Annotated in this window: 72 protein-coding genes, 1 tRNA gene, 3 rRNA genes and 3 pseudogenes (1 of these 79 only partly in view); 55 read left to right on the forward strand and 24 right to left on the reverse strand. The window is 72.4% G+C overall.

All coding sequences use genetic code 11. From position 1 onward, the window contains the following. The 4 genes and pseudogenes from QWJ13_RS32650 to QWJ13_RS32665 form a co-directional block, all read right to left on the reverse strand. Positions 1 to 328, reverse strand: the 5' portion of a protein-coding gene (locus QWJ13_RS32650) for a DUF4442 domain-containing protein (RefSeq protein ID WP_316529140.1). It extends 119 nt beyond the left edge of the window; only the first 328 of its 447 coding nucleotides appear in the window; it begins with the start codon at positions 326 to 328; its stop codon lies off the left edge, out of view. A 183-nt stretch (positions 329 to 511) separates the two neighbouring features. Then, positions 512 to 587 (reverse strand) — tRNA-His (locus QWJ13_RS32655). A gap of 157 nt (positions 588 to 744) precedes the next feature. Continuing rightward, complete coding sequence (orn, locus tag QWJ13_RS32660) at positions 745 to 1,347, reverse strand: oligoribonuclease (RefSeq protein WP_316529142.1); 603 nt, start codon at positions 1,345 to 1,347, stop codon at positions 745 to 747. A 599-nt stretch (positions 1,348 to 1,946) separates the two neighbouring features. Further along, positions 1,947 to 3,155 (reverse strand): annotated as a pseudogene (locus QWJ13_RS32665) (helix-turn-helix domain-containing protein); the annotation flags it as partial. 478 nt (positions 3,156 to 3,633) lie between these two features. Between QWJ13_RS32665 and QWJ13_RS32670 the strand changes: the two are divergent. Then, entirely contained in the window at positions 3,634 to 3,933 is a 300-nt protein-coding gene (locus tag QWJ13_RS32670; RefSeq protein ID WP_316529143.1) for a hypothetical protein, read from the forward strand. A gap of 229 nt (positions 3,934 to 4,162) precedes the next feature. Then, positions 4,163 to 4,960 (forward strand): GNAT family N-acetyltransferase, encoded by a 798-nt coding sequence (locus tag QWJ13_RS32675; protein WP_316529144.1) that lies wholly within the window; start codon positions 4,163 to 4,165, stop codon positions 4,958 to 4,960. Between the two features lie 320 nt (positions 4,961 to 5,280). On the opposite strand, the gene QWJ13_RS32680 is transcribed toward QWJ13_RS32675, so the two are convergent. Beyond that, positions 5,281 to 6,048 (reverse strand): HAD family hydrolase, encoded by a 768-nt coding sequence (locus QWJ13_RS32680; protein WP_316529145.1) that lies wholly within the window; start codon positions 6,046 to 6,048, stop codon positions 5,281 to 5,283. 1,101 nt (positions 6,049 to 7,149) lie between these two features. Between QWJ13_RS32680 and QWJ13_RS32685 the strand changes: the two are divergent. Beyond that, positions 7,150 to 7,575, forward strand: a pseudogene (locus tag QWJ13_RS32685) (universal stress protein); the annotation flags it as partial. Positions 7,576 to 7,770: 195 nt separating this feature from the next. On the opposite strand, the gene QWJ13_RS32690 reads toward QWJ13_RS32685, so the two are convergent. From QWJ13_RS32690 to QWJ13_RS32705, 4 genes are all read right to left on the reverse strand, one after another. Further along, positions 7,771 to 8,961, reverse strand: a complete 1,191-nt coding sequence (locus tag QWJ13_RS32690; RefSeq protein ID WP_316529146.1) for an acyl-CoA dehydrogenase family protein — start codon at positions 8,959 to 8,961, stop codon at positions 7,771 to 7,773. A 179-nt stretch (positions 8,962 to 9,140) separates the two neighbouring features. After that, positions 9,141 to 10,127 carry a hydroxymethylglutaryl-CoA lyase gene (locus QWJ13_RS32695; RefSeq protein WP_432277647.1) on the reverse strand — a complete coding sequence of 329 codons (987 nt, stop codon included), beginning with the start codon at positions 10,125 to 10,127 and terminating at the stop codon, positions 9,141 to 9,143. Beyond that, the gene (locus QWJ13_RS32700) at positions 10,124 to 12,376 is read right to left on the reverse strand and encodes an ATP-binding protein (protein WP_316529148.1); all 2,253 of its coding nucleotides are present in this window, start codon (positions 12,374 to 12,376) and stop codon (positions 10,124 to 10,126) included. The genes QWJ13_RS32695 and QWJ13_RS32700 overlap by 4 nt, the downstream gene beginning before the upstream one ends. Positions 12,377 to 12,536: 160 nt before the next feature. Continuing rightward, positions 12,537 to 14,255, reverse strand: coding sequence for a carboxyl transferase domain-containing protein (locus tag QWJ13_RS32705; protein WP_316529150.1), 1,719 nt, complete (start codon positions 14,253 to 14,255; stop codon positions 12,537 to 12,539). Positions 14,256 to 14,384: 129 nt separating this feature from the next. Here QWJ13_RS32705 and QWJ13_RS32710 point away from each other — a divergent pair, with 129 nt between their 5' ends. Together QWJ13_RS32710 and QWJ13_RS32715 are read left to right on the forward strand one after the other, a co-directional pair. Beyond that, entirely contained in the window at positions 14,385 to 15,065 is a 681-nt protein-coding gene (locus QWJ13_RS32710) for a TetR/AcrR family transcriptional regulator (RefSeq protein ID WP_316529152.1), read from the forward strand. A gap of 380 nt (positions 15,066 to 15,445) precedes the next feature. Then, a complete protein-coding gene (locus tag QWJ13_RS32715) occupies positions 15,446 to 19,456 on the forward strand; it encodes an ABC transporter ATP-binding protein (RefSeq protein ID WP_316529154.1) in 4,011 nt (1,336 codons plus the stop codon). 66 nt (positions 19,457 to 19,522) lie between these two features. On the opposite strand, the gene QWJ13_RS32720 is transcribed toward QWJ13_RS32715, so the two are convergent. Further along, a complete protein-coding gene (locus tag QWJ13_RS32720) occupies positions 19,523 to 20,488 on the reverse strand; it encodes an ATP-grasp domain-containing protein (protein WP_316529156.1) in 966 nt (321 codons plus the stop codon). 149 nt (positions 20,489 to 20,637) lie between these two features. On the opposite strand from QWJ13_RS32720, the gene QWJ13_RS32725 reads away from it, so the two are divergent. After that, positions 20,638 to 21,171 carry an NUDIX hydrolase gene (locus tag QWJ13_RS32725; protein WP_316529157.1) on the forward strand — a complete coding sequence of 178 codons (534 nt, stop codon included), beginning with the start codon at positions 20,638 to 20,640 and terminating at the stop codon, positions 21,169 to 21,171. Between the two features lie 34 nt (positions 21,172 to 21,205). On the opposite strand, the gene QWJ13_RS32730 is transcribed toward QWJ13_RS32725, so the two are convergent. Both QWJ13_RS32730 and QWJ13_RS32735 read right to left on the reverse strand, forming a co-directional pair. After that, positions 21,206 to 21,649 carry a hypothetical protein gene (locus tag QWJ13_RS32730; RefSeq protein ID WP_316529158.1) on the reverse strand — a complete coding sequence of 148 codons (444 nt, stop codon included), beginning with the start codon at positions 21,647 to 21,649 and terminating at the stop codon, positions 21,206 to 21,208. 847 nt (positions 21,650 to 22,496) lie between these two features. Further along, on the reverse strand, positions 22,497 to 23,615 hold the full coding sequence (locus tag QWJ13_RS32735; RefSeq protein WP_432277651.1) for an ABC transporter substrate-binding protein: 1,119 nt from the start codon (positions 23,613 to 23,615) through the stop codon (positions 22,497 to 22,499). Between the two features lie 331 nt (positions 23,616 to 23,946). On the opposite strand from QWJ13_RS32735, the gene QWJ13_RS32740 reads away from it, so the two are divergent. From QWJ13_RS32740 to QWJ13_RS32805, 14 genes are all read left to right on the forward strand, one after another. Further along, the gene (locus tag QWJ13_RS32740) at positions 23,947 to 25,521 is read left to right on the forward strand and encodes an APC family permease (protein WP_316529273.1); all 1,575 of its coding nucleotides are present in this window, start codon (positions 23,947 to 23,949) and stop codon (positions 25,519 to 25,521) included. 240 nt (positions 25,522 to 25,761) lie between these two features. Then, positions 25,762 to 26,718: a S66 peptidase family protein gene (locus tag QWJ13_RS32745; RefSeq protein ID WP_316529162.1), complete on the forward strand. Its 957-nt coding sequence runs from the start codon at positions 25,762 to 25,764 to the stop codon at positions 26,716 to 26,718. A 13-nt stretch (positions 26,719 to 26,731) separates the two neighbouring features. After that, on the forward strand, positions 26,732 to 27,406 hold the full coding sequence (locus QWJ13_RS32750) for a nucleoside/nucleotide kinase family protein (RefSeq protein ID WP_316529163.1): 675 nt from the start codon (positions 26,732 to 26,734) through the stop codon (positions 27,404 to 27,406). A 529-nt stretch (positions 27,407 to 27,935) separates the two neighbouring features. Next, positions 27,936 to 29,459, forward strand: a 16S ribosomal RNA gene (locus tag QWJ13_RS32755). 270 nt (positions 29,460 to 29,729) lie between these two features. After that, positions 29,730 to 32,851: ribosomal RNA gene (locus QWJ13_RS32760) — 23S ribosomal RNA — on the forward strand. A 78-nt stretch (positions 32,852 to 32,929) separates the two neighbouring features. Then, positions 32,930 to 33,046 (forward strand): 5S ribosomal RNA (gene rrf, locus QWJ13_RS32765). Together the 16S, 23S and 5S rRNA genes form the textbook arrangement of a ribosomal RNA operon. A 200-nt stretch (positions 33,047 to 33,246) precedes the next feature. Continuing rightward, positions 33,247 to 34,656 (forward strand): sensor histidine kinase, encoded by a 1,410-nt coding sequence (locus QWJ13_RS32770; protein WP_316529164.1) that lies wholly within the window; start codon positions 33,247 to 33,249, stop codon positions 34,654 to 34,656. After that, positions 34,608 to 35,273, forward strand: a complete 666-nt coding sequence (locus QWJ13_RS32775) for a response regulator transcription factor (RefSeq protein ID WP_316529165.1) — start codon at positions 34,608 to 34,610, stop codon at positions 35,271 to 35,273. Before QWJ13_RS32770 ends, QWJ13_RS32775 begins: the two co-directional genes overlap by 49 nt. 242 nt (positions 35,274 to 35,515) lie before the next feature. Continuing rightward, positions 35,516 to 37,087 carry a DUF2637 domain-containing protein gene (locus QWJ13_RS32780; RefSeq protein ID WP_316529166.1) on the forward strand — a complete coding sequence of 524 codons (1,572 nt, stop codon included), beginning with the start codon at positions 35,516 to 35,518 and terminating at the stop codon, positions 37,085 to 37,087. Between the two features lie 111 nt (positions 37,088 to 37,198). Beyond that, positions 37,199 to 38,518, forward strand: coding sequence for a DUF6986 family protein (locus tag QWJ13_RS32785; protein ID WP_316529167.1), 1,320 nt, complete (start codon positions 37,199 to 37,201; stop codon positions 38,516 to 38,518). A 112-nt stretch (positions 38,519 to 38,630) separates the two neighbouring features. Continuing rightward, positions 38,631 to 39,287: a YigZ family protein gene (locus QWJ13_RS32790; RefSeq protein ID WP_316529168.1), complete on the forward strand. Its 657-nt coding sequence runs from the start codon at positions 38,631 to 38,633 to the stop codon at positions 39,285 to 39,287. Between the two features lie 229 nt (positions 39,288 to 39,516). Further along, positions 39,517 to 41,436: a hypothetical protein gene (locus QWJ13_RS32795; protein ID WP_316529169.1), complete on the forward strand. Its 1,920-nt coding sequence runs from the start codon at positions 39,517 to 39,519 to the stop codon at positions 41,434 to 41,436. A 114-nt stretch (positions 41,437 to 41,550) separates the two neighbouring features. Then, entirely contained in the window at positions 41,551 to 43,335 is a 1,785-nt protein-coding gene (locus QWJ13_RS32800; protein WP_316529170.1) for a restriction endonuclease, read from the forward strand. Positions 43,336 to 43,608: 273 nt separating this feature from the next. Beyond that, positions 43,609 to 44,373, forward strand: a complete 765-nt coding sequence (locus tag QWJ13_RS32805; protein ID WP_316529171.1) for a ZIP family metal transporter — start codon at positions 43,609 to 43,611, stop codon at positions 44,371 to 44,373. Between the two features lie 19 nt (positions 44,374 to 44,392). Here QWJ13_RS32805 and QWJ13_RS32810 read toward each other — a convergent pair whose 3' ends face one another. After that, entirely contained in the window at positions 44,393 to 45,109 is a 717-nt protein-coding gene (locus QWJ13_RS32810) for a LysR substrate-binding domain-containing protein (RefSeq protein WP_316529173.1), read from the reverse strand. A 53-nt stretch (positions 45,110 to 45,162) separates the two neighbouring features. On the opposite strand from QWJ13_RS32810, the gene QWJ13_RS32815 reads away from it, so the two are divergent. After that, entirely contained in the window at positions 45,163 to 46,104 is a 942-nt protein-coding gene (locus tag QWJ13_RS32815) for an EamA family transporter (protein WP_316529174.1), read from the forward strand. On the opposite strand, the gene QWJ13_RS32820 is transcribed toward QWJ13_RS32815, so the two are convergent. Next, on the reverse strand, positions 46,019 to 46,555 hold the full coding sequence (locus QWJ13_RS32820; RefSeq protein ID WP_316529176.1) for a MarR family winged helix-turn-helix transcriptional regulator: 537 nt from the start codon (positions 46,553 to 46,555) through the stop codon (positions 46,019 to 46,021). The genes QWJ13_RS32815 and QWJ13_RS32820 overlap by 86 nt on opposite strands. 165 nt (positions 46,556 to 46,720) lie before the next feature. Here QWJ13_RS32820 and QWJ13_RS32825 point away from each other — a divergent pair, with 165 nt between their 5' ends. Next, positions 46,721 to 47,053 carry a DUF2218 domain-containing protein gene (locus QWJ13_RS32825; RefSeq protein ID WP_316529177.1) on the forward strand — a complete coding sequence of 111 codons (333 nt, stop codon included), beginning with the start codon at positions 46,721 to 46,723 and terminating at the stop codon, positions 47,051 to 47,053. Here QWJ13_RS32825 and QWJ13_RS32830 read toward each other — a convergent pair. Both QWJ13_RS32830 and gabT read right to left on the reverse strand, forming a co-directional pair. Next, the gene (locus QWJ13_RS32830) at positions 47,026 to 47,688 is read right to left on the reverse strand and encodes a phosphatase PAP2 family protein (protein WP_316529179.1); all 663 of its coding nucleotides are present in this window, start codon (positions 47,686 to 47,688) and stop codon (positions 47,026 to 47,028) included. The two genes, QWJ13_RS32825 and QWJ13_RS32830, sit on opposite strands and share 28 nt — an antisense overlap. Positions 47,689 to 48,122: 434 nt before the next feature. Continuing rightward, the gene (gene gabT / locus QWJ13_RS32835) at positions 48,123 to 49,463 is read right to left on the reverse strand and encodes a 4-aminobutyrate--2-oxoglutarate transaminase (RefSeq protein WP_316529180.1); all 1,341 of its coding nucleotides are present in this window, start codon (positions 49,461 to 49,463) and stop codon (positions 48,123 to 48,125) included. A 241-nt stretch (positions 49,464 to 49,704) separates the two neighbouring features. On the opposite strand from gabT, the gene QWJ13_RS32840 reads away from it, so the two are divergent. The 3 genes from QWJ13_RS32840 to QWJ13_RS32850 all read left to right on the forward strand — a co-directional run bounded on the left by QWJ13_RS32840 (position 49,705) and on the right by QWJ13_RS32850 (position 55,169). Continuing rightward, on the forward strand, positions 49,705 to 51,780 hold the full coding sequence (locus QWJ13_RS32840) for a type IV secretory system conjugative DNA transfer family protein (protein ID WP_316529182.1): 2,076 nt from the start codon (positions 49,705 to 49,707) through the stop codon (positions 51,778 to 51,780). A 154-nt stretch (positions 51,781 to 51,934) separates the two neighbouring features. Next, positions 51,935 to 53,503, forward strand: a complete 1,569-nt coding sequence (locus tag QWJ13_RS32845) for a PucR family transcriptional regulator (protein ID WP_049651301.1) — start codon at positions 51,935 to 51,937, stop codon at positions 53,501 to 53,503. 223 nt (positions 53,504 to 53,726) lie between these two features. After that, positions 53,727 to 55,169: an aldehyde dehydrogenase family protein gene (locus QWJ13_RS32850; RefSeq protein WP_316529185.1), complete on the forward strand. Its 1,443-nt coding sequence runs from the start codon at positions 53,727 to 53,729 to the stop codon at positions 55,167 to 55,169. 123 nt (positions 55,170 to 55,292) lie between these two features. On the opposite strand, the gene QWJ13_RS32855 is transcribed toward QWJ13_RS32850, so the two are convergent. Next, positions 55,293 to 55,961, reverse strand: a complete 669-nt coding sequence (locus QWJ13_RS32855) for an SDR family oxidoreductase (protein WP_316529186.1) — start codon at positions 55,959 to 55,961, stop codon at positions 55,293 to 55,295. 69 nt (positions 55,962 to 56,030) lie between these two features. Between QWJ13_RS32855 and dxr the strand changes: the two genes are divergently transcribed. The 5 genes from dxr to QWJ13_RS32880 all read left to right on the forward strand — a co-directional run bounded on the left by dxr (position 56,031) and on the right by QWJ13_RS32880 (position 61,622). Then, positions 56,031 to 57,272: a 1-deoxy-D-xylulose-5-phosphate reductoisomerase gene (dxr, locus tag QWJ13_RS32860; protein WP_316529188.1), complete on the forward strand. Its 1,242-nt coding sequence runs from the start codon at positions 56,031 to 56,033 to the stop codon at positions 57,270 to 57,272. Positions 57,273 to 57,353: 81 nt separating this feature from the next. Continuing rightward, positions 57,354 to 58,658, forward strand: coding sequence for a M50 family metallopeptidase (locus tag QWJ13_RS32865; protein ID WP_316529190.1), 1,305 nt, complete (start codon positions 57,354 to 57,356; stop codon positions 58,656 to 58,658). Positions 58,659 to 58,789: 131 nt separating this feature from the next. Beyond that, complete coding sequence (gene ispG / locus QWJ13_RS32870; RefSeq protein WP_316529191.1) at positions 58,790 to 59,950, forward strand: flavodoxin-dependent (E)-4-hydroxy-3-methylbut-2-enyl-diphosphate synthase; 1,161 nt, start codon at positions 58,790 to 58,792, stop codon at positions 59,948 to 59,950. Between the two features lie 165 nt (positions 59,951 to 60,115). After that, entirely contained in the window at positions 60,116 to 60,991 is an 876-nt protein-coding gene (locus tag QWJ13_RS32875) for a GNAT family N-acetyltransferase (protein WP_316529274.1), read from the forward strand. 58 nt (positions 60,992 to 61,049) lie between these two features. After that, positions 61,050 to 61,622, forward strand: a complete 573-nt coding sequence (locus QWJ13_RS32880) for a GNAT family N-acetyltransferase (RefSeq protein WP_316529194.1) — start codon at positions 61,050 to 61,052, stop codon at positions 61,620 to 61,622. Positions 61,623 to 61,632: 10 nt separating this feature from the next. Here QWJ13_RS32880 and QWJ13_RS32885 read toward each other — a convergent pair whose 3' ends face one another. Both QWJ13_RS32885 and QWJ13_RS32890 read right to left on the reverse strand, forming a co-directional pair. Further along, complete coding sequence (locus QWJ13_RS32885) at positions 61,633 to 62,562, reverse strand: aminoglycoside phosphotransferase family protein (protein WP_316529196.1); 930 nt, start codon at positions 62,560 to 62,562, stop codon at positions 61,633 to 61,635. 37 nt (positions 62,563 to 62,599) lie between these two features. Continuing rightward, positions 62,600 to 63,517, reverse strand: a complete 918-nt coding sequence (locus QWJ13_RS32890; protein ID WP_316529197.1) for a ferritin-like domain-containing protein — start codon at positions 63,515 to 63,517, stop codon at positions 62,600 to 62,602. Positions 63,518 to 63,810: 293 nt separating this feature from the next. On the opposite strand from QWJ13_RS32890, the gene rimP reads away from it, so the two are divergent. The 10 genes from rimP to QWJ13_RS32940 all read left to right on the forward strand — a co-directional run bounded on the left by rimP (position 63,811) and on the right by QWJ13_RS32940 (position 77,042). Then, entirely contained in the window at positions 63,811 to 64,350 is a 540-nt protein-coding gene (gene rimP, locus QWJ13_RS32895) for a ribosome maturation factor RimP (protein WP_316529199.1), read from the forward strand. A 55-nt stretch (positions 64,351 to 64,405) separates the two neighbouring features. Further along, the gene (nusA, locus tag QWJ13_RS32900) at positions 64,406 to 65,407 is read left to right on the forward strand and encodes a transcription termination factor NusA (protein WP_316529200.1); all 1,002 of its coding nucleotides are present in this window, start codon (positions 64,406 to 64,408) and stop codon (positions 65,405 to 65,407) included. Between the two features lie 76 nt (positions 65,408 to 65,483). Further along, the gene (locus QWJ13_RS32905) at positions 65,484 to 65,777 is read left to right on the forward strand and encodes a YlxR family protein (protein ID WP_316529203.1); all 294 of its coding nucleotides are present in this window, start codon (positions 65,484 to 65,486) and stop codon (positions 65,775 to 65,777) included. A gap of 229 nt (positions 65,778 to 66,006) precedes the next feature. Continuing rightward, positions 66,007 to 69,135, forward strand: coding sequence for a translation initiation factor IF-2 (gene infB / locus QWJ13_RS32910; RefSeq protein ID WP_316529204.1), 3,129 nt, complete (start codon positions 66,007 to 66,009; stop codon positions 69,133 to 69,135). Positions 69,136 to 69,269: 134 nt separating this feature from the next. Next, positions 69,270 to 69,566 (forward strand): DUF503 domain-containing protein, encoded by a 297-nt coding sequence (locus QWJ13_RS32915; RefSeq protein ID WP_316529206.1) that lies wholly within the window; start codon positions 69,270 to 69,272, stop codon positions 69,564 to 69,566. Between the two features lie 153 nt (positions 69,567 to 69,719). After that, a complete protein-coding gene (gene rbfA / locus QWJ13_RS32920) occupies positions 69,720 to 70,160 on the forward strand; it encodes a 30S ribosome-binding factor RbfA (RefSeq protein ID WP_316529208.1) in 441 nt (146 codons plus the stop codon). A 2-nt stretch (positions 70,161 to 70,162) separates the two neighbouring features. Then, positions 70,163 to 71,266 carry a DHH family phosphoesterase gene (locus tag QWJ13_RS32925; RefSeq protein WP_316529210.1) on the forward strand — a complete coding sequence of 368 codons (1,104 nt, stop codon included), beginning with the start codon at positions 70,163 to 70,165 and terminating at the stop codon, positions 71,264 to 71,266. Between the two features lie 36 nt (positions 71,267 to 71,302). Then, entirely contained in the window at positions 71,303 to 72,232 is a 930-nt protein-coding gene (gene truB, locus QWJ13_RS32930; RefSeq protein WP_316529211.1) for a tRNA pseudouridine(55) synthase TruB, read from the forward strand. 206 nt (positions 72,233 to 72,438) lie between these two features. Further along, positions 72,439 to 76,032, forward strand: a complete 3,594-nt coding sequence (locus QWJ13_RS32935) for a trypsin-like peptidase domain-containing protein (protein ID WP_316529212.1) — start codon at positions 72,439 to 72,441, stop codon at positions 76,030 to 76,032. Positions 76,033 to 76,097: 65 nt separating this feature from the next. Next, positions 76,098 to 77,042: a bifunctional riboflavin kinase/FAD synthetase gene (locus QWJ13_RS32940; RefSeq protein ID WP_316529213.1), complete on the forward strand. Its 945-nt coding sequence runs from the start codon at positions 76,098 to 76,100 to the stop codon at positions 77,040 to 77,042. A gap of 57 nt (positions 77,043 to 77,099) precedes the next feature. On the opposite strand, the pseudogene QWJ13_RS32945 reads toward QWJ13_RS32940, so the two are convergent. The 3 genes and pseudogenes from QWJ13_RS32945 to eccE all read right to left on the reverse strand — a co-directional run. Further along, positions 77,100 to 78,773, reverse strand: a pseudogene (locus tag QWJ13_RS32945) (MinD/ParA family ATP-binding protein); the annotation flags it as partial. Positions 78,774 to 79,248: 475 nt separating this feature from the next. Continuing rightward, positions 79,249 to 80,016, reverse strand: a complete 768-nt coding sequence (locus tag QWJ13_RS32950; protein WP_316529216.1) for a hypothetical protein — start codon at positions 80,014 to 80,016, stop codon at positions 79,249 to 79,251. Further along, the gene (eccE, locus tag QWJ13_RS32955; RefSeq protein ID WP_316529217.1) at positions 80,016 to 81,422 is read right to left on the reverse strand and encodes a type VII secretion protein EccE; all 1,407 of its coding nucleotides are present in this window, start codon (positions 81,420 to 81,422) and stop codon (positions 80,016 to 80,018) included. Before eccE ends, QWJ13_RS32950 begins: the two co-directional genes overlap by 1 nt. Before the next feature lie 183 nt (positions 81,423 to 81,605). Between eccE and eccB the strand changes: the two genes are divergently transcribed. The 6 genes from eccB (at position 81,606) to QWJ13_RS32985 (ending at position 87,565) form a co-directional block, all read left to right on the forward strand. Next, on the forward strand, positions 81,606 to 83,291 hold the full coding sequence (eccB, locus tag QWJ13_RS32960) for a type VII secretion protein EccB (protein ID WP_316529219.1): 1,686 nt from the start codon (positions 81,606 to 81,608) through the stop codon (positions 83,289 to 83,291). 182 nt (positions 83,292 to 83,473) lie between these two features. After that, positions 83,474 to 83,776, forward strand: coding sequence for a WXG100 family type VII secretion target (locus tag QWJ13_RS32965; protein WP_316529220.1), 303 nt, complete (start codon positions 83,474 to 83,476; stop codon positions 83,774 to 83,776). Positions 83,777 to 83,896: 120 nt separating this feature from the next. Next, positions 83,897 to 84,187, forward strand: a complete 291-nt coding sequence (locus QWJ13_RS32970) for a WXG100 family type VII secretion target (RefSeq protein WP_316529222.1) — start codon at positions 83,897 to 83,899, stop codon at positions 84,185 to 84,187. Positions 84,188 to 84,271: 84 nt separating this feature from the next. After that, positions 84,272 to 85,558: a type VII secretion-associated serine protease mycosin gene (gene mycP / locus QWJ13_RS32975; protein ID WP_432277648.1), complete on the forward strand. Its 1,287-nt coding sequence runs from the start codon at positions 84,272 to 84,274 to the stop codon at positions 85,556 to 85,558. 161 nt (positions 85,559 to 85,719) lie between these two features. Continuing rightward, the gene (locus tag QWJ13_RS32980) at positions 85,720 to 86,259 is read left to right on the forward strand and encodes a SigE family RNA polymerase sigma factor (protein ID WP_316529226.1); all 540 of its coding nucleotides are present in this window, start codon (positions 85,720 to 85,722) and stop codon (positions 86,257 to 86,259) included. Between the two features lie 61 nt (positions 86,260 to 86,320). Beyond that, a complete protein-coding gene (locus tag QWJ13_RS32985) occupies positions 86,321 to 87,565 on the forward strand; it encodes a hypothetical protein (protein ID WP_316529227.1) in 1,245 nt (414 codons plus the stop codon). A gap of 66 nt (positions 87,566 to 87,631) precedes the next feature. Here the strand turns inward: QWJ13_RS32985 and QWJ13_RS32990 are convergent, their stop codons facing one another. Next, a complete protein-coding gene (locus tag QWJ13_RS32990; RefSeq protein WP_316529228.1) occupies positions 87,632 to 89,035 on the reverse strand; it encodes an APC family permease in 1,404 nt (467 codons plus the stop codon). Between the two features lie 468 nt (positions 89,036 to 89,503). Further along, on the reverse strand, positions 89,504 to 93,448 hold the full coding sequence (gene eccCa, locus QWJ13_RS32995) for a type VII secretion protein EccCa (RefSeq protein ID WP_316529230.1): 3,945 nt from the start codon (positions 93,446 to 93,448) through the stop codon (positions 89,504 to 89,506). 326 nt (positions 93,449 to 93,774) lie between these two features. On the opposite strand from eccCa, the gene eccD reads away from it, so the two are divergent. The 9 genes from eccD (at position 93,775) to QWJ13_RS33040 (ending at position 104,809) form a co-directional block, all read left to right on the forward strand. After that, positions 93,775 to 95,235, forward strand: coding sequence for a type VII secretion integral membrane protein EccD (eccD, locus tag QWJ13_RS33000; RefSeq protein WP_316529232.1), 1,461 nt, complete (start codon positions 93,775 to 93,777; stop codon positions 95,233 to 95,235). Between the two features lie 204 nt (positions 95,236 to 95,439). Then, entirely contained in the window at positions 95,440 to 95,730 is a 291-nt protein-coding gene (rpsO, locus tag QWJ13_RS33005) for a 30S ribosomal protein S15 (protein WP_045702420.1), read from the forward strand. 454 nt (positions 95,731 to 96,184) lie between these two features. Continuing rightward, on the forward strand, positions 96,185 to 98,392 hold the full coding sequence (locus QWJ13_RS33010) for a polyribonucleotide nucleotidyltransferase (RefSeq protein WP_316529236.1): 2,208 nt from the start codon (positions 96,185 to 96,187) through the stop codon (positions 98,390 to 98,392). 120 nt (positions 98,393 to 98,512) lie between these two features. Further along, the gene (locus QWJ13_RS33015) at positions 98,513 to 99,865 is read left to right on the forward strand and encodes a M16 family metallopeptidase (RefSeq protein ID WP_316529237.1); all 1,353 of its coding nucleotides are present in this window, start codon (positions 98,513 to 98,515) and stop codon (positions 99,863 to 99,865) included. A gap of 13 nt (positions 99,866 to 99,878) precedes the next feature. Next, complete coding sequence (gene dapB / locus QWJ13_RS33020) at positions 99,879 to 100,625, forward strand: 4-hydroxy-tetrahydrodipicolinate reductase (RefSeq protein WP_316529239.1); 747 nt, start codon at positions 99,879 to 99,881, stop codon at positions 100,623 to 100,625. A 25-nt stretch (positions 100,626 to 100,650) separates the two neighbouring features. Continuing rightward, positions 100,651 to 101,109, forward strand: a complete 459-nt coding sequence (locus QWJ13_RS33025; protein WP_316529242.1) for a tetratricopeptide repeat protein — start codon at positions 100,651 to 100,653, stop codon at positions 101,107 to 101,109. Beyond that, complete coding sequence (gene thyX / locus QWJ13_RS33030) at positions 101,106 to 101,837, forward strand: FAD-dependent thymidylate synthase (protein WP_316529245.1); 732 nt, start codon at positions 101,106 to 101,108, stop codon at positions 101,835 to 101,837. Before QWJ13_RS33025 ends, thyX begins: the two co-directional genes overlap by 4 nt. A 215-nt stretch (positions 101,838 to 102,052) precedes the next feature. After that, entirely contained in the window at positions 102,053 to 102,952 is a 900-nt protein-coding gene (gene dapA / locus QWJ13_RS33035) for a 4-hydroxy-tetrahydrodipicolinate synthase (RefSeq protein ID WP_316529247.1), read from the forward strand. A gap of 171 nt (positions 102,953 to 103,123) precedes the next feature. Further along, positions 103,124 to 104,809 (forward strand): ribonuclease J, encoded by a 1,686-nt coding sequence (locus tag QWJ13_RS33040; protein ID WP_316529249.1) that lies wholly within the window; start codon positions 103,124 to 103,126, stop codon positions 104,807 to 104,809. Positions 104,810 to 105,041: the final 232 nt, after the last annotated feature.

Here is a 105,041-nt window from a genome sequence, read left to right on the forward strand (position 1 = left end):
CGACCTCGGCGGCCGGGCGGCCGAGCACGGCGGTGGCGGTGACCTCGCCCATGGCGAGCTTCTTGTACGCGATCTCGGCGTTCACCGCGAGCGGCACGGCCCGGGACAGCTGGTCGCCGAAGGCGGCGAGCACGACGCAGCCGCTGGCGGACTCGGCCAGCGTGAACATCGCGCCGGCGTGCGGGCCGCCGACGTGGTTGTGGAACGCGGGCTGGTCCGGCAGTCGGAGCACGGCGCGCTCCGGGGTGGTCTCCAGGTACTCCAGCTTCAGGGTGTGCGCCATCGGCACGGTGGAGTCGAGCATCTGGCCGATCGTGGGTGTGGTCATGGCGACGATGTTACTAGCCGGTAGCTTCCGGCGGCAGAGGTCGACGGGAAAGCCGGCCCTCCGGGCGGGTGTGACGGAGCGCACATCCGGGTGCGGGGCCGCACAACTGAGGCCGTGCACAGCTGAGGGAACGCGAAAACGCCTGAGGGGCCGATCTCTTGAAGAGATCGGCCCCTCAGGCTCTGGGGTGAGTGACGGGACTCGAACCCGCGGCCACCTGGACCACAACCAGGTGCTCTACCAACTGAGCTACACCCACCATCTGTCCGGTCCGTTCCCGCTCTCGCGTTCCCGTTCCGACAAGAAGAACTCTACAGGATCCGAGAGGGTGCTCGCGCCAGGGTTTCCATCCGGTGAGCACGGGCACCCTCTCCGGCCTGCGGGCGGGGCCCCGGAGGCGGTCCGGGGCCCGGGGGTCAGTTCGTCGGAGCCTGGTACTTCGCGGCGATCGTCCGCGCGGTGTCGGCGTCCGGGCCGGGCTGCGGCACGAACACCGCCTCGCGGTAGTACCGCAGTTCGTTGATGCTCTCCCGGATGTCGGCGAGCGCCCGGTGGTTGCCGCCCTTCTGCGGGCTGTTGTAGTACGCCTTCGGGTACCAGCGGCGGGCCAGCTCCTTGATCGAGGAGACGTCCACGATCCGGTAGTGCAGGTGCTTCTCCAGGGCCGGCATGTCCCGGGCCAGGAAGCCGCGGTCGGTGGCCACCGAGTTGCCGCACAGCGGGGTCTTCCCGGCCTCCGGAACGTGCTCGCGCACGTAGGCGAGCACCCGCTCCTCGGCCTCGGCCAGGGTCATGCCCTGCTCCAGCTCCTCCAGCAGCCCGGAGGCGGTGTGCATCGTGCGCACCACCTCGGGCATGGTCGCCAGCGCCTCCGCCGGCGGCCGGATGATGACGTCCACTCCCTCGCCGAGGATGTTCAGCTCGGAGTCCGTCACCAGCACCGCGACCTCGACCAGGGCGTCCCGGTCGAGGTCGAGGCCGGTCATTTCACAGTCGATCCATACCAAACGGTCATTCACACAACTCACCCTACGGCGCGATCACGCGCCGCGGGGACCGGTGGGGCGGAGCGGGGCGCCTCGGCCTGGTGCTCCTCCGGCCCGTCGTGCGGACCGTGACCGTCCGGGTGCTCGCCCTCCCGTCCGGTCCGGACCGCGAGGCCGTCCCGTCCGGTCCGGGCGTCGCGGGCCGCCCCCCGGGCGGTTTCGGCCGTCGGCCGACCCGCCTGGGCGCGGACCTGCGGAGCCCGCGCCTGACGACCACGGAGCTCGCCCGCCCCGGCGCCCGGCTGCCCGGCCGGAGCCGACAGCCGCCCGGCCGCCGCACCGTGACCGCGCCCGGCCCCGCCCGGCTCGTCCGCCGACCGCTCGACCGCACTCCGGTGCCCCTGGCCCTGGCCGCGCGCGCCCGGCTGCGGGAGGCCGTCCTCCGCCGCCGCGTGCTCGGCGGTGCGCGGCGGACGCCCGGTCCCCGCCCCCGGCCCGGCCTGCGGCGGAACCACCGGCGGCCGCACCGGACCGCGCCCGGCCGCACCCTGCTGCCCGGGGTGCGACTGCTGCGCGGCCTGCTGGTGCGGGTACGGCTGACCGGCGCGGGCGTGGAAGCCCTGACCGGCCGGCGCCCCGGCCTGGCCGTGCTGCCCGTGCTGGCCGTGCGGCACCGGCTGTCCGTGCGGGCCGACCGGGACCGGCTGGGCCGACGGTCCGCCGTGCGCCCCGCCGAACAGCGGACCGCCCACCGGCGCGACCGCGCCCGCCGCCGGGTGCGCCGGCGCTCCGGACAGCCGCAGGTCGCCGAGCGCACCGGCCGGCGCGGGCGACTGCTGACCGGGACGACGGGACCGGTAACTGGTCCGGTACGCGGCCGGGGAGACCCCGAGCTGGCGGCGGAAGTGCCCGCGCAACGCCACCGGCGAACGGAACCCGCACCGGCGCGCGACGTCGTCCACCGACAGTTCCGAGGTCTCCAGCAGCCGCTGCGCCTGGAGCACCCGCTGGGTGATCAGCCACTGCAACGGCGCGCTGCCGGTGAGCGTGCGGAACCGCCGGTCGAAGGTGCGCCGGCTCATGTACGCGCGAGCCGCCAGCACCTCGACGTCGAACTGCTGGTTGAGGTTCTCCAACGCCCAGGTGACCACCTCGGCCAGCGGGTCGTTGCCGATCTCCTCCGGTAAAGACTGATCGATGTACTGCGCCTGTCCTCCGCCGCCGCGGCGGCTCGGCACCACCAGGCGGCGGGCCAGCGCGTTGGCCGCCTCGGCGCCGTGGTCGCTGCGCACCACGTGCAGGCAGAGGTCGATGCCGGCGGCGGTGCCGGCCGAGGTCAGCACGTCGCCGTCGTCGACGAACAGCTCGCGCGGGTCGACATGAACCCTCGGGTAGCGCTTGGCCAGCGTCGGCGCGTACATCCAGTGGGTGGTCGCCGGACGGCCGTCCAGCAGACCGGCGGCCGCCAGGACGAAGGCCCCGGTGCAGAGCCCGATGATCCGCGCGCCCTCGTGGTGGGCCTTGCGCAGGGCGGTGATCGCCTCGACCGGCGGCGGCTGGGAGATCGAGCGCCAGGCCGGTACGACGATCGTGCCGGCTCGGGCGAGTGCCTCCAGGCCGTACGGGGCGGAGAGGGTCAGGCCGCCGGTAGTGGCCAGCGGGCCCTCCTCCCCGGCGCAGACCAGCAGGCGGTAGCGGGGCACCCCGGCGTCCTGGCGGTCGACGCCGAAGACGGAGAGCGGGATGGAGCTCTCGAAGATCGGGGCGCCGCCGAAGATCAGGACCGCGACGGTCTCCCGGCGGCGTCGGCCGGACAGCTTGCGCGGGGCGGAGGCCGTCATCGGGGTCGGGGAGCCGTTCGAGCCGTGCGAGCCGTGTGAGCCGTTCGGGCCGGGCCCGCCGCCGAGCGCGAGGCCGCCGAGGGGACCGCCGGTTGGCCCGGGGGCGCTCCCGGGGGTGCCGTTCAGGCCGGGGGCGCCGTAGCCGGGGTGGCCGCCGTAGCCGGGATGACCCGGGTGGCCGGAATGGCCCGGGTGGTCGCCGCCGTAGGGCTGGCCGGGGGTGACGCCGCCTCGGCTGACGGGCTGTCCGCCGAACTGCTGCCCGTAATGCTGTCCGGACTGCTGTCCTCCGGCGGGCGCCCCTCCGATGGGCGTTCCGCCGAAAGGCGCTCCACCGAAGGCCGACTGGCCGTGCTCGCCGCCGGCCGGGACCGCACCGGGGCCGAAACCGGCGCCCGTCCCGGGGCAGGGCACTGCGGGATACGAGGAGTGCGAGGCGGCGCCGCCGGAGATGCCCGGGGTGCCGGAGGTGCGGGTGGTGGCGGAGATCGCGGAGGTGCCGGTGCTTCTCGTGGACCGACCCGTGCTGCCGGCCGCCGACTGGCCGCTGTCAGGACCCGCGTCGCTCCTGCTCACCCTGCTCAAGGCGCTCAAGCCCCCTCGGTGGTGTGGTGTGGGTGGTGCGGCACTGCTCGCCAAGATCGAAATCTATCGGGTGGACCGTTGCCGTTGTGACAAGTTCACCATCCGGCGCTATGTCGACATGGCAATTTGGCGTGATGCATTCGATCACGAAGCGTGGCACCCGTCGACCTTTCTGGGAAGAGGGCCGGGGTAACGGTGGCTGGTTGTCGCGGGACCACTCCTGGGGCGTCCGGCTTCGGTGCGCCCGGCCGGCAGGTCTGGGCTGCGGATTTGTCCAAGCGGGAGGGATCGGAGCGAAATTGACCGAAAATCGGCGGTGCACGAGGGGGCGCACACGGAGAAGTCGTGCGCCTCCCAGGCTTCATCCGGCCAAGCCCTGGACGGCGGAACCGGGAACCGGACCACCGGGTTACGGTCCTGCCGTGAACACCCACAGCCGGCTCGAACGGGCCAACGACAACGCCGCCGCCTTCTGGCTCGCCCAGGCCCGCGTCCACGGCTGGCAGTCCAGCGTCCGACCAGGCCTGACCGCCGTCCGCTGCGCCCGCACCCCGGACGACGCGCACCGCTTCGTGGTGACCCGCCCCTACGGGGAACCGTCCGCCGTGGAGCAGGAGTTGGCGGAGCTCATGGCCGAGTGGTCGACCATACGCTGCACCGTGGAGGACCCGTACGGCGGGCTCGACCTCTCCGCCCTCGGGGCCTCCCGGATGCCGCTCATGGCGGTGATGGTCCGGGACCCGGGCCCGGTCGAGGGCGCGACCGACGCCCTTCCCGCGGTCTCGGAGGCGCGCGGAGGCGGTGTCCTGACGGTCGATGAGGCGCGGGACGGCGACAGCTTCGCCCTGGTCGAACGGACGATCGTGGAGGGCTTCCCGCTGCCCGCCCGCCAGCCCTGGAGCCGCGGCGAGGCGCTCCCGGAAGGACTGCTGGACATACCCGGCTGGCGGGCCTGGCTCGGCCGCCTCGACGGCGCGGTGGCGGCCACCAGCCTCACCTATGACGACGGCCGGGCCACCGGCCTGTACTGGGTCGCGACCCTGCCCGACCAGCGCGGCCGGGGAGCGGCCCACGCCGTCCTCCAGGCCGCCCTGACGCACGCTCACCCGGACCGCCCGGCCACCCTGGTCGCCACCGCCCTCGGCGAACCGCTCTACCGCAAGCTCGGCTTCGTCGAGCAGACGCGGACACGGTGGTGGACCCGTACGTCGGCGGAGTAGGGGAGTCGGCGGAGTAGCGGAGTCGGCGGAGTGGGGAGCCGGCGGGGTGAGGAGGGCGTGGAGTAGGGGAGAGGGCCGGGCGGAGCCGTCGTCATGAGGGAGTGGGCGGGCGGCCGCTACCGGGCGGCCGCCACCACAGCCGGACCCGCTCCGGTGTCCATGCGGGCCGCGGCGATCACGGCAAACCCGCCGGATCGGTTTCGGACACCGAGCCCACCTGCCGGGACGAGGTCGCCGGCCGCCCCCGCGTTCGCGGGAACGGGTGCACTCCGGCCGTCCAGAGCGGCCGTCGTGGGACGTGCGCCGGACCTCGCGCCGGACTAGGCGCCGACCAGCGCCGTCGCGTGGGCCGGCCCGCCCGCTGCCGCCTTCCGGAGCGGCCCGCCGGAGCGGACGCCCACCCGGGGCGAGGGCGCGTTCCGCGCGGCGAGCACCTGGCCGACGGCCTCCGGCAAGCCTGCCGCCTTCAGCGTCGGCCGGTAGCCGCTCTCCGTCCACGGCCGACCGTGGTGCAGCCAGACGCTGCGCAGCCCGGCCAGTTCGGCGCCGGCGATGTCGGCGGGCGCGTGGTCCCCGATCATCCAGGTGTGGTCGGCCCAGTCCCCGGTGGGCGCGACGCCGCACCGCTGCGCCGCCATCTCGAAGATCAACGGGTCCGGCTTGAGGCAGTCGGCCTCCTCGGAGATAACCCAGCCGTCGACCAGCGGGCTCAGCCCGGTCCGCCGGATCTTCTCCAACTGAGGCCGGGTGCCACCGTTGCTGACGATCCCCAGCGTCCAGCCGGCCGCCCGCGCGGCCCGCAGCGCCTCGATGTGTCGGGGCGGGCAGTGGATGTGGGAGTTGATGCCGCGTCGGTAGTGGGCGGACAGGAAGTCGGTGGAGACGTCCAGGCCGTAGCGGCGCCGAACCGCCGACAGTACGGTGCTGCGAGGTACGTAGCCGCCGCCGTCGAGGGTGACGAACCAGTCGAGGTCGCCGGGCGGGAGGTCGTGCTCGGACAGGAGGTCCTGCGCCCAGGCCCGGTAGGCGGCGTCCCGGGGCAACAGGGTGTTGTCGAGGTCGAACAGCAGCAGGGGCATGTCGAGCATGGTGCCAGCGGCCGCGCCTATGCACGTGGCAAATGCCAGACGGCGTCGCGAAGCCGTACGTAGTGGCTGAAACGGCCTCCGCGCACCTGTGACGGGCGGTGCCGCCCGGGACAGTTGGGGCTGTTGGGGTTGGTTCGGATGTCACGGTTCGCGACGTGCCGCAACGGATCGTCGCCGATCCATGACAGTCCGGTCACGGTGTCCCGCGGGGCTGTTGCGTCGCCCGGTTCACTCCGTCAAGCTCCAGGGAACCTCCTTTCCGAAGGGGGCGCGATCGCCTGTGGACGGGGCGCACGGCCTCGGCGGGCGCATCCCTCTTTCGCGGGAACAACGTCGCTCCGGGGCTTCGCCGCTGGGCTGGGCCCCATGCTCGTCGTACTCTGAAAGGAACAGGTCACATACGGTGCTGCGCGTCGCAGACCGACGTCATCCCGTGGGCGGGCCTGCTGCCCGGGCAGCGTTGTTCTCCCCTCCTGTCGGCCCCTCTCCATCGAAGAGCCGTGAGCCATGGCTGGTTTTGAGCCTCCCCGACCGGTTGAACCGGACACGTCCCGCAGCGTGGGCCCGGCCGATGGGCCTGCCCCTGATCAGTCCGACGGCCGGGCCGAGGTTCGCGCGGACCACGCGGACCACGCGGACCACCGAGACGAGCCCGGAAGCGGCCACGGACAGGACGACGGAAGCGACGACGGAAACGACGAGGGAAACGAGCACGGCAGCGTCGGCTGTGCGGATGGCGGTGTGGGCGACAGCGCGGGCGGCGGTGCGGCCGGGCCTGCCAAGCTCGCCGACGTCGTCGCCGGAGCCGACGCGGCGCGGCCGACGGAGCGGGGAGAGCCAGGGGAGCCCGGAGCGGGCCGCGAGGGCCCGCAGGGCTTCGCGCGCGTTCTGCGCGGCTTTGCCCGCCGGGGCAGCCTTGCGCGCCGTGACCACCCAGGGCCCCGCCGGCGGCGTGACGAGCCCCCGGGCGACCCCGAGAGGTCTCCGATGACCGGCCGCCTGGGCCCGGGCGCGGACCGCCCGGAAGCGGCCTCCGGCGCGGTCGGCCCGCTGGGCGGGCACGCCGAGCCGTCCGGGCAGGCCACCCCGGCGCCGTACCTCGATCCGGTGTTCCAGCACGGCGTGGTGGTCGGCTTCGACGGCTCGCTGTCGAGCGAGCGCGCCCTCGCCTACGCCGTCGGCATGGCGCGCCGCTCGCAGTGCGGCCTGGTGATCGTGCACGTCGCCAACCGGCTGCCCGCGACGGTCTGGGCCGGCTGCGAGCCGCCCGTCTTCGTCGACCTCCCCGACCACCGGACCGAGGTCCTCGGCCTGGAACTCGCCTGCGCGGACTTCCTGACCGGAGTGCCGTGGGTTCTGATCGAGCGGGGCGGGGACATCTGCCACGAGATCGAGGAGGTCGGCCGTGAGTACGCCGCCGACGCGATCGTCGTCGGCACGACGCACGGCCTGCTCGGCAAGATCTTCGGCTCGGTCTCCGGGCGGCTGGCGCGGCGGGCCAACCGCCCGGTGATCGTGATCCCCTGAGGCCCTGTTTTCGCGACTCCTCCCGAAGTCGCCCACTGGTCACCTCTCCTGATGCCTCCTTCGCCGCCGCGGACATCAACTCCCCTCATGGTGAGCTTTGTTGAGCGGCACGTTGAGCGTTGAGTCGAGCGTTGCGTCCAGCGGCGCATCGCTCCGGCGGGTGCGGCTCAGGAGGTGACCATCAGGAAGTGATCGTCACGAACTGACGCCGAGCTCCCGGGCGATGAGCATGCGCTGGACTTCGGACGTGCCCTCCCCGATCTCCAGGATCTTGCAGTCGCGCCAGAAACGGGCGACCGGGAATTCGTTCATGAAGCCGTACCCGCCGTGGATCTGGGTCGCCTCGCGGGCGTTGTCGACGGCGGCCTCGGACGAGTACAGCTTCGCGATCGCGGCCTCCTTCTTGAACGGTTCGCCGTGCAGCAGCCGGGAAGCGGCGTCCCGCCAGGCCAGGCGGGAGGTGTGGGCGCGCAGCTCCATGTCGGCAAGCTTGAACTGGATGGCCTGGTTGGCGCCGATCGGCCGGCCGAAGGCCCGGCGCTCGCCGGCGTACTTCACGGACTCGTCGACGCAGCCCTGGGCCAGGCCGGTGGCCAGGGCCGCGATCGCGATGCGGCCCTCGTCGAGGATCCGCAGGAACTGGGCGTAGCCTCGGCCACGCTGGCCCAGCAGGTTGGCCGCGGGAACGCGGCAGTCGGTAAAGGACAGTTCGCGGGTGTCGGATGCGTTCCACCCGACCTTCGAGTACTTCTTCGAGACCTGGAAGCCGGGGGTCCCGGTGGGCACGATGATGGAGGAGATCTCCCGTACAGGCGAGCGGAATTCGCCTTCTTCACTCGAACGAGCGATCGGTTCGGTGAGCGCGGTGACAGTGACCAGGCCGGTGATGTCGGTGCCGGAGTTGGTGATGAAGCACTTGGTGCCGTTGATGACCCACTCGTCGGTGGCCTCGTCGTAGCGCGCCGTGGTGCGGGTGGCCCCCGCGTCCGACCCGCCCTCCGGCTCGGTGAGGCCGAAGGCGCCGAGGAGTTCGCCGGAGGTCAGCCGGGGCAGCCACTCGCGCTTCTGCTCCTCGGTGCCGAACCGGTAGATCGGCATCGCGCCGAGCGAGACGGCGGCCTCCAGGGTGATCGCCACCGAGGAGTCGACGCGGGCGAGTTCCTCCAGGGCGAGGCCGAGGGCGAAGTAGTCGCCGCCCATGCCGCCGTACTCCTCCGGGAAGGGCAGGCCGAAGAGCCCCATCCGCCCCATCTCCTGGACGATCTCGTACGGGAACTCCTCCCGCTCGTAGTAGTCGCCGATCTTCGGCGCCACCACGTCCTGGGCGAACTCGGCGACGGTGCGCCGCAGTTCCTCGTACTCGCTGCTGAGTCGGTGGTCGAACACGGTGATCCTCCTGGCGTCCGGCGGGGCCGGTCGCGGACGTGAGCGGGTCGACCGGCGTCCGTCGAACGGTATGACGGTCGCACGGTGCGATGGAAGGATGAACGTCGAGCGATGAACGTGGTGCGTGGCGCCGGCCGGACCCGTACGGGAGGCCGGCGCCGGAGGCGGGGACGGGCGGGTCAGCTCCGGGCGGAGCCGAGCAGGGCCTGGACGGTGCGCGAGGGGCTCGGTCGGCCGAGGCGCTCGGCCATCCAGCCGCTGGTGGCGACCAGGGCGCGCAGGTCGACGCCGGTCCGGACGCCGAGCCCGTGCAGCATCCAGACCAGGTCCTCGGTGGCCAGGTTGCCGGTGGCGCTCTTCGCGTACGGGCAGCCGCCCAGGCCGCCTGCCGAGGCGTCCACCGTGGTGACGCCCTCGCGCAGCGCCGCCAGGGTGTTGCTGAGCGCCTGGCCGTAGGTGTCGTGGAAGTGCACGGCGAGCCGGTCGACCGGGACGCCGGCCCGGGCGAATCCCGCCAGCAGGGCGGCGACCTGGCCCGGGGTGGCCACCCCGATGGTGTCACCCAGGCTCAGCTCCGCGCAGCCCAGCTCCAGCAGCCGCACGCCGTAGCGGACCACCTGGTCCACCGGGACGGGGCCCTCCCACGGGTCGCCGAAGCACATCGAGAGGTAGCCGCGGACCGCGACCCCGGCCTCGGTGGCCCGGACCACGACCGGGCGGAACATCTCCATGGCCTCGTCCGCCGAGCGGTTGAGGTTGCGGCGGGCGAAGGTCTCGGTGGCGCTGGCGAACACCGCGATGTCCGAGGCGTGGTGGGCGAGCGCGCGGTCCAGACCGCGCTCGTTCGGCACCAGCACCGGCAGCCGCAGACCGGGGTGGCGCTCCGGCAGCCCGGCGAGCCGGGGGACCAGCTCCTCGGCGTCAGCCAGCTGAGGTACCCATTTCGGGTGAACGAAGCTGGTGGTCTCGACGGTGCGCAGGCCGGCGGCGGCGAGCCGGGCGATGAACTCGGCCTTGACCTCGACCGGCACCAGGGACTTCTCGTTCTGGAGGCCGTCGCGCGGTCCGACCTCGTGGATCCGGACCTCCTCGGGCAGGCCGGCGGCGCGGACCGGGTCGGGCAGGCCCAGGTCGAGGGCGTCGGGCTCGCGGGCGGGGGCGGTCACGACCGTACCTCCACGGGCTCGGCGGAAGCGGCGGGCGCGGCGGCCGGTTCGGCCGGGGCGTCCTCGGCCGGGGTGACCACGACCAGCAGGTCCTCCATCGCGACGGTGGCGCCGGCGGTGGCCCGCAGTTCCGTCACCACGCCGTCGTGCGGCGCGGCGATCACGTGTTCCATCTTCATGGCCTCCAGCACGAGCAGGGGCTGGCCCTTGCGGACCGTCTCGCCCGCCGTGGTCTTGACGACGGTGACGGTGCCGGGCATCGGGGCGGTCAGGGCGCCGTGGTGGGCGCCGGCCCCGGCGGCGTTCTCGACCACGGGGTCGTAGGCGTGCAGCGGCCAGGCGTCGCCCTCGATGCCGAGCCAGGTCACCGGTCCGGCGGCGAGGCCGGGGGTGGCGTCGGTGGCCAGCGAGAACGTGGTCTGGAGGCCGTCGACGGTCAGGTGCAGCCGGTCGCCGGCCAGGGTCGCGCGGGCCCGGTGCGCGGCCCCTTCGTCGAGCCGGAGCTCCACCTCGCGGGTGAGGCCGGCGGAATTGTCAGTGGCATCGGTTACGTTGCCCGCAGTGATCGAGCGAACGCGCACCGCCACCGGATCCTGGCCGGGGGTACGGAGTCGGTGGGTGGTCCAGGCGGGGGTGCCGCCCAGGCGCCAGCCGGAGGGAAGGGAGAAGGGGTCGGTCCAGCCGTCGGGGTCGGCGGCCGGGGTGAGTTCCAGGTGCCGCGCCAGCGCGGCCGCGTAGTAGAGGAGGTGAGCGGGCGACGGCGGTTCGGCCGTCGCGGACGCGTCCGGGCCGGTCGCGTTCGTGGGGGAGTACGGCGCGGTGAGCAGGGCCGGCTGCTCCTGGGCCGTCTGCTCCACCAGGCCGGTGTCCAGGTGGCCGGCGACGACCTCGGGGTGTGCGAGGAGTCGGCGCAGGAAGCCGGTGTTGGTGGTGACGCCCAGGATGCGGGTGTCGGCCAGTGCCGCGCGGAGCCGGCGCAGCGCGGTCGGGCGGTCGGGCCCGTATGCGATGACCTTGGCGAGCATGGGGTCGTAGGCGCTGGTGACGACGGTTCCGGGGGCCACTCCGGAGTCGACGCGGATGCCCTCGCCCCGGGGCTCGTCCAGGGTGAGGATGCGGCCGCCGGTGGGCAGGAAGTCCCGTTCCGGATCCTCGGCGCAGATGCGGGCCTCGATGGCGTGGCCCAGGAAGGAGATGTCGGACTGGCTGAAGGAGAGCGGTTCGCCGGCGGCGACGCGCAGCTGCCACTCGACCAGGTCGAGTCGGGCTGAGTCCGCGCCGACCGCGACGGCGAGCTCGGTGACGGGGTGTTCCACCTGGAGACGGGTGTTCATCTCCATGAAGAAGAAGTCCCGCACCTCCTCGGAGGCGGAGGCGGGAGCGTCCGGGTCGATGCCGGGGACGATGAACTCCACGGTGCCGGCGCCGGTGTAGCCGCAGGACTCCGCGGCGCGGACGGCCGCGGCGCCCATCGCGGCGCGGGTCTCGGCATTGAGGAGAACGGAGGGAGCCTCTTCGATCAGTTTCTGGTGGCGGCGCTGGAGGCTGCACTCGCGCTCGCCGAGGTGGACGGTGGTGCCGTGGGCGTCGGCGAGCACCTGCACCTCGATGTGGCGCGGCCGATCGATCCAGCGTTCCAGCAGCAGGGTGTCGTCACCGAAGGCGGTGCGGGCCACGCGGCGGGCGGCGGCGATCTCGGTGGGCAGGTCGGCGCGGTCCCGCACGAGGCGCATGCCCTTGCCGCCGCCGCCGGCGGACGGCTTGAGCAGCACGGGGTAGCCGATCTCGTCGGCGGCGGCGACGAGGTCCTCGTCGGTGGGCGCGGTGGCCTGGCTGCCGGGCACCACCGGGACGCCGGCCGCCCGGACGGCCTCCTTGGCGTTGATCTTGTCACCCATCAGCTCGACCGCACCGGGAGGTGGTCCGATGAAGACGAGGCCCGCGTCGGCACAGGCGCGGGCGAAGCCGGGGTTCTCGGCGAGGAAGCCGTAGCCGGGGTGGACGGCCTGGGCGCCGGTGCGGCGGGCGGCGGCGAGGATCTGGTCGGTCCGCAGGTAGGTCTCGGACGCCGAGCTGTCGCTGCGGTCGGCCGGGCCGAGCCGGACCGCGACGTCGGCCTCACGGACGTGCGGCGCGTCGGCGTCCGCGTCGCTGAACACGGCGACCGAGCGGACGCCGAGCCGCCGCAGGGTGCGGATCACCCGGAGGGCGATCTCGCCGCGGTTGGCGACCAGAACTGTGTCGAACATGGGAGGTGTTCCTCCGGGTCGAGGGGGCCGTACGAAGGAGGTGGCGGTGGGCGGTCGGGGTGCCGGCCCGGGTGGGCCGGCACCGCGGGGCGTCACACCCGGAAGGGAGGGGTCGCGGGCGCCGGGAGCGGCATCGGGAGCAGTGACACCAGGAGAGGGGTCACATGCGGAAGACGCCGTACGGAGCGGGCGGTGCCAGCGGGGCGTTGGCGCAGGCGGTGAGTGCGAGACCGACGACGGTGCGGGTGTCCATCGGGTCGATCACACCGTCGTCCCAGAGCCGGGCGGTGGCGTAGTAGGCGTTGCCCTGGCGCTCGTACTGCTCGCGGACGGGGCGCTTGAACTCCTCCTCCGCCTCGGTCGGCCACTGCTCGCCGTGCGCCTCCAACTGGTCGCGGCGGACGGTGGCGAGGACGGAGGCCGCCTGCTCGCCGCCCATCACGGAGATCTTGGCGCCCGGCCACATCCACAGGAAGCGAGGTGAGTAGGCCCGGCCGCACATCGAGTAGTTGCCGGCTCCGTACGAGCCGCCGATCACCACGGTCAGCTTCGGGACACGGGTGCAGGCGACGGCGTTGACCATCTTGGCGCCGTGCTTGGCGATGCCGCCCGCCTCGTACTGCCGGCCGACCATGAACCCGGTGATGTTCTGGAGGAAGAGGAGGGGGATGCCCCGCTGGTCGCACAACTCGATGAAGTGGGCGCCCTTGACCGCCGACTCGGAGAACAGCACGCCGTTGTTGGCCACGATGCCGACGGGGTGGCCGTGGATCCGGGCGAAGCCGGTGACCAGGGTCGCGCCGTATTCGGCCTTGAACTCGGCGAACCGGCTGCCGTCCACCAGGCGGGCGATCACCTCGCGCACGTCGTAGGGCGTGCGCGGGTCGACCGGCACGGCCCCGTACAGGCCCGCTGGGTCGACGGCCGGCGGCTCGACCGGGGTGAGCGGCCACGGCTTGGCCTCGCGCGGGCCGAGCCCGGCGACGATCGTGCGCACGATGGAGAGGGCGTGGGCGTCGTCCTCGGCCAGGTGGTCCGTCACACCCGAGGTGCCGGAGTGCAGTTCGCCGCCGCCCAGCTCCTCGGCCGTGACCACCTCGCCGGTGGCGGCCTTCACCAGCGGCGGACCGCCGAGGAAGATCGTGCCCTGGTTGCGGACGATCACCGCCTGGTCGCTCATCGCCGGGACGTACGCGCCGCCGGCCGTGCACGAGCCGAGCACGGCGGCGATCTGCGGGATGCCCGCAGCGGAGAGCCTGGCCTGGTTGTAGAAGATCCGGCCGAAGTGGTCGCGGTCCGGGAAGACCTCGTCCTGCATGGGGAGGAAGGCGCCGCCGGAGTCCACCAGGTAGATGCAGGGCAGCCGGTTCTCCAGCGCGACCTCCTGGGCGCGCAGGTGCTTCTTCACCGTCATCGGGTAGTAGGTGCCGCCCTTGACGGTGGCGTCGTTGGCGACCACCATCACCTCGCGCCCGGCGACCCGGCCGACGCCGGCGATCACTCCGGCCGCGGGCGCCGCGCCGTCGTACATCCCGTCGGCGGCCAGCGGGGCCAGCTCCAGGAAGGGGGAGGCCGGGTCGAGGAGGGTGTCCACCCGGTCGCGGGGCAGGAGCTTGCCGCGGGCGGTGTGCCGGGCTTGGGCCTTGGCGCCGCCGCCCAGGGCGGCCGCGTCGAGCTTCGCGCGAAGCTCGGCGACCAGGGCCCGGTGCGCCTCGGCGTTGGCTCGGTAGGCCTCGGAGCCCGGGTCGGCGGAGCTGCCGAGCCGGGGTGCCGGTGCGGCGGCCGCGGAGGAAGCGGAGGGCGCGGTACCCGGTGCCGTCGTGCCGACCGTCGCGCTGAGCCGGACACCGGTGGGTACGCCGGTGGTTGAGATGACCATTCCCAAGAGCTCCCTTGCCCTCGGCACCAGGTGGGCGGCCGGATGCGGACCGCCCGTGAGCACGTTAATTAACGTTAACTTACGCGCCCAGGTTAACGGCCGATAACCCGACTGTCTACGATGGACGGCATGCCGAATGTCCCCGCAGCCTCCGCACTCCCGCGCCGTGACCAGATCCGTCGGGAGGCCGCGAGGCTGTTCGCCGCCCGGGGATTCCTCGGTGTGGGCGTGGATGAGATCGGCAAGGCCGTCGGAATCAGCGGCCCCGGGCTCTACCGCCACTTCGCGGGCAAGGACGCCATGCTCGCGGACCTGCTGATCGGCATCAGCGAGCGCCTGCTGGAGGAGGGGCGCCGCCGGGCGGGCGGCGGCGACGGTCCGGTCGCCGCGCTGGACGCGCTGATCGGTGGCCACGTCGACTTCGCCCTGAACGACCGGGACCTGATCACCCTGCACGACCGCGAGCTGCTGAATCTCAAGGAGGAGGACCGGCGTACGGTCCGTCGGCTCCAGCGCGGCTACGTCGAGCTGTGGGTGGACGTGGTCCGACAGGCCTATCCGCCGTTGGCCGACCCCGCCGCCGAACCGGTGGCGCGCGCCACCGTGCACGCCGTCTTCGGGCTGATCAACTCGACCCCGCACAGCCTCGGCCCCAACCCCGACCAGGGTGAGCGCTCCGCCCTCCAGCGCGACGGCATGGCCGCCCTGCTCCACACCCTCGCCCATGGCGCGTTCGCGGCGGCCGCGGACTCGGCCGCCGCCTCCGGCGACGGTTCGGCGCCTGCGGGAGCCCTGAGCCCTGAGCCCTGAGCCCTGAGCCCTGAGCCCGGGGCCGAACGGGTGTCGGGGTCCGGGGCCGAACGGGTGCCTGGGTCCAGGGCCAAGCGGGTGCCTGCGAGGGTCCGAACGGGAGCCTGCGAGGGGCCGAGTCCAGACCTCGATGCGGGTCCTAGGCCCAAAGGACGGCGCCCGCCCGCCCCTGGCCACTGGGCGCCCCGAGTGCCGTCGGCGACCCTGGAAGTGGCCGGGGGAGAGTAGGCCGTGCGAGTGGCTGCGGGAATCGCCGCAGGCCGCAGGCTGTTGGTCAGTCCACCGGACCGGACGATCCGGGCTGCCCCGGTCCGACCCGAACCCACCCGGGTCCTCAACGCCGTGGCGGCCACCCGACGAAATGGTTAGCATCCCTAAATATGCCCGAGACTCACGGATCCACGGTGGAGCAATCCCCGAGCGGCCCCCAGGCCCCCGGCCCGACCCCGGGGGTCCCCGTCGACAGCCCGCAGCCCGGGGCCGGCAACGCCGTGCCGCCGACCGGCAACGCCGAGACGGCCGCCGCACCCGCCGCACCCACTACCGAGCCGGCCGAGCCGCCCGGCTGGCTGCGCCGCCTGGTCGGCTACAGCTGGCGGTCCCGCCGCAGCCTGCTGCTGGCCTTCGGCGCCTCGCTCCTCGGCATGGCCGTCACCGCGCTGGTGCCGCTGGTCACCAAGCTGATCATCGATGACGTCATCGTCGCCCACACCCGCTCGCTGACCCCGTGGGCGGTGGTGCTGCTGCTGGCCGCCCTCGTGGTCTTCGGCTGCACCCAGGTCCGCCGCTACTACGGCGGCCAGCTCGCGGTCGACGTCCAGCACGACATGCGCAGCGACCTGTTCCGCTCGCTCGGCCGACTCGACGGCCACCGCCAGGACCGGCTGGACACCGGCCAGGTGATCGGGCGCGCGACCTCCGACCTCCAGCTGGTCAACGGCCTGCTCTCGATGCTGCCGATGATGACCGGCTACCTGCTGATGTTCGTCATGTCGCTGGCCGTGATGGTCTGGCTGTCCCCGCCGCTCACCCTGATCGCCCTGGTCATGGCCCCCGCCCTGTGGTGGGTCTCAGTGCTCAGCCGCAAGCGCCTCTTCCCCGCCACCTGGGCCGCCCAGCAGGAGGCGGCCGCCGTGGCGGGCGTGGTGGACGGCGCGATCGGCGGCGTCCGCGTGGTCAAGGGCTTCGGCCAGGAGGCGCAGGAGCTCGACAAGCTGGAGACGGCCTCCCGCAACCTCTTCGCCGCCCGGCTCCGCTCGATCCGGCTCAACGCCCGCTACAACCCGGCGATGCAGGCGATCCCGGCGCTCGCCCAGGTCGGCGTCCTGGCCTTCGGCGGCTGGCTGGCCGTCGACGGCCGGGTCACGCTCGGGACCTTCGTCGCCTTCTCCACCTACGTCGCGCAGATGACCGGCCCGGTCCGGATGCTGACCATGGTCATCACCGTCGGCCAGCAGGCCAGGGCCGGCGTCGAACGGGTCCTGCAACTGATCGACGAGCGCCCGCTGGTCCAGGAGCGCCCGGACGCCCTCACCCTGGACCTCGCTCCCGACGCCCCCCACGGCCCTGCGGACGGCACCGCCACCGTCGGCCCGCGCACCCCGGACGGCACCGCCACCGTCGCCCCGCGCACCCCCGACGTCGCCCTGGAGTTCGACCAGGTCGAGTTCCGCTACGACCCCGAGCACCCCGCCCCCGTCCTGCACGGCCTCAGCCTGAAGCTTGCCCCCGGCGAGACCCTCGCCCTGGTCGGCGCCTCCGGCTCCGGCAAGTCGACGGTGGCCCAGCTGGTGCCCCGCTTCTACGACCCGGCCGCCGGGACGGTCCGCCTGTACGGCCACGACCTGCGCGACCTCACCTTGGACTCGGTCCGCTCGGCGGTCGGCATCGTCCCTGAGGAAAGCTTCCTCTTCTCCGAGTCGGTCCGTACCAACATCGCCTACGGCCGCCCGGACGCCACGGACGAGCAGGTGTTCGCCGCCGCCCGCGCCGCCCAGGCCGACGAGTTCGTCCGCGCGCTGCCGGACGGGTACGAGACCAAGGTCGGCGAGCAGGGCCTGACCCTGTCCGGCGGCCAGCGCCAGCGCATCGCGCTGGCCCGGGCGATCCTCACCGACCCGCGGATCCTGCTGCTGGACGACGCGACCTCGGCGGTGGACCCGCAGATCGAGGCGGAGATCCACGACGCGCTGCGCTCGGTGATGACCGGCCGCACCACGCTGCTGATCGCCCACCGCCGCTCGACCCTCCAGCTCGCCGACCGGATCGCCGTCCTGGACGGCGGCCGGCTGCTGGACCTCGGTACGCACGAGGAACTCGAAGCCCGATGTCCCCAGTACCGGGCCCTGATCACCGATCCCGAGGCCGGCCGCACCACCCAGCCCCCGGCCCCCGAAGAGTCCGCCGGACAGAGCCCCGAACGGTCCTCCGAAGAGTCCTCCGAAGGCCCCTCCGGCGAGACTCCCGAGCAGGCACCGCCCGCCGCCGAGACCGCACCCGCCCTCCCCACCCCTGCCCTGGTCAAGGCCGCCCGCACTGCCGACCCCGAGCTGCTGGCCAAGGTCGCCGCCCTCCCGCCGGCCGCCGACGCCCCGGCCGTCCCCCGCGCCGAGGCCGAGGCCGGCGACCCCGACTTCACCCTGCGCCGCCTGCTGCGCCCCTTCCGCGCTCCGCTGCTCATCGCCCTCCTCCTGGTCGCCCTGGACGCGGCGGCCGGACTGGTGCTGCCGGTGCTGATCCGGCACGGCATCGACGAGGGCGTCCGCAAGGGCCTGATGTCCGGCGTCGCGGTGGCCGCGCTCACCGCACTCGTCGTGGTCCTGCTGGACTGGATGGTGCAGGGCGCCGAGAACCGGGTCAGCGGCCGTACCGGCGAACGCGTCCTCTACACGCTCCGGCTCAAGATCTTCGCCCACCTCAACCGGCTCGGCCTGGACTACTACGAGCGCGAGCTGACCGGCCGGATCATGACCAGGATGACCACCGACCTGGACTCGCTGACCTCCTTCCTCCAGACCGGCATGGTCACCGCGGTGGTCAGCCTGCTGACCTTCGCCGGGATCTTCGCCGCCCTGCTGATCATCGACGCCGGCCTGGCCCTGGTGGTCTTCGCCGTCCTGCCGCTGCTGGTGATCGCCACCCTGGTGTTCCGCAAAAAGTCCAAGGACCAGTACGAGCGCTCCCGCGACCTGATCAGCGCCGTCAACGCCGACCTCCAGGAGAACGTGGCCGGCATGCGGATCGTCCAGGCCTTCCGTCGCCTGGACACCAACACCGACCGCTTCGTGGCCCGCGGCATCGCCTACCGCGAGGCCCGGGTCCGCGCCCAGCTCTACATCTCGCTGTACTTCCCGTTCGTCCAGTTCCTCTCCAGCGTGGCCGCCGCACTGATACTGATCGTCGGTGCCGCCCGGGTCGACGCCGGGACGCTGACGGTCGGTGCGCTGGTCGCGTACCTGCTCTACATCGACCTGTTCTTCGCGCCGGTCAACCAGCTGTCCCAGGTGTTCGACGGCTACCAGCAGGCCTCGGTGGGCCTCGGCCGCATCCGCGAACTGCTGCGCACCCCGACCACCACCGCCGCGGCGGCCGACCCGGTGCCGGTGGCCGAGCCGCTGCGCGGCGAGATCTCCTTCGAAGGGGTCGGCTTCGCCTACAACGGTGGCGCGGACGGCGCCCCGAACGTGCTGAGCGGCGTGGACCTGCACATTCCGGCCGGGCAGACGGTGGCGCTGGTCGGCGAGACCGGCGCCGGCAAGTCGACGCTGGTGAAGCTGGTCGCCCGGTTCTACGACGCGACGGAGGGCACCGTCCGGGTGGACGGGGTCGACCTCACCCGCTACGACCTGGCGCAGTACCGCCACCGCCTGGGCGTGGTGCCGCAGGAGGCGTACCTGTTCGCGGGCACGGTCCGCGAGGCGATCGCGTACGGCCGCCCGGAGGCCTCGGCGGCCGAGGTGGAGGCGGCGGCCCGGGCGGTCGGCGCCCACGACATGATCGTCCGGCTCTCGGGCGGCTACGACCACGAGGTGGCAGGCCGCGGGCGCAACCTCTCGGCGGGCCAGCGCCAGCTGATCGCGTTGGCCCGGGCCGAGCTGGTCGACCCGGACGTCCTGCTGCTCGACGAGGCCACCGCGGCCCTCGACCTGGCCACCGAGGCGGCGGTCAACCAGGCGGCGGACCGGCTCAGCGGCGGCCGGACCACCCTGGTCATCGCCCACCGGCTGACCACCGCCGAACGCGCCGATCGGGTGGTGGTGCTGGACCACGGTCGGGTGGTCGAGGACGGTACCCACACCGAACTGCTTGCCCGGGGCGGCACCTACGCCCGGCTCTGGCGGGCGTTCATCGCGGACGGCCACCCGGCGACCGAGACCGTCGCCGCCGGATAGGCCGGCCGACCGCGGGTTCGCACGCCGCCTGACGGGTCCTCGCGCCCGGCCCGTCGCACGGGCCCGTCAGGCGGCGATCAGTGCCGCCAGCAGTCCCGAGGCGTCGATCCCGCGCGGCAGGTCGCTCACCTGCCCGTCCCCGACCTCGACCACTCGCCAGCCGGAGCCGTCCGCCCGGCTGGCGAGGTCGGTGGTCACGAAGCGGCAGCCGAGCCTGCGGACCAGCGCCCGGATGTCGGTGAGGTCGGGTTCGACGGCCTGGCGCGGGGCATCGGGGTGCGGTCCGACCAGGACGGGCCGGCCGTCCAGCCACCACACCCGGGCCTCCACGGCGCGCCCGCCCGCGCCGTCCGTACCGCCTGGACCACCCGTACTGTCCGCGCCGTCCGGGCCGGAGCCCGCGTCGGAGCCCGCGTCCGTATGCGCGCCCTCGAACTCCTCGTACCGCCGCAGCACCACGCCGCCCGCCAGGAACTCGCCCTGCAGTTCGACGAACCGTTCCACCACCCGGCCGACGGCCGTCAGATCAGCCAACTCCGGTACGTAGCAGGCCTCGTGCCACTCGTGCTTGCGCGACTTCACGTAGTCCTTGACGATCGCCGGCCCGTGGCCGCCGAGCCGGGACGCGGCCTGCGCCAGCTCCTGCGGCCCGGGCGCCACCGGTCCGTCGGACGGGATCCACGCACTGGCCGGGGTCGCGCCCTCGAACACGCCGTACCAGCCGGGCAGTTCATGGGCGGCCGCGTAACCCGGTGCGCTGGTCAGCAGGTTGCCGCCACGGGCGGTGAGCGCCGCGGCGAAGTCGGCGTACCGGGCGGAGGGCAGCATCCAACCCCGGTACCAGAGCGGGCCGCTGTCCCGCGGCACCCGCCGGACCGCCTCCTCGGCCCGCCCGGCGAGCAGCGCGTCGTGGTCGACCAGGTGGTGTCCGCCGCCCAACTCCCGCAGCATCCGGGCCTCCCAGGCGAAGTGCGGGTCGGGCCGGCGCGGGTTGAGCGGATCGGCGGGGAAGATGATCGCGGGTTCGGACATGGCCGTCAGGGTACGGCCGCCGGGCCGGCCACGCGCCCGCCACGGCCGACCGGCGGGCCCGAGCACTCGGCCCGAGCACCCGACCGGAGCATCCGACCGGAGCGCCCGATCCCCTCGACGCCCCGGGCGGTCGCTGCGAGAGTGAGCCGATGCGAAATCTGCTGCGACCGCGCACACGCAAGCCGAGGCAGGCCGCCCGCACGGTGGTCCTGGACGACAACGGCTCGGTCTTCCTGCTCCGTTCGGACAACCGCGAGGTCGGCGTGCACTGGACCATGCCGGGCGGTGGACTGGAGCAGGGCGAGACCCCATGGGACGGCGCCCGCCGCGAACTGTGGGAGGAGACCGGCTGGCGCGACCTCGAACCCGGCCCGCTGCTCTGCACCTGGGAGCACGACTTCACCTGGCACGGCACCCCGGTCCGCCAGCACGAGCACATCTACCTGACCGGTGGACCGCACCGCGGCCCGGTCGGCGACGTCAGCGAGGCGCACGCCGTCGACCGGATCCTCGACTGGCGCTGGTGGACCCCGGCGGACCTCGCCGACGAGAACGCCGACGCGCTCTGGCCGCCGACGCTGCCGGAACTGCTGGACGCGGTCCGCGCGGGCTGGGCCGTGGACGGGCGGCCGCCGGTGCCCGTGGACCTCGGATACGTCCCGAACGCCCCGGCCGCCCGTTAGAGCCGCCGGGGCACGCCCCCGACGCGGACGCGGGTCAGGAACGCGCGCCGCGCCGGGACCGCCCGGCCGGACCGGACTCCCAGCCCTGCAGCTCCAGCTCCCGGTCGTGCAGTGCGCCCGGGTTCATCAGCACCGTCAGCTGGGCGCCGACCAGTTGCTCGAAACCGAGCCCGGTCGCGGACAACAGTTGCTCGGTCGACACCGAGACGGCGATGGCGGGACGCCAGGAGGGCAGCACCACCAGACAGGTGCCGCGGCCGACCCGGATCGGCTCGGCCACCACCCGGACCGGCGCGCGCTCCTCCGGCCGGCCGAGGGCCTCGACCGGGCCGGGGCTGCCGCCGATCAGGATGCCGAGCGGCGGTTCGGCCCGCGAGGCCCCGGCGCCAGGGTCGCCGGCGTCGGCGTCGGCGTCGGCGACATCAGGACCGATGTCGATGGCGCCGCTCGCGAACGACGGCGTTGGTACCGCTGCCACTTCCGCCGCCCCGGTGGGTTCCGCCGCCCACGCGGTGGCACCCGGCAGGCCGGTCCCGGTCGGGTCGGTCGCGGCCGTCTCCCGTGCGGTCGCCCCCTGCCCGTTCCGGGCGGCCTGCGGGTGGATCCGGCGCAGTCGCCGCGAGGGCGAGGGTCGCCGGGACCCGAAGGAACGCGGTTCTTCGCGCGCCGAACGCGGCGCCGGTACGGCAAGGCCGAGCTCCGACGGAGTGGCGGTGGGCCGGAACCGGGGGAACCCGCCCTCGTCCGGTCCGTTGACGGGGCCGGGCACGGGCAGGGCGGGTGCCTCCGCGTCGTTCCGGCCGCGTGGCCGCGGCACCGAGTCGTGGCGCGTGACGCCGCTCCGGCGGGTCGTTCCGTCCGGGGCACCGGGCACGGCCGAGGCGGGCTCGGCGACGGTGGCGATCGAACACACCGAAACGGCCACGGCGGGCCGGCCGGCCACGGCGGGCGGGGGCGAGGACCCGGCGCTCTCCCCGGGCGAGCCGGGTGAGCCGGGCGCGCCGGGCAGGGACGGGTCGGTTACGGAGGAGTGGATCGAGGTCATCTGCGAGCCCTTCGGGGAACGGTTCCGATGATCCTCCCGCACCACGCGACCCAGCTCCAAGCGTCGTCCCCGATGGTGTGGGTGATCCCACCGCGACATCCGCCGCGACACTGCCGAGGGGTCGCTTCGTGGCCGCTTCGGGACCGCCTCGAATCGCCTCGGAATCGCCCAAAGCAGCGGTAGGCGAACCCCGTTGTCACTCGACCGAAACGGCGTCCCACACCCTTCGCGGGCCCGTGCCCGCCCCGTGCCCGCCCTGCCCCCGACCTGCCGGCACGGCTCAACTCCCGGGCGCGACGAACCCCTTGAGGTCGGCGAGCACCGCGTTCGCCGCCATCACACCGAGCCCGAGGAACCAGGTCTCATCCGAAACCGGTCGAGCCTGACCGGACTTGACCGCACCGAGCGTCTTCCAGAGCGCGCCACCCAGCACCGCGTCCTGGTTGGTCGAGCTGGGGCTGCCGTACACGCCGTAGAAGATCCAGTCGGCGTCGGCCTTGTCGATCTGCTCCGGGCTGACCTCCACCGCGAGCTCCTTGACCCGCTCGATCTCGGGCTGCGGCAGCGGGACGTCGGTGAGGATGGTGCCGATGAAGGAGAGCTCGGCGTAGAGCCGGGTCCGGCCCGGCATGAACCGCAGCGGCGTGATGCCGGGCCGCTTGTCGCCGAGCTTCGCACCGATCGCCGCGGCGGCGGCCTGGTACGCGTCGAGCTGCGCCCGGGCCTCGGCCTCCAACCCGAAGGCACTCGCGTTGAGCAGGAAGTTCTGCTTCCAGGGGTAGCCGGGCCGCAGTGAGAAGACGGTCGGCGCGATCTTGGACAGCTGGGCGTACTGGTCCTGGGCCCGCAGCTGGCTGCCCAGGATCAGGTCCGGCTTCAGCGCGGCGATCGCTTCCAGGTTGAGGCTGTTGATGGTGCCGACGGCGGCCGGGCTGCCGGCTTTGTCCTTGAGGTAGGACGGCAGGGACTTGGAGGCGTCGGCGTGCACGACGCCGACCGGCTGGATGCCGAGGGCGACGACGTTGTCGAGTTCACCGGTGTCCAGCACCACGACCCGGGTGGGCTTGGCCGGGACGACGGTCTCGCCCATCGCGTGCCGGACGGTGCGCGGGTAGACGCCGGGGGCGGCGTCGGTGCCGAAGCCCTTCATCCTCTCGATCACGGTGGCGTAGTCCTCGCCGCCCTGCTTGACCGACTTCTGGTCCGGGGAGGAGCCGCCTCCGGCCGGGGTCGAGCCGCCGCTGCCGCCCGTGCCGCCGCCCGTGCCGTCGTTGCCGCCCGAGCTGCCGCAGCCGGTGAGCAGTGCGCCGAGGCCGATCACCGCTCCGCCGGCGAGCCCCGCGCTGAGCAACCGGCGGCGGCTGGGCGTGCGGGGGGCGAGGGCCTGGTCGTCGGAGATGGGGGGCACGCGGCGCTCCTTTGACGAGTCGAGATTAGGTTAGGCAAACCTATCTGACTCGGGGCGCGGGCCCAGGCCCCTGCGTGCCGGAGGGGCAAACCGTGGCAAACCTTGGCAAAAGGGTGAAATTTTCTTGGCTCAACTCCTTTGAAACAAAGGTACATGGGTTAACGGGCCGTTAAACCACCACCCCTGGCGGGCTCCAGGGGAACGAATCGAAGCACGTGGTTTAGATCACCAAGGGTTGGTCTACTCAACCTTCCACGCCCGCATCTAGGGTGCGCTGGTGTTTGATCAGCAGCTCTCAGAGCACACGAGCAGCGGCCGGGCAATGGCGCCCGGCGCTCCGCAGGGTGCCCCGGTCAGTGGCATCAGTGGTGGAGTCCCCGCGGATCAGGGGACCGCTGGGGGAGCGGGGGACAAGGGTCTACGGGGCGGTTCCGTAGGCCTGTTGAGCAGTGTGGTGCTGGGCGTCTCGACAGTCGCCCCGGTCTACTGCCTGACGGCGACACTCGGTCCGACCGTGACCGCGGTCGGCGTCCAGATGCCCGCGGTGTTCCTGGCGGGCTTCCTGCCGATGCTGCTCGTCGCGTTCGCGTACAAGGAGCTGAACAAGGACTTCCCGGACTGCGGGACGTCCTTCACCTGGGGCGTGCGGGCCTTCGGCCCCCGGGTCGGCTGGATGGCCGGCTGGGGTCTGACGGTGGCGACCATCATCGTGCTCTCCAACCTGGCCGGGGTCGCGACCGACTTCCTGTACCTGATGCTCGGGGAGATGACCGGCAGCAGCTGGGTCACCGAACTCGACCAGAACAAGGCCGTGCACCTGCTCACCGTGGTCCTGCTGATCGCCGGCGCCACCGCGATGAGCTACCGGGGGATGACCGCCACCAAGTGGTTCCAGTACAGCCTGGTCGGCCTGCAGCTGGCCGTGCTGCTGCTCTTCTCCGCCATCGCCATCGGCAAGGCCGTCGCCGGGGACCTCCCCGACTCGATCGGCTTCTCGTTCTCCTGGCTCAACCCGCTGGAGGTCAGCTCGTTCAGCGCCTTCACCGCCGGGCTGTCGCTGTCGATCTTCATGTACTGGGGCTGGGACACCTGCCTCACCATGAACGAGGAGACGATGGGCAGCGCCAAGACCCCCGGCCGTGCCGCGATGATCTCCATGGTCACCCTGGTCGGCTCGTACCTGCTGGTCGCGATCGCCTCCCAGATGTTCGCGGGCGTCGGCCGCACCGGCAACGGCCTCGGCAACCCGGCCACCGCCGACAACGTCTTCGCCGCGCTGGCCCGTCCGGTGCTCGGCTCGCCGTGGAGCATCCTGCTCTTCCTGGCCGTCGTCGCCAGCGCCGCCGCCAGCCTCCAGACCACCTTCATCCCGGTGGCCCGCACTCTGCTCGCGATGAGCGCCTACCGGGCCGTGCCGCCGCGCTTCGGCGCCGTCCACCCGCGCTTCCGCACCCCCGGCTACGCCACCGTGGCGGCGGGCATCGCCACCGCGGTCTTCTACGTGGGCATGAGCCTGATCAGCGAGAACGTCGTCCAGGACACCATCCTGGCGCTTGGTCTGATGATCTGCTTCTACTACGCGCTGACCGCCTTCGCCTGCGCCTGGTACTTCCGCCGTTCGCTCCGCACCGGTGTGCGCGACCTGCTGCTCAAGGGCGTCGCCCCGCTCCTCGGCGGGGTGCTGCTCACCGGGGTCTTCCTCCAGACCCTCACCGACGCCTGGGCCCCCGACTACGGCAGTGGTTCGGTCTTCGGCATCGGCTCGGTCTTCGTGATCGGCGTCGGCATCCTGCTGCTCGGCGCCGCTCTGATGACCTGGTACAGCGTCATCCGGCCGGAGTTCTTCCGCGGCGAGACGCTGCACAAGGACACCCCGGCGCTGATCGTGGAGGACTGACACCGCGACCTTCGGGCGCGTGCGGCGCACCAACGGCAGGGCCGTCCATCGTGGACGGCCCTGCCGCGTTTTCCCCTCCCACAGGAAGGGAGGGGGACATCGGCCGGTCGAGCACGGGGCATATCGTCACCGGGCGGTCGCGACCACGACGCGGCCGTGACCCCGGCATCCCCCCTCTTCCTCCCCCGTTCCTCGTTCCTCTTCCGCGCCCGCGCCCGCGCCCGAAAGGTGGCCCGGCCCATGGACCAGCAACCGACCGCACCCGACCAGCGGCTGACCCGCCCTCCGCACCTCCTGCCCGGCGACCACATCGCCGTCGTCGCCCCCAGCGGCCCCATCGACCCCGACCGCCTCGCCGCCGGCTGCGAGATCCTCCGCTCCTGGGGGCTGCGCGTCACCATCGCCCCGCACGTCCTCGACACCCATCCGGCCCTCGGCTACCTGGCCGGCACCGACGCCGACCGCGCGTCCGACCTCCAGTCCGCCTGGCTCGACCCCACCGTCGACGCCGTCATCTGCGCCCGCGGCGGATACGGCGTGCACCGCATGGCCGACCTGCTCGACTGGACCGCGATGCGCGCCGCCCGGCCCAAGCCCTTCATCGGCTTCAGCGACGTCAGCTCCCTGCATGAGGCCTTCGCCCAGCGCCTCGGCCTCGCCACCCTGTACGGACCGCTGGCCGCCGGGGTCTCCTTCCACTCCGACGGCCCGACCGCCGAACACCTCCGCCGCACCCTCTTCGACCCGGCCGCCACCACCGTCCTCACCTCGCCCACCGCCGCCCCGCTCGTCCCCGGCCGGGCCCGGGGCATCACGGCCGGCGGCTGCCTCCACGTCCTCACCGCCGAGCGGGGCACGCCCGCCGCCCGGCCCTCGTACGAGGGCAGCATCCTGCTGCTCGAAGACGTGAACGAGCACCCCTACCAACTCGATCGCCTGCTCACCCAGCTCCTGCGCTCCGGCGCCCTCGACGGCGTGGCCGGCCTGGCCCTCGGCTCCTGGGAGGGGTGCGGACGGCCCGAGCGGGTCCGGGACGTGATGCGCGACCGGCTCGGCGGGCTCGGCGTCCCCGTGCTCTGGGAGCTGGGCTTCGGCCACTGCCCGTCCACCCTCACCGTCCCGCTCGGCGTCCCCGCCGTGCTCGACGCCGACGCCGGCACCCTCACCCTGGACGTGCCCGCCCTCGCCCACCGCTGAGTAAGGTGCGGCCATGAACGAGGACCGCCTCACCGCCCTTGCCCTCGGCTTCCTCCGCGGCCCGGGCAGCAACGCCCGGACGATCCTCGGACTCGCCGGCCCGCCCGGCGCCGGCAAGTCCACCCTGGCCCGCCACCTGGTCGCCGAGGTCGAGCGCACCGAAGGCCCCGGCACCGCCGCCTACGTCCCGCTCGACGGCTTCCACCTCTCGGGCACCCAGCTCGACCGCCTCGGCCTGACCCACCGCAAGGGCGCCCCGGCCACCTTCGACGCCCACGGCTACGTCGCCCTGCTGCGCCGCATCGCCGCCGACCGCTTCCAGGACATCTATGTGCCGGACTTCGACCGCACCCTGGACGAACCGGTCGCCGCCCGCCACGTGGTCCGCCCCTATACCCGGCTCGTCATCACGGAGGGCAACTACCTCGCCTCCGCCGACGCCCCCTGGCCGGACGCCCGCCGAGTGCTGCGCGAACTCTGGTACGTGCACACCGACGACGCCGTCCGGGAGGAGCGCCTGCTCCGACGCCACCGCGTCGGCGGCCGCGACGAGGCCACCGCCCGCCACTGGGTCACCGGCAACGACCACCCCAACGGCGAGTACGTGAAGCCCGGCCGGGCACTCTGCACCCGGATCGTCTCCGGGACGGGTTTGCGTGCGACCCCGGACAGGGGTAGTGTTCTCTAGTCGCTCGGCAGGGAGCACCGGACACGCATCGGCGCGGACGGTCCCGGAGCGGCCAATCCCTTGAAACACCACTTCCGGTTCGTGCCGGTCGTTTTCGCTTTTCGCGTCGCGGCCTGGTGCTTATTCGGTGTGTGCGTTTATCGGATTGCGGCTGGATTCGCTTTTCGGAGCGGGGATCGGCTAGAGTTTGAAACGTCGGACAGGGCGTCAAGCCCCGGAAGACACCGGCGAGTTGGATGAACGAAGCCCCGGAAACGGAGCGGAAAACATCTGATAAGCTGGGAACACGAAAGAACGAAGCCCGGAGGGCCTGCTGGAAGGCAGTCCGAAGGAAGCGTCCGTTCCTTGAGAACTCAACAGCGTGCCAAAAGTCAACGCCAGATATGTTGACATCCCCGGCCTCAGGTTTCCTGGGGTTGGAGATTCCTTTTGAAGTAAAACACTAGCGAGGACGCAGTGCGCGGGGCCGCCCTATTCCGGTGGTTGCCGTGCCGCTCAACGCGGGTGTCGACCCGATTACGGGTAAACATTCACGGAGAGTTTGATCCTGGCTCAGGACGAACGCTGGCGGCGTGCTTAACACATGCAAGTCGAACGGTGAAGCCCTTCGGGGTGGATCAGTGGCGAACGGGTGAGTAACACGTGGGCAATCTGCCCTGCACTCTGGGACAAGCCCTGGAAACGGGGTCTAATACCGGATATGACCTTCCTCCGCATGGGGGTTGGTGTAAAGCTCCGGCGGTGCAGGATGAGCCCGCGGCCTATCAGCTTGTTGGTGGGGTAATGGCCTACCAAGGCGACGACGGGTAGCCGGCCTGAGAGGGCGACCGGCCACACTGGGACTGAGACACGGCCCAGACTCCTACGGGAGGCAGCAGTGGGGAATATTGCACAATGGGCGAAAGCCTGATGCAGCGACGCCGCGTGAGGGATGACGGCCTTCGGGTTGTAAACCTCTTTCAGTAGGGAAGAAGCGCAAGTGACGGTACCTACAGAAGAAGCACCGGCTAACTACGTGCCAGCAGCCGCGGTAATACGTAGGGTGCGAGCGTTGTCCGGAATTATTGGGCGTAAAGAGCTCGTAGGCGGCCTGTCGCGTCGGATGTGAAAGCCCGGGGCTTAACCCCGGGTCTGCATTCGATACGGGCAGGCTAGAGTGTGGTAGGGGAGATCGGAATTCCTGGTGTAGCGGTGAAATGCGCAGATATCAGGAGGAACACCGGTGGCGAAGGCGGATCTCTGGGCCATTACTGACGCTGAGGAGCGAAAGCGTGGGGAGCGAACAGGATTAGATACCCTGGTAGTCCACGCCGTAAACGTTGGGAACTAGGTGTTGGCGACATTCCACGTCGTCGGTGCCGCAGCTAACGCATTAAGTTCCCCGCCTGGGGAGTACGGCCGCAAGGCTAAAACTCAAAGGAATTGACGGGGGCCCGCACAAGCAGCGGAGCATGTGGCTTAATTCGACGCAACGCGAAGAACCTTACCAAGGCTTGACATATGCCGGAAACACCTGGAGACAGGTGCCCCCTTGTGGTCGGTATACAGGTGGTGCATGGTTGTCGTCAGCTCGTGTCGTGAGATGTTGGGTTAAGTCCCGCAACGAGCGCAACCCTTGTTCTGTGTTGCCAGCATGCCTTTCGGGGTGATGGGGACTCACAGGAGACTGCCGGGGTCAACTCGGAGGAAGGTGGGGACGACGTCAAATCATCATGCCCCTTATGTCTTGGGCTGCACACGTGCTACAATGGTCGGTACAAAGGGCTGCGATGCCGTGAGGCGGAGCGAATCCCAAAAAGCCGGCCTCAGTTCGGATTGGGGTCTGCAACTCGACCCCATGAAGTTGGAGTTGCTAGTAATCGCAGATCAGCATGCTGCGGTGAATACGTTCCCGGGCCTTGTACACACCGCCCGTCACGTCACGAAAGTCGGTAACACCCGAAGCCGGTGGCCTAACCCGTAAGGGGAGGAGCCGTCGAAGGTGGGACCAGCGATTGGGACGAAGTCGTAACAAGGTAGCCGTACCGGAAGGTGCGGCTGGATCACCTCCTTTCTAAGGAGCACATAGCCGCTTGCAGGCGAATGTCCTGCACGGTTGCTCATGGGTGGAACGTTGACTATTCGGCACATTCGGTAAGGCCTGTCAGTACTGCTTCGGCGTGGAACACAGGGTCTTGGTGGGTGTGTCGGGCACGTTGTTGGGTCCTGAGGGAACGGGTTGACCGTTGTCTCAGTGCCGGCCTCACTTGAGGTGGTCTTCGGATCATCGAGGGTGTGTGACTGGTCGTTGTTTGAGAACTGCACAGTGGACGCGAGCATCTGTGGCCAAGTTTTTAAGGGCGCACGGTGGATGCCTTGGCACTAGGAACCGATGAAGGACGTGGGAGGCCGCGATAGGCCCCGGGGAGCTGTCAACCGAGCTTTGATCCGGGGGTGTCCGAATGGGGAAACCCGGCAGTCGTCATGGGCTGTCACCCGCTGCTGAACACATAGGCAGTGTGGAGGGAACGCGGGGAAGTGAAACATCTCAGTACCCGCAGGAAGAGAAAACAACCGTGATTCCGGGAGTAGTGGCGAGCGAAACCGGATGAGGCTAAACCGGAATGGTGTGAGACCCGGCAGGGGTTGCCGTTTCGGGGTCGTGGGATTCTTCTTGATCGGTCTGCCGGCCGGTCGGCGAGTCAGAAACCGTATGGGTAGTCGAAGGACATGCGAAAGGTCCGGCGTAGAGGGTAAGACCCCCGTAGACGAAATCTGTACGGCTCGCTTGGAGAACACCCAAGTAGCACGGGGCCCGAGAAATCCCGTGTGAATCTGGCGGGACCACCCGCTAAGCCTAAATATTCCCTAGTGACCGATAGCGGATAGTACCGTGAGGGAATGGTGAAAAGTACCGCGGGAGCGGAGTGAAATAGTACCTGAAACCGTGTGCCTACAAGCCGTGGGAGCGTCGTTCATCAGCTTTGCTGGTGGGCCGTGACTGCGTGCCTTTTGAAGAATGAGCCTGCGAGTTTGCGGTGTGTAGCGAGGTTAACCCGTGTGGGGTAGCCGTAGCGAAAGCGAGTCCGAATAGGGCGGTTGAGTTGCATGCCCAAGACCCGAAGCGGAGTGATCTAGCCATGGGCAGGTTGAAGCGCGGGTAAGACCGTGTGGAGGACCGAACCCACCAGGGTTGAAAACCTGGGGGATGACCTGTGGTTAGGGGTGAAAGGCCAATCAAACTCCGTGATAGCTGGTTCTCCCCGAAATGCATTTAGGTGCAGCGTCACGTGTTTCTTGCCGGAGGTAGAGCACTGGATAGGCGATGGGCCTTACCGGGTTACTGACCTTAGCCAAACTCCGAATGCCGGTAAGTGAGAGCGTGGCAGTGAGACTGTGGGGGATAAGCTCCATGGTCGAGAGGGAAACAGCCCAGAACACCGACTAAGGTCCCTAAGCGTGTGCTAAGTGGGAAAGGATGTGGAGTCGCAGAGACAACCAGGAGGTTGGCTTAGAAGCAGCCACCCTTGAAAGAGTGCGTAATAGCTCACTGGTCAAGTGATTCCGCGCCGACAATGTAGCGGGGCTCAAGCACATCACCGAAGTCGTGTCATTGCAGCATATAGGGCCAACGCCTGCTGTGATGGGTAGGGGAGCGTCGTGTGCCGGGTGAAGCGGCGGTGGAAACCAGTCGTGGACGGTATACGAGTGAGAATGCAGGCATGAGTAGCGATACAAGAGTGGGAAACTCTTGCGCCGATTGACCAAGGGTTCCTGGGTCAAGCTGATCTGCCCAGGGTAAGTCGGGACCTAAGGCGAGGCCGACAGGCGTAGTCGATGGACAACGGGTTGATATTCCCGTACCCGCTTTGAAGCGCCAACGCTGAACCTCTTGATGCTAAGCCCGTGAAGCCGTCCTGGAGCCTTCGGGCAAAGGGAAGTGGTGGAGCCGGTGACCCAACGGGGTAGTAGGTGAGCGATGGGGTGACGCAGGAAGGTAGTCCAGCCCGGGCGGTGGTTGTCCCGGGGTAAGGGTGTAGGCCGAGTGATAGGCAAATCCGTCACTCATTGAGGCTGAGACCTGATGCCGAGCCGATTGTGGTGAAGTGGATGATCCTATGCTGTCGAGAAAAGCCTCTAGCGAGTTTCATGGCGGCCCGTACCCCAAACCGACTCAGGTGGTCAGGTAGAGAATACCGAGGCGTTCGGGTGAACTATGGTTAAGGAACTCGGCAAAATGCCCCCGTAACTTCGGGAGAAGGGGGGCCATTCCTGGTGACGAGTCTTGCACTCTGAGCTGGGGGTGGCCGCAGAGACCAGCGAGAAGCGACTGTTTACTAAAAACACAGGTCCGTGCGAAGCCGTAAGGCGATGTATACGGACTGACGCCTGCCCGGTGCTGGAACGTTAAGGGGACCGGTTAGCTCTGATTCGTCAGGGCGAAGCTGAGAACTTAAGCGCCAGTAAACGGCGGTGGTAACTATAACCATCCTAAGGTAGCGAAATTCCTTGTCGGGTAAGTTCCGACCTGCACGAATGGCGTAACGACTTCTCGACTGTCTCAACCATAGGCCCGGTGAAATTGCATTACGAGTAAAGATGCTCGTTTCGCGCAGCAGGACGGAAAGACCCCGGGACCTTTACTATAGCTTGATATTGGTGTTCGGTTCGGCTTGTGTAGGATAGGTGGGAGACTGTGAAGCAGCAACGCCAGTTGTTGTGGAGTCGCCGTTGAAATACCACTCTGGTCGTGCTGGATGTCTAACCTGGGTCCGTGATCCGGATCAGGGACAGTGTCTGGTGGGTAGTTTAACTGGGGCGGTTGCCTCCTAAAGGGTAACGGAGGCGCCCAAAGGTTCCCTCAGCCTGGTTGGCAATCAGGTGTTGAGTGTAAGTGCACAAGGGAGCTTGACTGTGAGACTGACGGGTCGAGCAGGTACGAAAGTAGGGACTAGTGATCCGGCGGTGGCTTGTGGAAGCGCCGTCGCTCAACGGATAAAAGGTACCCCGGGGATAACAGGCTGATCTTCCCCAAGAGTCCATATCGACGGGATGGTTTGGCACCTCGATGTCGGCTCGTCGCATCCTGGGGCTGGAGTAGGTCCCAAGGGTTGGGCTGTTCGCCCATTAAAGCGGTACGCGAGCTGGGTTTAGAACGTCGTGAGACAGTTCGGTCCCTATCCGCTGTGCGCGTAGGAGTGTTGAGAAGGGCTGTCCCTAGTACGAGAGGACCGGGACGGACGAACCTCTGGTGTGCCAGTTGTCCTGCCAAGGGCATGGCTGGTTGGCTACGTTCGGGAGGGATAACCGCTGAAAGCATCTAAGCGGGAAGCCTGCTTCGAGATGAGCACTCCCACCTCCTTGAGAGGGTAAGGCTCCCAGTAGACGACTGGGTTGATAGGCCGGATATGGAAGCCCTGTGAGGGGTGGAGTTGACCGGTACTAATAGGCCGAGGGCTTGTCCTCAGTTGCTCGCGTCCACTGTGTTGTTCTGAAACAACGACCCGCCCGAATCCGGGTGTGCGGTGCACAGTTTCATAGTGTTTCGGTGGTCATAGCGTGAGGGAAACGCCCGGTTACATTCCGAACCCGGAAGCTAAGCCTCATAGCGCCGATGGTACTGCAAGGGGGACCTTGTGGGAGAGTAGGACGCTGCCGAACAATTCTTCTGAAGAACCCCCATCCGGGATCCGGATGGGGGTTTTTCGCATTTCCGGATCATCTCATTCGCCAGTGGCTCTCTGTCCACCAGCAGGTGGTCCTAGGTCCACCCCGGAATTGGGGTGCCATGGCCAGTGTGGGTGGCAGGCGGTTCGTGAACACTGATGGAGGACGATCGGTACCGGCAGCAGGAGCTTCCCGTGACAACAGTGAGTCGTACGAGCGGCACGTCCGTGCGTGCGCAGGCCCGGTCCGCCCTCTCCGCCGGCGGAGAGGGGCTGGCGCGGCTCGCCGTGTTGCTGCTGGCGGCGGTGCCGGGGGCGGTGCTGCCGGTGGGCGCCGCGATCTTCTCGGGGGTGATGGCCTCCCAGCTCCTCCAGTCATACGACGTGGGGCTGTTCCTCGCCTTCCTGCTGGCAGCTGTCGTCGGTAGTGCGGTGGCCGCCGCCAACGTCCGCCGCACCGCGAACCGCACACGCGGCCAGCTGGAACGCTGGTTCGGCATCCGGCTTCCGGCCGTGTACGAGCCCCGCCCGGAGCTGGAGTTGGACGGCAGGGGCCACTGGTGGACGGGCTACACCTACCACCGGTCCCGGACGGTCGCGAAGTACGCGCAGCTGGTCCACTGGGGCCTGCGGGACCGGACCACCCGCGCCGAGCTGCTCTGGCTGCTGGTGAACCCCGTCGTCGTCGTGGCCCTGGTCGGCCCGGTGGCCGCGCTGCTCGGGGTCGGTGCCGCTTACACCCTGGCGGGGCCGGTGCCGGCGAACGGGTTCGACCCGTTGAGCAGCCGGATGACGTCCGTCCTGCTGAGCGTCGTGCTCGGGGTCGTCATGATCGTCGTCGGGATGCTCGTGGCCCCGTTGGCGGTCCGGGCGTACGCGGAGGCGGCCCGCCGGGTGCTGGACCAGGACGGCCGGGCCACCCACGCCCAGCTGACCAGGCGGGTGGCCGAGCTGACCGAGACGAGGGCGGACGCGGCGGGCAACCAGGCGGCCGAACTGCGGCGGATCGAGCGGGACTTGCACGACGGCGCCCAGGCGCGGCTGGTCGCGATAGGCATGACGCTCGGCACCATCGAGCACCTGATGGACACCGACCAGGAGGCCGCCCGGGAGCTCCTCGCCGAGGCGCGCCAGTCCTCTGCCCGGGCCCTCCAGGAGCTGCGGGACCTGGTGCGCGGCATCCACCCGCCGGTGCTCGCCGAACGTGGACTGGGCGACGCGGTCCGGGCGTTGGCGCTGGACAGCGCCCTGCCGGCCGAGGTGTGCGTGAGCCTGCCGGACCGGCCGCCGGCCCCGGTGGAGGCCGCCGTGTACTTCAGCATCTGCGAGCTGCTGGCCAACGCGGCCAAGCACTCCGGGGCGGACCAGGTCTGGGTGGACATCCTCTACCGGGCCGGCTTCCTGCGGGTCACGGTGACGGACGACGGAGTCGGTGTGGCGGATCCTTCGCGGGGGACGGGACTGCGCGGAATCGAGAAGCGATTGGGTACCTTCGACGGTGTCCTCTCCATCGACAGTACGTTGGGCGGACCCACCACCATCACCTTGGAGTTGCCGTGCGAGTTGTCCTCGCCGAGGACCTCTACCTCCTTCGCGAAGGCCTGATCCGGCTGCTGGAAGCGCACGGCTTCACCATCGCCGCGGCGGTGGAGACCGGGCCCGAGCTGCTGGAGGCACTGCTGACCCACCGCCCGGACGTGGCGGTGGTCGACGTCCGGCTGCCTCCGACGCTCACCGACGAGGGCTTGCAGGCCGCGCTCAAGGCACGGCGGGAGATCCAGGGCTTGCCGGTGCTGGTGCTGTCGCAGCACGTTCAGCAGCTCTACGCACGGGAGTTGCTGGCCGACGGCACCGGGGGGATCGGTTACCTGCTGAAGGACCGGGTGTTCAACGCGGGGCAGTTCATCGACGCGGTCCGCCGGGTGGCGGCGGGCGGGACGGCGATGGACCCGGACGTGATCGCCAAGTTGATGCAGACCACCTCGCGCCGGCCCGGACCGCTGCTGCGGCTGTCCCCGCGCGAGCGCGAGGTGCTGGAGCTGATGGCCGAAGGCTGCTCCAACTCGGCGATCGCCGCCCGCCTCTCGGTGAGCGACGGCGCGGTGGCCAAGCACATCGCCAACATCTTCACCAAGCTTGAGATCGTCCCCGACGAGGACGCCAACCGTCGGGTGCTGGCCGTACTGGCCTACCTCAACGGCACGGCGGGGCGGACCGGCTGACGAGCAGGCCGGGATCCGTCGCAGGTCCGGGTGGTATCGGGGGCCGTTGCCGGGCCGCCGTCCTGTGACACCCCAGGCTGTGGGAACGCTTAAACACCTGTACGAGTAAACTCCGGTGGGCCGAGCCCGGAGGTCGCTCAGACGTCCGGCGGCCCGAGCGGCGGGACTCGGCAGTCGAGGCAGCGTACGGCCAGTCGAGGCAGCGTACGGCCGCAGCCGACATCCAGGGGTTGATAGACGTAATGGCACGCCCAACGCTCACCAAAGCCCATCGGGGCCTGCTCGGCATGGTCGCGGCCGGTGCCTGCATCATCTCGGGCATCGGCTTCGCGGGCTCGTACAACGCGGTGCGCGAACTGGCCGAGGAGAAAGGTTTCGGCGCCTTCTCCTACGCCTTCCCCATCGGCGTGGACGCGGGCATCGTGGTGCTCCTCGCGCTCGACCTGGTGCTGACCTGGCTGCGGATCCCCTTCCCCATGCTGCGGCAGACCGCCTGGCTGCTGACCGTCGCCACCATCGCCTTCAACGCGGCCGCCTCCTGGGGCGATCCGCTCGGCATGGGGATGCACGCCGTCATCCCGGTGCTCTTCGTCGTCGTGGTCGAGGCCTCGCGGCACGCGGTCGGCCGGATCGCGGCGATCACCGCGGACCGCCACATGGAGTCGGTCCGGGTGATGCGTTGGATCCTCTCCCCGGTGCCGACCTTCCGGCTCTGGCGGCGGATGAAGCTCTGGGAGCTCCGCTCCTACGACGAGGTCATCCGACTCGAACAGAACCGCCTGGTCTACCGGGCGCAGCTGCGCTTCCGCTACGGGCGCGGCTGGCGCCGCTCGGCGCCGATCCAGGCGCTGCTGCCGCTCAAGCTCGCCAAGTTCGGGGTCCCGCTGGACCCGGCGCTGCTCGACCGGCTGGACGACGAGGGGCGCGAGCGCGAGGCCAAGGAGGTCCTGCCTCAGCAGGAGGCGCAGGGGGCCGTCCCCCAGGAGAACCGCGCCGCCGCGGCCATCGCCCCGGTTGCGGACGGACATCCGCAGCAGGCCCGGCAGCAGGCGGCGCAGGCCGCCCAGCAGCTCCAGCCGGCCCCGCAGGGCCAGCCCGAGCAGGACCAGGCCCAAGCCCCGGCGCCCGCGGCCGTCGCGCCGCTGTCCGCCGAGGTCGCCGCACCGATGCTCGCGAAGCTGGCCGCCGTCCGGCTGCGTGCCGCCCAGGCGCCGGACGAGGCGGCCGCCGCCGCCCCGCAGTCGCGCGGTGAGGAGCTGAACGTCTGGACGGAGCGTCCGGTCCGCACCACCGGCCACCCGACCGACGCCGCCCCGGGCGGGCGGGTGCCCGGCCAGGCCTCGCCCTGGTTCAAGCCGCCGCGCCCGGTCGCCGAGGAGCCCGCTCCGCACCAGGTCCAGCAGCCTCAGCCGACCCCGCGGGCCGAGCAGCCCCAGCAGGCCCACCCTTCGGAGCAGCCCGCAGAGCCCGTCGAGGCCGTCGAGTTCGCCGAGGCCGTCGAGTCCGAGCAGCCGCTCCCGGCCGAGGGTCCCGTCCCGGCCGAGGGTCCCGTCCTCGCCGAGGGTTTCGCCCCGGAGGAGGACTCGATAACCGTCCAGGCGCCCGCCCGCCTCGACCCGGACCTCGCCTACGAGGCGCTGGTCTCCTACATGGACAGCCACGGTCACCAGCCCGACCCCCAGCGCCTCGCCGGCTGGCTGACCAAGCACTTCGGCGTCACCGGCAAGGGCCCGGACGGTTCGGTCCACCCGAAGGAGGTCGCCGAGCTCTTCCCGGAGCTGCACGACCGCTACGTCGCCGCCGGGAGGGAGTGACGGCAGGCCGCCACCGTCCGGGCCGCGGCACACCATTGACGCCCGATCCCGCCGGAGCTACCTTCGCCTCAACAAAATGTTGAAGCACTGGTTCGGCATGGAGGAGTGCGGATGACACGGGTCGAGGTCGACGGAAACGGGCCGACGGACGGGGCCTCCTTCTCCACCGCGGCCCGCGCCGCCGTGGAGGCGCTGCTCGCCCCGGTCGACGCCGACCTGGCGCGCCGTTACCCGGGCGAGCCCGGGACCAGGCAACCGGTGCACACCGTCTACGTTCCCGCCGACGCCTTCGGCGCCGACACCGTGCGCACATGGGGCCGCCGGGCGCTGGAAGCCTTCGACCGACACGCCGCCACCCCGACCGAGCTGGCTCGCGCCCTCGGGGTCGCCGACGACGGGCTGCTCGCCGACGTACACGCCCGGGTCCGCGCCAAGCTGGAGCGCGAGCCGATCGAGGACCTGCGGATCGACTTCGAGGACGGCTACGGCCGCCGCCCCGACGCCGAGGAGGACGAGGCCGCCGTCCGCGCCGCCGAACTGGTCGCCACCGCCGTGGCCGAGGGCAGCGCCCCGCCGTACCTCGGCATCCGGGTCAAGTGCATGGAGGCCCCCGTGCGGGCCCGCGGCATCCGCACCCTGGAGCTGTTCCTGGCCACCCTGCTGGCCCGCGGCGGACTGCCGCAGGGCCTGGTGCTGACCCTGCCCAAGGTGACCTACGCCGAGCAGGTCACCGCGCTGGTCCGGCTGCTGGAGGACTTCGAGCGCCGGACCGGGCTGCCCGCCGGCCGGATCGGCTTCGAGATCCAGATCGAGACCACCCAGGCGATCCTCGGCCCGGACGGCCGGGCCACCGTCGCCCGGATGATCGAGGCTGCCGAGGGCCGCGCCACCGGCCTGCACTACGGCACCTTCGACTACAGCGCCGCCTGCGGTGTCAGCGCGGCCCACCAGAGCCTGGACCACCCGGTCGCCGACCACGCCAAGGCGGTCATGCAGGTGGCGGCCGCGGGCACCGGGGTGCGGCTCTCCGACGGCTCGACCAACGTCATCCCGACCGGCTCCACCGAGCAGGTGCACGCGGCCTGGAGACTCCACCACGGCCTGGTCCGCCGCTCGCTGGCCCGTGCCTACTACCAGGGCTGGGACATGCACCCGGCGCACCTGCCGACCCGTTACGCCGCGGTCTACTCCTTCTACCGCGAGGGCCTGGCGGTCGCCGCCGCCCGGCTCGCCGGGTACGTCGCCAAGACCGGCGGCGAGCTGACCGGCGGCGAGGCGGCGGGCGGCGACGTGATGGACGAGCCGGCCACCGCCCGGGCGCTGAGCGGCTACCTGCTGCGAGGCCTGGACTGCGGTGCCGTCGACCTCGCCGAGGTCACCGCGCCGACCGGCCTGGACCGCGAGCGGCTGAACGCCCTGGCCGGCCGCTGACCCACCGGCGGCCGGTCCCTCCTGCCCGGCGCCAACTAGGCTGGCGGTGCCGCCCCGGTGTCCCGGGGCGCGCGCCGTCAGCCTTCGCCGTCCTCGGGAGGACCACCGCACCATGTCCGCCACGCCGGAGCCCACCGCCAGGCCGTACCTCACCATCCGGCGGGCCGGCAGCCACGAGACCGAGATCAAGAAGTCCCGGTTCATCTGCCACCTCGCCCGGGTCGCCGACGAGGAGGAGGCCCAGGCCTTCATCGCGGGCATCCGCAAGCAGTACTGGGACGCCCGGCACAACTGCACCGCCTTCGTGGTCGGCGACGACCAGCGCCGCGAGCGCTCCAGCGACGACGGCGAACCCGGCGGCACGGCCGGGGTGCCGATGCTGGAGGTGCTGCGTCGGCGCGGCCTGACCGACACCGTCGCCGTGGTCACCCGGTACTTCGGCGGGATCAAGCTCGGCGCCGGCGGGCTGGTGCGGGCGTACGGGAACGCGGTGTCGGCGGCGGTCGACGAGGTCGGCCTGCTGGAGCGCCGGCCGGTCGCGCTGCTCGCGGTGGCGGTGGACCACGTCCGGGCCGGGCGGGTGGAGAACGACCTGCGGGCGGCCGGGTACGCGGTGAGCGACCTGGCCTACGAGGCCTCCGGGGTGCGGATCGAGGTGGGTGTGCCGGAGCCGGACGTGGCGGAGTTCCACACCTGGCTGGCCGAGGCGACCGGTGGCACCGCGACGGCGGTCCCGGCCGGCCGCACCTATGTCGAGGTGCCGGTCTGACCAGGGGTTCGGGCGGTGTCCCAGGGGCCGGCGCGGGCCCCGTTCCGTAACCCAGGGCCCGCGCCACGCGGAAGACCGCTTGAGCAGATTCACCCGAACGTAGTGTCGTAGCCCGGAGTTGGAACTTCCGCTCCGGGCCGTGGCGTTTCCTGGGCAAGGTTCCGGCAGAACCGGACGAAAGCATCGATGGAGGACACAGGACCCCACCCCGCACCACGGAGGTATGTGCATGACCTCGAACCGTCCGACCTCGAATTCCCTGCCCGCGACCCACTCGGTCCCGACCCACTCGGTCCCGACCCGCCCGGCGCCGAACCACCCGGCCTCGAACCACTCGATCGGCAACCGCCCCGCCCCGAACCGCGTCCGCTCGCACATCGGTGCCGACCTACCCGGCCCCCGCGGCCCCGCGACGCCGTACCGGATGACGGTCACCACGGCCCTCGCGCACGCGGAGGCCGTCGCCCTGGCTGACGAGCAGCTCGCCTCCTGGCTGAAACAGGAGGGGTTCGAGGAGCCCCCGCCGGCCCACCCCGCCCCGGGCTCCACCACCGAACGGCTCCGCCTGGGGGAGCGCGTCCTGCTGGACCGCGACCAGGGCCCGCTGCGCGACGGCCCGGGCACCGGCCGCTACGACCGCCGCCGCCTGCGCACCCCGGCCCCGCACGGCACTCAGCAGCTCACCCTCACCGTGGCCACCGAGGCCGACGGCCCCACCTGGGTCCGGCTGGAGGCCGAGACGCACAGCACCGGCAGCGGCGTGCGCACCCCGTGCCGGGTGCCGGTGCCCGAACTCGCCCGTACGCTCCTGCCGTTGCTCGACGCCACCGACGGCCCGGCCGCTGTCCACACCGCGCCCCGGGTGATCACGGCCGACGAGGTCGACGCCCTGATCGACGACCTGTGCGATCCCGAGCGCAGGCTGCCCACCGTGGTGGCCAGCGTCCCGGCGAACGTCCCGCTCGACGACTGGGTGCGGGACGTGGTCGCCCCGCTCTGCCACCAGTTGCCCGGCCTCGCCACCGCCTATGTGCTCGACCCCGGCGCCCGCACCGGGTTCAACGTCGCGCTGGAGTACCACTCCGTCTACGGCGGGGCGGTGCGGACCTACCTGCCCGAGGTGGACCCGGCCTCCCGGCAGGACAGCGTCCGACATCCGGTGCTCGCCCGGAGCCGAATAGAAGAAGACCTGCGCCGCGCCGCCGGGCTGCTCGCCCGCGAGCCGCGCCGCCTCGCCGCGGACCAGCCGCTGCCACCGCCGTTGGCGGCCGTGCCGGTGCTGCGCGTCCCGCCGCCCCAGCTCCGCCAAACCGCGGAGCAGGCCGTGGAGCGGACCGCGGAACAGGCGGCCGCGCAGACCGTCGAGCAGGCCGCCGCGCACCGCGAGGAGCAGCAGGACCGCGCCGAGCAGCAGGCCAGGGCCGACGAGCTGGAGCGGGGCCGGCACACCCTGCGCCTGGAGCGCCGCGACCACCGCGAGCGGGGCCAGGGGCGCGACGGCCGCGACAGCAGGGACATCCGGGAGGGCCGGCTCCGCTCCGGGGCCCGCGCGCTGACCGGCCGCCACTGCGTCGTGCCGGGTGGCAGCGGGCCGGCCGTCGGACCGCACCCGGCGGCCCAGTCCGTCGCCCCAGTCGCCCAACCGGTCGACCACCGCGGCACGCCCGACACCTTTACCGAACTCATGGCCAGACTGGCCGAGTTCCCGCTGGTGACCTTTACCGGCGACCAGAAGAACGCGCTCGCCCTGGACGGGCTCCAGTGCGTCGGCGCGGGGTGGGCCCGGCTCGCCTGGGACGGCCTGACCGCACTCCAGGAGTACGCCGAGGCGGCCGTGCGCGGCGCGGCCGGCGGGGACTTCAAGCAGTGGTGCGAGCGCACCCCCGAGGGCTGTCGCCGCTTCCCGCCGCGCAAGGCGGTGCGCGGGGAGTCCCGGACGGTGTTCAGCCACACCAAGTGGAAGCGCGAGCGGATGCTGCCGGTGCCGGAATGCGTCGACGCCTCCCGGCGCGCGTTCATGGGCGCGCACCTGCGGATCGGCGGCGGTCGCACCGCGCCCCGGCTGCACTACCTGGACGACTGTTCCGGCAGCGGCCGGATCTACGTCGGCTACATCGGTCTGCACCTGACCAACACCCGGACCAACTGAGCGGCTTGGCTGACCGCCGCGCCCGTTCGGGGGACAATGTCCGGCAGGGGAGGGTCCGCAGGGTCGCCGACCGTCCCGGGCAGGCGCCGGACGAGCATGGGGGAACGACGACCGATGCAGTACTCAGCAGACGGCCAGTCCGACGGCACCGCCACCGTCCAGTTCCCCCGGCCGGGCTTCCTCGCCTCGGTCTTCCGCGACCTCGGCGCCGACCAGGACGAGCAGTCGGACGGCGCCGTCACCGGCCGCCCCAGCGGCGGCAGCACCGGTGACGGCCCGCCCGGTGGCAGCCCGTCCGGTGACGTGCCGTCCGACTCGGGCCCGGACAGCCTGGGCAGCCCCGACGGTCCGGGCGGCCCCGACGGCCCCGTCGGCCGGAGACCCGGCCACCCCGGCCACCCCGGCCACCCCGGCCCCGTCGAGGCCGACCCGGACGAGGCCGTGGCGGCGCACGCCCGAGCCGCCGCCCTGACTCACCACCGCAGCCAAACCGTCCAGGCCGAGCACGACCGGCTGGCCGACCTGCTGCGGCGGGCCGCACTGCCCGTCTCGGCCATGGACTTCGAGAGCCAGCTGCGCCACTACCAGCCCCGCCCCTACCCGGCCGACGGCCCCGCCGCTGCCGCGGACGACGAATCCGAGCCCCGCTGGGAGGACTTCGCCCCCGCCGAGCCACCCGCGGCGGACCCGGAGAGCGGCCCGTCCCGACGGCTCCTCGACTCCGGCTACCAGCGCGAGCTGGCCCAGGCCCGGCTCACCCACCAGCGCGCCCTGCGGGAGTGGCGCACCCGCCGGGCCGAGGCCGGCAACCCCGCCGCCGACGAGTCCCGGCGCGCCCACGAAGCGGCGGAGCAGGCCCGTGCCAGGGCCGTGCGCGAGTACAACGAGAGCCTGGAGGAGTGCCGACGGGCCTATCGGCTGGCCGAGCCGGCCGCCGTGGAGTCGCTGCTGGAGCGGGCGCTGGCGGCCGCCGAGACCGCCACCCAGGACCTGCCCGCCCCCTGCCGGGCAGTCTTCCGTCCGCTCACCCGCACCGCCTTGCTCGACCTCGACCTGCCGCCGCTCGATCTGGTGCCCTCGCTCACCGGCTACCGGCTCGCCCCGGACGGCGACATCGTCCCGGTGCCGCGCCCGCCCGCGGACCGGGCCACCGACTACCTGCGGCTGGTCGCCCGGCTCGCCCTGCGCGCCCTCCAGGCCGCCGACGCCGTCGACACCGACGAGATACTCGCCGGCGTCGTCCTCAACGGCTGGCTGCGCGATCCCGCCACGGCCGAGCCGCTCTGCCTGGTCAGCGTGGACGCGGACCGCGACGCCCTGGCCCGAACCCGGCTGCTCCCGCCGGGTACCCCGTACGAGGAGCGCGACGACGAGGGCGTCTACGCCGACGCCGAGCAGGACGAGGCCCTGGTGCGGCTGCGTCAGCTCGGCGCGGCCGTCACCCCGGACCCGTACGACCGGGCCGGTGTCCAACCGGCCGCCCAGGCCGGGGCCACCGTGCCGGCCGCCGCCGACCTGTCCGCCAACGAGTTCGCCCAGCTGGTGCGGGACCTGCTGACCCGCGGCGGGATCGCGCAGTGGAGCGTACGGCTGCGCGGCCCGGCGGGGCTGGTCGCCACCGGCGAGGGCGCGCCCGGCAGCGCGCTCCCCGGCCGCTGGGTGGTCTGGGCCTCCCGGGACACCGCGGCGATCGGCGTCGAGCAGATCGAGACCCTGGCCGAGGCGGTCGGGGAGGAGACCGCCGAGCGCGGCCTGCGGCTGACCACCGGCCGGTTCACCGACGAGGTGCTGGACCTCACCGCCGAGGAGGGCCACCGGCACATCCACCTGATCGACGGCGACGGGGTCCGCGAACTCACCCGGACCCACCTCGGCCTGCCGCTCGCCACCGGCGCCTGACCGCCCCGGCGGGTAACGGCGCCACCGGGAACCTCACCCGGACGGCCCATCCGGCGGGCGCCCCGGAACCCCCGGACCGAGGCTGGGGGAACGGCTCCGCAGCACACACCCCAGCCCCGGAACCCCGGGTGATCGCCGTCGAACGGGCGTCCGGTACGTTCGGCGGTCGGCCCGGCCACGGGCGGATCCCAGGGGGAGAGGAATGGGCAGAGCGCTCGGCAGACGGACCGGCGGCCCCGGCCACCCGGCCGGACCCGCGGCGGAGCCGGCCCGATGACCGCCGTACTGGTCGCCGCCGGGGCGTTCCTGATGACCCTGATCGGCGGATTCGTCGCCCAGCGCACCGGCGACCGCCGCCACTTGGTGCTCGGCTTCGCCGCCGGACTGATGCTCGGTGTGGTCGCCTTCGACCTGCTGCCCGAGGCGCTCCACGAGGCGCCCGGCGAGGTGCACGGCGTGCCGCAGGCGCTGCTGATGTTCGCGGCCGGCTTCCTGACCCTCCACGTGGTCGAGCGGGCGGTCGCCATCCACCGCGGCCACGAGGGCGAGTACGCCGCCCACTCCCACGGCCACCACCACGGGCACACCGGCTCCGCCGGGCACCAGGGCGTCGGACTGACCGCCGCGCTGGCCCTGGTCGGGCACAGCATGATGGACGGCTTCGCGATCGGCGCCGCCTTCCAGGCCGGCACCACGGTCGGCACCGTGGTGGCCATCGCGGTGGTCGCGCACGACTTCGCCGACGGCTTCAACACGTACACGATCACCCGGCTGTACGGGAACAACCGGCGGCGGGCGCTGACCCTGCTCGCGGCGGACGCGGTGGCCCCGGTGTCCGGCGCGGCGATCACCCTGGCCTTCACCATCCCGGAGCACCTGCTCGGCCTCTACCTGGGCTTCTTCTCCGGTTTCCTGCTCTACCTGGCGACCTCCGACATCCTCCCCGAGGCGCACAGCCCCCACCCCTCGCGCAGCACCCTGCTCTGCACCGTCGCCGGGGTCGGCTTCATGTGGCTGGTGATCGGCCTGGCCGGCTGAGGCCCGCGGCCGACCGCCCTCAGAGCCGTCCCCAGTGCTCCCGCATCGAGGTCAGCGCCTCGGTGATGGCCGGCCGCCGGGAGGCCTGGGAGCGCCAGAGCGCGAACACCCGGCGGCTCGGCTCCGGAGTCACCCGGCGTGCCGCGACCCCGGGCGGCAGCGGGCCCCGGCCCAGCCTCGGCACCAGGCCCATCCCCAGACCGGCCGCGACCAGCGCGATCTGGGTCTCGAACTCCCCGACCTGGTAGCGCACGTCCGGCTCCTCCCCGGCCTCGCGCAGGGTGCGGACCAGCCAGTCGTGGCAGATGTTGCCCGGCGGCACGCTGATCCAGCGCTGCCCGCACAGCCGCTCCACCGGCACCGGGTCCAGCGCGGCCAGCGGATCGTCGACGGGCAGCAGCAGGTCCACCGGGTCCGCGCCGAGGTCCACCCGGGAGACCCCCTCCTGCACCGGCAGCGGCACGGTCGGCCAGTCCTGCACCAGCGCCAGGTCCACCTCGCCCCGGGCCACCAACTCGGCCGCCGGGTACGGGTCGCGCTCCAGCAGCCGGACGTCCAGCTCAGGGCAGCGCCGCCGCAGATCGGCCAGCGCCCCGGGCATCAGCCCGCGGGCGCCGGACGGGAACGCGGCCACCAGCAGCCGCCCGACCGCCTGGCCTCGCTGCTCCTCCAGGCGCACCTCGGCCTGCTCCACCAGCCCCAGCACGGTCTGCGCGGCGACCCATGACCGCGACAACCCCCGCCGCCCCGAGCGGCCGCCGCAGCACGGGCACCACGAGCGGGAGCGGCATGAGCCCGCGCCACATCGCCCTGGCCGTCCTGGTGGCTGCCGTCTGGGGCCTCAACTTCGTCCTGATCCACGTCGGCCTGGACAGCTTCCCGCCGCTGCTCTTCTGCGCCCTGCGGTTCGCCGTCGTCGCGGTGCCGGCGGTCTTCTTCGTCGGCCCGCCCGGGGTGGCCTGGCGCTGGGTGCTGGCGGTCGGCGTGGTCCTCGGGGTGGTCAAGTTCGGGCTGCTCTTCCTCGGCATGCACGCCGGGATGCCGGCCGGGCTCTCCTCCCTGGTGCTCCAGGGACAGGCCGGCTTCACCGCCCTGTTCGCCACCGTACTGCTGCGCGAACGCCCCGGCGGGCAGCGGTCGGCGGGCCTGGCGATCGCCTTCGCGGGCATCGCGCTGAGCGCCTGGGACCAGGGCTCCGGCGGGCCGTTCGGGGCCTTCGCGCTGGTCGTCCTGGCCGCCGTCGCCTGGGGCCTGGCCAACGTGCTGACCCGCAGGGCCGCGCCGCCGGACGCGCTGCGCTGGATGGTCTGGGTCAGCGCCATCCCGCCGCTGCCGCTGCTGGGCCTGTCCCTGCTGGTCGAGGGGCCGGAGGCGGACCTGCGCGCGCTGCGCGAGATCACCCCGGCCGGCCTGGGGGTGATCGGCTACGTCGGACTGGTCTCCACCCTGCTCGGCTTCGTCGCCTGGAGCTTCCTGCTGCGCAGCTACGACGCGACCGCCGTCGCCCCTTACTCGCTGCTGGTGCCGGTGTTCGGGATGTCCTCGGCCTGGCTGCTGCTCGGCGAGCGGATCACCCCGGCGGCCGCCGCGGCCGCGCTGCTGGTGATCGCCGGGATCGGGGTCACCGCGCTGCGCCCGGCGACGGTCAGCGCCGCGGCGGCCCGGCTGCGAGGAAGCGGGCCTCGGCGGAGCGCAGCACCCGCAGCAGCACCTCCTCGTCGGCGGGGCTGACCTCGCCGAAGTACTCCTGCGCCACCTCGTCCCGGACCTGCCCGATCCGCTCCACCGCGGCGCGCCCGGCCTCGGTCAGCAGGATCCGCACCGCCCGCCGGTCGGCCGGGTCGGGGCTGCGCTCGACCAGGCCGGCCTCCTCCAGTGCGTCGACCACGGTGGTCGCCGAGCGCGGGGCGATGTGCAGCTTGTCGGCGAGGTCGCTCAGCCGCATCGCGTGGTCCGGGGTCTCGCAGCCGGGCGCGTGGGCGAGCGTGCGCAGTGCCCGGGCCTGGCCGGGGGTGATGCCGTACGGCTCCAGCCGCCAGCCGGTCTGCCGGCGGATCCGCTTGATCGCCCTGGTCATCACGTCGGCCAGTTCGGCGGCGGAGCCAGGGGTGCCGGGGGCGTCGGGGGTGCCGCCGGGGCCGGGGGAGGGTTCCGCCGGTTCGTCGGTCGGCGTGGTGGTCATCGGCTCTCCTCGGCTGGCGTCCGCCCCAGGGTAGCGGCCGGCGCCGGGCCCGCGGCCGACAGTGGAGGACGCTCGCGGAAATATGTTGAGCCTAGCTCAGTATCTGGGTTAGCGTGGGTTCAAGTGAGGGGACCCTAAGTTCCTCTCCCAGACCCTGGAGGGCCCATGCCCCGCTCCGAAGCTCGCGTCGCCACCGACCGCTCGGGCCGCTACGCCAAGCAGCTCGCCGCCCACATGGGGCGCAAGATCGAGGCCGTCTACTCCGAGGAGACCGGCCGCGGCACGCTGGTCTTCGGCGCCGGCACCGCCACCCTGGAGGCGCGGCCGGACGCCCTGCTGCTCGCCGTCGAGGGCGAACGCGAGAACCTCCCCGGCCTGGAGGACGTCGTCGGCCGCCACCTGGTCCGCTTCGGCGCCCGCGAGGAACTCGTCGTCGAGTGGCAGCGCGACAGCGGTGAGCCCGGCCTGGTTCACCGCAACGAGGACCCCGAGGCCTGACGCCTCCCGGCACCCGGCCGGGGCAGCCACCGGGCAAGCACCCACAGCACCAGGACGGCCAGGCACCAGCTCGCCACCACGTCCAGCAGCCAGTGGTAATCGCTCCACACCAGCCCCGCGCCCACCCCGAGCGACAACAGCACCGCACCCGCCGCCAGCCCCCGGGCGGCACGCCGCCCGGCCACCCGCGCCAGCAGCAGCGCCGCCACCCCGTACGAGACCGCCGCGGTCGCGGTGTGCCCGGACGGGTACCAGCCCCACTGGCCCGCCGCCAGCGGCTCCCCCAGCGGACCCGGCCGGGCGAAGGCCGCCTTCGCCGGGACCACCAGCAGCGGGATCAGCCCCGCCGTCGCCGCGGCCACTGGCAGCGGCAGCCACCAGCGCCCGGCCCGCGAACGGCGCCACCACCAGGCGGCCAGCGCACCGGCCAGCAGCAGCACCGGGACCGCCGGGACGCCGCTGCCCAGGTCCGACAGCAGGTGGCCGAGACGGTCGGCCAGCGCGCTCGGAGAGTCCCGGTGGGAGATGTGGACGGCCCGGCGGACCGCACGGTCCACGCCGAGCAGCGGCCCGTCCGCCACGACCTGCCAGGACACCGCCAGCAACAGCGCCACCGCCACCACCGGCACGGCCACCGAGCGGGCCGCCCGGCCCAGGACAGCGGACAGCCGCCCCGGAGCAGGGGGGAGAGCTCCGGGGCGGCTCTGATGATCGCCGTTCCGTGCGCCCCGGGGGGTGTGGGTCGGACGGTCGGTCGATCGGCCTTCGGGGTGCGCCGCCCCTCCCGGGGCGGCCCGGTCGCCCTCGCTCGGCAAGGGCTGAGGCTCGCGGTCCATCTGTGATGACACTACGTCAACAACCCTTCCACGCCGAGCGCCTTCAGCGATTCCGCACACCATCTTCACCCCGCTCCGGACAGCCTCCCGGGCACTCGCCACCCCTCCCCGGACCGCCCGTACGGCGCACGGAAAACCGAACGGCCCGTGCGGACCAGAGGTCCCCACGGGCCGTTCAGCGCTGTCCGGACAACCCTCCGGAAGGGGGTTCACGACCTGACGGACGACACCACTCAGACGGTGGCGAACGCACCGTCCAGGATGTCCAGGCCCTCGATCAGCAGGTGCTCCGGCATGACCAGCGGCGGCAGGAAGCGCAGCACGTTGCCGTAGGTACCGGCGGTCAGCACGACCAGGCCCTCGGCGTGGCAGGCCTTGGCGATCGCCGCGGTGGCCTCGGCGTTCGGCTCCTTGCCGCCCGGCTTCACCAGCTCGACGGCGATCATCGCGCCGCGGCCGCGGACCTCACCGATGATCTCGTACTTCTCCTGCATGGCCCGCAGACGGCCCAGCATGATCTCGCCGATCCGCTGCGCCTTGCCGTTGAGGTCCTGCTCCTTCATGGTCTCGATGGCGCCCAGCGCGGCGGCACAGGCCACCGGGTTGCCACCGTAGGTGCCGCCCAGGCCACCGGTCTGCGCGGCGTCCATGATCTCGGCGCGGCCGGTCAGCGCCGACAGCGGCAGACCGCCGGCGATGCCCTTGGCGGTGGTGATCAGGTCCGGGACGATGCCCTCGTCCTCACAGGCGAACCACTGGCCGGTGCGGCAGAAACCGGTCTGGATCTCGTCCGCGACAAACACGATGCCGTTCGCCTTCGCGAACTCCACGATCGCCGGCAGGAAACCCTTGGCCGGCTCGATGAAGCCGCCCTCGCCCTGGATCGGCTCGATGATGATCGCGGCGACATTCTCGGCGCCGATCTGCTTGTTGATGGTCTCGATCGCCTGGGCGGCGGCCTCGGTGGCGGCGTTCTCCGCACCGGTCAGCCAGCGGTACGGGTAGGCGACCGGCACCCGGTAGACCTCGGGAGCGAACGGACCGAAGCCCTGCTTGTACGGCATGTTCTTCGCCGTCAGCGCCAGGGTCAGGTTGGTCCGGCCGTGGTAGCCGTGGTCGAACACCACGATCGCCTGGCGCTTGGTGTAGGCACGGGCGATCTTCACCGCGTTCTCGACGGCCTCGGAACCCGAGTTGAACAGCGCGGTGCGCTTCTCGTGGTCACCCGGGGTCAGCTCGTTCAGCTGCTCGGCGACGGCAACGTAACCCTCGTACGGGGTCACCATGAAGCAGGTGTGGGTGAAGTTGCCCAGCTGCTCGGTCGTCCGGGCCACCACGGCCTCGGCGCTGTTGCCGACATTGGTCACGGCGATGCCGGAGCCGAAGTCGATCAGCGAGTTGCCATCCACGTCCTCCAGCACGCCGCCGTTGGCACGGGACACGTACACCGGCAGGGTGGTGCCGACACCGGCCGCCACCGCACCCAGCTTGCGGGCGTGCAGCTCCTGCGACTTCGGACCGGGGATCGCGGTGACCAGGCGGCGCTCCTGCGGGAGCGGCGTTGCGGCGCTCATGGGGTTTCTCCAGACTTCTCGGCTCGGTGCTTCGCAGGCTACGGCCGCCCTCCCCGCCCCGGCACGCGCCACTCGGTAGCAGTGCGCCGTCCGACTTGTCCGGCACGGCCAGCGCAAGCGGCGCAACTACGCGCAGGCCGCGCTCCACTACCCTGAGCGCGGGCGTGTCGCCGGTACGGCGGCATGGGTATGGCGGCACCGACGGCGGTCGGGCCGGGCGGGCGAGGGAGCGGGGCCGTACATGGCACAGCACGGGTCACACCACCACGGCGAGCGCACCACCACCAGACCCCCCACCCCCCTGCCCCACCCACGCCCCGGCACGGGCCCGGACGGCACCTTCGACCTCGCGGCCTGGGCCCGCGCCCCGCGCCCCGACGCCGATCCGGGCGTCTACCGGTTCGGCTACCGCCCCGTCGACCCGGAACGGGCGGAGGCCGCCAAGGTCGCGACCTGGCCGCTGCTGCTGCGGGCGGGGCTGAACGCGGTGGTGGGGTGGTTGGCTTTTGTCTACGGCGTTGAGTTCGCCAAGGATGGGGCAACGCTGGTAGGCGTTCTTCCGTCGCAGTCGGAATTCGTGGCGACGTCGGTGGTTCTCACGCTAAACGTCCTGGTGATGGGCATCGTCATCAAGATCTTCGGCCGCATGGGCCGCTGGCCCGAGGTGTGGCGCCGTTACGTCTCGCCGCTGCTGTCGCGGACCGTGACGCAGGAGCAGCCCGCCGAGGAGGAGGCTCCGGGGGCGGCCGAGACCGTGCGGGGGCGGGACCCCTGGGAGGGGCTGCGCCGGGGCGGTGCGGCGGAGGCGGCCGCGCGGCTGGACGGCGAGGCCGTGGGGGACGTCGACTACGTGCGGATCCAGCGCGCCTGGGAGTCCGCGCAGGCGGACCCGGTGTTCCTGCCCGCCTTCGCCGAGCAGGTCTTCGCCCGCGGTGCGGCGGCCTTCGCCCACCCTTCCGAGGCGCGCGAGCTGCCCGGCCGCGCCGAGCGGCACGATCTGCTGCTTGGGCAGGTCCGGCTCGGCACCGCGCAGGATGTTCCGAAGAACCCGTTGGGCCACCGGGCGGCCGGTTTCGCGCTGGACCCGGCGGTGCTGGGTACGTCGCTGCTCGCGGTGGGCCCGGCCGGGACGGGGAAGACGGCGCGGCTGGCCCGGCCGGTGGCCGAGGCGCTGTGCTTGCAGGCGCTGTCCGGCACCGCCTGCGCGGTGGTGGTCGGGGCGGAGGACGCCGATCTCGGCCCGGATTCCTGGTACGACGTGGTGATCGCGCCCGGTGACCCGTCCTCGCTGTACGGGCTGGACCTCTACGGTGCCGCGCGGAACCCCGACGAGGCGGCGGCCCGGCTGGCCGAGGCGCTGCTGCCGGACGAGCTGACCGCCCGAGCGGAGCACGCCCGTACCGCGTTGCAGCAGGTGGTGGGCCCGTTCCACGCGGCGTACGACCGCTATCCGGGGGTGCGGGAGCTGCGGGCGCTGCTGGCCGGCGACCCGGATGTGCTGGCGGCTCTGGTGAAGGCGCTCGGGGTGGCCGGCCGGCTGGCCCTCCACGAGCGGGACCTGGATCACCGGGAGCGGCAGCGCGACCGGGCGGACGACCCGGGGGCACTGCTGGCGGACCGGCTGGCGCTGCTGGACCGGCCCGCCTTCGAGGGGGCCTTCGCGACCGACGGCACCGGTCGGCCCCCGTTCGCGATGCGGGTGCTGGACCATCCGCTGCGGGTACGGGTGAAGCTGCCCGAGCGGAGTCATCCGGAGGCGGCGCGGATGCTCTCCCGGCTGGTGGCCGGGCAGTTCGTGCAGGCTGCCGGGGCCCGCGAGGACCGTTCGCTGTTCGCCGGATTGGTGGTGGACGACGCGTCCGCGGCCCTCGATGCGAACATCGTTCGGGGCCTTCAGCGGATGAGGGGCGCCAACGCGGGTGCGGTGCTGCTGCTGCGGACGCTGGTGGACCTGCCGGAGGCGCTGCGGGCGCCGCTCTTCGGCGCGGTCGGCTGCCGGATGGCGTTCCCGGGGATCGCGCCGTGGGACGGGAAGCTGTTTTCGGAGGCGTGGGGGACGCATCTGGTGCAGGAGACCGCGGTCACCCACACTCCCGACACTTCCGGTGGCGTCATAAGGCGGGCCGGGCGGATCGGGCGGAAGGCGTTGTCGGGGACGACGGCGCAGACGGAGTCGGTGACGACGCGGGATGTGGAGCGGCTGCGGTGGTCGCCGTCGGATCTGGCGCACGCGTTGCCGGCGGGGCATGCGGTGGTGTCGTTGACGGCGGTGTCGGGGGAGCAGGTGCCGCCGTTGTTGGTGGACCTCAGGGGGTGAGGCGGGGGCGGTGGGGGAAGTCGCCTTCGAGGTGGATTCGGCAGTGCGGGTTGTCCGGGGCGTCCATAATGAAGGGGAGAGACCCTCACCAGTCCCACGTCCCTCTCCTCGCCCGGCCGCGACGGCGCGGTCAGGTCGATCCCCCGAAGGTGCCATGCCCCCCACACTCGCCTCCGTCGTCCGCAACACGTCGCTCCATCTGACGGTCCTCGCCGGTGCGGATCACCTGGAGCGGCCGGTCCGCTGGGTGCACACCAGTGAGCTGGACGATCCGACGCCGTTCCTGGAGGGTGGCGAGCTGTTGCTCACCACCGGTATCAAGCTGGGCCGTACGGCGGCGCAGTTGCAGGCGTATGTGCACCGGCTGGCCGACGCGGGGGTGGTGGGGCTGGGGCTGGGGGTGGGGTTGTCGCACACCGAGGTGCCGCAGCCGCTGGTGGACGCGGCGGCGCAGCGCGGGTTGCCGTTGCTGCGGGTGCCGGAGCCGACGCCGTTCATCGCGATCAGCAAGGTGGTGTCGGCGGCGCTGGCCGCGGAGCAGTACGAGGCGGTGACGACGAGTTTCGAGGCGCAGGAGGAGCTGACCCGGGCGGCGCTCGGCAAGGACGGCACGACGGCGGTGGTGCGGCGGCTGGCGGCTCGGCTGGGGGGCTGGGCGGCGCTGTACGACGGGTCGGGCGCGCTGTCGGTGGTGGCGCCGGACTGGGCGGCGCGCCGGGCGGGGCGGCTGGCGGCGGAGGTGGACCGGCTGCGTCGGCGGCCGGCGCCGTCGAGTGCGGCGTTGCAGGGGCGGGCGCCGGGGATAGACACGGCGGATGAGGACTACGTGGTGGTCCAGTCGCTGGGGGCGGACCGGCGGGCGCGGGGTTTCCTGGCGGTCGGGACCGAGGACCGGATCACGCCGACCGAGCGGTATGTGCTGAACGCGGCGGTGGCGCTGTTGACCCTCACTCTGGAGCGCTCGCGCGAGCTGCGGCAGGCGGAGGAGCGGATGGGCGCGGCGTTGCTGCGGATGGTGCTGGCCGGTGAGGTGGCGACGGCCCGCCAGGTGGCGGTGGGGCTGTTCGGGGGGCTGCCGGAGGGGACGATACGGGTGTTGGTGGCCGGGGCGGGGCCGGCGAACGCGGATGCCGCGGAGGCGCTCGGGGAGCTGGGGGACCGGGCCGAGCAGGCGGGTGCCCGGGTGGGCGAGAAGCTGCTGGTGGCGCGGGAGGACGGTGCGCACGGGCCGCGGCTGATGGTGTTGGCGCTGGACAACGGCGCGGTGCACCGGGCGTGTCTGGGGGCGGTGGAGGAGCACGAGGGCCTGTCGCTGGGCGTGTCGGCGCCGGCCGCGCTGGAGGAGGCCGGGACGGCGAACGCGCAGGCCGAGCGGGCGTTGGCGGTGGCGCTGCGGGGCGGCCGCCGGTCGGTGGACCACGAGGAGGTCGGGGCGGGTTCGCTGCTGCCGCTGCTCGGCGAGGACGCGGTGACGGCGTTCGCGGAGGGGCTGCTGCGGCCGCTGCGCGAGCACGATCGGACGGCCCGCGGTGACCTGGTGGCCTCGCTGCGGGCGTGGCTGTCCCGGCACGGGCAGTGGGACGCGGCCGCGGCCGACCTGGGTGTGCACCGGCACACGTTGCGCTACCGGATGCGCCGGGTCGAGGAGTTGTTGGGCCGTTCGCTGGACGACACGGATGTGCGGATGGAGTTGTGGCTGGCGCTCCGCTCCGGCGAGGAGTGACCAGGCAAGTGGAGTGACCAGAGCGGTGGCAAGTGAAGTGACCAGAGCGGTGGCACGTGGAGTGAGCAAGAGGAGCCGGAAACAGCCGTAGGACGCGGTGGAGTGGCCCCGGGGGCGAACGCTCCTAGTCGGCCAATCCGGTCGGCGCGCCGCCCCGCCTACCCTCAAGTCCGGGCCCCACGTTCGGGGGCCGTAGGACAGACGAGGAGAGGCCGGTACCACGGTGACCACCACGTACGATTTCTGGCTCGCCGGCCGCCGGGCGAGCGGTGACGCCGACTTCGAGGTGCACAACAGCTGGGACGGCCGTCTGGTCGGCAAGGTGAGCATCCCGACCGAGGCCCAGGTCGAGGAGGCGCTGAACGCCGCCGTCGCCGCCCTGCCGGTGTTCGCCGCCACCCCGGCGCACCAGCGTGCCGCCGCCCTGGACCACGTGGCCAAGCGGCTGGTCGAGCGCACCGAGGAGCTCGGTCAGCTGGTCAGCGCCGAGAACGGCAAGCCGATCAAGTGGGCCCGCGGTGAGATCGGCCGCGCGGCTTCGGTCTTCCGCTGGGCCGCCGAGGAGGCGCGCCGCACCAACGGCGAGACCATGCGGCTGGACACCGACCCGGGCGGCGTGGGCCGTTTCGCGGTGGTGCGCCGCTTCCCGCGCGGCGTGGTGCTCGGGATCGCCCCGTTCAACTTCCCGCTGAACCTGGTCGCCCACAAGATCGCCCCGGCGATCGCGGTCGGCGCCCCGATCATCCTCAAGCCGGCCCCGTCGACCCCGCTGTCGGCCATGGTGCTGGGCGAGATCCTGGCCGAGACCGACCTGCCGGTCGGCTCCTGGTCGATCCTGACCGTGCCGAACGACCGGATGCCGGCTCTGGTGCAGGACGAGCGCCTGCCGGTGATCTCCTTCACCGGTTCGGACAAGGTCGGCTACCAGATCCTGGACTCGGTGCCGCGCAAGCACTGCACGCTGGAGCTCGGCGGCAACGCCGCGGCCGTGGTGCTCGCCGACTGGTCCTCGGAGGCCGACCTGGACTGGGCGGCCACCCGGATCGCGATGTTCGCCAACTACCAGGGCGGCCAGTCCTGCATCTCGGTGCAGCGGGTCATCGCCGACGCCTCGGTGTACGACGCGCTGGCGGAGAAGGTCGTCGCCAAGGTCAAGGCGCAGGTCACCGGTGACCCGAGTGACGACGCGACCGATGTCGGTCCGCTGATCGACGAGAACGCCGCGAAGCGCGTCGAGTCCTGGGTCGACGACGCGGTCGCCAAGGGCGCCAAGCTGCTCACCGGTGGTGTCCGCGAGGGCGCGACCTACGCCCCGACCGTGCTGGCCGACCTGCCCGAGGACGCCATCCTGGCCAAGTCCGAGGTGTTCGGTCCGGTGCTGTCGCTGCACAAGGTGGACGGCGTGGACGAGGCCTTCGCGGCCGTCAACGACTCGGCGTTCGGTCTTCAGGCGGGCGTGTTCACCCACGACCTCCAGACGGCCTTCCGTGCTCACCGGGAGCTTGAGGTCGGCGGTGTGATCATCGGCGACGCGCCGTCCTACCGTGCCGACCAGATGCCGTACGGCGGTGTCAAGGACTCCGGTGTCGGCCGTGAGGGCGTCAAGTGGGCGATGGACGACTACACCGTCGAGAAGATCATGGTCCTCACCGGCCTCGACCTCTGAGCGACGCGGTGGCGGAGCAGTGACGGGAGGGCCCGGTTCGTCCGTCGAACCGGGCCCTCCCGCCGTTCCCGCGAAGGGGTCTCCCCGAGGGGGTTGGGCGCGAGGGTTTCCGCGCAAGGGTGCTCAGCCGTCGTGCCCGGCGGCCGCGGCGACGGCCTCCTCGACGGTGGCGTTCCCGGCGACCAGTTCCAGGGTCAGCCCGGCGGTGCCGGGCTCGTGCAGCAGGGCGGCCAGGACGGCGGCCACGTCGGCCCGGTCCACCGAGCCGCGGTCGACCGACGGGGCCAGCCGGACGTGTCCGGTGCCGGGGCCGTCGGTGAGCCGTCCGGGGCGCAGCACCGTCCAGTCGAGCGAGGTCCGGGCCCGGAGGGCGTCGTCGGCGGCGCCCTTGGCCCGCAGGTAGGTCTCGAAGACCTCGTCGGCGGGGTGGTGCGCGGCGGCGTCGGCGGCCATCGCCGAGACCATCAGGTACCGGCGGACTCCGGCGAGTTCGGCGGCGTCGGCGAGCAGTACGGCGGCGTCCCGGTCGACGGTGTTCTTGCGGGCGGCGCCGCTGCCCGGTCCGGCGCCGGCGGCGAAGACCACCGCGTCGGCCCCGGTCAGCAGGTCGGCGAGCTGCCGGGCGGTGGCGGCCTCCAGGTCGAGCAGCAGCGGCTCGGCGCCGGCGTCGACCAGGTCCTGGGCTTGTTCGGGGCGGCGGATGATTCCGGCGGGGCGCTCGCCGCGGGCGGCGAGCAGCCGTTCCAGCCGCAGCGCGATCTGTCCGTGGCCCCCGGCGATGACGGTACGCATGGTTCCGACGGTAGTCCGAAGGGCAGGAGGCCGTCCTGGGGAGTGCCGCGAACAGGCCACAATGGGCGCATGACTTCGCTCGCTCACCCGCAGCTGCGCTTCACGCCCACCGTGGCGGACCCCTCCGGCCCCCGAGAGCTGGTGATCCTCGGCTCCACCGGTTCGATCGGCACCCAGGCCATCGACGTGGTGCTCCGCAACCCGGACCGCTTCCGGGTGGTCGCCCTGTCGGCGGCGGGCGGCCGGGTGGAGCTGCTGGCCGAGCAGGCGGTGCGGTTGGGTGTGCACACCGTGGCGGTGGCCGATCCGGCGGCCGAGCCGGCGCTGCGCGAGGCGCTGGCCGCGAAGGCGGCGGGTGGTCCGCTGCCGACCGTGCTGGCGGGTCCGGACGCGGCGACCGAGCTGGCCGCCATGGAGTGCCACTCGGTGCTGAACGGCATCACCGGTTCGATCGGTCTGCGCCCGACGCTGGCCGCGCTGAAGGCCGGCCGGGTGCTGGTGCTGGCGAACAAGGAGTCGCTGATCGTCGGCGGTCCGCTGGTGAAGGCAGTGGCGAAGCCGGGCCAGATCGTGCCGGTGGACTCCGAGCACGCCGCGCTGTTCCAGGCGCTGGCCGGCGGTACCCGGGGGGAGGTGCGCAAGCTGGTGGTCACCGCCAGCGGCGGCCCGTTCCGCAACCGCACCCGTGAGCAGCTGGCCGGGGTGACCCCGCAGGACGCGCTGGCGCACCCGACCTGGGCGATGGGCCCGGTCGTGACGATCAACTCGGCGACCTTGGTGAACAAGGGCCTGGAGGTGATCGAGGCGCACCTGCTGTACGACGTGCCGTTCGACCGGATCGAGGTCGTGGTCCATCCGCAGTCGGTGGTGCACTCGATGGTGGAGTTCACCGACGGTTCGACCCTGGCCCAGGCCAGCCCGCCGGACATGCGGATGCCGATCGCGCTGGGCATGGGCTGGCCGGACCGGGTGCCGGACGCGGCCCCCGGCTGTGACTGGACCAAGGCCGCCACCTGGGAGTTCTTCCCGCTGGACGACGAGGCCTTCCCGGCGGTCGAGCTGGCCCGCGAGGTGGGCACCCTGGGCGGCACCAATCCGGCGGTCTTCAACGCGGCCAACGAGGAGTGCGTGGAGGCGTTCCTGAAGGGCCGCCTCGCCTTCACCGGAATCGTGGACACTGTTGCCAAGGTCGTGGCCGAGCACGGTCAGCGGGACGGCGGTTCGGCGGCGGGAACTTCCCTGACGGTCGAGGACGTCCTGCACGCGGAGGACTGGGCGCGCGCCCGGGCCCGTGAGCTGGCGGCCGGCTGACGTCGGATCGACGGGTCGGCCGACGACCCGGATAGCGGTAGGACAAGACGATGAGCGGAGTGGCATGACGGAGGACCAGCGGTGGCAACGGTTTTGACGGTGGTCGGCATCCTGGTCTTCGTCATCGGGCTGCTCGTCTCGATCGCCTGGCACGAACTCGGCCACCTCTCCACGGCCAAGCTGTTCGGCATCCGGGTGCCGCAGTACATGGTCGGCTTCGGCCCGACCATCTGGTCGCGCCGCAAGGGTGAGACCGAGTACGGCATCAAGGCGATCCCGTTCGGCGGGTACATCCGGATGATCGGGATGTTCCCGCCGGGCGACGACGGCCGGATCACCAAGCGCAGCAGTTCGCCCTGGCGAACCATGGTCGAGGACGCCCGCGAGGCCTCCTACGAGGAGCTCCAGGAGGGTGACGAGCACCGGCTCTTCTACACCCGCAAGCCCTGGCAGCGCGTCATCGTGATGTTCGCCGGGCCGTTCATGAACCTCATCCTGGCGTTCGGGCTCTTCCTGACCGTGATGATGGGCTTCGGCGTCGGCATGAACGTTCCGACGGTCAGCAGCGTCGAGAAGTGCATGGTCAAGGCGGGCGAGGCCAGGGACACCTGCCCGGAGGGCGCCCCGCTGACCCCGGCCGCCCAGGCCGGACTGCGGGCGGGCGACACGATCCTCTCCTTCGACGGCGACCGGATCCGCACCTACGAGCAGCTCCAGGCGGACATCCGCAAGTCGGCTGGCAGGACCGTCCCGGTCGTGGTCGAGCGGGACGGGCAGCAGCTCACCCTCAACCCGACCATCGGGGTCAACGACGTCCAGAAGTACGACGGCAACAACATCCCGATCAAGGGCCAGACCGTCAAGGCCGGATTCCTCGGATTCGTCCCCGCGAGTGGTGTGGTCCAGCTGAGCTTCGGGCAGTCGGTCGACCGGATGTACGACCAGGCCGAGACCGGGGTCAAGGCGCTGGTCGCCCTGCCCGGGAAGATCCCCGGCCTGTGGAACGCGATCGTCGGCGACGCCCCGCGCGATCCGGACTCGCCGATCGGCATGGTCGGCGCCGCCCGGGTCAGCGGCGAGGTCTTCTCGATGCACATCCCCGCCAGCCAGCGGGTCGCGACCGCCGTGAACGTGCTGGCCGGCATCAACCTGTCGCTCTTCCTGTTCAACATGCTGCCGCTGCTCCCGCTGGACGGCGGGCACGTCGCCGGGGCGGTCTGGGAAGCGGTCCGGCGCCGCTTCGCCCAGCTGTTCCGGCGGCCCGACCCGGGCCCCTTCGACGTCGCCCGGCTGATGCCGGTGGCATACGTAGTGGCCAGCATCTTCATCGGTTTCACGCTGCTGGTGCTGGTCGCCGACGTGGTGAATCCGGTGAAGATCAGCTAGCGCGCGGGTACCGGCGGCTCGGTGCCGTGCCGTACCGTTGGGGCCGGGCGCGCGATCATCTGCGCACCCGGCCCCGGCCGTGTCACGGCCGGACGGCCGACCAGACCTCAACCCCGGGGAACCCTGCGCACATGACCGCGATCTCGCTCGGTATTCCGTCCCTGCCGCTCAAGCCGTTGGCCAAGCGCCGCCACTCCCGGCAGATCATGGTCGGCAACGTGCCGGTCGGTGGCGACGCCCCGGTCTCGGTGCAGTCGATGACCACCACGGTGACCTCGGACATCAACGCCACGCTGCAGCAGATCGCCCAGCTGACCGCGTCCGGCTGCCAGATCGTCCGCGTCGCCGTGCCGTCGCAGGACGACGCGGACGCGCTGCCGATCATCGCCAAGAAGTCGCAGATCCCGGTGATCGCGGACATCCACTTCCAGCCGAAGTACGTCTTCGCGGCGATCGACGCCGGCTGCGCCGCGGTGCGCGTGAACCCGGGCAACATCAAGGCCTTCGACGACAAGGTCGGCGAGATCGCCAAGGCCGCCAAGGACGCGGGCGTGCCGATCCGGATCGGCGTCAACGCCGGCTCGCTGGACAAGCGCCTGATGGAGAAGTACGGCCGGGCCACCCCGGAGGCGCTGGTCGAGTCGGCGCTCTGGGAGTGCTCGCTGTTCGAGGAGCACGACTTCCGCGACATCAAGATCTCGGTCAAGCACAACGACCCGGTCGTGATGATCAACGCCTACCGCCAGCTCGCCGCCGCGTGCGACTACCCGCTGCACCTCGGCGTCACCGAGGCCGGTCCGGCCTTCCAGGGCACCATCAAGTCGGCGGTCGCCTTCGGCGCGCTGCTGGCCGAGGGTATCGGCGACACCATCCGGGTCTCGCTCTCCGCCCCGCCGGCCGAGGAGATCAAGGTCGGCACCCAGATCCTGGAGTCGCTCGGACTGCGCGAGCGCGGCCTGGAGATCGTCTCCTGCCCGTCCTGCGGCCGTGCCCAGGTGGACGTCTACAAGCTCGCGGAGGAGGTCACCGCCGGGCTGGAGGGCATGGAGGTGCCGCTGCGGGTGGCCGTCATGGGCTGCGTCGTCAACGGCCCGGGGGAGGCCCGCGAGGCCGACCTCGGGGTCGCCTCCGGCAACGGCAAGGGCCAGATCTTCGTCAAGGGCGAGGTCATCAAGACCGTGCCGGAGTCGAAGATCGTCGAGACCCTGATCGAGGAGGCGCTCAAGCTCGCCGAGCAGATGCAGGCGGACGGTGTCGAGGCGGGGGCGCCGACCGTCGTCGCGGGGGAGTGACCGCCGCATAGTTTTTCCGCCGTGCGGGAGGGCCCGCGCGGCGTTGCCGGAAGCGGGGCCGTCCGTTCGCGGACGGCCCCGCGCCGTAGCCGGGTGGGGCCACGGAGTAGGGTGCGGCCAGAGTCGTCTCAGTGAGGTGCTGTCTCGATGCTCGATCGAGGTGTGATGCTCCCGGGCTCCTTCCAGGCCGCCCGGGCCCTGGCCACCACCCGGGTGCTGGAGCCGTCGGACCTGGTGGACGCCCTGGAGATCCTCCACCGCGACCCGGTCGCCAACGCCTTCGTCGCCACCCGGGTCGAGGCCGTCGGGTTGGACCCGTGGCGGCTCGGCGGGGAGATGTGGGGCTGGTACGACGGGGACGGCGTGCTGGACGCGCTCTGCTACGCCGGCGCGAACCTGGTCCTGGTCAACGCCGGGTCGGAGGCGGTCGCGGCCTTCGCGGAGCGGGCCCGCCGGCAGGGGCGGCGCTGTTCCTCGATCGTCGGGCCCGCGGCGGCCACGGCGGCCTTCTGGGCGCTGCTGGAACGCAGTTGGGGACCGCCCAGGGAAGTCCGCGCGCACCAGCCGCTGTTGGCGACCTCGGTGCCCTCGGCGGAGATCGCGCCGGACCCGCTGGTGCGCCGGGTGCGCCGCAACGAGGTCGAGACCCTGATGCCGGCCTGCGTGGCGATGTTCACCGAGGAGGTGGGGGTGTCTCCGCTGGCCGGTGACGGCGGGCTGCTCTACCAGGCCCGGGTGGCCGAACTCGTGTCCGCCGGGCGGTCGTTCGCGCGGTTCGGGGAGGACGGCGAGGTCGTCTTCAAGGCCGAGGTCGGCGCGGTGACGGAGGGGGCCTGCCAGATCCAGGGGGTCTGGGTCGCACCGGAGCACCGGGGCCAGGGCATCTCCGAGACGGGCATGGCGGCCGTCCTGGACGTCGCGTTGCGCGAGGTGGCGCCGGTGGTGTCGCTGTACGTCAACGACTTCAACCTGCGGGCCCGGGCCGCGTACCGGCGGGTGGGGTTCCGCGAGGTCGGGGCGTTCATGAGCGTGCTGTTCTGATCGCAGTGGTTGGGATCTTCGGCCGCGCCGTGCGGCCGCTGGTAGTAACGTCCGGAGCATGGATCAGCTGACCGGGGTGACGATCGGGGCCATCGACCTTGCCGCCTGGGCGCCGCAGGCGCTGGAGGTCCAGGCGGTGGCGTTCGGGCTGACGCCCGAGGAGGTCGCGGTACGGCTGCACATCGTCGGGCGGCACGCCCGGCAGCCGGGGGTGATCGCGCTCGGCGCGATGAGCGGCGGGCGGCTGGTCGGGTTCGGGTACGGGATGCCCAACCACCGGGAGCACTGGTGGAGCACCGTGATCGAGCCGCATCTGACCGCCCGGGGGTACGGGGACTGGCTGGACGGCGTCTTCGCCGTCACCGAGCTGCACGTACTGCCGGAGTTCCAGGGCCAGGGGGTCGGCTCGCGGATCATCCGCACGCTCTGCGAGCGGTCCGGGCTGGACCGGAGCATCCTCTCGGCGATCGACGCGGAGACGCCGGCCCGGCGGCTGTACCGGGCGCTGGGCTACCAGGACCTGGCGCGGGCGGTGCGGTTCCCGGCGACGGACCGGCTGTACGCGGTGATGGGCGCGCGGCTGCCGCTGCGGCGCACCGTCGGCACCGGCGGGGCAGTGGCTCGGGGCTGAGCGGGAACACCTACAGGGAGCCGGCGAATTCCAGGTGCAGCTCGGCGTCCTCGCGGCGGTCCGCGGCGAGGGCGCGCAGGGCGAGGTCGACGGCGCGGAAGAGGGTCCAGCCGCGCAGCCGGTCCTGGTCGACGTCGAGGGCCTCGGAGAGCTTGCCCAGCCGGCGCCGGACGGCCGCGGGGGCGCCGGGGGAACCGATCAGGGTGTCGGCGCGGTCCAGCGCGAGGCGGGCCAGGTCGTAGGCGCGCTCGCCGGCCACCGGGCGCGGGTCGATGGCCAGCCAGGGGGCGCGGTCGGCGGCCAGGACGTTGCCGTGGTGGAAGTCCCCGTGCAGCAGGAAGGACTCCGTGGCGGAGTCGGCGAGGCCGCGGGCGGTCTCCAGGGCCTCGGCGATCAGCGGCCGGACCTCGGCGGCGGCGGGGTGGGGGCCTTCCGCGAGCCGGGCGGCGGTGGCGGTGGCCGCCTCGATCCGCTCCCGGACGGCGGGGAAGGGATGCCCCTCGGGGAGGTCCACCCAGAGCCGGTGCAGCAGGCTGGTGGCCTCCAGCATGGCCTTGGGTTCGGCGAGGGAGCGCAGCGGGATCTCGCCGTGGAGGCGTTCGAGCAGCAGCACGCCCTCGGCGGGGTCGGAGTCGAGCAGCAGGACGGCGCCCCGGCCGGCCCAGTGGGCGAGGGCGGTGGGCTCGTGGACGGTCTCGGGGGTGGACAGGCCGACCTTGAGGACGGCGGGGGAGAGGTCGTCGCGGTGGACGTACGCGACGAGGCTGAGGCTGCCGCCGGGGTCGAGGATCCGTTCCGGGGTGAGGTCCCAGCGGGCGAGGTGGGCGGCGGCCCTGGCGGGGAGGGCGGCCAGCCACTCGCGGCCGGCCTCGCCGTGAGTGGCGGTGACGGTGCCCGTCAGCCAGCTGGGGACGGTGATGGTGGGTTCGGCTCCCGACATGGGTCCATTGTCAGGGTTTGGGCGCGGGGTGCGAGCCTCAGCCGGGCAGTCCCGGGAATGCCGTGGCGGGGGCGCCCCAGCGCAGGGCGCGCACGGCGCTCTCGCGCAGGGCGGTGGCGGCCTGCGGGCGGTAGGGGGCCGGGGCGGTGGCGACCAGGTCGGCGTAGACGGTGGTCAGCCGGGTCTCCAGGTGGACGGCCAGCCGGCCGGCGTCCGCCGGGGAGGTGACGGGGAAGGGCAGCCGGTAGCCGCCGGCGGCGGGGGTGGGAGTGGCGGTGGCGGCGGCGAGGAGGCGCTGCCAGGCGTCGCGCCGCGCCTGGTGGGCGGCGTGGTCGGCGCGGGCGTCGGCGCGTTGCCGCTCGTCGGCGAGGCGGGCGCCGACCACCCCGTAGCCGTAGACGGCGGCGTGCTCGGCGCCGAGCACGCCCTGGAGGGCCGGGACGGCGGCGGCGGTGGCCGCCGGAGTGGTGGGGTCGCGGTCGTCGGGGGTGGTGACCGGGGTCGGGTCGCCGAGGGCCGCGGCGTGCAGGGCCCTGGCGGCGGCGATCGAGGCGAGCAGCCGGGCGAGGTCCGGGCCGACCTCCGCCAGGTCGGCCAGGTGCGACTCGGCGGCCCGGCGCTCCAGGGCGGCCAGGCCGGCGGTGGTGGGGACGGCCTCGGTCGGGGTGCCGGTGGGGGAGGGACCGGCCGTCGGCAGGCCCTGGAGCAGGGCGGCGCGGTGCCGGGCGGTCTCGTCGCGCAGCGGCCGGAGCAGCGCGCCCTGGGCGTCCGGGGCGGCGAGCAGACGCTCGTAGCCGCCGAGGAGGCGGTCGGTGGCGGCGATCGCCCGGAGGCGGGCGGGGGTGTCCGGGTCCGGGGCCGGGGCGGGGACGTGGCCGGGGGAGCCGCCGGTGCAGGCGGTGAGGGTGGTGAGCAGTCCGAGGGCCAGGAGGGTCCGTCGGCTGGGCGGCTGCATCGGGGTCACTCCGTGGCGGGTACGGGAGGACGGCCTCCCCGCCTGCCCTCATAGGCGTGAATGATGACAGAATCCCCACCTCCCCGGGCCCGGTTCGGGGCCGCCGGGCCGGGAGCGGAGCGGTGTGAGCTTGCTCGCAGTGGGTGGCGTGCGGGCGGTCGCCGGAGGTCCGGAATCGGTGGTTCGGGGCTTCACCGGATAGGCTTTGGGCCGAGCTGCCGTGACCCGGTGTGACGCCGAGGGCGCGGGGCGACCTTCTGACAACAGCAGACGCGGCCGAGGAGTCCACCCGGATGAGCACCACCCACACCGACCGGCTGCGAGCGTTGCTGGAGCCGCTGGCCGAGCAGGCCGGACTGGACCTGGAGGACGTCAGGGTCACCAAGACGGGCAGCCGTCGGCAGGTGCAGATCGACGTCGACACCGAGGGCGGTGTGGACATGGACGCCATCGCCGAGTTCAGCCGGGTGGTCGGTGAGGCCCTGGACGAGTCGGACCTGATGGGGGACGAGGCGTACCTGCTGGAGGTCGGCTCGCCGGGTGCGGAGCGTCCGCTGGTCCTGCCCCGGCACTGGCAGCGCGCCCAGGGCCGACTGGCCAAGATCCACCTGGAGGACGGCGGGGAGATCGTCGCCCGGGTGCTGGAGGCCGACGAGGACGGCGCACTGGTCGAGGTGCAGCCGGTGAAGGGGCGCGGCCGCCCGAAGGAGCGCCGTCTGGCGTACGCGGAGGTGGCCCGGGCTCGCGTCCAGGTCGAGTTCAACCGCAAGGACGACGACGCGCTCCTGGACGAGGCAGCCGACTTCGACGAGGGGGACGACGGCGCCGAGTGAACCACCGGTGCCGTACGACCATGACGAACGTGACGAAAGACGAGGAGGCGTAGCCGTGGACATCGACATGAGTGCCCTGCGCACGCTGGTCAACGAGAAGAACATCCCCTTCGACCTGCTGGTCGAGTCCATCGAGTCCGCCCTCCTCACCGCGTACCACCGCACCGAGGGCTCGCGCCGCCGGGCCCGGGTGCACCTGGACCGCAAGAGCGGCCACGTCACCGTGTGGGCCATGGAGGACCCGGCGGAGCTGGACGAGGGCGTCGAGCCGAAGGAATTCGACGACACCCCGAGCGGCTTCGGCCGGATCGCGTCCAGCATCGGCATCCAGGTGATGATGCAGCGCCTGCGCGACGCCGCCGACGACCAGACCTTCGGTGAGTACGCGGGCAAGGAGGGCGACATCGTCACCGGTGTCGTCCAGCAGGGCAACGACCCGAAGAACGTGCTGGTCGACATCGGCAAGCTGGAGGCCATCCTGCCGCCGCAGGAGCAGGTCCCGGGCGAGGACTACCGCCACGGCACCCGGCTGAAGTGCTACGTGGTGGCCGTGCGCCGTGGTGTGCGCGGGGCTTCGGTGACGCTGTCGCGGACCCACCCGAGCCTGGTGAAGAAGCTGTTCGCGCTGGAGGTCCCGGAGATCGCGGACGGCAGCGTGGAGATCGCGGCGATCGCCCGCGAGGCCGGCCACCGGACCAAGATCGCGGTCTGGTCGCGCCGCCAGGGCCTGAACGCCAAGGGCGCCTGCATCGGCCCGATGGGCTCCCGGGTGCGCGCGGTGATGGGCGAGCTGCACGGCGAGAAGATCGACATCGTCGACTGGTCGGAGGACCCCCGGGAGATGGTGGCCGCCGCCCTGTCGCCCGCGCGGGTGACCAGCGTGGAGATCGTGGACGCCGCCCAGCGTTCCGCCCGGGTGATCGTGCCGGACTACCAGCTGTCGCTGGCGATCGGCAAGGAGGGGCAGAACGCCCGCCTGGCCGCCCGTCTGACCGGCTGGCGGATCGACATCCGTCCGGACACCGAGGGCCAGGCCGAGGAATCCCAGGCCCGGTAGCCGGTGTTGTCCTAGTCGCCCGTGTCGGTCCTCCGGGATCGGCGGGGCGGCGCCATGTCGCTTCGGAGGGGTAGACTTGCCTTCGTCTGGCCGGACGCATGTCCGAGCACGCCCGGAACGCACCTGCGTGGGCTGCCGCAAGCGCGCGGCCAAGCATCAGCTGTTGCGTGTCACGGCGGTCGAGGGCGAGTGCGTCCCCGATCCCCGTGGCGCACTGCCGGGCCGGGGCGCTCACCTGCATCCCGACCCCGGCTGCCTCGACCTCGCGGTCCGCCGTCGGGCGTTCCCCCGGGCCTTCCGGCTCCAGGGCGCGCTCGACACGGAGCGGCTCCGCGAGTTCATCGGGGAGCGGGCGGGCGAAGCCTCGTAGCAGGGCCGCCTCCCGCGACGGCCGCCGCTCGCGCGGCGGAGAACCACCGCAACAAGCACAGCGCGCGGGTAGCCGCGCGCCGTGCCACCAGTCAGGTACCTCGCGATGTGGAAGTAGGTCGAGATTGCGATGAGCACTCGATGAGTACGCGATGAGTACGCGATGGGTACGCCCATGAAGTAGCGACAGTCCGGCGGACGAGACCCCCGGACTCATAGACAGGAGTGAAGTGGCTAAGGTCCGGGTTTATGAACTCGCCAAGGAGCTTGGCTTGGAGAGCAAGGCCGTCATGGCCAAGCTCACCGAGCTCGGCGAGTTCGTTCGTTCGGCGTCCTCGACGATCGAGGCGCCGGTCGTGCGCAAGCTGACTGACGCGCTTGGTGTGGCCCCCACCTCTGGTGGTTCCGCTGCCAAGCCGGGCCCGCGGAAGACCGCGGCGCCCTCCCCCGCCGCCGGTTCGGGTGCCCCGAAGCCGGGGGCTCCGACCCCGGGTCCGCGCCCCGGCGCGACCCCTGGTCCCCGTCCGACCCCGGCTGCTGCCGCCGCGCCTTCCGCGCCGGCCGCCGCCGCCCCCGCCGCCCCGAAGCCGGGCGCGCCGACCCCGGGCCCGCGCCCGGCCGCGCGTCCCGCCGCTCCGGCGGCCCCGGCCGCGCCCGCGGCCGAGTTCTCCTCGCCGGCTCCGGCCGGTGACGCCCCGCGTCCGTCCGCCCAGGCCCCGCGCCCGAGCGGCCAGGCTGCCGGCGGCGCCCGTCCGGGCCCGCGCCCGGCCGGCCCGCGTCCGGGCAACAACCCGTTCACCTCGGGCAGCGCGACCGGCATGGGCCGCCCCGGTGACCGCCGTCAGGGCGGTCAGGGCGAGCGTCCGCGTCCGGGCGGTGCCCCGGGTGCCGGTGCTCCCCGTCCGGGTGGCGACCGTCCGCGTCCCGCCGGTGCCCCGGGTGCCGGTGCGCCGCGTCCCGGTGGCGACCGTCCGCGTCCCGCCGGTGCCCCGGGTGCCGGTGCGCCGCGTCCCGGTGGCGACCGTCCGCGTCCGGGCGGTGCCCCGGGTGCCGGTGCCCCCCGTCCGGGTGGCGACCGTCCGCGTCCCGACGGCATGCCTCGTCCGGCCGCGCCGCGTCCCGGCGGCCCGACCCCGTCCGGCATGCCGCGCCCGAACCCGGGCATGATGCCGCAGCGTCCGGCCGGCCCGCGTCCCGGCCCGGGTGGCCGTGGTCCGGGTGGCCCCGGCGGCCGTCCGGGTGGTCCGGGTGCCGGTGGCGGCGCCCGTCCGGGCTTCCAGGGTCGTCCGGCCGGTCCGGGCTCGCGTCCGGCCGGTGGCGGCGGCTTCGGCGGTCCGCGTCCCGGTGGTGCCCCCGGCGGCGGTGGCGGCTTCGGCCCGCGTCCCGGCGGCTTCGGCGGTCGTCCCGGCGGCCCGGGTGCCCGTGGTGGCACGCAGGGCGCCTTCGGTCGTGGCCCGGGCGGTCGCCCGGCGCGTGGCCGCAAGTCGAAGCGGGCGAAGCGCCAGGAGTACGAGGCCATGCAGGCCCCGTCCGTCGGCGGTGTGATGCTGCCTCGCGGCAACGGCCAGACCGTTCGCCTGTCGAGCGGCGCCTCGCTGATGGACTTCGCGGAGAAGATCAACGCCAACCCGGCCGCGCTCGTCTCCGTCATGTTCAACCTCGGTGAGATGGTCACCGCGACGCAGTCGGTCTCCGACGCCACGCTTCAGCTGCTGGCCGACGAGATGGGCTTCCAGCTGGAGATCGTCAGCCGGGACGACGAGGACCGCGAGCTGCTGGAGTCGTTCGACATCGACTTCGGTGCCAACGAGGGCGACGAGGACCAGCTGGCCCCGCGCCCGCCGGTCGTCACCGTCATGGGTCACGTCGACCACGGTAAGACCCGCCTGCTGGACGCCATCCGCAAGTCCAACGTGGTGGCGGGCGAGGCCGGTGGCATCACCCAGCACATCGGTGCCTACCAGGTCGTCACCGAGGTGAACGGCGAGCAGCGCCCGATCACCTTCCTCGACACCCCGGGTCACGAGGCGTTCTCCGCCATGCGTGCCCGTGGTGCCAAGTCCACCGACATCGCGATCCTGGTGGTCGCGGCCAACGACGGTGTCATGCCGCAGACGGTCGAGGCGCTGAACCACGCCAAGGCCGCGGGTGTGCCGATCGTGGTCGCCGTCAACAAGATCGACGTCGAGGGCGCCGACCCGACCAAGGTCCGCGGTCAGCTGACCGAGTTCGGTCTGGTGGCCGAGGAGTACGGCGGCGACACCATGTTCGTCGACATCTCCGCGCGCCAGGGTCTGAACATCGACCAGCTGCTGGAGGCCGTGGTCCTGACCGCGGACGCCTCGCTCGACCTGCGGGCCAACCCGGAGCAGGACGCGCAGGGTATTGCGATCGAAGCCCACCTGGACAAGGGCCGCGGCGCCATGGCGACCGTCCTGGTCCAGCGCGGTACCCTCCGCGTCGGTGACTCGATCGTCGTGGGCGACGCCTACGGCCGCGTCCGCGCCATGCTGGACGAGAACGGCAACAACCTCTCCGAGGCCGGCCCGTCCCGTCCGGTGCTGCTGCTCGGTCTGACCTCGGTGCCCCGCGCCGGCGACAGCTTCATCGTCGTCGACGAGGACCGCACCGCCCGTCAGATCGCCGAGAAGCGCTCGGCCCGCGACCGCAACGCCGCCTTCGCGCAGCGTCGGGTCCGGGTGTCCCTGGAGGACCTGGACAAGGCCATCGCCGCCGGCTCCATCGAGCAGCTCAACCTCATCATCAAGGGTGACGTCTCCGGTTCGGTCGAGGCCCTTGAGGACGCCCTCGTCAAGCTGGACGTGGGCGAGGAGGTCGAGCTCCGGGTCCTGCACCGCGGTGTGGGTGCCATCACCGAGTCCGACGTGGACCTGGCGATGGGCTCGGACGCCATCATCATCGGCTTCAACGTGCGCGCCGAAGGCCGTGCGCGCGCCGCGGCCGACAAGGAAGGCGTGGACGTCCGGTACTACTCGGTCATCTACCAGGCGATCGAGGAGATCGAGAACGCCCTCAAGGGCATGCTCAAGCCGGAGTACGAGGAGGTGCGCCTCGGCGCCGCGGAGATCCGCGAGGTCTTCCGCTCCTCCAAGTTCGGCAACATCGCCGGTGTCCTGGTCCGCGACGGCATCATCCGCCGCAACGCCAAGGCCCGCCTCATCCGCGACGGCAAGGTCGTGGCGGAGAGCCTCACCATCGAGGGTCTGCGCCGCTTCAAGGACGACGCGACCGAGGTCCGCGAGGGCTTCGAGGCCGGTGTCACCCTGGGGTCGTTCAACGACATCAAGGTCGACGACATCATCGAGACCTACGAGATGCGCGAGAAGCCGCGCGCCTAGTCGGTGTCAGCCGGGGCCGGTCGACGGGTGGTATTTCCGTCGACCGGCCCCGGTCTCGCTGTGTAGGGTCCTGGAGTGTCAGCCCGGTCAGGGGCTGCTCTCCGAGGCCTTCAGGTCGGCTAGACCTGTCACACATGTTCGTGGGAACACTCACCTTCGACCTGCTGCTGGGCGACGTCCACTCGCTCAAGGAGAAGCGTTCGATCGTGCGGCCCATCGTGGCCGAACTGCAGCGCAAGTACAGCGTGTGCGCTGCAGAGACCGGGAACCAGGACCTGCACCGCCGGGCCGAGATCGGCCTCGCGGTGGTCTCCGGCGAAGCCGGGTACATCACCGAGGTCCTGGACAGCTGTGAGCGGTTGGTCGCCGGCCGCCCCGAGGTACAGCTCCTCTCCGCGAGGAGGCGGTACCACAACGACGACGACGAATGAGAGCTGTGGAGCAGGCCGGCGGAAGTCGCCGTTCTCACACAGATCAGGACCGAGAGCGCCCGCAAGGCCGGGCGCGGGCCGGTACTTTGGGGCATGGGCCCCGACGGGTGCGCAGCTCGCCCGGGTACCGGGCCCACTGCACGAGGAGGCAACGTGACCGACACCGCTAGGGCGCGCAAGCTCGCCGACCGCATCCAGGTGGTCGTCGCCCAGACCCTGGAACGGCGGATCAAGGACCCCCGTCTGGGGTTCGTGACCATCACCGACACCCGGGTGACCGGAGACCTGCGCGAGGCCACCGTCTTCTACACCGTCTTCGGTGACGAGACCGAGCGCGAGGCCAGCGCGGCCGCGCTGGAGAGCGCCAAGGGCGTGATCCGCTCCGAGGTCGGCAAGATCGGGGTGCGCTTCACCCCGACGCTGACCTTCGTCGCGGACGCGCTGCCGGACAACGCCCGGAACATCGACGACCTGCTCGACCGGGCCCGCACCTCGGACGCCGCGGTGCGCACCCAGGCCGCGGGGAAGAGCTACGCCGGCGACGCGGACCCGTACCGGGTCCCCGCGTCCGAGCGTGACGACGAGGACGAGTAGTCATGGCGGGTGAGCCGGCGCAGGCCGCCTCGCGAGCCGGATCGACCACGGGGGCGTCCTCCACCAGCACGGTGGAGGGTGCCCTCGCGGCGCTCCCGGCCCCGCGCACCGAGGAGAGCGGTTTCGAGCTGCTCTGGCAGCAGGTGGTGGCGGAGATCGGGCGGGCCCGTTCGATCGACCTGATCTGCCACATCTGCCCGGACGGTGACGCGCTGGGCTCCTCGCTGGCGGCCGCGCTGGCGCTGCGCGCGCTCGGCAAGCAGGTGCGGGTGTCCTTCGGCGACGACCCGCAGATCGTGCCCGAGTCGCTGGCCTTCCTGCCCGGCCAGGAGCTGATCGTGCCGGCCGCCGAGGTGCCGGACGTGCCCGAGCTGGTGCTCTGCTTCGACGTGGCCGCGCAGAGCCGGCTCGGCCTGCTGCACGACAAGGCCTTCGCCGCGCCCGTCCTGGCGGTCTTCGACCACCACGCCTCCAACCCGGGCTTCGGCACCCACCAGTTGATCGACCCGGCCGCGCCGGCCACCGCCGTCCTGGTGGACGAACTGCTGCGCCGGCTCGGCGTCGAGCTCGACCAGGACCTGGCCACCTGTCTCTACACCGGGGTCGCCACCGACACCGGCTCGTTCAAGTACCGGGCCACCACGCCCGCCACCCACGAACTGGCCGGGCGGCTGCTGGCCACCGGCATCCGGCACGACCTGATCTCCCGTCGGCTGTGGGACACCTCCTCCTTCGGCTACCTCAAGGTGCTCGCGGGCGCGCTCGACCGGGCCGTCTACGAGCCGGAGGCGGCCGGCGGGCTGGGCCTGGTGTGGACCTGGGTGCCGTACCAGGACCTCGCGCTGTTCAGCGTCACGGTCGAGGAGATCGAGGGGCTGATCGACATCCTGCGCCGCCCGGCCGAGGCCGAGGTGGCGCTGGTGCTGAAGCAGGACCCGGACGGGACGCTGCGCGGCTCCTCGCGCTCCAAGGGGGCGGTGGACGTCGCCGCGGCCTGCGCCGAACTGGGCGGCGGGGGGCACGTCTTCGCGGCCGGTTTCAGCGTCCGGGAGGACGTCGCCGCGGTGGTCGAGCGGTTCCGGGACGCGCTGGGCCCGGTACGTTGATCGTCTCTGCTGAATGTTGTTGAGAGAAAGAACCCGATGAAGCGCAAAGGCACCGGCCCCGACGGCCTGGTGATCGTCGACAAGCCCGAGGGCATCACCTCGCACGGGGTCGTCGCCAAGCTGAGGTGGCTGGCCGGGACCCGCAAGGTCGGGCACGCCGGCACGCTGGACCCGATGGCCACCGGCGTCCTGGTGATCGGCGTCGAGCGGGCCACCCGGCTGCTCGGCCACCTGATGCTCACCGCCAAGACGTACGAGGCGACCGTCCGGCTCGGCCAGACCACCGTCACCGACGACCGCGAGGGCGAGGTCACCTCCTCGGCCCCGGCCGACGCCGTCACCAGGGAGGCGATCGATGCCGGGATCGCGGCCCTCACCGGCGAGATCATGCAGGTGCCGTCCAAGGTCAGCGCGATCAAGATCGACGGCAAGCGCTCCTACGCGCGGGTGCGCGAGGGCGAGGACTTCGAGCTCGCGGCCCGGCCGACCACGATCCACTCCTTCACCGTGCACGAGCAGCGTGCCGCCCTCGCCGAGGACGGCACGCCGGTGATCGACCTGGACGTCACCGTGGAGTGCTCCTCCGGCACCTACATCCGGGCGCTGGCCCGGGACCTCGGCGCCGGGCTGGGCGTCGGCGGGCACCTGACCGCGCTGCGGCGCACCAAGGTCGGGCCGTACGGGGTGGAGTCGGCGCACACCCTGGAGCAGCTGGAGGCCCAGGTCACCGGCGAGGAGGCCAAGGGACTGGAGGTGCTGCCGATCGGCGAGGCCGCGGCGGCCGCCTTCCCGCGCTGGGACCTGGACGAGGCCTCGGCGCAGAAGCTGTCGCACGGCGCCCGGCTGAAGGCGCCCGGACTGGGCGTGGACGGGCCGATCGCGGTGTTCGGGCCGGACGGGCGCTTCCTCGCGCTGGTCGAGGAGAAGGACGGGCAGGCGAAGCCGGTCGCGGTCTTCGTCGGCTGACGTCCCGTCGCCGCTGCGGGCCCCGTCAGGAGTCATCCTGACGGGGCTTCGGCGTTCCCGGAGGCCTCTTCACCCGAACGGGGAGTCACCCGCGCGAGGGAGCGCGCGGAGTGAACACCCGTGGTGAGCGGCGCGGGAGCGGTCGGGGAGCCGCTCCGGCGGGCAGGCTCCCGGCGGCGGGCGAGCGACGGTCGAAGGGGCGCGGGATGCCGGGGTTTCAGGAGGGCGATCCGGGGCGGTACCTGCTGCGGATCCGCGACCTCAACGGGCGGCTGCACGGCTTAGGGTTCGTCGCCGACCCGCAGGGGGTCGTGCTGACGGCCCACGAGAGCGTGGCCGGCCTGGACCGGGTCGTCCTCCACACCCCCGGCGGGCAGACCAGGGTGCTCGGCCCGGACGCCGTCCTGCCGCTGCCCGAGCACGGCCTCGCGCTGCTGCGCACCGACGCGGTCGGCGGGCTGCCGGTGCCGCCGCTGCCGCTGGCCGCCGTCGCGCCCGGACACCAGGTGCTGCTGCCCGCCCTGGCGGGGGAGGACGGCCGGGCGGTCGCCCTGCGCTGCGGGCTGCTCGCGGTCACCGGCGCGGAGTACCGCGGGCACCGGCTGGGCGGGGTGCTGCTGCTGGACGTGCCGGTGGTCTCCGGGGTGGAGGTGCCGGCCGGCTCACCGGTGCTGGACGTCCACAGCGGCGCGGTGGTCGCGCTGGCCGCCCCAGCCCTGCGCGGGCCCCGGCACGGTGGCGCGCTGCCGGCCGTGGCGGCCGGGGGCGGGGAGGCGGCCGCCGGGGCGCTGGCCGGGCTGCTGGCCGGCAACGCGGCCGCGGTGCCCGGCTACGGGCGGGCGCTCAACCTGGCCGGGGTGCTGCGGCTGGCCGGCGCCCAGGTCGCGGCCGCCGGAGCCGGACCGGGCCGGGTGGGCCGGCTGGCCGCGGACCGGGTGGACCGGCCGGACGGCCTGGCCGGGGAGGAACCGGCCGCGACCGTCACCGTGCTGGTCGGCGCCCCCGGCAGCGGACGCACCACCGAACTGGCCGCGCTGGCCGCCCGCCGCTGCGCCGCCGCCGAACCGCTGCCCACCCTCTGGCTGCGCGGCGCCGACCTGCGCGCCGGGGACCGCTCGCTCGCCGAGCCGGTGGAGCGGGCGCTGGCCGCGGCGGCCGCCGGACTCGGCACCCCGGCGCCCGCGCCCGAGCAGGTCGCGGCCCTGTGCGCGGCGGCCGGACGCCCGCTGCTGGTGGTCCTGGACGGCCCCGAGGAGGCCCCCGTGCCGGTGGACGCGCGCTGGTTGCGCGGCGCCGGCCAGTGGCTGACCGGCTGCGGGGCCCGGCTGCTGACCGCCTGCGGGGAGGAGCTGTGGGAACGGCTCGCCGCCGAGGCCTGGGGCAGCGGCGCCCCCGGCCCGTACCGGCCCCGGGAGCCGCACCCGGACGGCGACCTGAGCAGCACCCCCACCGTACGGATGGACGGCCACGGCCGGGGTGGGCCGAGCCTGGCCGGGCAGCGGCTCGGCCCGCTGCCCCCCGAGGCGGCCGGGCGGGTGCGCCGCCGGTACGGGCTGCCGCCCGGCCACCCGGCCGCCGCCGAGGACGCACGGCACCCGCTGGCCGTCCGGCTGGCCGCGGAGTTGTGGGCCCAGGGGCTGTACGACGGGCCGGTGCGCCGCAGCGAGCTGTTCGGCGCCGTCCTGGACCTGCGCTGCCTGCGGGTGGCCCAGCGGCTGGCCGAGGACGGCCGGCCGCGCCGCCCGGGCGCCCACCGCCGGGGCGCCGCGCAGTCGGGCGGGCCCCGGCACGGGCGGGTGCGCCGGCTCGCGGCGGCGGTGGCCGGGCGGGTGCACGAGGCGGCCCGCCGGATGCTCGGCGGCGAGGCGGGCGGCGGGCTGGACCAGGAGGCCTTCGAGGAGCTGTTCCCGGTCGAGGGCGGCTGGGCCCCGGCGGTGCTCGCCGAGGGCCTGTTCGTTCCGGCCGGGCCCGGATTCCGCTTCGCGCACGGGGAGTTCGCGGACTGGCTGCAGGGCGGGCACCTCGACCTGGACGCGGCGCTGCGGCTGCTGCTCGGCGAGGCCGAGGACACCCCGCCCCGGCCCGCCGACGGGCCCGAGGAGCCCGGCGGCCACCGGGCGGGGGAGGCCCGGGAGATCCCCCGGCACCGGATCGGCCCGGTCGTCGCCGCGCTGCGCCGGGTGGCCGAGACCTGGGGCGCCCGCGCCCTGGACCCGTGGCTGCACCGGATCTGGCGCGCCCTGGACCTGCGCCCGGCGGGCAGCGAACCCGCCTGGTGGGCGGCCCGGTTGCTCGCCGAGGGCCTGACCGTCAGCCCCGAGCCGACCGAACACCGGGAGCTGCTCGACCAGTTGGCCGTCCGGATCGCCGAACGGGCGGGCCCGGCGGGCGCGGTGGCGCTCCCGTCGGCTGGGCTGGGCCGCTTCGGACCCGCCTTCTGGACCGGCCTCGGCCTGCCCGTCGACGCCGAACTCGCCCTGCTGCGCCACCTGGTGGCCGCCGACGGCCCGGAGCGGCAGTTCCTCGCCGTGGTGGCCGAGCGGCTGCGCGCGGATCCGGTCGGGGTGTTCCCGTTGCTCTGCGCCTGGTTCGAGGACCGTTCCGGCCCCAGCGCCACCGCCGAACTCGCCCACGACCTGCTGTACGCCCACCGTCGGCTCGCCCTGGACGAGTTGGCCGACGCGCTGGCCGCCGCCGCGCACCCGAGGGCGGACGCGCTGCTCTCCGTGCTCGCCGCCGAGGAGCCGTCCGCGCTCTGCCGCGCGGTGGACCGGTGGAGCCACGACCGGCGGCCCGAACGGCACGTCGCGGCCGCCGTGCACGGGCTGCGGACGGCCCCGCACGCCTCCGGTGCCGGGGTCGAGCTGCTGCGGTACACCGCGCTGACCCTGCTCGGCCGGGAGGACGAGCCCGGCCTGCACGGGGCCGCGCTGGCCCTGCTGGTGGGCGATCCGGCAACGAGGGCCGTCCACCTGCCGGCCGCGCTCGCCCGGCTCCGGGCGGGCGGTGACGCCCTCCTCACCCCGCGGGCGTTCGGCCCGGCCCTGGAGAGCGACCCGGAGCCGGTCCTGGCCGCGCTCGCCGGGGCCTGTCTCCACACTCCGGCCGAGACGTTGCGGGTGCTGGCGGACGCCACCGCCCCGGCGGCCCTGCGGCCGGGCGCCGAGCTGGTCGTCCGGCTGCTGCGGGCGCACCCGGGGCTGGCCGGCCCGGTCGCCGTCGACTACCTCGGCCGTCGGCTGGGCCGCGCCACCGCCGTCGTCCCGGCCGACCGGCTGGAGCTGCGGATGCTGCTCGGCGCCGCGCTGGCCGCCCGCAGCGCGGCGGTCCGCCGGCCGTTCGCCGAGGCGCTGTCCGTCCCGGTGGCCGATCCGGCGGCGGACGCGCTGCGCTGCGAGCTGCTGGACACCCTGCTGGCCACCGAGACCGACCCGGCGGTGCTGACCGCCGTCGTGGAGCGGCTCGCCGAGCACTGCGCGGCCGAGAAGCCCGCCCGGGCCAGGGCGGTGCTGGCCCGCGCCACCCCGGGGCTGCCGGGCGCGGACGAACTGCTGGTGCGCTGCGCCGGGCGGTCCGCGGCCTTCGCCCGGCTGCTGGCGCGCCGGCCGTCCGGCGCCGCGCCGACCGCCCCGGACGGCCCGCGGCCGGCCCGGCTGCGGGCTCTGGCGGTGTCCGGACGGGATCCTCAGTACGCCGCCGCCGAGGCCGAACGGGCTCTGCCCGAGCGGGCCGAGGGGCCCTCGGTGCGCTCAACCCGTATTCCGGTGCCTGAGCCGGGGCAGGCGCATGGCACGCTATAGGGGTTCGGGTTTTGAGCGTTTGAGCGTACAGAGGGTACGCGCCGTACGGAACAAGGAGCGGTCTGGTGCAGCGCTGGCGTGGCCTGGAGGAGATCCCCGCTGATTGGGGGCGCAGCGTCGTCACCATCGGCTCGTTCGACGGGGTGCACCGCGGGCATCAGCTGATCATCGGACGGGCGGTCGAGCGCGCCCGTGAACTCGGCCTGCCTTCGGTCGTGGTGACCTTCGACCCGCACCCGCGCGAGGTCATCCGCCCGGGCAGTCACCCGCCGCTGCTCGCGCCGCACCCGCGCCGCGCCGAGCTGATCGCGGAGCTCGGGGTGGACGCGGTGCTGGTGCTGCCGTTCACCGCCGAGTTCTCGCAGGAGTCCCCGGAGACCTTCGTCCGGCAGGTGCTGGTGGACGCGCTGCACGCGCGGCTCGTCATCGAGGGCCCCAACTTCCGCTTCGGACACCGGGCCGCCGGGAACGTGGCGCTGCTCGGCGAGCTGGGCCGGGCGGACGACTTCGAGGTCGAGGTGATCGACCTCAAGGTGTGCGGCACGGCCGGGGACGGCGAGCCGTTCTCGTCGAGCCTGACCCGCCGGCTGGTCGAAGCCGGGGACATGGCCGGCGCCAACGAGGTGCTGGGCCGCCCGCACCGGGTCGAGGGTGTGGTGGTGCGCGGTGCGCAGCGCGGCCGCGAGCTGGGCTACCCGACCGCCAACGTCGAGACCGTGCCGCACAGCGCGATCCCGGCCGACGGCGTGTACGCGGGCTGGCTCACCGCGCAGGGGGAGCGGATGCCGGCGGCGATCTCGGTCGGCACCAACCCGACATTCGACGGCACCGCCCGCACTGTGGAGGCGTACGCCATCGACCGGGTCGGCCTGGACCTGTACGGGATGCACGTGGCCGTCGACTTCCTGGACTACCTGCGCGGGATGGAGAAGTTCGACTCCATCGACGCGCTGCTGGACCGGATGGCCGACGACGTCAAGCGGGCGCGGGAGCTGACCGACGGCGCCTGAGCCGCAGCGTGAAACGGAAGGGCCCGCCGACACCGGTCGGCGGGCCCTTCCGTTCGTTCACTGCTGCTGCGACGGCGGGTATCCGTAACCCGGCCCCGGCTGCTGCGGCCAGGGCGCCCCGGGAGCGGGCTGCTGCGGGTAGCCGTACCCGGGCGGGGGCGGCGGGGCCTGGCCGGGCTGTGGCGCCCACGGCGCCCCGGGGGCGGGCTGGCCGGCCTGCTGCGGGTAGGGCTGGGGCTGCTGCTGCGGATAGCCGTACGACTGCTGCTGGGCCTGCTGCTGCCAGCCGGCCTGCTGGGCGGCCGCCTGCTGGGCGGCGGTCTGCTGGGCCCGGACGATGTCCTCGCCGACGAGGGTGGCCAGCTCGAAGTACGCCTCGCGGACCTTGGGCCGCATCATGTCGAGGTTGACTTCGGCGCCGGCCGCCAGGCTCTCGTCGAACGGCACCACGATCACGCCGCGGCAGCGGGTCTGGAAGTGCGCGACGATGTCCTCGATCTTGATCATCTTGCTGGTCTCGCGCACCCCGGAGACCACCGTGATGCTGCGCTGCACCAGGTCCGCGTAGCCGTGCGCGGAGAGCCAGTCCAGCGTGGTCGAGGCGCTGGAGGCGCCGTCCACGCTGGGGGTGGAGACGATGATCAGCTGGTCGGCCAGGTCCAGCACCCCGCGCATCGCGCTGTACAGCAGGCCGGTGCCGGAGTCGGTCAGGATGATCGGGTACTGGCGGCCCAGCACGTCGATCACCTGGCGGTAGTCGGAGTCGTTGAAGGTGGTCGAGACCGCCGGGTCGACGTCGTTCGCCAGGATCTCCAGGCCCGAGTTCAGGTCCTGCGAGGTGAACTGACGGATGTCCATGTAGCTGCGCAGGTGCGGGATGGCCGTCACCAGGTCGCGGATGGTCGCGCCGGTCTGGCGCTTGACCCGGCGGCCCAGGGTGCCGGCATCCGGGTTGGCGTCGATCGCGATCACCTTGTCCTGGCGCTCGCTGGCCAGGGTCGCGCCGAGCGCGGTGGTGGTCGTGGTCTTGCCGACACCGCCCTTGAGGCTGATCACGGCGATCCGGTAGCAGCTCAGCACCGGGGTGCGGATGATCTCCAGCTTGCGGGCCTTCTCGGCCGCCGCGGCCTTGCCGCCGAACTGGAAGCGCGGCTGCTGGCGCTGCTGCTTGGGCTGGCTGCGCAGCAGCCGGTCCGAGGACAGCTCGACGGCGGCGGTGTAGCCGAGCGGCGCGCCGTGCGCGGTCTGCTGCGGGGCGGCGGCCTGCTGGAACGCGCTGGGCTGGGGGGCCTGCGGGTGCTGCTGCCACGGCTGCTGAGGCTGGACGGGCTGGGGCTGGGGCTGAGGCTGGACGGGCTGGGGCTGGACCGGCTGCTGGTACGCGGCGGGCTGCGGCCAGCCGCCCTGGCGCGGGTCCACCGGGCCGGGCTGCGGCCCGGGGGCGGGCTGGGGGGCCGGGGCCGGCTGCTGCGGGGCGGCGGCCTGCTGGGCCTGCTGCGCCTGCTGGGCGGCCCAGGCGGCCTGCGGGTCCCACGCCGCCGGTGCCGCCTGCGGGTCCTGCGGTACGGCCTGCTGGACGGGCGGCTGCGCGAAGTTCTGCGGCGGAACGGGCTGCCCCGGCTGCGGCTGCGGCTGCGGGTGGGGCTGGGGCTGGGCGGTCGCGGCGGGCGCCGGCGCCGGGTACGGCTGGGGCTGCTCGGCGACCGGCGGAGCCATCGGCCCGGCCGCCGGGAACGGGACGTGCTGCGCCTCGGCCTGCACCGGCGGCGCCGGCACGGGTGTCGGCGCCGGCGCGGGCGTCTGAGCCGGGACGGCGGCGGGAGCGGCCTCGGCCGCCGGGGCCGGAGCCTGGGCCTGCTGCTGCGCCGGAGCAGGCGCGGGGGCAGGAGCGGCAGTGGCGGTGCCCGGGGCATCCGCCGCGGCCGTCGGAGCCGCAGTGCTCTCAGCGGCCGGGGCCGTCGGCTCGGTCTGCACGTACCAGGACGGGGGAGTGTAGTCAGGTGCGTCCGACCAGTCGTCGTCGTCCTCCGCCGCGTTGTCGCCGACGTAGACGCCGTCCCGATCGCTACTCACTTCTGGCTCCCTCGTGTTCGCCGCCGCCTTCTCGGCGGTGCCCGTTGCCGCATCAAAGACTAGGCCGTACGGCAACCCCTGTTGAAGGCGGCTTCGCTTCCCCGTCGGCCCGCCAGGTGCGGCGAGCCGCCGCTCAGTCGATCCGTCGTGGCCCGCCGAGCACCTGCTGTTCGGCCTGCCCGGCCACCGCCCGTACGTACTGACGGCGCATCCGGGTCGCCCACAGGGTCAGGTCGTCGCCGAGGGTGGGCAGCGCGGCCACGTCCTCCGGCGGCAGCGACAGCACCCGGCCGGTCAGCTCCGCCTCCTGGGGCGAGATCCGCTGCACGCCGACCAGGTCGGCCGCGTTCAGCACCCGGGAGGCGTTCGGGCCCAGGTAGGGCAGCAGCGTCAGGGTGGTCTGCCAGGGCGCGGCGGAGAGCCGGCTGCGCGGCGGCCGGGCGCCGAGGTCGCGCACCACCAGGACCGGGGAGGCCACCGAGGCGCCCTGCGGGCCGAGCCGACCGACCTGGTGGATCGTCACGCAGGGCTGACCGCCGCCGGCCGCCTGGGCCATCGGGCCCCACAGCTGCCCGCGGGCGGTCTCCACCGCGACCCGGGCGCCGATCGCGGCCGCCCGCAGCGCGATGACCTGCGCCGTCCACATGCCGCCGACCAGCACCAGGTCGTAGGAGGTCGGGCGGAACAGGCCGAGTACCGCGGGCTGTCCGTGCGGGTCGACGCCGATCACCACGCCGTCGTCGCCGACCGGGAGGGACAGCGCCGCGAGGTCCGCCGCCTCCAGCACGTGCTTCTCCCGGCGCGGGCCGCGCAGCCCGAAGCCGGGCAGGATCCGCGGCCGGGCCCGGCGCTGCTCGGCGCCGGGCTGCGGGCCCAGCGCGGGGTAGGTCTGGTACGCCATCAGGAAGCCCCTCCGAGCGGCAGGGTGGCGAGCATGCCGGGGGCCTGCTCCAGGTCGAGTCGGACCAGGCCGAGCCCGGTGCTCTGCGCCCGGGCCTCCACCAGGCGGCCGACCTGTCCGACCTCGTCCTCGTTGCGCCCGGTCACCCGCAGGTGCCCGCTGACGGTCACCGAGCCGCCGGTGCCGTGTCCGGCGGTCAGGCTGAAGGTGCTGGCGAGGGCCGAGGAGCCGGTCATCAGGTTGACCAGGTCCGGCGCGCCGATCCGGCCGGCGCCGCCGCCGGGGCGGCTGAGCTGCGGCCAGCGGGAGATCCAGTACGTGGTGTGCCAGCGGTCGTCGATCCGCCAGAACCGGTTGCCCTCCTGGGTGCGGCGGGTGGTGCCGCCGCCGCTGCCGGTGCCCTGCCGGCCCGCCACCGCGATCGGGTTGGCACAGGTGGAGATGGCCAGCGCGGCGATCAGCTCGCGCTCGTCCAGCACGGTCGCGCTGAAGCCGGCGCTGTTGAGCCGCCCGGCCAGCTGGTCGGTGACCCGCTGGAGGGCCTTGCGGGCGCCCTCCTCGCCGCCGCCGCGGGCCCGGACGGCGGTCGCCGCGCGCTCCGGGTCGAGCTTGAGCGCGACCCAGGTCAGCCGCAGTCCAGGGGTGGAGGGGCCGTCCGGCAGCTCGCGGTAGGCGCGGGCGGCCAGCGACTGCTCGGGCAGGTGCTGGGCCGGGGCCGGCTGGGTGTGCTGGACCAACTGCACGGACTCCAGCGTGATGTCGTCCACCGTCAGCGCCGAGCAGACCACGTCCAGCGGCAGCGGCAGCGCGGTGCGCGCCGGGCGCAGCGGCTGGTCCTTGGCCTGGACGAGCAGCACCGAACTGAGGAAGGTCCCGTCGCCGATCATGCCGGTCTCCCGGCGGACGGGGCGGCCGCCGAACTCGGCCTCGGTGGCGTGGGTGCAGGTGCGCAGCGCCGGTTCGAGCTCCAGCGCGGGTGCCAGCGCCGGGTCGGTGCCGGCCGGCGGCAGCAGCGTCTTGGCCTGCTTGCGGCGGGACTTGAGGGCGGCGCGCACCCGCAGCAGCTCCGGCAGGGTGCGGCCGCGCACCGGGACGATCGCGAGCACCAGCAGCACCAGGGCGACCGCGCCGAAGCCGGCCGCGACCGCGCGGCCGATCGTCCAGCCGACCGCGACCAGGGCCGCCGCGACCTCGACCAGGACGAGCTGCTGGAGCTTCAACCGCCCGCCGAGCAGCCCCGGTCGGGGGTTGACCCGGACCTGGACGGCGCTGCCGCCCCCGGTGCCGGTCGGCTGCGGCGGGGCGCTCCCGGTCTCGGCCGTCGGCGCCTGCTGCGCCCGGCCGGCCCGGCGCGTCCTGCCACCGCCCGTACTGCGGCGGCGTCCTGGAGCGGTCTGGCTTGGCATCCCCCGGTGGCCCTCTCTGATCCGTTGTCGCGGCCCGGCTGGCTGTGTCGCGGACCGTACCCGTACCGTACTCACCGTCTGCTGCCGCATCGTAGAGGGTTCACGCCGGTTCGTGCCCGGCGGGTGACCGGGGCAGGTCGGTCCGACGAGGTCCGAGAAGGTCTGACAAGGGGGACGACGAGGATGGCATCGCGCCGGGACGAGCTGAACGCGTACACCTTCGCCCGCAAGCGCACGGTGGGCGCCTTTCTGCTGCCCACCGGCGGTGGCAGTGACGAGGACGCGCCGCGTCCGGTGAAGGCCGTGCTGCCGAGCGTGCTGGCCGGGGTGGTGATCGTGGCCGGCTTCGGGATCTGGGGAGTCTTCAAGCCGAGTGCGCCGGTGAAGTGGGACGACGGCAAGAACATCATCCAGGGCAAGCAGTCGACCACCCGGTACGTGGTGCTCACCGACCCGGACAACAAGACCAAGCGGCTGCACCAGGTGCTCAACATGTCCTCGGCGAGGCTGGTGCTGCCCGCGGACGCCAAGGTCGTGGTGGTCGACGACGGGGTGCTCGACCGGTACCCCAACCACGGTCCGACGATCGGCATCCCGTACGCGCCGGACAAGCTGCCGAGCAAGGACAAGGCGAGCCAGTCGATGAAGTGGACGGTCTGCGACCGTCCGGGCTCGGACGACAAGCAGGAGACCGTCAACCAGGCGGTGTTCGTGGCGGGCGGCGCGGACGCGACGACGCTGGCGGCCAAGGACAGGATGCTCGGCCCGGACCAGCTGATGCTGGTGCAGCAGGCCGACGAGCAGCAGATCTCGGCCGCGCCGGCGCAGGGCCAGGCGGCCGCCGCGGGCGCGGCGGTGTACCTGGTCGACGCGCAGGGCCGCAAGCACCAGATCGGCTCCCCGCAGTCGGACGACAAGGAGCGCAAGGCGCTGATCACCGCGGTGTTCGGGCCCAACGCGGTGCCGCAGCGGGTCAAGCGGGAGTGGCTGGACACCCTGGTGAAGGGGACCGAGATCACCTTCCCGCAGGTCGACGGGGTCGCCGACAGCCAGGCCCCCAACTCCAAGGTGGAGCTGAGCAACCAGGCCGACCGCCGGGTCGGCCGGCTGGTCCACTACCAGGACCGCCACTACGTGGTCGGCAAGGAGCAGCTCTACCTGGTCACCCCGTTCCAGGCGGAGCTGATCCGGCAGAACCCGGCCTACCAGATGCTCTACAAGTACGACCAGGACAAGAAGCCGCGCAGTGACGAGATGGGCCCGGCCGACCTCTCCAAGCTGGGCGGCGACGTCCCGCTGAAGGGCACCGCGCCGGACTGGCCGCTGAAGACCGGCGCCCCGGTGAACAACTGGCAGGAGCGCCAGGACGCCCGGGTGGTGGTGTGCAGCACCTTCGACGGCTTCGCCGAGGACGGGAAGACGGCCAAGCGCTCGGTCTGGGCCGGGACTTCGTACCCGGCGCAGTACAACAACGGCGCCGGGGCGGCGTACGTGACCCCTGGTCACGGACTCTTCTACCGCTCGCTGGACGCCTCCGCGGCCGGCTCCGGATCCGACTTCCTGATCACCGAGACCGGGTTGCGCTACTCCGTCCCGTCCAACGGCGACGGCAGCCAGCGTCCCGGCGCCTCGCCGCAGCCCGGCCAGAGCGGCACCCCCAAGCCGGCGACGCCGCAGCCCACGGCCACGTCGACCCCCGGGGCGCCGTCCCAGGAACCGGGCCAGCAGCAGGACGAACCCGGCGCCAACCAGGCCCGGTTGGGTTACCAGGGCGTCCAGCCGCTGCTGGTACCGAAGGAGTGGTCCGATCTGGTTCCGGCCGGCCCGCCGTTGACGGCGAAGGCCGCCGCGCAGCCGCAGAACGCCTGACCGGCCAAGCGGCGCAACCGAATTGGCCGCAGTGTCATGGTCTGGTAACTAGTCAGTGCTCGGTGTTGGGTGAGCTGCGTGTGCCGACTACAGTGCTGCTGGACATCACACCGGTGATGCAGCGGTGGGCCTGCCGGGCCCTCCGTACACGCAAATTGTTGTCTCATGGGGGACGGTGGATCATGGCTGAGCAGTTCACGATGACCGCGCAGGAGATGCAGGCTTTCGCCAAGCAGATCGAAGAGGCCATCGGCAAGATCGAGGGCGAGAAGACCAAGCTGATCGGCACGGTCCAGAACGTGACCAGTGGCTGGAAGGGCCAGGCCGCGGCGGCCTACCAGTCCCTCCAGCAGCGGGTCAACGAAGACATCGAGGCGCTCAAGAAGTCGCTGGACGCGATCAAGCACGCGATCGAGCTGACCACCAAGCAGTACGCGGCCACCGAAGAGGAGCAGAAGTCGATCTTCTCCTCGGCCCAGGGCTGATCACCGCACCCGCGCTGATCGCCGCTCCTGCGCCGACCGCCGTTCTGCCCCGATCCACAGCTCTGCGGAGCGCCCGCCGCTGACCGTGCGGCGCTCCGCACCCTCGTCAAGGGAGACAACGTGTCCGACCAGATTCTCGTCAACTTCCAGACCGTTCACACGGCGGCCGAGGAGGTCAAGGCCTCGGCGGCCCGCATCGACCAGATGCTGAACGACCTCAAGGGCAACGTGACCCGCATCGCCTCCAGCTGGCAGGGCGCCGCCCAGCAGGGCTACCAGGCCCACCAGGCCATCTGGGACTCCAAGGCCGCCGACCTCCAGCAGACCTGCTCGAAGATCGCGGGTTCGCTGGAGCAGGCCGCGCAGAGCTACAAGGCCACCGAGGACTCCAACTCCAAGCTCTGGGGCTGACGTTCGGGTTCCCTAAGGGAACAGCAGGGGGCGGGTACCCGGATTCCGGGCACCCGCCCCCGACGCGCGACACGGGTGGACGACATGAGGGGTGGCAGGGTGTCCCGACACGGGTACCGGAAGGCGGCCGCGGCGCTCGCCGTGCTCGCGGTGCTGGGCGGCCCGCTCGCCGCCCCGGCGTACGCCGAGGGGGGCCCGGGGCTGGCCGCGGCCGGCGACTGCCCCAAGCCGGCGCCCGAGGTGCAGACCGTGCCGTGGTCGCTCCAGCGCCTGCTGCTGGACGAGCTGTGGCAGGGCGGGAAGACCACCGGCCGGGGCGTGAAGGTCGCGGTCATCGACACCGGGGTCGACCGGAACAACCCGCAGCTGGCGGGCAAGGTCCCGACCGAGGCGGACGGCGCGCCGTCGGTCGACAAGGTGCAGGAAGGCCCCAACCTGCTGGTCAACCGGGAGACCAAGCAACCGATCGAGGGCAAGTCCATCGAGGATCCGGTCGGCCACGGCACCAAGGTGGCCGGCATCATCGCGGCGGCCCGCAGCGACCGGACCGGTTTCGTCGGGCTGGCCCCCGACGCCCAGATCATCTCGATCCGGCAGAACGACAGCGACGGCAACGGCGACGTCTCCACCCTGGTCACGGCGATCAAGGAGGCGGTCAACCGGGGCGCCAAGGTCATCAACATCTCCCAGGACGTGCGCGGGGCGGGCGACGCCCGGTTCGGCGGCTACTCGGAGCTGAAGGCCGCCGTCGAGGACGCCGAGAAGAACGGGGCCGTGGTGGTCGCCTCCACCGGGAACGACGGCAAGGAGGGCGACACCTTCCCGGGCGCCTTCCCGACCGTGCTGGCCGTCGGCGCCTCGGACCGCAACAACGAGCGTGCGCCGTTCTCCCAGTACGGCGGCTTCGTGAAGGTCGCCGCGCCCGGTGTCGACATGCTGTCCACCGTGCCCGGGGGCGGCCAGTGCGTGGACAACGGCACCAGCTTCGCCGCCCCGTACGTCGCCGGCCTCGCCGCGCTGCTGGTCGGCGCCCACCCGAACTGGAAGCCGGCCCAGGTGCGGGCCTGGATCGAGCAGTCCGCCCAGCGCACCCAGCGCGAGCCGGACAAGTTCATCGGCTGGGGCGTGGTGGACCCGGTCAAGGCCGTCACCAAGGCCCCCGCCGACGCGCCCTTCGCGGCCACCCCGGACGCCCCGGTGCAGCTCGCCGCCGCGCCGATCGTGCCGCGCCCGGTGGGCCTCGGCGAGACCCAGGCCGACCGCGACGGCCGCACCGCGACGTACGTCCTGGGCGTCGGCGCGCTGCTGGTCGCCCTGCTGATCGGCGGCGGCGTGGTGCTGCGCGACCACCGGCGCAAGTCCGCCGACTGAAGCCGACTGAAGCCGACTGGAGCCGGCTGACCGTCCGAGACCCGTCCGACACCCGTCCGACACCCGGCGCACCGGGAATTCGCCGGAACCCCTGTAACACCCCGGCCCGCCCGCCGCATCGATGAAGTGTCAGGGAGGGCGGACCACGGGGGGCAGGGCGCATGGGGTGGATCGGGGCGGGCCGGGAGGCCAAGGACGCGGAGTTCCTGGAGCTCGTCTCCGGCCGCACCGGCCACCTGTACCGCTCGGCCTGCCTGCTCACCAGCGGCGACACCCACTACGCCGAGGACCTCGTACAGGAGGCCCTCAGCCGGATGTACGTGCTGTGGCGGCGCAGTGCCTTCACCGGCCGCGGCCGGATCGACAACCCCGCGGCCTACACCCACACCGTCATGGTGCGCACCTTCCTGGCCCAGCAGCGCCGCCGTTCCAGCACCGAGCGCCCCAGCGACACCCTGCCGGAGCCGGAGGGGCGGGACAGCGACAGCACCCTGCGGCTGACCCTCCTGGACGCGCTCGGCCGGATGCCGCCCAAGGACCGCGCGGTCCTGGTGCTGCGCTACTGGGAGGACCGCAGCGTCGAGGAGACCGCCGAGGCCATGCGGGTCTCCTCCGGCGCCGTCCGCACCCGCACCACCCGGGCCCTGGCCCGGCTGCGCACCCTGCTCGGCGACTCGCTGGCCGAGCTCGCCGCCCGCTGAGGCCGGCGGCCCGCGCTACGGCACTCACGAAACCCGCGACGCAAGGAGACGGTGGACACCCATGTCCGAGCCGGAAAAGTTCGAGGACGATCTTCTCTACGCCCTCACCCGTACGGGAGAAGGCTTCCGCACCGAGCGGGCCGACCTGGTGGCCGGCGGCTACCGGCTGGGCCGCCGCCGCTGGCGCCGCCGCTCGGCCGCCGCCGTGGTGAGCGGCGCGGCCGCGCTGGCCCTGGTGGGCACCGGCGCGGTCTACCTGACCTCCGTGGGCGGCAAGGACGCGGGCACCGTGCGCGCGGCCTCCGCCCCGGCGGCCGGCGCCGCGAGCGGCGTCGCCGCCGCGGCCACCCCGACCTCGGTGAAGTCCGCCGCCCCGGCCGTGGTCTCCGGCGACGAGGTGCTGGCCACCTTCCGGGCCCTGCTGCCCAAGGGGGAGATCACCGAGGCCACGGGACGGGGCACCGACAGCGAGGAGCCGGACGGCTTCGCCTCGGCGAGCCTGGTCCTCGACGACGGCCAGGGCAAGTCGCTGATCCAGCTCGGCGTCCAGAAGGACCACCCCAAGCAGGCGCAGCAGCAGCTCCAATGCCCGTCGGACCTCAAGGCGTCGAGGATCGACGCCTGCACCCTCACCGCCCTGCCGGACGGCTCCAAGCTCCTGTTGCAGCAGGGGCACGAGTACTCGGACAGCCGGGCCGACACCAAGGAGTGGTTCGCCATCCTGACCGGCCCTGACGGCCGGAGCATCTCCGTGCACGAGTGGAACGCGGCCAAGGAGAAGGGCGCGCCGGACAGCCGCCCCAACCCGCCGCTCACCCTCGACCAGCTGAAGGCGGTCGTCACCGACAAGTCCTGGGACCGGATCGTCGCGGCGATCAAGTACAACGGCGTCGACGAGGCCGCGGTCGACCCCGGCCTGTCGCTGCCGGACCGGGAGGCCGTGCTGGCCGGGCTGCTGCCGCAGGGCGTGACCGTGACCGGCCGCCACGGCGACCCGCTCACCGCCGACTTCGACCTGGCCCAGGGCCAGGCCTCCAGCGTGCTGGAGGTGAAGGTGGAGAACTGGGCGCACGGCGGCAACCCGATGGGCGAGCGGGCCTTCAAGGACGCCACCACCCTCCCCGACGGGAGCCGGATCCTGGTCAACGACGCCCCCGCCGGCACGTCGAAGCCGTACGCGGTGAACGTCCTGCGCAAGGACGGCCTGGCGGTGCTGGTCTACCAGCTGCCCGGCAGCCAGCCGCTGCTCACCTCGGAGCAGCTGAAGGCGATCGCCACCAGCCCGGCCTGGAAGGCGAAGAAGTAACGGACACGGCGGTGCCCCGGGCTTGGGGGGAAGCCCGGGGCACCGCCGTGTGGGGGAGGGGTGGGATCAGTCCTGCTGGTCCTCGGGGAGGCTGATCACCCAGCGGGTGTCCTGCCGGGGGCGCAGGTAGAACAGCCAGTAGAGGGTGGCGGCGGCGGTGATGCCACCGGTCCACAGCAGGGGCTCGGCGTCCAGCTTGGTGATCACGTAGAGCAGGACGGCGATCAGGACGACCGGCACGGCCGGCCACAGCGGCATCCGCCAGGCGGCGGCGTGCTTGTGGTGGGCGCGGCGGGAGAGCAGCGCGGCGATCGCGACCAGCAGGTACATCCCGGTGACGGCGACGCCGGTGATGTTGCTCAGCAGCTCGCCCTTGACGAAGCAGAGCGCGGCGCCGGGCAGGCCGACCGCCAGGGTGGCGATCCACGGGGAGCCGAACCGGCCGAGGGTGCCGAAGGCCTTGTTGACCGGCTCCGGCCAGGCCTTGTCGCGGGCGGAGGCGAACAGCACCCGGGAGTTCTGGATGACCATGACGATGCCGGCGTTGATGATGGCCAGCGCGACGCAGAGGCTGATGAAGGTGCCGACCGCGGAGTTGCTCCAGGCGGTGACCATGCCGGAGATGTCGCCGGAGGCCAGGGTCTGGAGGTCGGGGGCGCCCATGGTGATGGCGACGACCGGGACCAGGATGATGGCCGAGGAGATGCCGAGCGTCCACAGCACGGTGCGCGAGACGTTGCGGCGCGGGTTCTCCAGCTCCTCGGACAGGTAGACCGCGGTGGAGAAGCCCTGGGTGATGAACAGGGCGATGCCGAGCGCGCCGACGATGGCGCCCACGCTCACCGTGGTGGTGGTGCCGTTCTCCCCGGTGATCACGCCGTGCAGCATGCTCGGGGCGTCGCTGTTGGTGTGGGCGAAGCCGAGCACCGAGACCACGCCGGCCGCGATGACCTCCAGCACCAGGAAGATGCCGGTGATCCAGGCGTTGGCGCGCAGGTCGAGCAGGCCGGCCAGGGTGGCGGCCAGCATCACGGCGGCGCCGGTCATGGCCTTGTCCAGGTGCAGGACCGGGGCGAGGTAGTCGGCGGTGCCGAGGGCGATGACCGAGGGGACGATCATCACCACGATCAGCGAGAGCACGAAGACCAGCCAGCCCATCAGCCGCCCGGCCAGGGTGCCGACCATCGCGTACTCGCCGCCGGCGCTGGGGATCAGGGTGCCGAGCTCGGAGTAGCAGAACGCGACCGCGACGCAGAGCACGGTGCCGATCGCGATGGCCAGCGCGGTGGCGCTGCCGATGCTGGAGAACAGCTCCGGCACGATCACGAAGAGCGTCGAGGCGGGGGTGACGCAGGACAGCGTGAGCAGTGTGCCGCCCACGACGCCGATCGAGCGCTTGAGTTGCTGGGGCGCTGCCGCCTCGGCCGCCGGGGCGGCTACGTTCTGTGGCGGGCGAAGCGTGTCGGTCATGTGGCTTCCGATCGGCTCTGTGCGGTCCTGGTGTGGGAGCGGTATCGCCTCCGCTGGCTGTTGCTCGGTGTCCGGTTCCAGTCGCTCCCAGGCCGCCATGGAACCTTGGGCGTATCGATCGCGTCAACGCCGGAACTGCTTCGGAATCCGTTGCGGTGAACGGCTTAAACATACGATCTGATGATCACGTTCGGTCATTGCGAGGTTTGTCCTACTTGTTACCTCAGCCACATTTCGATTGAATCGAAGGTGAACAAAGGGGAGCGTGCCGCCATTCAAAGGCAGTGCTTCAAGTGGACGGCGACACGCCAGGCGCCCCGAATATTCCCGGCAGCTCCGGGGACGGGTACGGGAACCGCAGCCCCCGCCGGGAAAGATCTAGGTAACGTTTCGGCACCTGGGACGCCGAAGGGGCCGGACTCCGCGAGTCCGACCCCTTCGATCACCCTCGGTGACGAAAAGCGCTGGTCACGCCTCCGGCAGCCAGCCCGTCTGGACCATCTGCCCGCTGGTCACACGGCGGGACACGAAGACCCCTCGGCCCTGCGGCAGCGCCTGCGGCTTGACCGTCCCCAGCAGCGCGCCCTCGTCCCGGTTGCCGGAGAGGATCACGCCCTGGCCGCCGAGCTCGCGCATCCGCTGGAGCACCGGCTCGTACAGCGAGCGGCCGGCGCCGCCCGCGCTGCGGGCCACGATCACCCGCAGGCCGATGTCCTTGGCGAACGGCAGGAACTCGGCCAGCGGGGCCAGCGGGTTGCCCGAGCTCGTCGCGACCAGCTCGTAGTCGTCGACGATCACGAACATGTCCTTGCCGCTGTACCAGCTGCGGTTGCGCAGCTGCTCGGGAGTCACGTCCGGACCCGGCAGACGGCGTGCGCAGGCCCCGCGCAGCATGTCCACGATGGCCGCCATGGACGGCTGCGCGGCCGCGTACTCCACCAGGTACTCCTGCGGCACGGTGCCGAGCAGCGCGCGCCGGTAGTCGCCGACCACGATGCCGGCCTGGTCCGGGGTGTACCGCTCGGTGATCTGCTTGATCAGCATCCGCAGCAGCGCCGACTTCCCGGACTCGGAGTCGCCGAAGACGATGAACAGCGGGTCGGTCTCGAAGTTGACGAAGACCGGCGCCAGCTCCGCCTCGTCCACGCCGAAGGCGACACCGCGCTCCGGGTGCTCGAAGCCCTTCGGCAGCGAGTAGCCGTCCAGGACGGCCGGCAGCATCCGCACCTGCGGGGCGCGCGGGCCGCTCCACGCCCCGTTGACGGCGCTGACCAGCCCGGCCACGCCGTCCTGGAGGTCGTCCACCGAGGAGGAGCCGTCCAGCCGCGGCAGGCCGGACAGGAAGTGCAGCCGCTCCGGGGTGATGCCGCGCCCGGCCAGCGCCGGCACGTTCTGCGCCACCCGGCGGTCGACCTCGGACTCCATCGCGTCACCGAGCTTCAGCTCGGTGCGGTTCTGGAGCAGGTCCTTCAGCGCCGGGCGGACCTCGGCGTACCGGGCCGCGGTGATGATCAGGTGGATACCGTAGCCGAGACCGCGCTGGGCGATGTCGCCGATCACCGGCTCCAGGGCCTCGAACTCCTGCTTGAAGGTGTTCCAGCCGTCGATCACCAGGAAGACGTCGCCGAAGGCCTCGTCCGGCAGCTGGCCGGCCGCCCGGCGGGCCCGGTAGGTGGCGATGGTGTCGATCCCGGTGGCCCGGAACAGCTCCTCGCGCCGGTTCAGCACCCCGTGCACCTCGGAGACCATCCGGCGCACCCGGTCCACGTCCAGGCGCCCGGCGACCCCGCCGACGTGCGGCAGCCCGTTCAGCGACTGGAAGCTGCCCGCACCGAAGTCCAGCAGGTAGAACTGCACCTCCAGCGGGGTGTGGGTGAGGCCGAACGAGGCCACCATGGTGCGCACCACGGTCGACTTGCCCGAGCGAGGGCCGCCCACGATCAGGCCGTGGCCGGCCGCCCCCGCGTAGTCGACCTCCAGGATGTCCGTCTTCTGCTCGCGCGGCCGGTCCACGATGCCGATCGGCACCCGCAGCCGCCCCGCCGGGTAGCCGGGCGCGGTCAGCCCGCGCTCCGGCACCACCTGGAGCGGCGGCAGCAGGTGGTCCATGCTCGGCGCGTCCTCCAGCGGCGGCAGCCACACCTGGTGCGCGGCCGGGCCCTGGCCGGTCATCCGCTGGACGAACACGTCCAGCACGGTGTCCACCAGCGCGTCGTCCTGCTCCGGGGCCTGCGGCGCGACCTCTTCCTCGACCGGGTCCGGCAGCTCCACGAAGGACGCGGTGAACTCCACCGGGCGCGCGTTCACCCGCTGCCCGCCGGTCGACCGCTGCTGCCCCGGAGCCCGGTACGGCCCCGAGACGTAGGCGGCCTTGAACCGGTCCATCACGTCCTCGCCGAACTTGAGGTAGCCGACACCCGGCACCGGCGGCAGGTGGTAGGCGTCCGGCACGCCGATCGCCGCCCGGGACTCCGCGGCCGAGAAGGTGCGCAGACCGATCCGGTACGACAGATAGGTGTCCAGGCCGCGCAGCTTGCCCTCCTCCAGGCGCTGCGAGGCCAGCAGCAGGTGCACGCCCAGCGACCGGCCGATCCGGCCGATCTGGATGAACATCTCGATGAAGTCGGGCTTGGCGGAGAGGAGTTCGGAGAACTCGTCGATGATCAGGACCAGCGAGGGCAGCGGGTCCAGCGCCGCGCCGGCCGCCCGGGCCCGCTCGTACTCGTGGATGTTGGCGTAGTTGCCCGCCGAGCGCAGCAGCTCCTGGCGGCGGTGCAGCTCGCCCTCGATCGCGTCGCGCATGCGGTCGACCAGGGTGAGCTCGCCCTCCAGGTTGGTGATCACCGCGGAGGTGTGCGGCATGTCCGCCATGCCGGCGAAGGTCGCACCGCCCTTGAAGTCGGCGAGGACGAAGTTCAGGATCTCCGAGGAGTGGGTCATCGCCAGCGCCAGCACCAGGGTGCGCAGCAGCTCCGACTTGCCGGAGCCGGTCGCGCCGACGCACAGGCCGTGCGGGCCCATGCCCTCCAGCGCGGCCTCCTTGATGTCCAGGTAGACGTGCTCGCCGTTGGCGCCGATGCCGATCGGCACCCGCATCCGCTCGTGCTGGGGGCGCTGGCGCCAGCTGCGGGACACGTCGAAGGAGCCCGGATCGCCCGAGCTCATCATGTCGGTGAAGTCGAGGTTGGACAGCAGCGGTTCGTCGTCCCCGCCGGCCGAGATCCGGTACGGCGCCAACTGCCGTGCCAGCGCCTCGGACTGCCACACCGAGAGCAGGTCCGGCTTGCCGGAGTACGTCGCGCCTGAGGCCGAGCGCAGCACCAGCTCCTCGGCGCTGACCGTCACCATCAGGTGCCCGCTGGGCTCGTCGACCTCGCCCGGCACCACCTCGATGACCGTCACGCCCTGCACGCCCTCGGAGCTCGCCAGCAGCGAGTCGTGCGGCACCCCGGCGCCGTCCATGACGACCACCAGGTGCGGCTGGTCCGCCGGGGGCGCCACCTCGCGCACGAAACGCTGACGACCGGACAGCTCGTCCTGGAGCAGGTACTCCAGCTCGCCCAGGTCGGTCGCGAACAGCCGGCGCGAACCCGCGCCGTCGGCCTCCTTGCGGTGCTGGTTGTGCGGGAGCCACTTGGTCCACTCCCACTCCTCGGCCGCACCGGGCGCGGCCGCGACCGCCACCATCAGGTCGTCCGGCGAGTGCAGGGTGGTCAGTTGGGCGATCATCGCGCGCACGTTGCCGTACACCGAGTCCGGGTCCCCGCACACCGTGATGTGGTAGAACGCCCGCAGCGAGACCGCCAACGGCAGGTCCTGGAGGGTGCCGTGGGCCTTGAGGAAGGAGTGCATCGCGGCCGCCGACAGCGGCTCCAGCTCGTCCATCGGCGCGGTCTGCGGCGCCACCAGCGGCGTCGACAGCTGCACCGGCCCCAGGCCCACCCGGATCTGCGCGAAGTCGCCGTCCCCGGTGCGCCGTTCCCACAGCCGCCGGCCGTCCTCGACGATCGACCAGAGCTGGTCCGGCGCCGGGTTCAGGAACAGCAGCGCGCCGCGCTGGCGCTCCGCCGTGCGGCGCACCTGGCGGCGGGTCTGCTGGAGGTACTTCAGGTAGTCGCGCCGCTCGTCCGCCATCGCGGTCGAACCGCCCTTGCGCGCCCGGACGATCTGCGCCAGCACCATGCCGAGCGTCGAGGCGACCATCAGGCCGCCCATGATCTTCATCGGGGCCGCCGCGCCCGGCGAGAAGAAGAACACCGCCGAGCCGCCCATGCCCAGCATCGGCAGGAGGCTCATCAGCCAGTCCTCGCCGCCCTGCCGGGGCAGTTCGGGCGGGCTCACCAGCTCCACCGGCTCGTCCGGCACGGTGGGCGGATACGCCCTGGCCGGTCGCTTGACCGTGATCACACCCATGTGTCATCCACCCCGCGGCGTCGATCGATCACTTCGGCATCAGCCCTCACGCGACTGCGTACGTCCGTACGGGAATCCGGTGGCTGAGGACGCCCCACCCAGCGCAGCCCCCGTACCTTGCGCAGGCGCCGATCCTAACGGTCGCCCTCGCACCGCCCGCCAGGGCCCGGCACTCACCGGCACCGGGCACGAACCGAACGGGTAGGGTAACGCCGCGCCAATTCGCGGCCCGGTCGGGCCGGTTCCAAGCCACACCGAGCGCCGCCGGGCCTCGGCACCGTCAACAAGGGGGAGCGCCACGTGCGTCGAAGGATCGAGGTGGGAGCGTGACCAACGCTGCCGCGACCGGCTACTGCCGGGTGACCGTCGTCGCCCCGGACCGCCGGATCGACGTCGCCCTGCCCGAGGACGTCCCGCTCGCGGACGTCTACCCGGAGGTGCTGCGCCTGGCCAACCAGAGCCAGCCTGACGGCACCCCCACCGGCTTCCACCTGGTCCGCCGGGACGGCACGGTGCTCGACAGCGGGCTGCCGCTGGCCGCCCAGCAGGTCCGGGACGGTGACCTGCTGGCGCTGCGCCCCTTCGCCGAGTCGCTCCCGCCGGCCGTCTACGACGACGTCGCCGACGCGATCGCCAGCGCCGTCGAGGCCGACCGCCGGTTCTGGACCGCCGAGCTGATGCGCGGCTTCGGCCTGATCGGCGCCGGGGTGCTGCTCACCCTGCTCGGCTTCGCACTCTGGTTCTCCGACCTGCGCCACGACATGCACGGCCTGCCCGGCATCCTGGCCGGCGTCACCGCCGTCGTGCTCACCGCTCTCGCCGGGGTCCGCGCCCGGGTCTACCAGGACGCCCACGCGGCCGTCGCGCTCGGCCTCGGCGCGCTGCCGCACGCCATGATCGGCGGCAGCGGCATCATCGCCGTCGCCCACCAGGGGGACGGCCCCGGCCGCCTCCAGTTCCTGACCGGCTGCGTCGCCGCCCTGGTGGTCTCCGTGCTGCTGACCGGCCTGCTGCCGGAGCGGGACGCGGTGTTCGTCGCCGCCGCCCTGGTCTCCACCGCCGGCGCGCTCGCCACCTTCGCGGCCGTCCTGCTGCCGGAGACCCCGGCCGGGCACATCGCCGCCGTCACCGGCGTCGCCGCCGTCGCCGTGATCGGCTTCCTGCCCAGCCTCTCCGCCCGCTTCGCCCGGCTGCCGGTCGGCTTCAGCGCCCCCGGCCAGACCCGCACCCGCAGCCGCGACTACGACGAGGAGGCCGAGCGCGCCGAGGCCGTCCAGTACGAGAAGATCGCGCACCAGGCCCGCCGCGGCCACGAGGTGCTGGTCGGCCTGGTCGGCGGCTGCGCCGCGGTCGTGGTCGGCGCCTGCGCCGTCCTCGGCTTCACCGACGAGACCTTCCCGGAGCTGCTCGCGCTCGCCCTGGGCCTGGCCGCCATGCTGCGCGCCCGGCTGTTCCGCTACACCGCGCAGGTGCTCAGCCTCACCGTGGCCGGCCTGATCGGCCTGAGCCTGCTGATCGTCGGGCTCTCCCTGCACACCCCGCAGTTCTTCCTGCGGGTGGCCGGCTCCACCACCGAGCTCGACCTGCGCACCATCTGGCTGACCGCCTCGATCGCCTTCGGTGCCGCGCTGCTCACCGCGATCGCCCTGGTGGTGCCCCGGCTCGGGGTCTCCCCGTTCTGGGGGCGCATCCTGGACCTGGTGGACAGCCTCACCCTGATCTCGCTGGTCCCGCTGGCGCTCGCCGTCCTGGACATCTACCGGCTGGTCCGCGGCGCCACCGGCTGAGCCGCTCCGGGTGCCGCCTCCCGGTGCCGTCCACCCGCCCGGACGGTGGGATGGGCGGCACTGGTACGCTTGGCCACCGAGCGCAGCCGTGTGTCCGCAGCCCACCCGTGGGCCGCAGCGCGCCGGCCGTGCTCACGACACCGAGTTCTCGATGAGTCCTGTGCTGTCGACCAGGACCGCTCGGTAGACCCCGAAGGAGTTGCAGTGGCTCTCGCCTCTGACGTCAAGAAGCAGATCATCGCCGAGTTCGGCCAGAAGGAGGGCGACACCGGCTCCCCCGAGGTCCAGGTGGCCATGCTCTCCCGTCGCATCTCGGACCTGACCGAGCACCTCAAGATGCACAAGCACGACCACCACTCGCGTCGTGGCCTGCTGATCCTGGTCGGCCAGCGTCGCCGTCTGCTCCAGTACCTGGCCAAGAAGGACATCGAGCGCTTCCGTACGCTCGTCGACCGCCTGGGCATCCGCCGCGGTGCCGCCGGCGGCGCCCGCTGAGAACGCCGCTCGGGGCGGCTCCCCACACCGGGGAGCCGCCCCTCGCGCGTATGCCGCGGCGGTTGAACCGCGGCGCCCGGACATAACAACTCGCGCGCACCTCCCCAGGTGGCCGAGGATTGCACCGTAGGGTTGTGGGCATGCCGGGTGATGGCGCACCAGCGCGCCACCCGGGCAGCAGGCCCCAACCCCCGCGGGACGAAGGCTTCAAACGGAAGCCGCCCGCATCCGAGAGAGCGTCCAGACGCGGACCGCCCTTCCCGGCCCGGCAGCCGTGAGGCGCCGGTCCTCGGTAGTGGCCGTCGGAGCCCCCGCAGACCGAGCGGGGCCCTCCGGAGGCTTCGATCGAAGACCGGCCCGACTGCCGCCCTCCTTGACGAGGGCCCGGGGGCCACCCGCAGCCAGTGCGCGGGGGCGCTCTCCCGGAGAACGTACGAAAGAGGAGATCTTCCAGGTGGAAGAGAACGTGTTCTACGCCGAGGCCGTGATCGACAACGGTTCCTTCGGCACCCGTACCATCCGCTTCGAGACCGGCCGCCTGGCCCGTCAGGCCGCCGGTTCCGCCGTGGCGTACCTGGACGACGACACCATGGTGCTGTCGGCCACCAGCGCGTCCAAGCAGCCGAAGGAGCACTTCGACTTCTTCCCGCTGACCGTGGACGTCGAGGAGCGGATGTACGCCGCCGGCCGCATCCCCGGCTCGTTCTTCCGTCGCGAGGGCCGGCCCTCCGAGGACGCGATCCTCACCTGCCGCCTGATCGACCGCCCGCTGCGCCCGTCCTTCGTCAAGGGCCTGCGCAACGAGGTCCAGGTCGTCGTCACCGTGATGGCGCTCAACCCCGACCACCTGTACGACGTGGTCGCCATCAACGCCGCCTCCGCGTCCACCCAGCTGGCGGGCCTGCCGTTCTCCGGCCCGATCGGTGGCGTCCGCGTCGCGCTGATCAACGGCCAGTGGGTCGCCTTCCCGACCCACAGCGAGCTGGAGTCGGCCGTCTTCGACATGGTCGTCGCCGGTCGCGTCCTGCCGGACGGCGACGTCGCGATCATGATGGTCGAGGCCGAGGCCACCGACAAGACCATCAAGCTGGTCGAGGGCGGCGCCGACGCGCCGACCGAGGAGATCGTCGCCTCCGGCCTGGAGGCCGCGAAGCCGTTCATCAAGGTCCTGTGCGCCGCGCAGGCGAAGCTGGCCGCCCAGGCCGCCAAGCCGACCGGTGAGTTCCCGGTCTTCCTGGACTACCAGGACGACGTCCTCGCCGCGCTGACCACCGCCGTCAAGGACGAGCTCGCCCAGGCCCTGACCATCGCGGGCAAGCAGGAGCGCAACAACGAGCTGGACCGCGTCAAGGCGCTGGCCGCCGAGAAGCTGCTCCCCGAGTTCGAGGGCCGCGAGAAGGAGATCAGCGCCGCCTACAACGCGCTGACCAAGAAGATCGTCCGCGAGCGCGTCATCACGGACAAGGTCCGCATCGACGGCCGCGGCGTCACCGACATCCGCACCCTGGCCGCCGAGGTCGAGGCCATCCCGCGGGTGCACGGCTCGGCCCTGTTCGAGCGCGGCGAGACCCAGATCCTGGGCGTCACCACGCTGAACATGCTGCGCATGGAGCAGCAGCTGGACACGCTCTCCCCGGAGACGCGTCGCCGCTACATGCACAACTACAACTTCCCGCCGTACTCCGTCGGTGAGACCGGCCGCGTGGGCTCGCCCAAGCGCCGCGAGATCGGCCACGGCGCGCTGGCCGAGCGGGCCATCCTGCCGGTGCTGCCCTCCCGTGAGGACTTCCCGTACGCCATCCGCCAGGTCTCCGAGGCGCTCGGCTCCAACGGCTCCACCTCGATGGGCTCGGTCTGCGCCTCGACCATGTCGCTGCTGAACGCCGGTGTGCCGCTGAAGGCCGCCGTCGCCGGCATCGCGATGGGCCTGATCTCCCAGGAGATCGACGGCGAGACCCACTACGTCACGCTGACCGACATCCTCGGCGCCGAGGACGCGTACGGCGACATGGACTTCAAGGTCGCCGGTACCCGCAACTTCATCACCGCCCTCCAGCTGGACACCAAGCTGAACGGCATCCCGGCGTCGGTGCTGGCCGCCGCGCTGAAGCAGGCCAAGGACGCCCGCCTGCACATCCTCGACGTGATGAACGAGGCCATCGACTCGCCCGACGAGATGTCCCCGAACGCGCCGCGGATCATCACCATCAAGATCCCGGTGGACAAGATCGGTGAGGTCATCGGCCCCAAGGGCAAGATGATCAACCAGATCCAGGAGGACACCGGCGCCGAGATCACGATCGAGGACGACGGCACCATCTACATCGGTGCCGCCGACGGCCCGGCCGCCGAGGCCGCCCGCACCACGATCAACCAGATCGCCAACCCGACCATGCCGGAGGTCGGCGAGCGCTACCTGGGCACCGTGGTCAAGACCACGACGTTCGGCGCGTTCGTGTCGCTGATGCCGGGCAAGGACGGCCTGCTGCACATCTCGCAGATCCGCAAGCTGGCGGGCGGCAAGCGCGTCGAGAACGTCGAGGACGTCCTCGGCGTCGGCGCCAAGGTCCAGGTCGAGATCGCCGAGATCGACCCGCGCGGCAAGCTCTCCCTGATCCCGGTCATCGAGGGCGAGGAGGGCGGCGAGGCCGCTTCCGAGTGAAGCGCCGCTAGCTGACCCCCGCGGCCCGTACGCCTCCCGGCGTGCGGGCCGCACCCCGTTGTCCACGCGTTCATCCGTACGTGCTCATTCGCACGTGCGTTTCCTCTGGAGGTACCCCCCGTGGCGCAGGCCCCGGCGGTAACGCAGCGTCCCGGCACCACCCGGACCCTGCTCAAGGGCGTCGACGGCGCCGGCACGGTGCGCCGCACCGTTCTCCCCGGCGGCCTGCGGGTCGTCACCGAGACCCTGCCGACGGTGCGCTCCGCGACCTTCGGCATCTGGGTCGGCGTCGGCTCGCGGGACGAGACCCCGCAGCTCAACGGCGCCACCCACTACCTGGAGCACCTGCTCTTCAAGGGCACCGAGCGGCGCAGCGCGCTGGACATCTCGGCGACCCTGGACGCGGTCGGCGGCGAGATGAACGCCTTCACCGCGAAGGAGAACACCTGCTACTACGCCCGGGTCCTGGACACCGACCTGCCGCTGGCCATCGACGTGGTCTGCGACATGCTCACCAACTCGCTGATCCGCACCGAGGACGTGGAGGCCGAGCGCGGCGTCATCCTTGAGGAGATGGCGATGGCCGAGGACGACCCGGGCGACGTGGTGCACGACCTGTTCGCCAAGGTGATCTACGGCAGCGGCCCGCTCGGCCGCCCGATCCTCGGCACCCAGGAGACCATCCGCACGCTCACCCGGGACCAGATCGCCGGCTTCTACCGCCGCCGCTACCGGCCCGAGCAGCTGGTCGTCGCCGCGGCCGGCAACCTTGACCACCGCAAGGTGGTCAAGCAGGTCGAGCAGGCCTTCGCGCCGGTGCTGGCGGCCTCCACCGCGGCCCCCGCCGAGGCCCGCCGCGGCGTCAAGGCGCTGCGCACGGCCGGCAAGGTCGAGGTGCTCAACCGCTCCACCGAGCAGGCCCACCTGGTGCTGGGCGTCCCCGGGGTGCCGCGGCACGACGAGCGGCGCTGGGCGATGGGCGTGCTCAACGCGGCGCTCGGCGGCGGGATGAGCTCCCGGCTGTTCCAGGAGGTCCGCGAGAAGCGCGGTCTGGCGTACTCGGTCTACTCGTACTCCTCGTCCTACGCGGACAGCGGCCTGTTCGGCATCTACGCCGGCTGCCAGCCCAAGCGGGTCGAAGAGGTGCTGCGGATCTGCCGCACCGAGCTGGCCAAGGTGGTCGAGGAGGGCATCACCGAGGAGGAGCTCCAGCGCGCGATCGGCCAGATCTCCGGCTCCACGGTGCTCGGCATGGAGGACACCGGCTCGCTGATGAACCGGATCGGCAAGGCCGAGCTCAGCTACGGGCACCACCTGTCGGTGGACGAGATGCTGGAGCGGATCGCGGCGGTGACCCTGGAGGACGTCCACGCGGTCGCGCGTGATGTGCTGGGCGCGTACCGGCCGTCGCTCGCCCTGATCGGCCCGGTCACCGACAAGCGGGCCGCCAAGCTCGCCGATCTGCTGGTGTGAGAGGACATTCGCTATGACGCTGCGTGTCGCCGTGATCGGCGCCAAGGGACGGATCGGCTCCGAGGCGGTCAAGGCCGTCGAGGCCGCGCCGGACCTGGAGCTGGTGGCCGCCCTCGGCCGTGACTCGAAGCCGGAGGAGCTGACCGAGGCCGGCGCCCAGGTCGCCGTCGAGCTGACCCACCCGGACTCGGTGATGGGCAACCTGGACTACTGCCTGCACCACGGCATCCACGTGGTCACCGGCACCACCGGCTGGACGGACGAGCGGCTCGCCACCGTCCGCGGCTGGCTGGCGGACGCCCCGGAGCTCGGCCTGCTGATCGCGCCGAACTTCTCCATCGGCGCCATCCTCGGCATGAAGTTCTCCCAGGTCGCCGCCCGGTACTTCGAGTCGGTCGAGGTGGTCGAGCTGCACCACGACCGCAAGGCCGACGCCCCCAGCGGCACCGCCACCCGCACCGCCCAGCTGATCGCGGCCGCCCGGGCCGAGGCCGGCCGGCCGCCGCAGCAGGACCCGACCACCCACAGCCTGCCCGGCGCGCGCGGCGCCGACGTGGACGGGGTGCCGGTGCACGCGGTGCGGCTGCGCGGCCTGCTCGCCCACCAGCAGGTCATGTTCGGCGACACCGGCGAGACGCTCACCATCCGGCACGACTCGCTGCACCACAGCAGCTTCATGCCGGGCATCCTGCTGGGCGCGCGCAAGGTCGTCGAGACCCCGGGGCTGACCTTCGGCCTCGAACACTTCCTGGACCTGTGATTGTGTTGATTTCCAGGAGTGCGTCATGACCTCGCGTACCGGTTTCTTCGTCCTGTCCGGCGTGCTGCTGCTGGTCGCCCTGGTCTGCGTGGGCGAGGGCGTCCAGCTGATCGCCACCGGCAAGCCGCTCGGCATCGGCATCGGGATCTGCGCCTTCGTGATCCCGGTGATCGGCGTCTGGTTCCTGCGCCAGACCGTCCGCTTCGGCAAGGCCAGCGAGCAGCTGGCCCGTGAGCTGGAGGCCGAGGGCGGCCTGCCGGTGGACGAGCTGAAGCGCAGCAAGGGCGGACGGATCGACCGGGCCTCGGCCGACGCGGTGTTCGCCCGCCGCCAGTCCGAGGCACAGGCCGCGCCGGGCGACTGGCGGGTCTGGTTCCGCCTGGCCGTGGCCTACGCCGACGCCGGCGACACCCCGCGCGCCCGCAAGACCATGCAGCACGCCATCAAGCTGCACAGCACCGAACCCGCAAGGAGTAACGCGTGAGCGACGAACCGACGGCCCCCAGCTTCCGCAGCGACGTGACGGTGGAGCTGGTCCGCAGCGCCGCCGCCGACTCGGACGTCGTCTGGGCGGCCCGGGTCTCTACCGCGGGCGAACAGTCCCTGGAGGCCGTCCAGCAGGACCCGGAGAAGTCCAAGGGCCTGATCAACTTCCTGATGCGCGACCGGCACGGCACGCCGTTCGAGCACAACTCGATGACCTTCTTCATCAGCGCGCCGATCTTCGTGTTCCGGGAGTTCCACCGGCACCGCAGCGGCTGGTCGTACAACGAGGAGTCCGGCCGCTACCGCGAGCTCCAGCCGGTCTTCTACGTGCCGGGCGAGGAGCGCAAGCTGGTCCAGCAGGGCCGCCCGGGCAAGTACGAGTTCCACGAGGGCACCCCCGAGCAGCACAAGACCACCGTCGAGGCGATGGAGGCCGCGTACCGCGAGTCCTACACCCGCTACCAGGAGATGCTGGCCGCCGGTGTGGCCCGCGAGGTGGCTCGCGCGGTGCTGCCGGTGGGCCTGTTCTCCTCGATGTACGCGACCTGCAACGCGCGTTCGCTGATGCACTTCCTGTCGCTGCGCACCAAGCGGGACAACTCGGCGGTGCCGTCCTTCCCGCAGCGCGAGATCGAGATGGTCGCCGAGCAGATGGAGGAGCAGTGGGCCCGGCTCATGCCGCTCACCCATGCGGCCTTCGAGAAGCACGGCCGAGTCGCCCCCTGACCTGGGGCGACTGGCATCCGGGCAGAGTGTCTGGCATGTCTGGATTGCGGCTTTTCTAGCCGCTCCCTACATTCGTGAACACGGATTCCGGTGCTGCCTGAACCCCCGAGCGGGCAGCACCGGGATCCCACGTCAGCGCCACCGACACGGTTCACCTGTCCGAACACCGGACCGGCATGGGGGACGCCCCACCCCCTACGAGTAGCTTTGGACGCATGGCTCCGACCTCCACCCCCCAGACGCCGTTCGGCCGGGTCCTGACCGCGATGGTCACCCCGTTCACCGCCGACGGCGCGCTCGACCTCGACGGCGCCCAGCGCCTCGCCACGCACCTCGTGGACTCCGGCAACGACGGGCTCGTCGTCAACGGCACCACCGGGGAGTCCCCGACCACCAGCGACGCCGAGAAGGCCCAGCTGGTCCGCGCCGTGGTCGAGGCGGTCGGGGACCGCGCCCACGTGGTGGCGGGCGTCGGCACCAACGACACCCACCACAGCGTCGAGCTGGCCCGGCAGGCGGAGACCGCCGGAGCGCACGGCCTGCTGGTCGTCACGCCGTACTACAGCAAGCCCCCGCAGGAGGGCCTGTACCGGCACAACGTCGCCATCGCCGACGCGACCGGGCTGCCGGTCATGCTGTACGACATCCCGGGCCGCAGCGGGGTCGCGCTGAGCCACGAGACGCTGGTCCGCCTCGGCGCGCACCCGCGGATCGTCGCCAACAAGGACGCCAAGGGCGACCTCGGCGCCGCGGCGTGGGCGATCGCCCGCGCCGACCTCGCCTGGTACTCCGGCGACGACATCCTCAACCTGCCGCTGCTGTCCGTCGGAGCCGTCGGCGTGGTGAGCGTCGTCGGGCACGTGGTGGCCGGGGACCTGCGCGCGATGGTCGAGGCCTTCGTGGCGGGCGATGTGGTCAAGGCCACCAGCATCCACCAGCGCCTGCTGCCGGTGTTCAGCGGTATGTTCCGCACCCAGGGCGTGATCCTCACCAAGGCCGCCCTGGAGCTCCAGGGCCTGCCGGCCGGACCGCTGCGACTGCCGCTGGTCGGCGCGACGGCCGAGGAGGTCGAGCGATTGAGGCAGGATCTCGCCGCCGGCGGGGTACACCTGTAGCAGACAAGGACGTGCGCGCCCCCGGCTCGCCGGGCCCTCCCGGGTCCGCCGCTGGACCGGACCGCAGGCGCGAGTGCACAGACCCAGTAGGAAAACGACACTGAGTACGCACGCCATATGTCTCCAGGGGGAGGACCCCGGACATATGGCGTGCGTCGTGAGGAGAGTCTTTTGAGCCACCCGCACCCCGAGCTCGGCGCACCCCCGGCCCTGAAGGAGGGCGCCCTCCGGATCACCCCGCTCGGCGGCCTCGGTGAGATCGGCCGCAACATGACGGTCCTGGAGTACGGGGACCGCATCCTGATCATCGACTGCGGTGTCCTCTTCCCCGAGGACGAGCAGCCCGGCGTGGACCTGATCCTCCCGGACTTCACTTACATCCGGGACCGCCTCGACAAGGTCGACGGCATCATCCTCACCCACGGGCACGAGGACCACATCGGCGCCGTCCCCTTCCTCCTGCGGGAGAACCCGGACATCCCGCTGATCGGCTCCAAGCTGACCCTGGCGCTGATCGAGGCCAAGCTCGCCGAGCACCGCATCCGGCCGTACGTGCTGGAGGTCAAGGAGGGCGAGCGCGAGCGCATCGGCCCCTTCGACTGCGAGTTCATCGCGGTCAACCACTCCATCCCGGACGCCCTCGCCGTGGCCGTCCGCACCCCCGCCGGCATGGTCGTGGCCACCGGTGACTTCAAGATGGACCAGCTGCCGCTGGACGGTCGCCTGACCGACCTGCCGACCTTCGCCAAGCTGGCGGAGGAGGGCATGGACCTGCTGCTGGTGGACTCCACCAACGCCGAGGTCCCCGGCTTCATCCCGCACGAGCGGGACATCTCGGCGGCGCTGCGCAACGTCTTCGCGAACGCCGACAAGCGGATCATCGTGGCCTCCTTCGCGAGCCACGTGCACCGCATCCAGCAGGTGCTGGACGCCGCCCACGAGTACAAGCGCAAGGTCGCCTTCGTCGGGCGCTCGATGGTCCGCAACATGGGCATCGCTCGCGACCTCGGCTACCTGAAGGTCCCCGGCAACATGATCGTGGACGTCAAGCAGCTGGACGACCTGCCGGACAAGGAGGTCGTGCTGATCTGCACCGGTTCGCAGGGCGAGCCGATGGCGGCGCTGTCCCGGATGGCCAACCGCGACCACCAGATCCGCATCGTCGAGGGCGACACCGTCGTCCTGGCCTCCTCGCTCATCCCGGGCAACGAGAACGCCGTCTACCGGGTGATCAACGGCCTGACCCGCTGGGGCGCCAAGGTCGTGCACAAGGGCAACGCCAAGGTGCACGTCTCAGGCCACGCCTCGGCCGGCGAGCTGCTCTACTTCTTCAACATCTGCAAGCCGCGCAACCTGATGCCGGTCCACGGCGAGTGGCGCCACCTGCGCGCGGCCGCCGAGCTGGGCATCGCCACCGGGGTGCCGCGCAACCGCGTGGTCATCGCCGAGGACGGCGTCTGCGTCGACCTGGAGGGCGGCGTCGCCCGGATCGTCGGCAAGGTCCAGGCCGGCTACGTCTACGTGGACGGCTCCTCGGTCGGCGACATCAGCGAGGCCTCGCTCAAGGACCGCAGGATCCTCGGCGAGGAGGGCTTCATCTCGGTCTTCGTCGCGGTCGACTCGACCAACGGCAAGATCATCGGTGGCCCGACCATCCAGGCCCGCGGCTCCGGCATCGACGACAACGCGTTCGGCCCGGTCGTCGCCAAGCTCCAGGAGGCCCTGGACCGCTCGGCGAGCGACGGCGTGCTGGACCCCCGTCAGGTGCAGCAGCTGGTTCGCCGGACCATCGGCAAGTGGGTCGCGGACAACTACCGCCGCCGGCCGATGATCCTGCCCGTCGTGGTCGAGGTCTGACGCTCGCTCAACGTCGACTGACGTCGGTTTGACGTGGGGCGACCCGGTGCGTAATGTTCTCCGGGTTGCCCCACGGGACGGCCCCTCGGAAACGGGCTCGAATTCGAATTCGAGAACGACCGGGGAAAACGGACCGAGAAACTCTGCTAGAGTTCGGGAGCGCCGAAAGGCAAAAGCGGATCGAATGAAAGAAACTCCGGAAAACGGAGCGGAAAACATCTGATAAGCTTGA

Source organism: Kitasatospora brasiliensis (assembly GCF_032654805.1).
GTDB classification, from domain to species: Bacteria; Actinomycetota; Actinomycetes; order Streptomycetales; family Streptomycetaceae; genus Kitasatospora; species Kitasatospora brasiliensis.

Bases quoted from the DNA above. Each gene is read 5' to 3' on its own strand.
- QWJ13_RS32680 (WP_316529145.1), bottom strand. From the start codon at position 6,048: ATGCTCGACATGCCCCTGCTGCTGTTCGACCTCGACAACACCCTGTTG.
- QWJ13_RS32700 (WP_316529148.1), bottom strand. From the start codon at position 12,376: ATGTTCGACACAGTTCTGGTCGCCAACCGCGGCGAGATCGCCCTCCGG.
- QWJ13_RS32705 (WP_316529150.1), bottom strand. From the start codon at position 14,255: ATGGTCATCTCAACCACCGGCGTACCCACCGGTGTCCGGCTCAGCGCG.
- QWJ13_RS32710 (WP_316529152.1), top strand. From the start codon at position 14,385: ATGCCGAATGTCCCCGCAGCCTCCGCACTCCCGCGCCGTGACCAGATC.
- QWJ13_RS32715 (WP_316529154.1), top strand. From the start codon at position 15,446: ATGCCCGAGACTCACGGATCCACGGTGGAGCAATCCCCGAGCGGCCCC.
- QWJ13_RS32720 (WP_316529156.1), bottom strand. From the start codon at position 20,488: ATGTCCGAACCCGCGATCATCTTCCCCGCCGATCCGCTCAACCCGCGC.
- QWJ13_RS32725 (WP_316529157.1), top strand. From the start codon at position 20,638: ATGCGAAATCTGCTGCGACCGCGCACACGCAAGCCGAGGCAGGCCGCC.
- QWJ13_RS32740 (WP_316529273.1), top strand. From the start codon at position 23,947: ATGGCGCCCGGCGCTCCGCAGGGTGCCCCGGTCAGTGGCATCAGTGGT.
- QWJ13_RS32745 (WP_316529162.1), top strand. From the start codon at position 25,762: ATGGACCAGCAACCGACCGCACCCGACCAGCGGCTGACCCGCCCTCCG.
- QWJ13_RS32750 (WP_316529163.1), top strand. From the start codon at position 26,732: ATGAACGAGGACCGCCTCACCGCCCTTGCCCTCGGCTTCCTCCGCGGC.
- QWJ13_RS32780 (WP_316529166.1), top strand. From the start codon at position 35,516: ATGGCACGCCCAACGCTCACCAAAGCCCATCGGGGCCTGCTCGGCATG.
- QWJ13_RS32785 (WP_316529167.1), top strand. From the start codon at position 37,199: ATGACACGGGTCGAGGTCGACGGAAACGGGCCGACGGACGGGGCCTCC.
- QWJ13_RS32790 (WP_316529168.1), top strand. From the start codon at position 38,631: ATGTCCGCCACGCCGGAGCCCACCGCCAGGCCGTACCTCACCATCCGG.
- QWJ13_RS32795 (WP_316529169.1), top strand. From the start codon at position 39,517: ATGACCTCGAACCGTCCGACCTCGAATTCCCTGCCCGCGACCCACTCG.
- QWJ13_RS32800 (WP_316529170.1), top strand. From the start codon at position 41,551: ATGCAGTACTCAGCAGACGGCCAGTCCGACGGCACCGCCACCGTCCAG.
- QWJ13_RS32805 (WP_316529171.1), top strand. From the start codon at position 43,609: ATGACCGCCGTACTGGTCGCCGCCGGGGCGTTCCTGATGACCCTGATC.
- QWJ13_RS32815 (WP_316529174.1), top strand. From the start codon at position 45,163: ATGAGCCCGCGCCACATCGCCCTGGCCGTCCTGGTGGCTGCCGTCTGG.
- QWJ13_RS32820 (WP_316529176.1), bottom strand. From the start codon at position 46,555: ATGACCACCACGCCGACCGACGAACCGGCGGAACCCTCCCCCGGCCCC.
- QWJ13_RS32825 (WP_316529177.1), top strand. From the start codon at position 46,721: ATGCCCCGCTCCGAAGCTCGCGTCGCCACCGACCGCTCGGGCCGCTAC.
- gabT (WP_316529180.1), bottom strand. From the start codon at position 49,463: ATGAGCGCCGCAACGCCGCTCCCGCAGGAGCGCCGCCTGGTCACCGCG.
- QWJ13_RS32840 (WP_316529182.1), top strand. From the start codon at position 49,705: ATGGCACAGCACGGGTCACACCACCACGGCGAGCGCACCACCACCAGA.
- QWJ13_RS32845 (WP_049651301.1), top strand. From the start codon at position 51,935: ATGCCCCCCACACTCGCCTCCGTCGTCCGCAACACGTCGCTCCATCTG.
- QWJ13_RS32855 (WP_316529186.1), bottom strand. From the start codon at position 55,961: ATGCGTACCGTCATCGCCGGGGGCCACGGACAGATCGCGCTGCGGCTG.
- dxr (WP_316529188.1), top strand. From the start codon at position 56,031: ATGACTTCGCTCGCTCACCCGCAGCTGCGCTTCACGCCCACCGTGGCG.
- ispG (WP_316529191.1), top strand. From the start codon at position 58,790: ATGACCGCGATCTCGCTCGGTATTCCGTCCCTGCCGCTCAAGCCGTTG.
- QWJ13_RS32875 (WP_316529274.1), top strand. From the start codon at position 60,116: ATGCTCCCGGGCTCCTTCCAGGCCGCCCGGGCCCTGGCCACCACCCGG.
- QWJ13_RS32880 (WP_316529194.1), top strand. From the start codon at position 61,050: ATGGATCAGCTGACCGGGGTGACGATCGGGGCCATCGACCTTGCCGCC.
- QWJ13_RS32885 (WP_316529196.1), bottom strand. From the start codon at position 62,562: ATGTCGGGAGCCGAACCCACCATCACCGTCCCCAGCTGGCTGACGGGC.
- QWJ13_RS32890 (WP_316529197.1), bottom strand. From the start codon at position 63,517: ATGCAGCCGCCCAGCCGACGGACCCTCCTGGCCCTCGGACTGCTCACC.
- rimP (WP_316529199.1), top strand. From the start codon at position 63,811: ATGAGCACCACCCACACCGACCGGCTGCGAGCGTTGCTGGAGCCGCTG.
- QWJ13_RS32915 (WP_316529206.1), top strand. From the start codon at position 69,270: ATGTTCGTGGGAACACTCACCTTCGACCTGCTGCTGGGCGACGTCCAC.
- QWJ13_RS32925 (WP_316529210.1), top strand. From the start codon at position 70,163: ATGGCGGGTGAGCCGGCGCAGGCCGCCTCGCGAGCCGGATCGACCACG.
- truB (WP_316529211.1), top strand. From the start codon at position 71,303: ATGAAGCGCAAAGGCACCGGCCCCGACGGCCTGGTGATCGTCGACAAG.
- QWJ13_RS32935 (WP_316529212.1), top strand. From the start codon at position 72,439: ATGCCGGGGTTTCAGGAGGGCGATCCGGGGCGGTACCTGCTGCGGATC.
- QWJ13_RS32950 (WP_316529216.1), bottom strand. From the start codon at position 80,016: ATGGCGTACCAGACCTACCCCGCGCTGGGCCCGCAGCCCGGCGCCGAG.
- eccE (WP_316529217.1), bottom strand. From the start codon at position 81,422: ATGCCAAGCCAGACCGCTCCAGGACGCCGCCGCAGTACGGGCGGTGGC.
- eccB (WP_316529219.1), top strand. From the start codon at position 81,606: ATGGCATCGCGCCGGGACGAGCTGAACGCGTACACCTTCGCCCGCAAG.
- QWJ13_RS32965 (WP_316529220.1), top strand. From the start codon at position 83,474: ATGGCTGAGCAGTTCACGATGACCGCGCAGGAGATGCAGGCTTTCGCC.
- mycP (WP_432277648.1), top strand. From the start codon at position 84,272: ATGAGGGGTGGCAGGGTGTCCCGACACGGGTACCGGAAGGCGGCCGCG.
- QWJ13_RS32980 (WP_316529226.1), top strand. From the start codon at position 85,720: ATGGGGTGGATCGGGGCGGGCCGGGAGGCCAAGGACGCGGAGTTCCTG.
- QWJ13_RS32985 (WP_316529227.1), top strand. From the start codon at position 86,321: ATGTCCGAGCCGGAAAAGTTCGAGGACGATCTTCTCTACGCCCTCACC.
- QWJ13_RS32990 (WP_316529228.1), bottom strand. From the start codon at position 89,035: ATGACCGACACGCTTCGCCCGCCACAGAACGTAGCCGCCCCGGCGGCC.
- eccCa (WP_316529230.1), bottom strand. From the start codon at position 93,448: ATGGGTGTGATCACGGTCAAGCGACCGGCCAGGGCGTATCCGCCCACC.
- dapB (WP_316529239.1), top strand. From the start codon at position 99,879: ATGACGCTGCGTGTCGCCGTGATCGGCGCCAAGGGACGGATCGGCTCC.
- QWJ13_RS33025 (WP_316529242.1), top strand. From the start codon at position 100,651: ATGACCTCGCGTACCGGTTTCTTCGTCCTGTCCGGCGTGCTGCTGCTG.
- dapA (WP_316529247.1), top strand. From the start codon at position 102,053: ATGGCTCCGACCTCCACCCCCCAGACGCCGTTCGGCCGGGTCCTGACC.